Here is a 115,343-nt window from a genome sequence, read left to right as displayed (position 1 = left end):
GACGTTGGGCAGCACGCTGGCTGGAGCGACGACATCACTGCCCAGCGCATCGAAAGCGTTCTCGGCCCAGGTGGAACGTTGCTCGACGGCGGCTTTCCAGCCATCGAGCATTTTTTCGATTTTCTGAATTTTCGCCGGGTCCAGGCGGTTTTTTATGTCTTCGGCTTCCTGAGCGCGAGCGCCCATATTGAGCGCGCCGGGAATGATCCCGATGACTGAGGCCACGACCCTGTTCATAAGAAAAACCGGATTGAGTACTGCGTTGAGCGCCGGGTGCATTACCTCGTCCTTGAAGTCTCGCCAGGAGGTGATTTCCTTGACGGGGTCTTCGACTCCCAGACTTTTATCAATCGCGCTGACAGACATCTGTGAGGTTTGTGGAATTAATGGGCCGAAACGCGGGCCAACGCTCTTCACCACCGGATCCGCCATTGCACCGGCAAGGTCACCACCAATGTTGCCCCCGATCAATCCTCCCGGGCTCACAAAAGCCTGCACGTCTGCCAGCGAGGGAACCATGGCATTGAATTGATTGGTTCCCTGCCCCCCGCCTTCGTAGGCGGCTATACCGCTTAAAGTTTCCCCCAACAGATTCAGCGCCAGATTGGCCGCGATGTTTTTCTGATGGATGATGTCGTGCAGTTGCCCCAGGAGCAGTTCGGAGTTGTCGTGAACGGCTGAAGCGAACTGCGAATACAGCATGATCACGAACTCGGCCCGCGAATTGCCATCGGGGTCGGTAAAGCGCATGGGATTGTTGCCCACAAACCCATACAGATTCAGCCCGTCCACGTCCCCCGCCGAATCTGGACTGATCCAGCGCTGCAACCAAGGCGCGTAATAGCGTGCGCCGTAGTGAATCAGCCCGCTGACGTCTGTCTCCTTGCCCGAATAACGGACGAACCTGTAACTGACTTCAATGGCCGACTCGGCCGTCAGCCACGCGGTAGCGCCGAACGGGTAGTAGCCTTCGTGGCTGATGATCCGGGCGTTCTGATCCAGCTCCATCGCACAGGAACCCAGATGATCCTCAAGGCTGAAGCGCAGCTGGTCGTTGGCGATTTCCCTTGGCAGATTCTTAGCCCAATGCAGGCAGCGCGCATTGCCCACGCTGATGACGTGCAGTTCTTCGCCGTTGTCCTTGCTGCGAATTTCCAGGCCCGGCAGGTAGCGCACCTGATGGACATGTTCAGCGCTGGCGGTGAAGGTTTCGTGGCGTTTGAACACCCGCACGCCCTGGCTGTATTCATAGCGCTCGGCGTCGTCGCGACCGCCGCGGTCGACCAGCGTGATGACTTGTACTTCGTCGCGGACGTTCCAGGTCAGCGGTTGACCGGCCTGTACGTTCTGCTGGTTGCCATGGCGGTCGAACAGTTTGACGAAGTCCGGCGGCGGATCGTCGGGTTTGCAGCGCACGGCGCGGTTGCTGGTGGGGTCAATGCACATCTGCACGGTGTGACTGGCGCCGTCCCGTACGTGCACCAGTTTTTCCAGGTTGCCGCCCGCGTCGTAGGCGTAGGTCTGGGTGTAATTGAGGCGGTTGTTGGGGTCAGTCGGTTGTGGCAGGCCGGGGATGTCCGAGAGCGGGCCATCGTCGTAACCGCTGGCATGGATCAGGCGGTACAGCGAGTCATAGACAAAGTTGCGATGGCCATCGACCCGCTGGTTGGCAAACCAGCTCGGCTGGAAAGCGTGGTCTTCGATGCGGGTGATGTTGCCGACGCGGTCGTAGAAATACTCAAGGTTTTGCAGCACCGTCCCGGCGTCTTTACGGCTGGACTGGGTGTGCAGACGCCCATCGGCCGGATCGTAAGACCATAGGCTGCGCACACCGTTGCCGGCCTGTTGCTCGATGATCTGGTCGGCGGCGTTGTAGTGGGCATCGAGCAGCACGGATTGCCAGTCTGACTCTCCGTTGATCAGCAGATGCACTTGCTTGAGCTGCCCGGCCAGCCCGTAGCGCGATTGCTGGCGGTGTTGGCCGGCATCGGTCTGTTCCAGCACGGCGCCCAGCGGGCTTAACACCCAATGGCTGGTGAACGCCTCGCCATCGCCAAAGGTGCGGGTTTCGCGCAGTGGCTGACCGGTCAGGGCGAAGCTGTCGGTGCGCAGGGTACCGGAGCGGTCTTGCTGCTCCAGCAACTGGCCGCGCAGGTTGTGCCCGGCGTCGGCCTGGGCATCGGCGTAGGCAAACACCTCGACGTCGGCTTCACCGTTCTCCTCGACCGCCACCACACGCAACTGCTCGTCGAAGGTCGTGCGCCACTGATTGCCACGCGCGTCCCAGCGCCGCAGCGGCTCGCCCGCCAGCCCCGGCAGATTCAGACGCCATCCGGCGTCGACGCTGGTGGATTTGAGTACGGCGCCATCCAGGCCATAAATCGTAGTCAGGCAGGGCTCGGGCAGGCGCGGATCCCACTGCGATACGAGTCGTCCAGCCAGATCGTGTTGCTGACGGTTGACCCGTGATTCGATCTCGCTGGCCGTGCGCAGATAGCCAATCTGGCGCACGGGCAGGCCACGGCCGTCGCTCACCGAAAGTGTTGGCGTGTGCCAATGCTCGCGGGTGTTCATGATGCTTGCGCCTTCGCTCTATCAGGTGGCGAGGCGGTGTCGTTAAAGTCGAGGTGGGTCTTGTACCAGGGATGGTGGTGATCGAGGGCATAGTCGCCCTTGGCGTTGATCACTTTGATCAGCCGGCCCAGGGCGTCATAGAACAGCTGATCGAAATAACCGAGTTCACGCATGGAATGGTCATTGATGTAACCATGCGCATTGGCATGAAATGCGCGGTACTGACGAATCGGCAAAGCCTTGTTGTTGTATTCAACCCATGCGCTGATGCGCCAGCGCGGATCGGCATACACCTCGACATACTTGCCATCCTCAATGACCAGCGAACCCTCCACCACCTTGTACGCCATGCCCGGATCGACCCGTTGCTGGGTCTGCAGCGCCCGGCCAAAGCCATCCACGCACGCCTTGATGATCTGGAACTGTGCGGGCGTCTCGTCGTAGTAATCGCGGTCGGCACTGAGCACCACGCTATGCACGGGCTCGCGATGAGCCGCTTCGATTGCCGCCAGTAATTGTTGTTCAGCCGGCGCCAGGGTGGCGCGCCGTGTAAGCCGCTGGCGGGCACTGGCGCGAATATGTCCGCTGGGCAGCAGATAGCCGTCAACGGCCCATTGGGCGAGCGTATCGGCAGGGGCGGCAATCTGTCCCATCCAGCTGAACAAATCGCGGCGCAGGGCGCTCGCGGCGTATTGCACGGCCGCTACCGGATCGGCAATGGCCGGGTCGGGTCGGTGATCTTGCGGGGGAACATATTCATCCAGCGGCTTGAATCCAGCGGCGATGGTGTTTTCAGTGCCATGAAAACTGGTCGCCAGAGGCTGCCCGGAAGGCGCGTAAAGGGCTTCTTCGATATTGTCGTTGGGGTCAGTGATGCGCGACGGTTGCAGGGCGTGGTAGTCATAGGCGATGTGTGTCGTGCAGCCATCGGGCAACTCGACACGGACGATTGCCAGCCCGTGGGCGTCGTATGTGGCGCAGGTGAAACCGTGGCTGAGGGTTTCGCGGTAGCGCAGGACCTTGTAAAAGCCGTCGAGGCCAGCGTATTCGGCGAAGCCGAAATGCGCCGAATACAGCGCTGGATCGGCACCGGGTGGGGCGGTGGGTTCAAACAGAAACGCCATCGGCGTATAGCCGATTTTGATCAATTCGGTATGGATGTTGAACGGCTCCGGCAGGTCGCCGTACGCCGCCAGCGCGACGTTGTCCAGTTGCGCCAGTTCCAGCCGTCCGCGCAGGGCTTCGAACTCGGCAACGCCATCGTCCAATGGTGTGCCGTCCTTTTTTACATAGCGCTGCACGGACTGAGTCGTCAGAACGCGCTCGGTACGCCAGTGCGGCGAATCCTGATGAAGCTTCAACTGCTCATACGACACCTGCCCGGCACTGAGACCGATCGGCAGTGTTCCCTTGGGCAAGACCAGGGCGTTACCGCGTTGCAGGTAAGGTAAGCCCAGCCGCCACTGCTGCGGATCGATCAGGTCAATAAATTGGGCAAGCATTTCGCTCAGATAAAACGATTGCTGCGCCGGGTCATGAGCGTCGCGCCACCATTGCTGTTCGTCTGGATCGGTAAATGGCGGCGGGCGGTCCTTCGTCAGGCGCCGGGCATAGCTCACGGTCAGGGCGTGGATCAGCGAGCCGAACGCGTTCCAGCGCATGTTGGTCTCGTGACGGCACAGTGGGTCGTCGATCACCCGGTCGTACTGATAGTTGATGCTTTCCACCAACAACGGCAGCAACACCGCGGCAGCATACTGGCCCTGTGGCCGGACCTCGCGTACCAGATAGCGCCGCTCTTCAACGCTAAAAAGAGTGGCGACTCCCGGCTCGGCCACGTCGTTGTCGGCATAGGTTTCGATGCGAGTGACCGAACCGACCAGCGCCCGCGCAATCTGGTATTGCGTATCGCCGTCGTGCGGGGGGAGAGGGTCATCGAAATCGTTTTCGTGCGGCGGCGTAAGGCTGAACAGCGTAGGGCCCAACGCAATGGCGTCCTTGTCGTCATTGAAGTAGTCGTCACGGGGGCGATCCATCGCTTGGCCGGTATGAAACCAGGTACACACCCGCGCCGGCTGGCTGAAGCCGATATCGTCGTCGCCCGTGGCGCTTTCGCTGTCGACTTGCTGTAACTGGCCGAAGCCGCGGAACTCACGTTCCCGACTGTCGTAAACGCCTTCACGCCAGGTAAACAACTGCGTCAGGCAGTTACCGGTGATTTCATCCAGTTGTTGCTGTTTTTTGACCAAGGCCACCGGGAACGGCAGGTATGAGGCCGGTGCGCGTCCGAGCTTGAGCAGGTCGTATTTTTCATCGAGCCACTCCTGCGCCGAACTGCGATAGACCACGCTGGCACTGCATCCCATGTTGTTATTGCTGGCGGTCAGCAGATACGGCTTGGCCGCGACGAAATCGTAGCGCCAGTGCTGCGGATGAACATGCGTCACCGTCAGAATCAGGCTGGCGCAGCCCAACCCCTGAAGGTCGGCGAAGCTCACCTGGCACAGTGAGTCATAGCGCACGCCTTCGGGCCAGGGCACGCTGACCGGAATCTGCTCCAGTCCATTGCCACCGCGGTTCAGGTAGATCTCGAAAACATCGGATTTGAGATAAATCAGCGCCGGTGCCCCGGAACCATCGAGGTCGGCCAGACGCACCCGCGAGGAATCGAACTGTTCATAGGCGAAGGGCAGTGCGCTGATTGTTTGGCCTTCGCCGAACCTGCCGTGGCCGAGGTTGGGCCAGCAGCGAATTTCATCGTGGCGAATGCGGCACAGTTCAGGCATGTCGCTGCCGAGCAGGTTGCCGAGTACCACCAGTTCTGTGCGCGAGTTGCTGAGCAATGGCAGGCGGTCGTGCTGATGGAACACCTCTTGCGCTGCCGCGAAGCCTTGTTCGCGCTCGTTGCGATAAAGGCGCACAGCGTGCGTGCCAATCAGTGCCAGTGAAATCAAGCCATCGCCGCCAAAGTCACCCTGGGTCAACAACGCGTGTGAATACTCCAGCGGGAATTTATTGAACAAGACAAACCGCTCGAACTCGCGCTCTGGCGTCAGGGCATGGAAGCCGCTCGATCCGGGCTGCGAAATGAGCAGATCGAGACGACCGCTGCCGGTCATGTCGATCAGTTGCGCACTGGCCCGGCCACGATCCGCGACGGGAATCTTGTCCAGCAGGGCCCAGGGTCCGTAGCTGATCTGGTCGGTGTCAGGCTCTGAGCGCATCGGTTCGCGGTAATACCAGGCCTGATCGTAGCGGCAGAGAAATCCCGGTATACCCTCCCCGTAAAGATCGACACACTGGTAAAACCCGCCGTCTTCCACGCCCGGCTGATGGTCGGCGTCCAGCAGGCGCTGTGGGGTTTTGTTGATCTCGAATGTTGAATAATCGAACTCCACCGGCGGCGTATGTTCGACTTTGCCATTGGCATCAAAGGCCTGGTAATGCGCGGCGCCGATCTGGCTATAAGCCCACTGAGTGACATTTTGCGGGGTGTGATATTCCAGCAGCAGGCGTCGGGCCAGTAGCGGTTTTGCCCCTAGGTTGGCCGGGTTTTGATGAAACATCAGCACTTGTCGGCAAAGCCGCCGCGTGCCGATTTCAAAGCCTTGACCGTAAGTCGAAAAAGGATCCGGACGAAGCGACCACGACCCTGATATGTCTGCATCAAACGGCGGGGTTTCGGTGAGCGAGGTCGTACGCTCGCCGTAGTCGAAGACCAATTGAAACTGCCAGGCCAGATCGCCAGGGGTGGCCACGGTCCATGCAAACAGCTGCGCGCTGGCTGTGAAGTTGCCATAACACACTCGCTCCAGATAACGCTGGGCGCGGTAGTCATGGATCGGATCGGGCTCCTCCTCATCGGCCTTGTAAAGGAAACAGATGTGTTGGCCATGAGCGTTCATGCTCTCGCACAGCAGCCAACTGGCAATGCGTTGCGGATCATCCGGATCCTCGCGCCGGGACGCTGCGGTTTTGCCGTAGACGTGCAGCGAGCCATCCGCGCCATGGATCAGCCAGAACGTCGGTGGAGCGGCCTCGCGGCTTTGCCGTTGCCAGAACTCGCGCAAGGCAAAGTCACTCTCGACGCGCGGCCAGTAACGCACCACGCGGTGCAGGCCGATGTATTCACCGTTATAGGTCGATTCAACACGCCACTTCAGCGAGCCATCGGCTTCCAGTTCGGGCATCCACACTTCGCCGTCGTGACCGATGATTTCATCGTGTTCGGTATAGCGCGGCACGCCCTTATTGGTACGTCGGCTGATCTGACTGAGCCCCAAGCCCCAACCGACACCGAACGGCCCGTTTCCGGTCTGGCTGCTGTAAGACAGGGACAACGTCGGCGCCAGGCCCCAGCCGCTGGTCAAGGGGATTGGCAGCTCAAACGCCGCCGCCCCCGTCGGCCCCACGGCGCCCCAGCTTCTGCCGACGGTGGTAATCGATGAGCTCTTGGCGATGGACGGGGTGACGATGCTCAGCTCGGGTTCGGCCATGATTGCGTCCGTTGCAGGTTCGGTGGGCGTAGGTGAGTTGACGCTAACAAAAAAAAGGTGGGACGTGACCTGTCAGATCTGACAGGTGCGCAAGATCGATTTGTGTGCTTGCCGGGATTTGTTATCGCGAAACCCACCGTTTGGGAGCGGGCAAGCTCCCACAATTGGATTTGCGTGTTTGCGCGATTTGAGTGCGCCGCCAAAAACTGTGGAAGTGGGCTTGCTCACGAAGAGGGCGTGTCAGGCAACGAATCTGCTGGCTGACACCGCGCATTCGCGAGCAAGCCCGCTCCCACAATTGGATTTGCAGGTTGGCGCTATTCTGAGTGCGTCGCTAAAAACTGTGGGAGTGAGCTTGCTCACGAAGAGGGCGTGTCAGGCAACGAATTCGTTTAATGACACCCTGCATTCGCGAGCAAGCCCGCTCCCACAATGGGATTTTCGAGTTGGCGCGATTCTGAGTACACAAGCTAAAAACTGTGGGAGTGGGCTTGCTCACGAAGAGGGCGTGTCAGGCAACGAATTCGTTTAATGACACCCTGCGTTCGCGAGCAAGCTCGCTCCCACAATGGGATTTGCGTGCTGGCGCGATTCTGAGTGCGCCGCTAAAAACTGTGGGAGTGAGCTTGCTCACGAAGAGGGCGTGTCAGGCAACGAATTCGTTTAATGACACCCTGCATTCGCGAGCAAAGCCCGCTCCCACAATTGGATTTGCAGGTTGGCGCTATTCTGAGTGCGTCGCTAAAAACTGTGGGAGTGAGCTTGCTCACGAAGAGGGCGTGTCAGGCAACGAATTCGTTTAATGACACCCTGCATTCGCGAGCAAAGCCCGCTCCCACAATTGGATTCGCAGGTTGGCGCTATTCTGAGTGCGTCGCTAAAAACTGTGGGAGTGGGCTTGCTCACGAAGAGGGCGTGTCAGGCAACGAATTCGTTTAATGACACCCTGCATTCGCGAGCAAGCTCGCTCCCACAATGGGTTTTGCGTGCTGGCGCGATTCTGAGTGCGCCGCTAAAACTGTGGGAGTGAGCTTGCTCACGAAGAGGGGGCGTCAGGCAACGAATCTGCTGCTGACACCGCGCATTCGCGAGCAAGCCCGCTCCCACAATGGGTTTTGTGGGCTGTCGCGAATCTGGATACCACCCGCCCACAGGTTTTGGGCAGGGTGATCCGGGCACAAAAAGGCCGCCCCGGCGTTTGCCGGGGCGGCCTTTTCATTTCGGTGTCAGTGCTTACTGCACTTCTACCGCCAGGCTTTCGCTGATCTTCTGTTGCCAGATCGCGGGACCGGTGATGTGTACCGACTCACCTTTGCTGTCCACCGCCACGGTGACCGGCATGTCCTTGACCTCGAACTCGTAGATCGCTTCCATGCCCAGCTCGGCAAACGCCAGTACCTTGGACTTCTTGATCGCTTGCGCAACCAGGTAGGCGGCGCCGCCCACGGCCATCAGGTACACGGCTTTGTTGTCCTTGATCGCTTCGATTGCGGTCGGACCGCGCTCGGACTTGCCGATCATACCCAGCAGGCCGGTCTGCTCGAGAATCTGCCGGGTGAACTTGTCCATCCGCGTCGCGGTGGTCGGGCCAGCCGGGCCAACCACTTCGTCTCCGACCGGATCAACCGGGCCGACGTAGTAGATGAAGCGGCCCTTGAGGTCCACCGGCAGGGTTTCGCCCTTGTTGAGCATCTCGACCATGCGCTTGTGCGCGGCGTCGCGACCGGTGAGCATTTTGCCGTTGAGCAGCACGGTTTCGCCCGGCTTCCAGCTCTGCACGTCTTCCGGGGTCAGGGTGTCGAGGTTGACGCGACGGGCCGACGGGCCGGCTTCCCAGACGATTTCCGGGTAGGCGTCCAGCGGTGGCGCTTCCAGCGAGGCCGGGCCGGAACCGTCGAGCACGAAGTGTGCGTGACGGGTGGCGGCGCAGTTGGGGATCATGCACACCGGCAAGGATGCGGCGTGGGTCGGGTAATCCATGATCTTCACGTCGAGCACGGTGGTAAGGCCACCGAGGCCCTGGGCGCCGATGCCCAGCTGGTTGACCTTTTCGAACAGTTCCAGACGCATTTCTTCGATGCGGTTCTGCGGACCACGGGCCTTGAGTTCGTGAATGTCGATGGACTCCATCAACACTTCCTTGGCCATCACCGCGGCTTTCTCGGCGGTGCCGCCGATGCCGATGCCGAGCATGCCCGGCGGGCACCAGCCGGCGCCCATGGTCGGCACGGTTTTCAACACCCAGTCAACGATCGAGTCGGAGGGGTTGAGCATGGCCATTTTCGACTTGTTCTCGGAACCACCGCCCTTGGCCGCCACGTCCACTTCCACGGTGTTGCCCGGGACGATGGAGTAGTGAATCACCGCCGGGGTGTTGTCCTTGGTGTTTTTACGCGCACCGGCCGGGTCGGCCAGAATGGATGCACGCAGGACGTTTTCCGGCAGGTTGTAGGCGCGACGCACGCCTTCGTTGATCATGTCGTCCAGGCCCATGGTGGCACCATCCCAACGCACGTCCATGCCGACACGGACGAACACGGTGACGATACCGGTGTCCTGGCAGATCGGGCGGTGGCCGGTGGCGCACATGCGCGAGTTGATCAGGATCTGCGCCATCGAATCACGGGCCGCTGGCGATTCTTCGCGCAGGTAGGCTTCGTGCATCGCCTGGATGAAATCCACGGGGTGGTAATAGGAAATGAACTGCAGGGCGTCGGCAACGCTCTGAATCAGGTCATCTTGCTTGATCACGGTCATGAGTCGCGCTCCTCTGGAAGACGGGAACATTCTATGGGGCAGCTTGAGGCTTGCGGCTCACAGCTGATCCTCTGGCACGCCGGGGCTGCTGGCGCGACGCTAAAAAGGCGCGGCAGTATACCGCGGCTCGGTGGCAGGCACACATTGGCTTTTGGTCGGATGACGGCCGTGGCGAGGGGATTTATCCCCGCTCGGCTGCGCAGCAGTCGTAAAACCTGTGAGCCCCGTGTGATCGACAGGTTGCAAGGGGCCGCTGCGCAGCCCATCGGGGATAAATCCCCTCACCACAGGGACCTTGCGCGGGCACCGATACAGCTCGATCAGGTCATGCATTTGACGTCAATTTTCGAGCCTGAAAATCGGTGGTCATTTAGCGACCGGGCCTCTAAAGTGGCATCCGGTCTGTAGAGTAGGACACTCGGTCAGCCTCTTATCGCACGGTGAGTCAACGATTGACCCATAACGCCATTCAACGCCTTTTGCTCAAACGCTTTGCCCTCGCTGCGGCCACCTACGGATTGGCTTTGCTGCTGCTGTGGCTGGCGTTTTTCACCGGGCATTACCAGCAATCCCTGAGCGGAGTGGCCATCGGCAGTGCCCTGGTGGTCATCAGCCAGGCGACTCTGTTCGGACTGTTCTGGAGCGGTCGCAACCAGCGCTTTGCCGACCCCAGCCTGACCGAAGCGCAAGTGCTGATGGGGCTGGGTTGGCAAACGTGGCTGATCGCCCATGTCGACGAGGCGCGCGGCGCGTTCCTGGTGTTTTATGTGCTGATCCTGCTGTTCGGCCTGTTCCATCTCACGCGACAGGTGTTCATCCGCTGCGCGCTGCTGGTGTTCTTCAGTTTTTCCGCGATTACCCTGTGGGACGCTTACCATTTCCGCCTGGCCGAGCCTGCGCTCGCCGCGCTGCAAGTGTGCATTCTGGCGATGGTGCTGGCATGGCTAGTGCTCTATGCGCGCTTCGTCCAGGTTTCCCGGCAACGTCAGCGCCAGCGCCGGTTTGCCTTGCAGGCACATCAGGATACCTTGCGCGGGATGATGCGCCAGCTCGAAGACCTGGTCGCCACCGACGAACTGACCGGCCTGTTCAATCGCCGGCACTTTCTGCGCATCGCCTCACGCGAGCTGAATGCGCTGGACAGTGATGTGATGCACGGTCTGGCCTTGATCGATCTGGACCACTTCAAACGCATCAACGATCTGCACGGCCACGCCGCCGGCGATCAGGTGTTGCAGGCGTTTGCCGGCGTGGCGCAAGCGTGCCTGCGCGACGGCGACGTCCTAGCGCGCTATGGTGGCGAAGAATTCGTCGTGCTGGTGCCCGACTGCGATGCCGAGCGGCTGACCGCCTGCTGCGAGCGTTTGCGCATCGCCTTCACCGAGGTTGAATTGATGGGCCTGCAAGTGCGCAACCTGAGCCTGTCGGCCGGCATGACGCTGTTGGCCGTCGGCGATGATCTGGACGAGGCCCTGCAGCGTGCCGATCAGGCGCTTTACCGGGCCAAGCGCGACGGACGCAATCGCTGTGCAGCCGCGTGGGAGAACGTCGATGCCTGAACTTCGTGTCGGTGAACGGCTATGGTCGGTGGCGGCGGGCAGCAACCTGCTCGATGCCCTCAACCAGAACGGCGCGACCGTGCCTTACAGCTGCCGCGCCGGCAATTGCCATGCGTGCCTGGTGCAATGCGTGCGGGGCTTGCCCGCCGACAATCGTCCGGACGCCTTGAGTGCCGTGCAGCGTCAGGATGGCTGGCGTCTGGCGTGTCAGTGCCAGGTGATTGAAGATCTGCAAGTACACACTTTTGACCCGCTGACTGACGGGCGCCCGGCGCAGGTCGAGGCGCTGGACTGGCTCAGCGACAACCTTCTGCGCCTGCGCCTGATCCCGCAGCGACCACTGCGCTACAGCGCCGGGCAACATCTGGTGCTGTGGATCGGTCACATCGCCCGGCCATATTCGCTGGCGAGCCTGCCGGAAGAAGACCGCTTTCTGGAGTTTCATCTCGATTGCCGCCAGCCCGGCGAATTCGTTGATGCCGTGCAAAAGTTGCAGATCGGCGACTCGATCCGGCTCGGCGAACTGCGTGGCGGTGCGTTGCATTACGACCCGGACTGGCATGACCGGCCGCTGTGGCTGCTCGCTGCCGGCAGCGGTTTGGGGCCATTGTTCGGGGTACTTCGCGAAGCCTTGCGCCAGAATCACCAAGGCGCCATTCGCGTTATTCACCTGGCCCATGATGCGCGCGAGCACTATCTGGCCAAACCCCTGGCGGCATTGGCCGCCCAGCGAGAAAACCTCAGTGTCGAGCTGTGGACGGCGGCCGACTCAGCCGCTGCTTTGGCGCAACTGCGCCTTGTTTCCCGGCAAACCCTGGCCTTAGTCTGCGGCTCGACCGCCAGTGTCGACGCCTTCGCCAAGCGTCTGTACCTGGCCGGACTGCCGCGCAATCAACTGCTGGCCGACGTATTCCTGTCCCGCAGTTAAGCGCTTGACTTTTTAGGGGCGAAGTTTGCTTGTGGCGAGGGAGCTTGCTCCCGCTTGAGTGCGCAGCGCTCATGGATTTTTTGCGACCGCTGCGCAGCCCAGCGGGAGCAAGCTCCCTCGCCACAATTGATCATTGTTAATCCGACTACCGTTGAGAGACGCCATGACCGAAGCCATTGTGCTGGAGCGCGAACGCGGTTTACTGACCCTGCGCCTCAATCGCCCGGACAAGAAAAACGCCCTGACCCGTGCGATGTACAGCCGCCTCGCCGAAGCGCTGAAACAGGCTGACAGCGACCCGCACATCAGCGCCGTGCTGATCACCGGCGGCGCCGAGTGTTTCACCGCCGGTAACGACATCGCCGACTTCATCCAGCAACCGCCGAGCGACCTCGACAGTCCGGTGTTCCACTTCATGCTAAATCTGCTCGAATGCCGCAAACCGGTGATTGCCGCTGTGGCCGGTGCAGCGGTGGGCATCGGCACGACGCTGTTGCTGCATTGCGATCTGGTCTACGTCGCGGGCGATGCGCGCCTGCGCATGCCGTTCGTCAACCTTGGTTTATGCCCGGAGTTCGGCTCCAGCCTGATTTTGCCGCGCTTGCTCGGTCAGGCCCGAGCGGCGCAGTTGCTGTTGCTTGGCGAGGGCTTCAGCGGTGAGCAGGCCGCACAGTGGGGCCTGGCCACCGAAGCGTTGGCCAATGGCGAGGCAGCGTTGCGCAAGGCGCGGGAAGTGGCGCTGCGTTTTGATGAGCTACCGGCTGAAGCCGTGCGCATCAGCAAGCAATTGATGCGCGCGCCGGATCGCGAATTGATCCGCAGGGTGATCGAGGAGGAGGGCGCGTTGTTCACCCAGCGGTTGCGTACGCCCGAGGCGTTGGCGGCGTTGAGCGGGTTCATCAAACGGCATTGAGAACTTGGTCGGTCGGGCCGGCCCTTTCGCGAGCAAGCCCGCTCCCACAGGGTGGAATGCATTCCAGATGTGGAAGCGGGCTTGCTCGCGAAAGGGGACGATCGGTCAATACCTCTGCTGAATCAGACAACAAAAAGCCCCGCCATTCGCATGGCGGGGCTTTCGCGTTTCAGTAAACGTTCACTCAGACCTGCGGATCACCGACATGCAGAATCTTCATGCCGTTGGTGCCACCGGTGGTGTGGTAGCTGTCGCCCTTGGTCAGGATGACCCAGTCGCCTTTCTCGACCACGCCGCGCTTGACCAACTCGTCGATGGCTTTCTGGCTGACTTCGTGCGGTTCCAGCGAAGCCGGATCGAACGGGATGGTGTACACGCCACGGAACATCGCGGCGCGCGCCTGGGTCTCGCGGTGTGGCGAGTAGGCGTAGATCGGTACCGAGGAACGGATGCGCGACATGATCAGCGGCGTGTAGCCACTTTCAGTCAGGGCGATGATCGCTTTCACGCCCGGGAAGTGGTTGGCCGTGTACATGGTCGCCAGTGCGATGCTTTCGTCGCAGCGGGTGAATTCCTTGCCGATGCGGTGGCTGGAGGTCTTGCCGGTCGGGTGCTTTTCCGCGCCGACGCAGATGCGCGCCATCGCTTGCACAGCTTCCAGCGGGTACAGGCCCGCAGCGGATTCGGCCGAGAGCATCACGGCGTCGGTGTAGTCGAGCACGGCGTTGGCCACGTCGGACACTTCGGCGCGGGTCGGCATCGGGTTCTGGATCATCGACTCCATCATCTGGGTCGCGACGATCACCGCTTTGTTGTGACGGCGTGCGTGCAGAATGATTTTCTTCTGGATGCCCACCAGTTCGGCGTCGCCGATTTCCACGCCGAGGTCACCACGGGCAACCATCACCGCGTCAGAAGCCTTGATCAGACCGTCGAGGGTTTCGTCGTCGGCCACGGCTTCGGCGCGCTCGATCTTCGCCACTAGCCAAGCGGTACCGCCTGCCTCGTCGCGCAGTTGACGGGCGTATTCCATGTCGGCGGCGTCACGCGGGAAGGACACCGCGAGGTAGTCGACTTCCATCTCGGCGGCGAGCTTGATGTCGGCCTTGTCTTTTTCAGTCAGGGCCGGTGCGGTCAGGCCGCCACCGCGACGGTTGATGCCTTTATGGTCGGACAGCGGACCGCCGATGGTCACGATGCAATGCAGTTCAGTGGCGGTGGCGGTTTCGACGCGCATCACCACGCGACCGTCATCGAGCAGCAACTCGTCACCGACGCCGCAGTCCTTGACCAGATCCGGGTAGTCGATGCCGACCACTTGCTGGTTGCCTTCGGTCAACGGATGGCTGGTGGAGAAGGTGAACTTGTCACCGATCTTCAGCTCGATCTTCTTGTTGGCGAATTTGGCGATACGGATTTTCGGGCCTTGCAGGTCACCGAGCAGGGCGACGAAGCGGCCGTGCTTGGCCGCCAGGTCACGCACCAGCTTCGCGCGAGCCTTGTGCTCGTCGGGGGTGCCGTGGGAGAAGTTCAGACGGGCGACGTCCAGGCCAGCCAGAATCAGCTGTTCGAGAACTTCCGGCGAGTTACTGGCCGGGCCAAGGGTAGCGACGATTTTGGTACGACGGACGGACATGCAAAGACTCCTGAGTTCAAGCGCAGGCAGAGGCTACTATGCTCGAAGGGTGTAGTCATTGTTCGTTTGCACTACTTATTCGTTTTTATTTCTTATCGAACATGGTGAAGTTCTTTGGCGCTAGAAACAGACCGTTGGTCGGTACTGTCATTTATGTCAGGTAGGCAGATGTCAGCAGAATGGTTGTAATGCTCCGGCACTCGTCAATGACTGGCGAGGATATGGAGATGAAGAAAATGACTGCGGAAAAAAACGATCTTCCCGTTCCGGTAATCATTGAACCAGCGGAGGGGGCAACAGTGGGGCGACGACCACTGATTTCAGGGACGGCAGAGCCAGCGGGCGATATCGTAGAGGTTTTCAAGGTCGCAGGAACTCAACTGCTTCGGGCAACGGTCGCCGCCGATGGTCTGTGGTCAGGAGCGTTGGAGAATCTGGCAACAGGACAGCATACGATCACGGCTAAACTCGTTAGAGGTAATCAAAGCTCAGCATGGTCACCCCAACGTAGTTTTACGGTTGAATAGACTCAAAGTGTTCGACTTATTGGCCCTTGTGTCCTCATGGATCAGGGGCCTTGTTGACGCAGAATGTTCAGCGCTGATGCTCCCGGCACGGTCGCACTCCCTTCTATACTTTTGCATCGTTCATCGCTGACTGAAGATTTCCGTGCAGGTGTCGATACAAAGCACAAGACAGGAGATCCCCCATGCGATTGTTGCCCATTGCCGCCCTTGCCCTTAGCGTTCTCGCCGTCACGGGCTGCACCCGTTGGTCGATGAACCATCATTTGAACAACGCCTACAGCGCCTATGATCGTGGCAATTGCGAGCAGGTCATGCTCGAACTGTCGAAAGTCGAGCGCGCCAGCCGTGCCCGGCCGTATGTGTGGCCGGAAGTGTCGATGATGCGCGGCCAGTGCCTGGAGCGGCAGAAGCTTTTTATCGACGCGGTGCAGACCTACCAGTTCATCATCGCCTCGTACCCCAACAGCGAATACGCCTACCGCGCCCGTGCGCGGCTGGAAACCCTGCAGAGCCTGGGCCATTACCCGACCCGCAGCGCGGCGGCCGTGGTGCGGCCAACCCGTTTCTGATCGGTTCGTCCTACAAAATCTGGCTGCTTGTACAAGCTGGGCTATAGTCCAATGAACCGGGTTTAGAGTTGAGTCTCTAACCGGGGCAACACCTGCAACTGGCAGTAGTAAGGTGACGGCGATGTCGCGACCGTCACACCGGAAGCGGGGAGAGCGTGCCTGCCACACCGGCGCGTTCCGAAGCAAAGGTGCGGCTCCGTGACGGGGCCTTGCATGGCGAACTGCGCATGTTTACCGACCGCCGGATCGAACGGCATCAACTGCCGTATTTCCTCAGAGTGTTCAACAGCGTTACCGACAAGCCCATCGGCTTTCTCGGTAACGTGTCCGAAGACGGATTGATGCTGATCAGTCCGCTGCCAATGTGGGTTGGCGTTGATTTCCGATTGCGCTTGAAGATCCCTTGCGGCGACGGTTGCCAACAAATCATCGACTTGACCGCCTGTTGCCTGTGGTGTCACGAAGACGTCACGCCACTGCATTACGACGCCGGTTTCAGCCTGCAACAACCGCCGGCAGAATACGCGCAACTGGTCGGGGCGCTGCGCCAGTATTTCAGCTTCCAGCCACTGCCGGCCTCGGCCTGATGCATAACCGTCAAAGCTTCGCGAGCAGGCGCGCTCCCACCTTCAATCGCATTTGCAACTGAAGGAACGCAAACAACTGTGGGAGCGAGCCTGCTCGCGAAAGCGCCAGTACCGGCAACGCCTTTCCTGGCCCAGGCCAGCGTAATCGCCCGCTCGTGATCCAGCGCCTTCTGCGCAAGCAGCAAACCCGTCTCGCTCAATTAATAGATCGCCATCGCCAGGTGCCGCGGTTTACCTCGTCGCGACCTGAACGAACGAATGGGGTGGCGGCTGTAGGCAGGTTAGTCGGCCGGGAGTGCACAAACCGGCGCGCCCAAGGGCGCCCTGCAAACAGCCACCATCGAGTGCGGGGATAGGGAGTACCCGACTGGATGACGCTTGTATGCAATGCACATGACCCGGGCGACTGAACCCGACCACTGATTGGCAGCGGCACGGATCACGTTACGGGGCATCAGCAAGGCGCACAAGCCGGCGGATTCTGAGTGATGTGTAGGCAAAGGCACAAGGCGCTGTGATTGTGTAGGACTGGCTGAAGGACGTTGCTGTATAGACACGTGGGAATACTTACTGCTGGTCGGGGCTTTAAACCGCAGTTCGTGCCGAACCAGAATAACCACGGCTTCGTCTTCCAGACGAACGGTATTTTGACCTGTCAGATCTGACAGTAGCAGCAGGATGGGTATGCGCCTATGTTGATTGCAGCGCCTCAGTCATACATACCCCGGATTTACCGAAATGAACGACAACATTGATGACAGTGATAAAAGTGAATCTTTGCCTGATAAAAAAAGTAACCCGCCAAAACGCGATGTGAGCGGCACTTCACAGGCAGATGCCTCGTTCGAGGAAATAAATGCAGAAGAGGCATTCTCAGAGGTCTCGTGGGACGATGCGGTGACAACGACTATTCACCAGACGCACCCCCGTGTTCCTCAATTGACCACTCAGCTGGAGTGCCAATACAAATTTGAGAACGCCCGGCTCTATGTAAAAACACTGCGTTACAAGATGACCACGCGTTATGGGAACTGGGACAGGGCCAACATAGATCTCTACCTTTATGCCCATGAAGCCGGGGAGATTAAATCCCCCGATTCACTGCTTCAGGACGCACAGTGGCATCCATACGAACATGTCATCAGTGTCCCCTATCGCTCCTCTGCAGCAGGAGGGCTGCGCAACAGAATGAATATCCGGGTCGATTATGACGGGACGAATAATGATGTCGAACCCCATGAGGGGTGGGGTCTTGAAGTTTATCCGGCGGCGACGCCGATCATTGGCAACGTGGAGGACGGCGACCAGGTTCCTGATACGTTCATTATCAGGGGTTACAACGGTTTGCGTGACGGCAGAATTGGAATCTATCTGTTCTACGGCTCTGAGTCTGAACTCGGGGTAGAGAATGTGTCCAGCGATGGGAGCTGGTTTTCAACTGTCCGGTTTCCCGCGTCTATGGAGCAAGGATATTTATCCGCTGAGCAACAAATCGGCAATGAAACCTCAACGCGGTCCAAGCGTATCAGAATCAAGCATTACATTGCTCCCAAGATTGGCTATCCGCCTCCGGGTTCGGTGTTTTTGGCAGGCTCCGCTCTTAAGGTCAAGGGAGTGGGGACACCGGGACGAGATATCGACGTCATGAAGCCAGGGGGAAGTATTCTTCACGCATCCGCCAAAGTAGAGGCTGATTTGACGTGGGAGGGGGACTTCAATTCAAAGAACTACCCCAATGGTGGTCAGGTTGACATGACCGCGGGTCACCGCGGTTTGCCTGACTGGACACTTGCGCAAACCTTCGTATTGCTGGGTGTGCCCATCATCGAAGCACCGGCGCCCTCGAGTGAGACTGATCGGCATGGTCCCATATCCGGTTTTGGAGTTTCGGGAGCCAATGTCGAAGTGTTCAAAGATTTGAACCATGCGATAAGAATCGGTCAGGCACAGGTCGGGAGTGACAGCATCTGGAAGATCGAGTCGTTCGAAAATGACATGACGCCTGGTCCGTTTTCGATTGTTGCACGTCAATCCTTGTCCACTATCACCACCGACGTCGGTGAGCCCAGAGGATTCAAGGTTCGTCCGCCGATGCTGGACGTACCTGATGTCACATTTTCCTCTGCCGGGACGGTAATATTCAACGGCACGGGTCATCACAGCCCCGACCGCGAAACCCAAGTGCAGTTCGCTGTAAAGAGCGGTTCGGGCACTGCACCACCCAACGCCGTTGTTAAAGCGATCGGCACGTGGGAAACGACAGCGACGGACTGGTCGTTTGGTTCCTACAAAGTAGAGGTGATACAGAAAATTGGCGACGGGGCCAACGGCTGGATCGAGTCGCTGCCCTTGACCCTCGACGTTGAAAAAGTCCTGCCCGATGTCAGCGACGTCGGCTACACCCAGGACTACCAGCCCACCTTCAGCGGCATAGGTTATAACGGCGCCACAGTGCAGCTGCGCAAACCCAATAGCGCCGATCTGGAAGCCCCCGCCGTGGTTGTCGCCAGCGGCCAATGGTCGAGCAAGGCGTTGGCAGTCTGGGGGCCTGTGTTCGAGCGTGAAGTTCACATCAAGCAGGTTCTCGACGGGCACGAGTCGCCCAACTGGGTCGTCCTCAAAGTCACCATTCCCCCTTTGGCTCCCGGCCTGGAACCGCCAGTCGAAGAGGGCCTTTCACCGTTTTTCAAAGGTACCTGCTGGCCGGGCGCGACGGTCAATATCACGTTCAGCGATGACCCCACCTCTTACGCGGCAACGGTTCAAGGTGAACTCTGGACCTTCAGGCGGCCCACAGATTTTGACCCGGGTGTGCACACTGTTTCTGTCACCCAGCGTTTCGCTGAGCAAAACTCGCTGGCGGCCGACGCAACCTTCACCGTCCAGATCCCCATGCTCAAACCGCTCATCACCGCACCCGCGCCGGATGACGAGGTGGGGAGCGAGGTGGAAATCTGCGGCAATAACGGCATGCAATTCGCCACGATGCAGTTGTACAACGCTCTGTTCGATCGGGCTGTGGGAAGTCCCCTCTACCTGGAAAACAGCGGTAAGTGGCGCATAACGCTGAGCGACCTGGCGTTTGGTCAGTTCACGGTTTATGCCGTACAGACGCTTGATTCACGCGATTCCGAGCGCAGCGAAAACCGTGCTTTGAAGGTGGTGCTGTTGCCGCCGCGGATCACCACGCCGGAGGCTGGCGGCAAGTTGGCTCGCGAGGCAGCGCTTGAAGGCACCGGCAGGGCGGGAGGATGGGTCGACGTCTGGCTCGATGGCGATGACGAACCGTGGCAGCGCAATATTACCGTCGGCGGGAATAGTCTCTGGCGGCGCGAGGTGGAGTTGCCGGTGGGTAGCCATATCCTCCGGGTGCGGCAATCGTTTAATGACAACGGCACGGTGCACGAGTCCGCTTGCACCGATTGGATGTCATTCAATGTCGTCCCGGCCGCGCCTTTTATCGAGACTCCGGTCGAGGGCGAACCGATTGGACCGCAAGCGGTGGTATCGGGTTTCGGGGTGCGTGGCGACTCCATCACGGTGACGCTGGTCGGGGGCGCGCACTCAGTGCTGGCAAGCACCATTGTGGGGGAGGATCGCACTTGGTCGGTGATGTGCGATTGCGCTGCAGTAACCGGAGGGCGGTACCAACTGCAAGCTGTCGCGTCTCTGGATACATTTGAATCGGTTGAAGCGCGCCGAAGGGTTGTGCTGGGTATTTTTCTGCCCATCCTCGACGAGCCGGCCCCGGGAAGCTGGGTGGTCCATCCGTTGCAGTTTGCCGGTCGCGGCCGTCAGGGCATCGGCACCCTCGTGAGCTGGTACAACCCCGAGGTGTTCTGGGCGCCGGCGTTGGCCATCGCAGGTGGGCAATGGCGCGGCGAGTCGATAAGGGCGCTCCCCGAGGGGGGTAACTGGTATCGGTTCAGGCAGACCATTACGGACGGCGCGGCTGGCGAGACGATTTCCGCTTGGGTCGACAGCGCACGCTTTGAAGTCGAACGCACGCGTGCGCCTGGAATATTTAATTCCGATGAACGGCCTTGAAACCTGTCAGAACTGACAGTAGACGCCGCGGTCGCCCGGGCGTTCAATCTTACTCATCGAACAGGCAGCCTGACGCGCACCGTCAAGCTGCCAGGGCCAGTTGCCGCCTCAAGGAATCTGATCATGGCTGATTCGCGTCGTCCCGGTCTTCGACTGTTTGCTGAATTGTTTGGTGACGAGCAACAAATACATGACACCGGCCTGGCGAAACTCAAGGCCTACCTGACAGACAATGGATCGATTTTTCCTTTGGTGGAAAAGGGCGTCCAAGGTCTGAGGAGCGATTATCAGCTCGACCTGGATGCCGCGCAGCGATTCGCGCGCGGGGCCAACAGTATGGCCACGTATCTGCGTCGACAATTCATCGAGCAGACACTGACTGGCAAGACCGCCGCATCACGCAATGGCAGCGGTTTGCTTTCAATGGTTGGCGGCCCCAATTATAAAGGCTTGATCGGCACCGATTTCGCGCTGCTGTGCCCCCCGGATGCACTGGAGTCGATCACGTCGCCGGTGGCCTATCTGATTGACCTGTTACGATGGATTCGCGACCGTATCGACAAGAAGAACCTGGAAGAGAAGTATCGGCTGCACAGTCGCCGCACCGATCTGTTGAAGCTGGATGTCGACTACAACGCGGTTTATCAGTCGGTTTCGTCGGTCGACATCATCGTTGCAGTAATGGAAGCGTTTATAGCCGAAAATACAGAGCCGGCGGCAGCCATGTCGATTGAAGATGCATTGATCAAGGCGCGCTATCCCAATGGTCTGCCGTACTACCAGCATTGGGTCACGATTGACAGCATTGCGCAGTCACATGGTTTGTCGGTCGGGGATTTCGAGCATCGGACTGACTTGGCTTTTCCCTATTTTCTTCAGCCCGGCGCCCACGGCCCCAACACCCGCGCCGGTTTCGCCCATGCGACGCGGTTGGGGCCCTATCAGCGGCAATTGCTGACGGAGGCCCGTGAGCCGTTTGAGGAACGGGAGGGTTTTTATAATCGACACTTCGGTACCGACAATATTGAAAAGTACGGAAATCTCAATCAAGTGGATTTTCTGGGCGAGCGCACCAAGCTTGACAGTTCGCAGATCGAAGCCTTGCTGTCTATTCGAGACTTTTCCCCGGTGCGCTCAGCCAATGTCACGTTTATGGACGATAAGCCTTCGGCTCCGGAAAGTGAGCGTTCAGGGTCGGTCTACATCAACAACGGCACGTCACCTGCAGTGCGGATTGACGACACGATGGTGTCGTTCCATCGATTGACTGCAAGTCCGGACAAGGAAATCGGCTTCAATCGCTATGACCGGATAAACCGAATGGTGCGACTGGCCAGTTGGACCGGACTACCATTCGACCAAGTGGATGCTGTATTGGTGGCAGCCATCAGGGCCGCAGCGCTTGGTAATTCACCGAAACTTGTTCCGTTCGATCTGGATATCTCGAGCGGCGTCGTGCAGGCACTGGGACTGTTTCAGACGTTGCGCGAGCGCTACGACTGCCCGGCCGCGGACTTCGCGGTGTTTATCGGTGAGTTGTCGGTTTACGGGCGGGGCGAAGCGCTCTGCTCGTTTGACCAAATCTTCAATAATCAAGCGGGTTATCGCGAGCCCTTGAAGCTCGACAACGGTACGTTTGCGGTGACGCCGACGCCGGGCGAGGTGGATTTGACGGTCAGCCAGCTGTGCAGCGGCCTGGCGATCGACCTGCAGACTTACTCCTTCCTCGCAGCCACCGTGGCCCGGGCTCACGGTCTGACCGATACACTGCCGCGCAGCCTGGCGATCATCTCAAGCTTGTACCGTCTGGTGAAACTGCCCCGGTTATTGAAGATCACACCGGTCGAAGGTGCGCTGATGCTGTCGCTACTGGGCGGGAATGCCTGGCTTGAGCGCTTCGCGGGCATTCCTGTCATTCACGATGAGCTGGCGGATTTGCCGGATGCGCTGGAACTGATCGAAGCCATGCAAAGTTTCGTGCAGTGGTGCGCGCAAGGCAACTTGACAGTGTTGTGGGTGCTGCAACACGCCGTTGCGGCGCAACCAGCGCTGGAACCCACCACACAGGACCTGCAGTTTTTCGAGCAGGTTCGCAATTTGTTGCCAACGACCCTGTTATCCAACAGCGTTTTTCTGATGGCTGGCGTGCCGCCGGCCGGGGCTGCCGACTGGCTCGATTTTCTGGCGACATTCGCTGATGGCCTGATCCCGATTGTCGACGCCAATGGCGTGGTATTGCACCTGGAGGGGACATCCGAGCAGTTCCTGTCCATCGTCCGCTTGAAAGTCACTTGGGCGGTCGACAATGCCTTGGGTCTCAGCGATACGATCCTGCGTCAGACCATCATCGACATCATGGTCAGCGTGGTGGTGCAGATGCGCGATGCTCAGACATCGCTGGTCAGAGAGACCCTGGCTGTGTATGCCGGAGTGGGAGCGGAGCAGGCCATACCGATTTTGTACTGGGCACAGGCTACTGTTCCTCAATTCCTTAGCCTTGTGCATGAACAGGTGGGGATGAGTTCCGTGGGCTCGGGCCGCAATTCTGGCCGCAATGCCAATAAGCTGCTCGACCTGTTGGCTGAAGTGCGCCGACGCAGCGAGGTGGTATTGACGCTTGAACTCAGTGCCGAGCTGTTGCAGGACTATCTGGATTACGGCTATCTCGCCTGGCTCGATCAGTCGGACAAGTATGCGTTGACGGTGCGCACACTCTATTACCTGACGACACTCAACCGTGCTTTCGCCCTGGGCGACCAGCCGGCGCAGAAACTGTTGGATTACCTGCGGCAGGTCAATGCGCTGCCGTATGTCACGGGTGACGCCGCATCGCTGGCGCGGCAGGCAGCAGCGATCAAATTGGCTGACTTTTTTGGCTGGAGCGTGCAGGAGGTGCGCGAGTGTGTCAGCCGCATCGACTCCACCGATCTCAAAGTATTGAAAAACCTCACTCAGCTCGATTTTCTGATACGTGTTCTAGAACTGTCCCGCGAAACCGGCATGGATGCACTGACGATTTTCCTGATCGGCAATTTGCCCGAGTCCATTGACAAACAAGCCTATGCCGATGCCGCCGAACTTGCTCTGCTGGGCGCGTCCGGTGCGCGAGCACCGTTGATGCCAGTGCCGGGTGATCTCAACGCGTTGGTCACGATCGTCTGCGAGGTGATGGGTGGCAGTATCGTCGTCGCCAACAAGCCAGGGGAAAAAGTCACCTATAAAGTGACCCTCAAAAACGCCGCAGGGACGGCGCTAAGCGGTGTCAACGTGTACTGGCGGGCGGCTCTGGGCACGATTGCAACCGGCCACACCGACCTGGACGGAGTACTGCTTGCCACGTTTACCCCCGGCAAGACCATGGGCATTGACACGCCACTGTTATGGCTGGACTTGTTCGAGCCGCAGTACGCGCCGCCTGTCGAGATCACCAGCGATTTTTCTTCGCTCTATTTTCCGCTTGCCGAACTGTCACCGACTCCCTTGACGGACGTGCCTGCCGGGCAGGAAGTCGAACTCTACGCGGTGCTGGAAGACGACTATGGGAACCGCGGGCAAAACTCGCTGGCGGAATGGTTTTGGCAAAGCACTCCGCCTTCAAAAATCAATGGCGCAACGATTCGGCCATCGCAGGGGTTCACCGATCACCAGGGACTCACGCGGGTTTTTGTGTCCAGCGCGTTGGGCGGCACGTTCACTTTTAAAGTCCGCACTCAGGCGGGTGACGCCGAAAGAGATTTCGACCCCATCAAATTCGACGCTCCGTCGAACCCCGAGTAAGCGCGATCGCCTGACAAATATTTGTTTCCGGGTATCACCCCAGGAGCTGGATCATGACAGTGAGTAACCTTAGCGAGCTGCTGGGAAAACGTCGTTTGGCGCTGCTTGAGTATTGCATCGGCACAGCGGGCAAAGGGCAATATCCTTTCCTGGGAACGCCGGCAGATCTGTTCGAATTGCTGCGCATGGATCCGCTGGATACTTACCAGGTGCAGAGTTCGTGGGTGGCCGAAGCAACGAGTTGTACTCAGCAGTACATCCATGCGGTCTATCGCAAGCTGGAACCCGGATTTGAGGAGCAGGAGTTCGACAAGCGTCACTTGCTCCAATGGGAACTCTATAACAACTACCCCGACTGGGCAGCAGTGCAGTTGATTGCGTGCTACCCGGAAAACTTCATCAATCCGTTTGTGCGTCTGCGCAAGACCAGCCTGTTCAGGAATCTGGAAAACAACCTCAACCAGGCGCGCTTGAGCGACGATTCCGTGCAGGCGGCATTGCAGGAATATCTGCAGGAATTCGAGCAAACCTGCGACCTGGACGTGATCAGTTGCTACATGGACGGGACGACGCCTGCCAGAGCCGATTATTACTTTGTCGGGCGCCAGCGAGTGCAGCCGTTCCAGTATTTCTGGCGCAAGGCCGAGATTGAACTGGGTACCACCAGCACGGTGGTCAGTCCGGCGGCCTGGAGTGAATGGCAAGCGGTGGATATCCCGACTGCCGACCAAGTGCTGGATGTCCGCCCGGTGTTCTGGAATGGCCGCCTGTGCCTGGTCTGGGCGCAGTGGCGCGACAAAATCATCGCTCAGGCAGCAACTGATTCTGTCCCGTACAAACTGGATATCAACCTGGCGTTCAAGGCGCAGAATGGCCAATGGTCGCCGCCGCTGAATGTTCACAGCTCGGAGCACGATCATGCACTTGCGCCGGGCGCACGCTTGATTGCGAGCGTGCGCGTCGATTACCTGAATCCCAAGGGCAAGCTGGGTATTTTGATGACGGGCAGGTTTACTCCGGTAAAGCTTGCAGACTTCAGGGCGCATGCGGTTTACGACGTGCTGATGCGCACCGTTGCCCACGACGCCGGCGACTGGCTGGAACAGGCGCTCAATGATCGGTTTACCAGTAACGAAACCGTGCAACATCCGCTGAACAGTCAAGTGCCTGTGATCACCCGTACAAACCCTGCGGGTAACCTGACGCCATATCTGGATCTGCAAGTGACGGCTCTGCGGGTATTTGACGAGGTTGACAAGGCTGAAAAAGATGTACTGACCGTGCGTGGTTTTTGCTGGCCTACGGGGCTTCCCTCCGGGCAGCAAGAGCTGACACTCGAGCTGCTGCTGCCAGCGGGTGGAGACCCGGCACCGATAAAGATAAATTTCGATCAGGCGGGCGGCTGGGTCACCGAGCCGCTGACCTTCAAGCGGGACAAAGGCACATGGCCGAATCCGAGCACTTTTTCATTTGGATCCTCCACTGCCGCGCTGGGAGTAAAGCTGTTTGATCTGACGGTCATCGATCTGCTGGACTTCGTCCCAGTGACGCTGCACAAAAACAGCGTCGATGCTGCACAGTTTCTATCCTTCAATCAGGCTGAGCTGAAGCTGAAGTTTGTCCGGCTCAATTCATTGTTTGGGCCGGAGTTGGTGCACAGTTCGAATATTTCCGTCGATGCTGTACTGGACTGGCACGTCCAGTTCATTCAGGAGCCTGCGCCGGTCGGACATAGTGTCGATGAGCCCGATGGTGCGTTCAACGGCGCCAATGGCTTGTGCTTCTATGAGCTGTTTTTTCACTTGCCGCATTTGATGGCGACGCGCTTGCGCGATGAGGATCGCTTCCGGGAGGCGCAACACTGGCTGCACTACGTGTTCGATCCCCAGGCGCCTGCCGACCCGCTCGACGATCCAGCCTTTCCCAATCCGAAACCGGCGTACTGGCGTTGCCGGCCTCTGGATGTCAAAAAGGCTTCCGGGGATCCTGGGTGTGAGAGCCAGAACCCCACGGATCCGGATGCTATTGGCTATGCGGCGCCGGCGCATTTCCAGATCCTGATGTTCACCGAATACGTGAAAAACCTGATGGCCTGGGGCGATTGGTATTACCGGCAACTGACCCGTGACAGTCTGGTGGCGGCCAAGTTGTGCTACGTCCAGGCCGGCTTTCTGATGGGCAAGGCGCCTACCGCCAACACGGCCACCCGCTGGAAAACCGACACGGTTGCAAACCTTCTGGCCCAAAGCGCCTCGCGGCCCGGACTCGAAGCCTTGGAACAGGAGCTGGACTTCGGTCTGGCGGATTATCCCCCCGCCTCCGACACACCGCCGATGCTCGGGTTGCTGGCGTGCGAACCCTTTAAAATTCCCATCAATCAAATGCTCCTTGACCTGTTTTCCGCGCCTGAACTTCGGCTGAATAACCTGCGTAACAATCTCACACTCGACGGCAGGCCCCTGGACATCCGGCTGTTCAGTCCGCCCACGGACCCAAATCAGTTGCTGCGCGATCTGGCGGCCGGTGGTGCGGCCGGGCCGAGACCGATGGGCGGGCGACTGGTGGTCAATGCTTTCCGTTGGCGCGTGACATTCGAAGTCGCATTGCGAGCGGTGCAGGCATTACAGGAGTACGGCAATCAGGTACTCAGTCTGCTGGAGCGCCGTGATCGCGCCGAACAGGAAGAGCTACAGCAAAGTCATCTGGTCGAACTGGGTCACTATGCCCAGGCGGTGCAGGAACAATCCATCGCCCAGTTGGAGGCCTCTGTGGCGGCGCTGGAGCAGAGCCGGGCACTGGCGCAAGAGCGGGCCGACGAATACAAAGCGCGTTACGACAAAAACGTGTCAGACATCGAGTATCAGGTCATGAAGAGCCTGAGCCAGTCGAAATCCCTGGCGTTGCAATCCAGGATCCTGAAAACCGCAGGAGGCGTCGTCGCGGCGTTGCCAAAAATCTTTGGCATGTCCAATGGCGGCTTCAAACCCGAGCATGCGCTGGATGCCGCTGCTTTTGCCTTGGAGGTCAATTCGTCATTGCTGCAAATCGACGCCGACCGGCAGGCCACCACTGAAGGTTACCGTCGGCGCCGCGGTGACTGGGCACTGCAACGCAATCAGGCGTTGGCGGAAGTGCGTGCCATCAATGCGCAGATTGTCGCGCAGGGCCACGCGGTCAGCGCGGCACGAACCAGTCTGGAACAGGCCGTGAGGGCCAATAGTCAGACATTGACGGTGTTCAACTACCTGAAAAAACGCGCGGCCAACGCCGAGTTATTTGACTGGATGCTTGGTCAGCTCAAGGCGCTGCATTATCAGGCCTACGATGCGGTCATCAGTCTGTGCCTCAGCTCTCTGGCCTCGCTGGCTGCCGAAACCGGAGACTACGATGCACAAGCACCCTTGCCTCAGGTCTGGCTCGATCACCGCTATGGTCTGACCGCAGGTGATCAACTGCGCAACTTCATGATGGGGCTCGAGCAGAAATACGTGCAAAGCCGGGAGCGGCGCCTGGAATTGGTAAAAACCATCTCCTTGCGGCAGTTGTTCGAGGATTCGGTCGATCCTCAAGCCGGCATTTCCGACTGGGCGCAAGCGTTGCAGCAACTGCGCGAAACAGGCGTGCTCGAATTCAAACTGACCCAGCTGCTGTTTGATCGTGATTACCCGGGCCATTTCTGCCGGCAGATCAGTGCGGTAGAGATCGATCTGCCCGTGCTGACAGGACCGTTCGAAGATGTGCGGGCGACCTTGCTCCAGATCAGCAGCATGACGGCTACCCGGCCAACCACGCAGTCTGTGCAGTATTTGCATGACCCTTCAGGGGTAGCGCCTCTGGATGTGCTGATCAACCTGCGCAGCGCCCAGCAGATCGCGTTGTCGAAGGGGATTGCCGACGACGGCATGACCCACATCAAGCCTGATGAAGGGTTGCTCAATCCGTTTGAAAACACTGGCGTGATCTCTCGTTGGAGACTGACTTTCCCTTGGCCGAAGAAACAACCGCAAGCCGGCATGCTTCAGTCGTTGCCCGACATCATTATGCGTATTCGCTATACCGCCAGGGCGGGTGAACTGACCTTCGAGCAAAAAGTCACGGACCTGGTCAACCAGGCTGAAACCCCTGGCCTGAACAGGCCGGGCAAAGGAGTGAGCAGTCATGACTGAACCCGTCATTCAGGCGAATGAAAGTCTGGTACGCAATGGGCGTTTCACCGAGGCGCTCAGTGAATGGAGGCGTAAAGGAATCGTCGGCCGGGGCAGTGAAATGTATGAAGGGTGGTTAACCGCATTTATGGAGCTTAATGCCGGGGGCTCGGCCACTCAGGTCATTACGCTCCCTAAAACATCCGCTGCCAACGCGAGTTACCGGCTTTCGTTTCTGTGCGAGCTGCGCAAAGGGGCGCAATGGTCGGGGCAACCAGGCTGTCTGCGCATCCTCAAAGGTGATGACGAGTTGCTGAGACTGGAACTTGTCGAGGGGCTCGATCGCGACCCCGAGCAAGATCAGGCACGCTTGGCGGAGGGGCAGCCGCTGGTTTTCGAGCCACTTTACTATGAGGCCTTACTGGATCCTTTTGAGTTAGTCAGCGATGACGAGATAACCGTGGAGGTCAACGGTGTTCCGGCCAATCCTTCAGATAATCGCTCGTCGGTCTGCATTACTCACATTGACCTTCAATTGAAGCTGGGGGCATTGGAACTTGAAGAAATACATCTGGATGAACAGACCCTTGCGCCGGGTTCAACCGTGTATCTGTGCCTGGGGGCCTCGCTCGGTAGCGGCCAGGGCAACCCACTTTACATGCCGCACAATCTGTCCGTTAAACCTGTGCCAGGCAACGCCTGGCTGGATACCAAAACTGCCCTGATCCAATACGGTAATCCGATGGAAGCAGTCAAGGCCACCCCTGATTGGGGCGTCGAACATGAGCTGACGTCGCGTTGGGTACTCGACTGCCCGGTAATCGGTGAAGAAAAAAGTCACGACTTCTGGATCAGCCTGGTTAATCAGTACAACGCTGCACCTTATGTGATCGATGTGTCGTTGGGACATCACCGTCTGGCTATCCGCAACGTGCAGGAAGCGGCTTATTACCCCGTTTTGGAATTGAAACAAAGTGTCCAGTTGGGCGTGCAAGTCATCTCGTTCTACACCAGCCAGGCGCTTGATGGCCGGGAGGTCAGGTGGACAAATACCGAACAGGGATTGCTGGCCACCGGTACTACCAATGAACAGGGTTGGGTGTACTTTGATTTTGTCCCCGAGCAAGCGGGTGAATTCGTCATCACGGCGTCAGTCGACAGCCCTTATTACGCCAGTGGCGAGGCGATTCATGAATTTCCGGTGACAGTGCTGCAAACCGATCCCTGGGACGAATTGCGTTGCGTTGTCGAGGAGCAAGTTACCCTCTGGAATGTGACCGGCTATCCCAATCGTGGCACCGATTATCCTTTCATTGTGCGTTGGCCGGTCGGCAGCGCTCTGCAGGGGACAGACCTGTCGCTGCACTGGAGCGGCGTCGGACATGAAGAGCTGAAGGTCACGATCGCCCCGCCCCTCAAGCAACCGGTCGCCTTCGATGGGGACGATAGTGTCTGGACGCTAGCCTGCGAGGACTGGCTCGACGGCCGCTTTGAACTGTCACTGGTCTGCTCGAAGCTGTTGTTGCCATCGCCGCGTAAACCTATGTCGCTGGCGCGCAACAAGGTCAGGATCGTTGACACACGCGGACCGAACCTTTCGCCGGTAGTCGAGGGTTATGGAAAGACATTGATGCGGGTGCAGGTGGTGCATGTCACCGACAAGGGGGCCGGGGAGCCAGTGATTGATGCGCTGGTCGACTGGCAGACCCCCGAGGGTATTGTCACGTCTCGTACCGGCAGTGGGGGCTGGGCCAGCCTGTACTACCGGCCGTTGACGGCTTTGAACAACGAGCCAGTCAGCGCAAGGGTCAGTGCCTACCAAGGCGGACCGGTAAATGAGCGCGTGTTTTTTGTTACGGCGTTTGAACGCGACGAGTGGAAAGACAAGATCAGCATCACCTTTGATGGCGGGCGACTTAGCCAGGCAGGAATCGTTTTCAAGCGGGGCCAGACGCATATCCTGGCGGTCCGCGCGCTTGCTGACAGCCCGCTGATTGGCCAGGCAATCACGCTTGAATGGCGGGATGAAAAACCGGAGATCGGTCTGGAGGTGGGCGACCTGGGCGTACCCAAAATATTGCGCGAAGGGCAAGAACTGGAATGGACGTTCAGTTCTGATCGCCTCGACAGTATCAGCAGTATTTTCGAGGTGAAGTTGGTGACCGACACGCTCGTTGATCGAGAGTTGTTCTGCCGATTGTTATCAACTGACATTCATGACGAAATGACGGTGGTCCTGGATCAACTGACCGACCTGAGGGGGCAGCCGCTCTTTCCGTGCTTAGGCGCTGTACATCACTATATCTTCCGTACAAATGCGCTCAGCCCTTTAGTGGGTATCGACATGGATCTGGTCTGGAGTGGAAGCTCGGCAGAAGCGCTTGGAATCGAATTGAGCCCACCACCGAAAAGCCGGAATACTGTGGATGACAGCGGGTTTACGTGGACGCTCGACTGTTCAAAAAGTACGAACCCCGGGACTTTCAGTCTCCAGTTCGTTATTCACTACTCTGGCTCGAGCGACGTTAACAATATGTCCCTTGCCCACAATAAAATCACGATTGAGGACGCACGTGGAACCGGGGTGGATCCGGTCATTGGACAAGAGTCAGCATGGATGTGGCTGAAGGTAAGCTCTCCGTTTAATCCCGAATTGGCTTTGGAGGGAATACCTGTCCAATGGACAGTCAACGGCACCACCGAAGAGCACGCGACGGGCGCCGACGGCTGGAGTGGTTTTCCCTTTGAGTCAGCCATCCCAGATGAGCATGTGGTGACAGCGTCGATTCGCAGCCCTTATGACGGTTTCGAAGAAAGTCGCTCGATGAAAGTCGTATCGCTGGCGGAGGATCCGTGGGCCGGGTTTGAATACAGTTTCGACTCCAGGCCATTCAAGCCGTTGGGGCAAAGCACTGAGTTCCCGCGGCGCAATGGTCAGCACAACCTGCGCGTGAGAGTCGCGGATGGCAACGCCTTGCTTGATCAATACCTGACATTGGGAATGACGGGCACCGGGCCGAAGGCGCTGGGCATACGTTTTAAGGAGCCACAGCTGGGTGAGCCCCGGTTGTTTTCAGACGCCGGAATGACCTATCAGTTTGAGGCACGCGACGTCAGGGATGGGAGTTTTGGCTTGCTCTTTTCCTCTGCTCGGTTGGCCCGTTTGTCTCCTGTTATTGCAATGTCACTGGGGCAGGGCGAACAAACGGTTAAAATTGCGGAGCGTTCGCGAAGCAGTCAGACGCTGTTGTGGGGCGAGGCTGTGTCGGAGCAGATCACGCTTGTTTCCGCTATCAGTGGCAGGCCCATGGCAGGGATGAAGGTCCTCTGGCACAGTCCGGACCTTGGCGAGGTGACCACCACGACCAATTTCCATGGCGAGGCGCGGATTCGGTTTGTGCCCACAACACCGGGAGCGGCGCAACTGACCGCCACGGTGGGTGGTAAGCAGTATTCGGAGTCGATTTCGTTGCCGTTTTTTCTGCACGAGCCTCGCGAAATTGTCGAGTTGTTCGAGCCGGATGATTCCGAGGATTACGCCCTTGCCAAGGTAGTTTCCGCGCTTACTGGCGCGCCGCTGGCAGATATCGAGGTGGAGTGGGAATTTCAGAATTACCCACTGGGCTCTTCCCTGACAGGAGCGGATGGCATTGCTCGTTTAACCTCGATACCGTCTGGCCATGGCCTTCTGTATGCCGCCGTAAAAGGGGGCCAGGCAGGTTGGGACATGCAGTCATTAATGTATGAAGGTCAATTGCCCATTATCGAATCACTCACGTGCGACAGGACAACGGTCTATCGCGCAGATGAAGTAAACGCTTGGGCAGTCGTGAAAAACCGACCGCAAGGTATGCCTGTAGGTAACGTGCCAGTCAATTGGCAATTCGGCGGTAAATCACTGCCTGCGTCGATTTCCGATCAGCAGGGAGTCGCTTTGACAAAATTCCTGGCTACTGAAGTCGGGGAGTTTGAACTGGTGGCTTCGCTGAATCCGGGCACGGGTTCGCTAGTACAGAAGATCAACGTGGTTGCTCGGCCCAGTGTTATCTTGCGTTCCATTTATGCGTCGCCGCTCATTGGCCAAGTGGGCAAGCCCGTGACAATTGCGGTTCAGGTCGTAAAAAATTTGACCGAGCCAGTCGTTGGCATGAACGTGGGCTGGACCGTTGAAGGCGTTTCGTTGGAAGGGACCCATAGCGATGAGAAGGGATGGTCGAAAGTGGTATATGAACCTGTTGAAACTGGCTCGGTTGTAGTCAGGGCAAGCGTGAAAAACCCTTCGGGAACAGCCGAAAGCTCATTGACTCTGGTCGTACTCTGAACGTGCCGTCGTGCTAGAGCGTGGCGGACTTTTTCCAGTCAAGATAGCGGGTCACCAACGCGGCCCCGAACTCTGCGGGCCGAACATCCATCACGGTAACTCCATGAGCATTCAACTGCTCATGGAGTTCTGTCCGCTCATTCAGGTAAGTCACCGTGCCGCAGTAGGCCAATGCTTCGGGCAGTGTTTGCACTGGCGTCTGGCGTAACGTATCCAGCGCTTCTTCACGCAGACTCGCCACCAGTACCCGATGTTGCGCACTCAGGCGTTTGACCGCGCCTGGCAGTTGATCATCGTCATCGCGCAAATTGGTCACCAGCACTACCAGCGCCCGGCGCTGTTGGCGTGCCAGTAACTGGTTGGCGGCGGCGTGATAATCGGCGGGACGCTGCGTGCTCTCAAGGTCATAAACCGCGTTAAGCAGGACGTTCAGTTGGCCGCTGCCTTTGACTGGCACTACATGGCGTGGCTTATCATCGGCAAACGTACTCAGGCCCACCGCATCGCCCTGGCGCAGCGCCACATAACCGAGCAACAGACAAGCATTGAGCGCGTGATCGAAGTGCGACAGCTCATCGTCCTGGCTGCGCATGCGGCGGCCGCAGTCGAGCATGAAGATAATCTGTTGGTCGCGCTCGTCCTCGTACTCACGGGCGATCGGCGTGCGCTGGCGGGCGGTGGCTTTCCAGTCGATCTGGCGCAGGCTGTCGCCTTCGCGAAATTCGCGCAACTGATGGAATTCCACACCCAGTCCACGGCGTTGCCGCTGGCGTACGCCCAGTTGGCTCAGCCAGTTGTCAACGGCCAGCAGCTCACCGCCGTAAAGTCGGGCGAAGTCGGGGTAGACGCGAGTCTGGTCGATTACGCTGAGCAGACGCTTGCCCGACCACAAACCCAACGGGCTTGGCAGGTTCACTTCACAGCGCTCGAAGCAGAAATGGCCGCGCTTGAGCGGGCGCACGCGGTAGCTGATCCGGCTGGATTGCCCGACCTGCAATTCGACGTTCAACGGCAGGTTTTCGAAACTCAGGCCGTCCGGGACATGGTCGAAAAGCTGCAGGTGCATTGACGCGGCGAAGTCGTGTTCAACCTGCAGTTGCACCTCGCCCCAGCGGCCCAGCGCGAGGCTGCCGGGCAGCTGCCGTTTGACGCGGGGCGAGGGCCGCCGTTTGAGCCGCAGCGCGTCGAGCAGCGCCAATGCCAGCAGGGCCAGCAGCAAGCCCCAATTGATCGAGATCAGGCTGGGCGGGATCTCGGCACCCAGGGCCTGCAACGTGCCGAGCACGAGACTGATGAGCAGCAGCAAGGCGAGCCAGATCAGCAGCAGGCGCGAGGGTTTCACAGGCGCGGCGCCGGCACTTGGTCGAGCAATTGCGCGAGCACCTGATCGACCTGCAAACCTTCGATGTCGAGTTCCGGCGCGAGGCGCACGCGATGGCGCAGTACCGCCAATGCACAGCCCTTGACGTCATCCGGAATCACGAATTCGCCACCGCGCAGCAACGCCCGGGCGCGGGCACACCGCACCAGCGCAATCGAGGCCCGTGGTCCGGCGCCGAGCGTCAGTCCCGGCCAGGTGCGCGTGCAGCGTGCCAGTCGTACGGCGTAGTCGAGCACCTGATCATCCAGCGGCAAGTCACTGGCGATGCGCTGCAAGGCTTGCACGTCCTTGGCCTGCAACACCGTGCGCAGGGGTTGCACATCGAGCATGTCGGCGCGGGTCGAACGACAGACCTGGCGCACCATGTTCAACTCCTGATCCGCGTCGGGGTAGTCCATGCGCACCTTGAGCATGAAACGGTCAAGCTCGGCTTCCGGCAGGGGATAGGTGCCTTCCTGTTCGATCGGGTTTTGCGTGGCGAGCACCATGAACGGCTGCGCGATCGGCAAGGCCCGGCCTTCGAGGGTGACCTGACGCTCTTGCATCGCTTCGAGCAAGGCCGCCTGGGTTTTCGCCGGGGCGCGGTTGATCTCGTCGGCCAGCAACAGGTGGGTGAACACCGGGCCCTTGCGCAGCTTGAACTGCTCGGTCTGCAGGTCGTACACGGCGTGACCGGTGACGTCGCTGGGCATCAGATCCGGAGTGAATTGAATCCGCGCGAACTCGCCGCCGAAGCAGCGCGCCAAGGCCCGCACCAGCAGGGTCTTGCCCAGTCCCGGCACACCTTCGAGCAGCACATGGCCGCCAGCGATCAGCGCCGTCAACACGTCGTCGATCACGGCGCTCTGGCCGATCAGCGCTTTGTGCAACTCGCTGCGCACTGCCTGCGCCAGTTGACTGGCGCGCTGACGTTGCTGGGCCGCATGACTGGCGCTGCCGGGCTCGATGTGTTCATTCATGGGGGCCGACGCCTTGCTAACGGTTACATGTGTTTTATTTTCCATAATCAGCCGCTTACCTGTTTTGGCTTTTTTCACAGCAGCCATTGTTAATGACTCCAACTGAACAGTTTTCGCCTTTCACTCTGCTCGTTGAAACCGAATGCTATGGGACACGCTGCGTTTTTACGTCTCAAGACCATTGGCTATATCACATTTGGTAGAGCTGTGAACTCAGCCCAGTGCTCGGTTTCATGAGCAAGTTCGCCAGGCAAGTCGGGCTGCTACCGTTCTGTCCATAGAGCGTCGGCGATATCCGCTCACCTGAAGAGATGGAAGACTGGCGCATCGGTGCGCAGGTTTTGTATCACAGACTCCTTGTATATACTGGCGGAAAAGGCAATTTGCGCCTACAGTCACATTGTATGTATGGCTTCACGTTGGAGGTAAGGCATGAAACTTGAAGATCGCATGAGCCGCTCGATCAAGCAGCGCGCAAGCTTGGTCGTCTTGCGCTCGGATTTTGCCAAAATGGGGAGTGACTCTCAGGTCGGCCGAGTGCTTGCTCGCTTTGTTGCGGAGGGAAAGCTTGTTCGCGTGAGCAAGGGCGCCTTCGCTAAAACCCGAATCAACAAGTTCACCGGCAAGCCAACTCCAGCGGGAACGTTGGAAATGATCGCTGCGGAGCTTTTCCGCAAGCTCAACATCTCTGTGGAACCAAGCTCGCTCGTTTCGGAATACAACAGCGGCAGATCAACCCAGATTCCTATGGGGGCGACTGTCAGCACTGGACGTCGACGCATTTCGCGGAAAGTGACGGTAGGGAATACCACTTTAACTTATGAAAAAACTTCCAGACGAGCTTAGGTCTGATATCGAAGATGCCGCTGCCGCAGGGATGCTGGGAAATTTGCCCGCTGCCGTCGCCGAAAAAGATCAGCACATCACTGACGCATTATGCGTCTTGGCCCAAATCCAGATAGTACACACTGCGCACAAAACGGATCGTCGAAAAGGCGACCCCGCGCCGGCATCGATCGACCTGAGCACACGCTTGGTTTTTGCTGGCGGCACTTGCCTTTCGAAAGCTCACGGGCTGATCGAACGGATGTCCGAAGACATCGACATCAAGGTCATATTGGAGGAAGTGCCGGACGGCTACACGCTGAAACAAGGCGTTCGCGGGCGCTTAAGAGATTTGCAGCAAGAGGTTGAGCGGCGCTTGACCGAGATGGGCTTTGAATACGTGGTGCATGACAACGGAGAAAATCCGCTCATGCGCGACAGCCGGCGCTACTACTGCCTGTTGGTTTCGTATGGAGCGCACTTTCAGGATGTGTCTGGCGTGCTTCGTCCGCACCTCAAGCTTGAGCTGATTCACCGCCCACCGATGCTGGCTGCCGAGCCTCGCGAAATGGGCTATATGCTGGACCAGTTTATCGAACGCGAAACCCCCCACCGTTTTTCCATGATGTGTATCACGGTGGCAGAGACGTTGGCTGAAAAGGTGCTGTCGATGCTACGTCGTTGTGCCTGGAACTGGGATGGACACCAGCGCGGCGAATTTGATACTGCCCTGGTTCGCCACATCTATGATGTCTGGCGTATCGCCAGTAGCCAGCCTGAAGCCATAGAGCCCGCTTGCCAGATTTTTGCAGCTCTGGTCAAAAAGGACGTGGAGGAATTCAACGGGCAGCACCCGGAATTTGACCAGGACCCCTATCTGGTGCTTCGGCGAAGCTTGGCCTGCGCTGCTGCCCACGGAGGGCTGGAAGCGAACTTCGAGCAGCGCTTGAAGCCGCTGCTCTATACAGCGAACAAGCCGGATTTCCAAAGCTGCTATAGCACTTTCGCTGTCGTCGCAGAGCGACTGCTGAACCATACCGCCTGACGTTCGATTTTCCCGCTGATGGTTTAAGCACCGCGGGCGATTCTATTCCGGCTGCTCGATGCGCTCAAGCAGGAGGACCGTCTCTAAACATAACGATGTCTAACCCCTGTCCGGCGCCCGATTTACAAGGTGTTCCTCAAGGTTTGCAGGTGGGCCACCTGGCGGCAGAACTCGGCGCTGGACAAACGCAGGTTCCGGACCGGGCTCAGGGCCTGACTGATAGCGCGGGTGGGCTGGCGCGTGAGGCGCGACAGCGCCAGCCATTGTTCGGCAACGTTCAACTGATCGAAACCCGGGTGGCGGCGTCGGGCGCGACGCAGCACGTCCTGTTGCAAGGCCTGCAACAGCGCGCGCTGGCCATTGTGGCGCAGCAGGAAGTCGGCGCTGGCGCGCAGGTGTTCCTGCAACTGCCGTCGGCCCGCTGGCGCAGGCATTTGCACGGGGCCGTGACGCACGCTGACCTGCCACAACCACAGGCCGAGCAAGGCGAGCAGCGCAACCATCGCCTGTGCAAAATAGCGCCAGAGCAACGTCCACAAGCCATCGTGCGTCGTACTGAAAATTAGCGTGACGTCGGTGTCGGCGCTCAGATACCACAGTAGCCAGGCGTTGTCGTATTTGCCGATGTGCGGGTTTTTCCACAGCTCGGCATCGGTGACTACGGTGATGGTGCCGAGGCCGTAAGCCAGTTGCATCATGTGCGTGGCCTTGGCGCTGTTGGCCCACGCCTGAGCAAGATTGTGCGGATCGTCGAGATGAAAATCCGTGTCGAACCCGGCGTAGGCTGGCGCGTCTTCGTCTTCCAGATACAGCTTGGTCAGCGCCGGGTAGCGATCTTTTTGCAGATCCTCTGCTGGGGCCTTGAGGTCCTTGCTCAGTGACTGCTGCAGTTGCACCCGATCGAGCAACAGGTCGTGGCTTTGTTGGCTGCGCGCATCCCACAGTGACTCGGCAACAAACACCAGACGCCCGCCGGCACGGGTCCAGTTAAGTACCTGATCGACCTCACGCGGCGTCATCCGCGCACGCTCGCCAAATAACAGCAAGGTGTGGCCGTGGGGATCGGTCTGCGGCAAGACCGCCAGCGTTTCGGCGTGGCTGACCGCGAGGCCGCGTCCGCGCAAGAACAGTTCGGCCGCCAGATACGGGTTGGCTTGCGCGGCGGGCGAGGGGCCGTGATCGATGACTTGCTGATACGGCCGGGCCTTGAGGTACAGCAGCAGGCTCAGGCCGCCTAGCAGCAAAACGGCCAGCGCGCCCAGCCACCACCCGGTGCGCCGGTTCAATGCGCACGACCTTTGGCGAACAATGCACGCCAGCCGTTGCACAACTCCGCTTGCAGGTGCGCAGGCGGAATCCGGTGCCCGTAGGCCATGTTCTGCCAGTGGCCGGTCAGGCTTTTGCTGTAGGCGAGCAGGTCCGGTCGCTGCAAGTGTTCGATGCGCTCCAGTATCTGCTGCTCGGTGTCGGCGGGTTTGAGCGTCAGATCGAAGTCATGCAGCAAATGGCTCAGCAGCCCGCGGTAGAGCAGACCCAGCGCGGCGCGCGGCTCGCTCAGCCACAATTGCTCGGCGCTGGCGGCGATGTCGGCGGGCAGGGTTTCGCGGCCCAGATCCAGGCCGAACACCTGTGGCGGCGCTGGTCGTTGGCTGCGCTTCGGCAGGTTCGGGCGGCGGCTGACGAAGGCCTGGAGAAAGTCGCGATAGCGCCACACCAGCCAGCCCAGCCCGGCAAGCAGCGTGGCCCACAGCAGTACTTCGATGACCTTGGTGAAAGCGTTGAGGTGTTGGCCGTCGAGCCAGTCCAGCAGGGTCTTGAGCCAATGCGGTGCGTCTCCCGCTTGGGCGTCCCTGGCCGGGCTCGCCGGGTCGTCGCCAAAGCGGTAGCGGGTGACGGTTTCCTGGTTCCTGAACGGCGGTTGTTGCAGCAACGACTCGATGCTGTCACGCGAGGCCTGACTGCTCAGCGGCTGATTCAACAGGCGCGGCGCGTCCGGCGCGTCAGCGGCGTTGTCCGGCTCGGCGGCCCATGCCGGCTGCACGTTTGGCAGCAGCAGACAGGCCGCCAGCAACAAACCGAGTACGCTGTTGTTCAGACGCTGGCGCAAACGCCGGAAGACCAGTTCGATGTCCCAGGCTTCCAGTTGCGTGCGACGGTTCAGGTAGAGGCTGAACCCACAGGCGACATAGATCGGCCCCCACAGCACCAGGATCAGTGCATAAAAAGCATTGGTCAGGTGTTCCAGCCAGTGCCAGTCCTGATCGACCGCGAACAGCAGCGACTGCCAGTCCCAGTCGGTTTCGATCTGCTGGGGCAACAGCATGTAGAACAGCAGCATCAGGCCGATCCACAGTGCGGTTTCCAGGTGCATGCCGATGACCGTCAGCCATTGCGCCGCGCCGCCGTTGCGTTGCAGCAGCACCTGCACCCGTTGCTGTCTGGCTTCGCCGTCAAGGCCTTCGAGTTGCAGCACCGGCAGTACAAAGCTTCGACTCAGACTCAGGCGCCGCCATGTCAGGCTGGCCAGCAGTTGCGGCCGGAGCAAGCGTGGCCACTCGCGCAAGGCTTGTTTGAGTGTCGGCGTTTCGCCAAACAGCGCTTTGGAGAGGATGTACAGCGGCAGGCGCTCATAGGCCGGCTTCAGCCACCAGAAAATAAACACCGCCAGCGACGGCGAATCCCACAGCAACAGACTGAGCAGGGCAAACAGCGGCAGGGTGAGGATCGCCCAACTGGTCATCAGCAGACGGCGATGCTGCTGGCTCATCAGCACACCCAGGTCCATGGCTTCCCAGGTCGTGCGCGGGCGGATCACTACGCTGGCGTCACTCAGGCGCATGGCGGGTCCTTCCGGCGAACGACAAGTAAACCGCCACGGCCAGCCAGAGCGCGCCACCGACCGAATATTTGGTCAGCGGTGTGACACTGGTTTTCGACGACCAATAGGCCTCGACAAACGCGGCGATCAACAGAAACAGCATGGCCCCGCACACCAGCCCGACGCTGGCACGCGCGGCCAGCCGCAGTGCCTCACCGCGCGGCAGGCGTCCCGGGGCAATCAGCGCCCAGCCCAGCTTCAGACCGGCCGCCCCCGCCAGCGCAATGGCCGGCAATTCAAACGCTCCGTGACCGATCACGAACGACCAGAAGGTCTGGCCGAAACCGATCTCGCTGAGGTGCCCGGCCACGGCGCCGATGATCATGCCGTTGTAGAGCAGATAAAAGCCACTGCCCACGCCCATCAACAAACCGCTGGCGAAGGTCTGGAAGGCAATGCCGATGTTGTGCATCACGTAGTAGCCGAACATCACCCAATTCTCACTCGCGGCGCGCTCGGCCGAGCGTCCGAGGTGACCGGCGACGGGATCGTACATGCCTTGCATTTCGCGCACCTGCTCGGCCGGGATCAGGTTGTAGATCAGTTCGGGAAACAGATAAACCAGCACAGCGAAACCGCCCAGGCTGCCAAAGAACAGCAGGCTCGCGACCAGTATCAAGCGCCACTCCTGACGCACGCGTCGCGGGAAGTCGGCGAGGATGAACCCCAGCAGATTAGCGCCCAGATGGCTGCGATGGCGGTAAAGCTGTTGGTGGCCGCGCAGTACTTGTTGTTGCAGCGAGTCGATCAGAAAACTGCTGTAGCCGCGCTCCTGAGCCAGGGCCAGGTGCTGGCACACGTGCCGATAAGCTTTGGGGAAACCGCTCACCTGTGCGGTGTCCTTGCCGTGTTCAAGGCGTTCGAGCGCCAGAGCAAAGCGTTCCCATTCAGCCTTGTGGCGAGTCTCGAACAGGCTTTGCTTCATGTCGGCCCCAACAAACCGCGAGCGATGCCGTTGAGTTCGGCCACGGCTTTGGGCGCGGAAATATGCAGGGGCTGGGCCAGTAAGGCCGCCAGTTCGCTGACTCGCGCCGGTGACAGTTCGGTCTGACGTTCGGCGAAACCGAGCAGGGCGCGTTGTTCGGCGAGCGTGAGGGACACCGGAGAGCGTCGCGGTTCGGCGTCAGGCAATGGCGGGCGGGCCAGCGGGCGTTCGCTGTAGACCACCAGGGTGCCGGCGGCCAGGTCGCCCAGGCGTTTGAAGGTCGGGTGTTGCAGGCAACTGATCGCGCCGAGGAAATAGCCGAACGGCAGCAGGTCGACGAAGCGCAGCAGGTTACGCAACAACGAGGCCGACCAGCCGACCGGCGTGCCGTCATCGTGCACCACCCGCAGGCCCATCCATTGTTTGCCCGGCGAGCGGCCCTGACGCAGCACTTCGAACAGCACCATGTACCACCAACTGATGGCGAACAGCAGCAGCGAACCGAGGCCCATGCCGAGCTTGCCGAGAAACGCCAGGACGATAAACAACACCCCGGCGATCACTCCGCGGATACCCAGATCGATCGCAAAGGCAATGCTGCGCACCATCAGCCCGGCCGGCCGCAACGGCAGATCGATACCCTCCGGCGTTTCGACCTGATGGCGCGTATCCAGCGGTGCTGTCCTTGGCGGTGCTGTGGGTTCGAGCATGAGCTTCCTGATGTTCGCCTGTTCGGGATGCAAGTGAGCTCGATGCTAGCAGCCTCTCGGGGGGAAACGACATAACTATGTTGTGGGAGCGAGCCTGCTCGCGAATGCGGTCGAACAGTTGGTGTAAATGTAACTGACAGAAAGCTTCGCGAGCAGGCTCGCTCCCACAAGGGAAATGCATTTACCTGTAGGAATCTGGAGAAATTGCTGTTCGAGGGCTGCAAGACTGGCCCTTGCATCCCTGTAAAGCCTAGACTTCGCCGATCTTCAGTTCAGGACCCGCCCGTGACTTCCATCTTCTGGTACGACTACGAAACCACTGGCATCAATCCTCGCAGTGATCGTCCATTGCAAGTGGCTGGCATTCGCACCGACCACGCCCTTAACGAAATCGACGAGCCGGTCAACCTCTACTGCCAGCCCAGTGAAGACATCCTGCCGCACCCGGCCGCGTGCGCGATTACCGGCATCACCCCGCGCCAGCTCGCCGAGCACGGTTTGAGCGAAGCCGATTTCATGACTCGCGTGCACACTCAACTCGCCGCACCGGGCACCTGCGGCGCGGGTTACAACACCTTGCGTTTCGACGACGAGATGACCCGCTACAGCCTCTATCGAAATTTCTTCGACCCCTACGCCCGCGAGTGGCAGGGCGGCAACAGTCGCTGGGACCTGATCGATGTCGTGCGCGCGGCCTATGCGTTGCGCCCCGATGGGCTGGTCTGGCCAACAGATGACGAAGGCCGCGTGACGCTCAAACTCGAACGTCTGACCGCCGCCAATCATATCGATCACGGGCATGCCCACGAAGCGTTGTCGGACGTGCGCGCAACGATCGCGCTGGCACGGCTGATCCGCGAGAAACAACCGCGACTGTATGACTGGCTGTTCCAGTTGCGCAGCAAACAAAAGGTCATGGACCAGATTCGCCTGTTGCAACCGATGGTGCATATTTCCGGGCGCTTCTCGGCCGCACGCAGTTACGTCGGCGTGGTGCTGCCGCTCGCCTGGCACCCGAAGAACCGCAATGCGCTGATCGTCTGCGACCTGCACCTGGACCCGCAGGGTCTGCTGGACGAAGATGCGCAAACCTTACGTCAACGCTTGTATACCCGCCGCGAGGCATTGGCCGAAGGCGAATTGCCGGTGCCGCTCAAGCTGATTCACATCAACCGCTGTCCGGTCGTCGCTCCGTTGTCGGTATTGCGCGCGCAAGACCAGCAACGCCTGGGGCTGGACATGGCGCTTTATCAGGAACGGGCGGTGCGGCTAACTGACGCACAACAAGTCTGGAAGGATAAAGTTGCAGCCATTTATGCCAGTGAAGATTTCATCCCGAGCGAAGACCCTGAGCAACAGTTGTACGACGGATTTATCGGTGATCGCGACCGGCGTCTATGTGAGCAAGTGCGAATGGTGGATCCGGCGCAATTAGCGCAAGAGCAGTGGCCTTTCGATGATGAACGTTTGCCCGAATTACTCTTTCGATATCGAGCGCGTAACTTTGCGCAGACATTGAGTTCGGCAGAGCAAGAACGTTGGGAAATATTCTGTCGGCAACGTTTGTCGGACCCGCAAGCGGGCGCGCCAAATACCTTGAAAGCATTTATCGAGGCCGCCGAGCAATGGGCGCTTAGTGCGACACCGATGCAGAGAGAGGTGCTCAATGAATGGCAGAATTATGTCCAGGCATTACGCAAACGTTTGAATCTTTGAAATCGAACAGAGGTCCGGGCGATCGCCAGGCATAAAAAACGCCAGCGAATGCTGGCGTTCCTTTTAGCGCAGACGGGGCTGCGCAGGCGTTGCGGCTTAGCCCAGCAGGGTAGCCCAGCCTTCAACCACATCACCGCCCCACTTGGCTTTCCACTCTTTCAGAGTCTTGTGGTTGCCACCTTTGGTTTCGATGACTTCGCCGTTGTGCGGGTTTTTGTATTGTTTAACTTTGCGCGCGCGCTTGGTGCCGGTAGTTTTTACTGCGCCGCCACGAACGTTTTTGGTTTTTGCTTCCGGGTCCAGCAGCGCGATGATGTCACGCAGAGACTTGGAGTATTCGCCCATCAGGGTGCGCAGTTTGCCTTCGAATTCCAGCTCGGCTTGGAGTTTGTCGTCTTGCGACAGGTTCTTCAAACGGGCTTGCAGCTCTTTGATGGCTTCTTCGGTGGCACGGTATTCGTTGATCAAGGACATGATTACTACCTTTGTAGAATGCTGAACGGCAGGGATACAGTGCCGCAATAATAGTCAGGCTGTTTCATCAAGTAAACATTTGTCCGAAGGTTTTATTTAATTTAGTTACGAGAATTAGCGCTGAATTGATTATTCAGTTAAATAATGTGATCCAGTCATCAGCCTATTCACAGTTATGCGATCAGTCGCTGCCTCATGCGCCATTGGCTTGACGATGAAGGGCGTCAAAAAGTCGCTTAGCCCCAGCGCTGCTCATCCCGCGGTCATCGATACTGCAGTTTTCCTGCGCAGTCGCTAGAATGGCGGCCTTTGCGAAGTTCTGGAGTTCCCCCTCATGCGCACTTTTCGGCTGGTGATATCTTGCCCGGACCGCGTTGGCATCGTTGCCAAAGTCAGTAATTTTCTGGCAGCCCACAATGGCTGGATCACCGAAGCGAGCCACCACTCGGATAATCAGGTCGGCTGGTTTTTCATGCGTCACGAAATTCGTGCCGATTCGTTGCCGTTCGGTATCGAAGTCTTGCGCGAGAAGTTCGCGCCGATCGCAGAAGAGTTCTCGATGGACTGGCGCATCACCGACACCGAGCAGAAAAAGCGTGTGGTGTTGATGGCCAGCCGCGAATCCCACTGCCTGGCCGACCTGTTGCACCGCTGGCACAGCGATGAACTGGATTGCGAGATCTCCTGCGTGATTTCCAACCATGACGACCTGCGCAGCATGGTCGAATGGCATGGCATTCCTTATTACCACGTGCCGGTCAATCCGCAGGACAAGCAGCCGGCCTTTGCCGAGGTGTCGCGTCTGGTCAAACAGCACGACGCTGAAGTGGTGGTACTGGCGCGCTACATGCAGATCCTGCCGCCGGAACTGTGCCGCGAGTACGCGCACAAGGTTATCAACATCCACCACAGCTTCCTGCCTTCGTTCGTCGGCGCCAAGCCTTATCACCAGGCGTCCCTGCGCGGCGTGAAACTGATTGGCGCGACCTGCCATTACGTCACCGAAGAGCTGGACGCCGGCCCGATCATCGAGCAGGACGTGGTCCGGGTCAGCCACAGCGACAGCATTGAAGACATGGTGCGTTTCGGCCGTGACGTCGAGAAGATGGTGCTGGCCCGCGGCCTGCGTTATCACCTTGAAGACCGCGTGCTGGTACACGGCAACAAGACCGTGGTGTTCTGATCGGACACGATGTGCTTGAAATAAGAAGGGCCTGGGCGTTGAATCGCTCAGGCCTTTTGTTATTTCTGCGCGAGAAAAACCCATGAGCGATCCACGCGACAAAGCCACGTCGAAAGCACCCGCTACCCTCGGTGAAGGTTGCCTCAGTCGCTACGATCCGGACGACATGAGCCCTGAGGACGGCACCGAGTTTCCCGGCGCCGCCGAGTTGTGGGAGCAGCTTCAGCAAGAGCCGGACGAACCTAAGAAGCCTGCCTGACTTTCAGCAACTTCTTCAGCAGCGGCTTGCCCAGCATCAACACGAACACAGGCCCACCGACCAGCAGATAGAAGTAATAGGTCACCACCCGCCAGATCAGGATGGCCGCCGCTGCGGTGGATTTACCCACCATCGGCGCGAGCAGCGCAGCCGATGTCAATTCCGCCGCGCCCGCGCCGCCCGGTAACAGGCTGAACTGGCCCGCGCCCAGCGAAAGCATCTGCACCAGAAAGCTCCAGGCCCATTGCAACTCCGCGCCCAGCCCGCGCAAGGCCAGGTACAGCACGCTGTAACGCAGCAGCCAGTGCACACAGGTCAGGGCGAAGACCTTGACCAGTGTCTGCCAGGGCAACTTCAACGTATCGGTGAACGCTGCGAGAAAGTGCAGCAGCTTGCGTGCCCAGCGGCGTCGGGTGCGGGCCGCAACATTCATTTGCGCCAATGCGCGTCCGCTCAGGCGAATCAATGCGCGGTGGTAGCGTGCAATCAATACGCAACTGAACAATCCGCCGAACAGCGAAACGGCGCTGACCATCAGCAGCCACTCCAGGCGATCGCTCAAGTGCTGGAACAACGCATAAATCAAAATCCCGCTGAGGGCGCAAAGGAAGAACAGCAAGTCGCTGAGCTGATCCATCGCAAACACCGCGCTGCCCCGTGCCGGACGTACGCCGCAACGGGCCAGCAGGGCCATGATCGTCAACGGCCCGCCGCTGCCGCCGGGTGTGGCGCAGTAGGCAAACTCGGCGGCCATGACCACGCCGAGACTTTTGAGCGGCGGTACTCGCTCACGCTGATCGCCGAGCAACAGGCGCAAGCGCAAGGTGTTGATCCCCCAGCACAGCAGGATCATGCCAAACATGATCAACAGCCAGCTCAGCGGAAACCGTTGCAGGCGCGCCCAGGTTTCGCCGCCGCCGAGCACCACCGGAATCAGCACCGCCGCCAGCAGGCCGAGCAGCAACAACAGGCTGCGCTTCATGCGGCACGTTCCGATCGATTGCGCTGTTGTTGCGCGAGCCAGTCGATCTTGGTCATCGGCACGCGTCCCTCCGCCAGCAGGCGTTGCAGCGTGCGTAGCCAGTAGTCGCGGGAAAAACGGTGACGCATATCGACCGGATGCAGGCCCAGGCGAATCACCGGTGCCTGACGCCAGCGCTGTTCACGCTGGTCGCTGACGATTTTCGACACGCCGCGCCGCCAGGCACTGCGCGCGCTCCAGACCAGGCCCGGCGCGGTGATTGCGCTGAAATCCGGCAAACGGTAGAGGTGGCGGGGATCGCTGGTATAGCGCAGCGGCGTTTCGCGCAGGGCCCGGCGGGTGCCGTCGCTCATCAGCCAGGCCGGGGCGACGAAACCGTGCAGCGGCCAATCGTAGCGCTGGAATAGCTCAATGCCGGCTTGCAGGCGGGCGCGGGCGGCCTCTTGTGATAAACGGTAAAACTCGCCTTCGTGGGTATAGACCCGGCGCATGAACCAGTCGCGCGGAGTGGTCGGCGCGGGCTCGCCGTCGTCATGGTAATAGCCGTGCAAGGCCAGTTCGTCACCACGGGCGACGCGCTCGTCGAGCAATCGCCGAAACTGCGGGTGTCCGGCGAGGGCATCGCGGCGATGGAAGTCCGGCACCACCAGCCAGGTCATCGGCACGTTACCCAAGGCGTCGACGGCCTCGACGAAAGGCCGGTAATCGGCCCATGTCGAGGGGGCGACATCGTGCAAAACCAGTAGCACCGCAGGGCGGGTCGTCGATTCAAGCATTGGCCACCCGCGGCAATGTATGGCCGAGCACGGCGTGATAATGGCTGAGCAGGCTGTCGACCACGGTATCCCAGGCGTAATGCCGTTCGACATGCCGGCGCGCTTGTTTGCCGAGTGTTGCACTGCCGCGACTGAACAGCTCGCGCACGGCATTGGCCATCGATTGCGGGTTGTTCGGCGCACACAGCAGGCCGCAGGCATCGTTGACGATCTCTTCGAACGCCCCGGCCGCCACTGCCACCACGGGAATCCCGCAGGCCATGGCTTCGAGGATGACCAGTCCGAAGGTTTCCTGATCGCCGGCATGCAGCAATGCGTCGGCACTGGCAATCAGTCGCGCGACCTGGGGCGCCGGGCGGAACTCATCGATCACGCTGACGTTGTCCGGCACCACGGCCGGCATCGATGAGCCGACCAGCAGCAAGTGATAACGCGGACCGAGGCGTTGCATGCACTTGAGCAACACCGGGAGGTTTTTCTCCTTGGAACCGCGCCCGGCAAAAATCAGCAGACGGGTGTCTTCGGCAATGCCCAGTTCGGCGCGCAGGCCCGGGTCGCGGGCATCCGGGTTAAAGGTCTGCAGATCGACACCCAGTGGCTGTACATAGACATTGCGCACCCCGAGCCCGGTGAGCTTGTCGGCCATGACCTGGCTGGGCGCGAGGACCCGGTCGAAGTTGCCGTAGAGCCGGGTCACGTAGGCCTCGACATTCGGCGTAACCCAATGCCCCATGCGGTTGCCGACCAGTAACGGCAGGTCGGAGTGGTAAAAACCGATTACCGGCACGTCCAGCTGACGCCGGGCGTCCAGTGCCGCCCAGGCCGTCAGGTAGGGATCGCCGACTTCGATCAGGTCCGGCTGCAAATCCTGCAGCACGTTGCGCCACGGCGCCAGGCGCAGGGGAAAGCGATAGCCTTTGCCGAAAGGCAGCGCGGGGGCGGGAACCGTGTAGATGCCGTCGTGTTCACCCAGGCGCGCGCCGGGGATCAGCAAGCTGTGGCGAATTCCGTTTCGGTCGCCGAGGCGACGGTGTTTGGCGTCCAGATAAGTGCGTACGCCGCCGCTGGCCGGGGCGTAGAACATGGTGATGTCGGCGATATGCACGGTGAGCAACCCTCCGCTGTGTTGTTCTCCCTTGGTTGACCGTTATCCAGAATAGATGTTCGGTCGGGATTGCGCGGCGGGGTGTCAGGTCGGTTTTGTGCTGTTTGAGTGGGCGCCTTCGCGAGCAAGCCCGCTCCCACACTTGAAATGCATTCCAATGTGGGAGCGGGCTTGCTCGCGAAGGCGGCGGTGGCCGCGCCTCAGATTTTGAAGCTGCCTACCAACTGCTTCAATCGCGAAGCCTGCTGCTCCAGATCCGAACACGCGCGCAACGTCGCCTGCAGGTTCTCCACGCCTTCCTGGTTCAGGGTGTTGATCTCGGTGATATCCACATTGATCGACTCGACCACCGCCGTCTGCTCCTCGGTCGCGGTCGCCACCGACTGGTTCATCCCGTCAATTTCACCGATGCGCAAGGTCACGCTGTTCAGGCGCTCCCCGGCGAGGTTGGCGATCTCGACGCTGTCCTGGCTGTGACGCTGACTGTCGCTCATGGTGCTGACCGATTCACGGGCGCCGACCTGCAACTCCTCGATCATCGTCTGCACCTGCTGCGCCGACTCTTGGGTGCGATGCGCCAGGTTGCGCACTTCATCGGCCACCACGGCAAAACCGCGACCGGCCTCCCCGGCGCGCGCCGCTTCAATCGCCGCGTTGAGGGCGAGCAGGTTGGTCTGCTGGGAAATGCTGGTGATCACTTCAAGGATCTGGCCGATGTTCACGGTTTTGCTGTTCAGCGATTCGATGTTGCTGCTCGACGCGCTGAGCATGCTCGACAGTTGATTCATCGCCTTGATGCTGCGCTCGACGACTTGCTGGCCGTCTTCAGCCAGACCGCGGGCATCGCTGGCCTGATTCGACGCTTGCGCGGCGTTGCGGGCGATTTCCTGGGCGGCGGCGCCGAGCTGATTGATCGCGGCGGCGACGCTGCTGGTGCGCGAGGCTTGCTGATCGGAGTTGTACATCGACGAGTTCGACGCCGCGACCACGCGCAGGGCGACTTCGTTGACCTGCCCGGTGGCCGACGATACTTCACGGATCGATCCGTGAATGCGCTCGACAAAGCGGTTGAACGCGGTGCCGAGGATGCCGAATTCGTCCTGATTCTGGATGGTCAGGCGCTTGGTCAGGTCGCCTTCGCCGTCGGCGATGTCTTCCATGGCGCGGGTCATCACGTGCAGCGGCTGGATCAGCAGGCGGATCAGCATGCCGAGCAAGGCAATGATGATCGCCACGGCAATAAGGGTCGCGATCACCGCCGAGGTGCGGAACTCGCTGAGCATCGAGAAGGCCTGGTCTTTATCGATCGACAGGCCGATGTACCAATTCACGGACGGCAGGCCTTTGATTGGCGCGAAGGTGACGATGCGGGTCTTGCCATCGACGCTGACTTCACTGAAGTCGCTGCTGATGCGTGGAGTGTCCTGTGGATAAGCCTCTTTGAGCGACTTCATGACCAGCGCTTTGTCCGGGTGCACGAGGATCTTGCCGTCTGCACTGACCAGAAACACATAACCCATGCCATCGAAATCCCGCGCGGCCAGGGTGTCGACCAGCGATTGCAGGCTCAGGTCGCCACCCACCACGCCGACGCTCTGGCCGGCTTTTTTCGAGGCAGTGGCAATCGAGATGATCAACTGGCCGGTGGCGGCGTCAATGTAGGGTTCGGTCAGGGTCGAGGTGCTGCTGCTCTCGGCCCCTTTATACCAGGGGCGCACGCGTGGATCGAAACCGTCCGGCATCTTCACGTCCGGGCGGATGGTGAAGTGCCCGGTGGCGTCGCCCAGGTAAGTGGCCATGAACGTCGAGGTCAGGCTTTTTTGCTCCAACAAGCTGGCGACGGTGGCGGGTTCGGGATTGATGGCGATGTTTTGGGCGGCGTTCTCGATCAGCAGAATGCGCCCGCTGAGCCAGGTCTGGATATTGCCGGCAGTGACCTCGCCCATTTCGTTGAGGTAGTTATTGAGGTCATCGCGGATCGCGTTGCGCTGCAACCAGTCGTTGTACAGCGTGAACGATGCGAAAGCGGCGATGACGATGAGAGCGGCGGCAAGCAAAATCTTATGGCTGAAGCGCAGGTTTTTGTTCATGGCTTGGGGTTCCGCTAAGGTCTTAATGTCCTGGGCGTGCTTTTATAAAGGCGCGCAATATGGGCAAAGTTGAAAAACTGATATTTCCGGCTCTCCTTAGGGAAATGTCCGACCCGAATTTCAGACGGGTCTGTCCATTTTATTTATCGGCCATGTGTCATCAAAGATTAACCATTGGGTGAGAAAATGCCTGACTCCTCGCAACTCGTTATCGGCGCTGATCCGGCCGCGCAACCGATCGCTCAGGCCATGCGCCTGGCGAATCGCCACGGACTGGTCGCCGGCGCGACCGGCACCGGTAAAACCGTCACGCTGCAGCGTCTGGCCGAAGCGTTCAGCGACGCCGGTGTCGCGGTGTTCGCCGCTGACATCAAGGGTGATCTGTGCGGCCTCGGTGCCGCTGGCAACCCGCAAGGCAAGGTCGCCGAGCGCATTGCCGGCATGCCATGGCTCAATCACACGCCTCAGGCTTATCCCGTCACGCTGTGGGACATCCACGGTGAGTCCGGTCATCCGTTGCGTACCACGCTGAGCGAAATGGGACCGTTGCTGATCGGCAGCCTGCTGGAGCTGACCGACAGCCAGCAGTCGGCGCTGTATGCGGCGTTCAAAGTCGCCGATCGCGAAGGGTTGTTGCTGCTCGATCTGAAAGACCTGAAAGCGCTGCTCAATCACCTCAAGGACAACCCGCAATTACTGGGCGAAGACGCGGCGCTGATGACCACCGGCTCCAGTCAGGCGCTGTTGCGTCGTCTGGCGACCCTGGAGCAGCAAGGGGCTGAAGCCCTGTTCGGCGAACCGGCGCTGCAACTTGAAGACATTCTGCAACCGACGGCGGATGGTCGTGGGCGCATCCACCTGCTCGATGCGCGGCGTCTGGTGCACGAGGCGCCGAAGGTCTACGCGACTTTTCTGCTGTGGCTGCTGGCCGAGCTGTTCGAACAATTGCCGGAGCGCGGCGATGCTGACAAACCGCTGCTGGCGTTGTTTTTCGATGAGGCGCATTTGCTGTTTGGTGACACGCCCAAGGCCTTGCAGGAACGCCTCGAGCAAGTGGTGCGATTGATCCGCTCCAAAGGCGTGGGTGTGTATTTCGTCACCCAGTCTCCGGCGGACTTGCCGGATGATGTGCTCGCGCAACTCGGTTTGCGCGTCCAGCATGGCCTGCGCGCTTTTACGGCCAAGGAGCAGAAATCCCTGCGCGCGGTAGCGGAGGGCTTCCGGCCCAATCCGGCCTTTGACAGCCTGTCGGTATTGACCGAACTGGGCATCGGCGAGGCGCTGGTCGGTACGCTGACCGAGAAGGGCACGCCGGAAATCGTCCAGCGCGTACTGGTCGCGCCGCCGCAATCGCGCATCGGCCCGCTGACCGAAACCGAGCGCACGGTGCTGATCGCCGGGTCGCCGTTCAAGGGGCGGTATGACAAGCCGATCGATCGCGAGTCCGCTTACGAAATTCTGATGGGCCGCAAAGGGCTGGCACCGGAGGCCGAAGCACCTGCCGCTGAGCAAGAGCCGAGTCTGGCCGACAGGGCTGGAGAGTTCCTCGGCACAGCGGCGGGACAGGCGCTGAAATCGGCGATGCGCCAGGCGGCGAATAACCTGGGCAAGCAACTGGTGCGCGGCTTGATGGGCTCCTTGCTCGGGGGCAGCAAACGCCGCTAAAACCCGATGTGTCGCACATCAAAATGTGGGAGCGAGCTTGCTCGCGAAGGGGGCGTGTCAGATAACCCATTCGTTGAATGACACAGCGCATTCGCGAGCAAGCTCGCTCCCACAGGGGATGGGGGATGTTTGGCTAGATGTCAGGTCTTGGCCTTGGCATGCGCCGCCAGGCGCTCCAGCGCCGCACGCAATCCCGGATCGCTGATTCCGTCAGCCGTCGCCTGAATGGTCGCCGCCGCATCCGTCGACAGGTCCATCGTATGCCCGGCGGCACCGTGCTGGACAGTCGGCGGCTGCACCTTGAACAGAATTCGCGTCAGGCTGGCGAACTCGTCGAACATCTGCAGTTGCCGTTGCAGCCGTTTTTGCTGATAGCGCAGGCGAGTGGCCCAATGACCATCGGTGACAATCAGCAGCAGACTGCCTTCGCGCCACGAAGCTACGTGGCAATGTTCGCGCGCGGCCGGTTGCAGCTGGCTTTCGAGCAGGCGCTGCAAATGCCCCAAACGTTGGGCATGGCCGAGGATGGCTTTGAGCGGCTTGGCTTCGCGTAGCAGAACGGCGGGTGCTCTGGCCGTGAGAGGGCGGAATGCCATGATCGAACACCTGAAGTAACAGAGGCGCCATGGTAGCAGAAAGCAGCGGAACCACTCGCCCATTGCTTTTGTCCCTGCTTTGCTCATTAAATCAATGACTAACTTCTTGCCCGAACGGCTTGAAGTTGAGCAAAACGCCCCTATTTTATGTGAGCCCCGTCAAAGCGCAGTGCCAGCATCGTGGAATATCGCCACTTTCCTCACCACCGTTTCCGGGTAGAATGCTCGTTCGCATGCGGCCATGAGGGCTGCACGGGCGACTCACGGGGCCGCCCTCCATCCCTTTAGTGTGGAAGATCCTGCCGATATGTTTGCGCCTTTGTTAAAGAAACTTTTTGGAAGCAAGAACGAGCGTGAAGTCAAACGCATGCTCAAGACGGTGCAGCTCGTCAATGCCTTCGAAGAGCAAATGGTGGCCCTTTCGGACGATCAATTGCGCGCCAAGACCGCAGAGTTCAAGGCCCGTATCGCCAAAGGGGAAACCCTCGACAAGCTCTTGCCGGAAGCCTTCGCCGTCGCCCGCGAGGCCGGCAAGCGCGTCATGGGCATGCGCCACTTCGACGTGCAACTCGTCGGCGGCATGACCCTGCACGAAGGCAAGATTGCCGAAATGCGCACCGGTGAGGGCAAGACCCTCGTGGCTACCCTGGCTGTTTACCTCAATGCACTGTCCGGCAAGGGCGTGCACGTTGTGACCGTGAACGACTACCTGGCCCGCCGTGACGCCAACTGGATGCGCCCGCTGTATGAGTTCCTCGGCCTGACCGTCGGCGTCGTGACGCCGTTCCAGCCGCCGGAAGAGAAACGCGCCGCCTACGCCGCCGACATCACCTACGGCACCAACAACGAATTCGGTTTCGACTACCTGCGCGACAACATGGCGTTCAGCATGGATGAAAAATTCCAGCGTGAACTCAATTTTGCCGTGATCGACGAAGTCGACTCCATCCTCATCGACGAAGCGCGTACCCCGCTGATCATCTCCGGTCAGGCCGAGGACAGTTCCAAGCTGTACATGGAGATCAACAAACTGATCCCGCAGCTGGAACTGCACGTCGAAGAAGTCGAAGGCGAAGTCACCAAGGCCGGTCATTACACCGTTGATGAAAAGACCCGTCAGGTCGAACTCAACGAAGCCGGTCACCAGTTCATCGAAGACATGCTCACCCGCGTCGGCCTGCTGGCCGAAGGCGAGAGCCTGTACTCGGCACACAACCTGGGCCTGTTGACCCACGTCTATGCCGGTCTGCGTGCGCACAAACTGTTCAACCGCAACATCGAATACATCGTGCAGGACGGTCAGGTCGTACTGGTCGACGAACACACCGGTCGTACCATGCCGGGCCGTCGTCTCTCCGAAGGCCTTCATCAGGCCATCGAAGCCAAGGAAGGCCTGAACATCCAGGCCGAGAGCCAGACCCTGGCCTCGACCACCTTCCAGAACTACTTCCGTCTGTACACCAAGCTGTCCGGCATGACCGGTACCGCCGACACCGAAGCGTTCGAATTCCACCAGATCTACGGTCTGGAAGTCATGGTCATCCCGCCGAACAAACCGTTGGCGCGCAAAGACTACAACGACCTGGTGTTCCTCACCGCCGAAGAGAAATACGCGGCGATCGTGGCCGACATCAAGGAAAGCATGGCGGCCGGGCGCCCGGTGCTGGTCGGTACAGCGACCATCGAGACGTCCGAGCACATGTCGGCACTGCTTGTGAAAGAAGGCATCGAACACAAGGTTCTGAACGCCAAGTTTCACGAAAAGGAAGCCGAGATCATCGCCCAGGCCGGTCGTCCGGGCGCGCTGACCATCGCCACCAACATGGCCGGTCGTGGTACCGACATCCTGTTGGGCGGCAACTGGGAAGTGGAAGTCGCTTCGCTGGAAAACCCGACGCCTGAGCAGATCGCCCAGATCAAGGCCGACTGGCAGAAGCGTCACCAGCAAGTGCTGGAAGCCGGTGGCTTGCAGGTGATCGCTTCCGAGCGTCACGAATCGCGCCGTATCGACAACCAGCTGCGTGGCCGTGCCGGCCGTCAGGGTGACGCCGGTTCGAGCCGCTTCTACCTGTCGCTGGAAGACAGCCTGATGCGCATCTTCGCCTCCGACCGGGTGAAGAACTTCATGAAAGCCCTGGGCATGCAGCCGGGCGAAGCGATCGAACACCGCATGGTGACCAACGCGATCGAGAAGGCGCAGCGCAAGGTGGAAGGCCGCAACTTCGACATTCGCAAGCAACTGCTCGAGTTCGACGACGTCAACAACGAACAGCGTAAAGTGATCTATCACATGCGTAACACGTTGCTGGCCGCCGACAACATCGGTGAAACCATCGCCGATTTCCGTCAGGACGTGCTCAACGCCACCGTCAGCGCGCACATTCCGCCGCAATCGCTGCCAGAGCAGTGGGACGTGGCCGGTCTGGAAGCGTCGATCGAAAGCGATTTCGGCGTGAAACTGCCGATCCAGCAATGGCTTGACGAAGACGATCACCTGTACGAAGAAACCCTGCGCGAGAAGCTCATGACCGAGCTGATGGCGGCGTACAACGAGAAAGAAGATCAGGCCGGTGCCGAGGCGCTGCGCTCGTTCGAGAAGCAGATCGTCCTGCGCGTGCTGGACGACCTGTGGAAAGACCACCTGTCGACCATGGACCACCTGCGTCACGGCATCCACCTGCGTGGCTACGCGCAGAAGAACCCGAAGCAGGAATACAAGCGCGAGTCGTTCACGCTGTTCTCCGAGCTGCTGGATTCGATCAAGCGCGACTCGATCCGTGTGCTGTCGCACGTTCAGGTGCGCCGTGAAGATCCGGAAGCCGAAGAGCAACGCCTGCGTCAGGAAGCCGAAGCACTGGCCGCGCGCATGCAGTTCGAACACGCCGAAGCGCCAGGGCTGGATCAGCCGGAAGCACTGGGTGAAGAGGTCGATGTGGCCCTCGCCGCCGCCGCTGCCCCGGTTCGCAACGAGCAGAAGCTGGGCCGCAACGAACTGTGCTTCTGCGGTTCGGGCAAGAAATACAAGCATTGCCACGGGCAGATTCAATAAACCCGTTTCAATCGCTGAACACCCCGCGCCGCGACCGGCTTCTGCCGTCGCGGCGTTTTGCCATTTACACCACCGTCCTTTCCCTGGCGGTGCTGACATCATTGAGTAAGGAGCGCATTCATGGCTGTTGGTCTTGGTCCTTTGCCAACGTTGCACCCGGTTGCCGGTTTTGAACTCGGTATCGCTTCGGCCGGCATCAAGCGCCCCGGGCGCAAAGATGTCGTCGTGATGCGTTGTGCCGAAGGCTCGACCGTGGCGGGCGTGTTCACGTTGAACGCCTTTTGTGCCGCACCGGTGATCTTGGCGAAAAAACGCGTGCAGAACGCCGTGCGCTACCTGCTGACCAACACCGGCAACGCCAACGCCGGCACCGGCGAGCCGGGCCTGGCCGCGGCCGAGCGCACTTGCGCGAAACTGGCCGAACTGACCGGCGTCGACGCCAGCCAGATCCTGCCGTACTCCACCGGTGTCATCGGCGAGCCGCTGCCGGTCGAGAAGATCGAAGGCGCGCTGCAAGCGGCGCTGGACGATCTGTCGGAAAACAACTGGGAAGCTGCCGCCACCGGCATCATGACCACCGACACACTGCCCAAGGGTGCCAGTCGCCAGTTCCAGCATGATGGCGTGACCCTCACCGTCACCGGCATCAGCAAAGGCGCGGGCATGATCCGCCCGAACATGGCGACCATGCTCGGCTACATCGCCACTGACGCCAAAGTCTCGCGCGATGTGCTGCACAACCTGATGCTCGACGGCGCGAACAAGTCGTTCAACCGCATCACCATTGACGGCGATACCTCGACCAACGATTGCTGCATGTTGATCGCCACCGGCAAAGCCGCGCTGCCGGAAATCACCCGCGCTGAAGGCGAGCTGTTCGGCAAGCTGAAACAAGCGGTGTTCGAAGTGTGCATGGACGTGGCCCAGGCCATCGTGCGTGACGGCGAAGGCGCGACCAAGTTCGTCACCGTGCAAGTGAACGGCGGCGGCAATCACCAGGAATGCCTGGACGTCGGTTACACCGTGGCCCACTCGCCGCTGATCAAGACGGCGCTGTTCGCCTCCGACCCGAACTGGGGCCGTATTCTCGCCGCTGTCGGCCGTGCCGGTGTACCGGATCTGGACGTGAGCAAGATCGACGTGTTCCTCGGCGAGGTGTGCATCGCCAGCCGTGGCGCACGCGCCGCGACCTACACTGAAGCCCAGGGCTCGGCGGTGATGCAGCAGGAAGAAATCACCATCCGCATCGAACTGGGGCGCGGCGATTGCAGCGAAACCATCTGGACCACCGACCTGTCGCATGAATACGTGAAGATCAACGCTGAATACCGCACTTGATCTGATCCGGGACCGAGTCGCCGCCATCGCGAGCAGGCTCGCTCCCACAGGGTATTCTCGTCGCAGCTCGCTCCATTGTGGGAGCGAGCCTGCTCGCGAAAGCGGCGATCCGGACACAACACATTCAGAAGCATTCCTCTGACGAAAAGGCGCCACACCATGTCCCTGCACCTGATCATCGGCGACAAACTCCTTTCCTCCTGGTCCCTGCGCGCGGCTCTGGCGCTGGAACTGACCGGCGCACCGTACACAGAAGAAGTGATCAAGCTCGGCAAGCCCGACACCCGCGAGCGCCTGCTCGAGCATTCGCCGACCGGCAAGGTGCCGCTGCTGAAAACCACTCGCGGCGTCATTGCCGACTCGCTGGCCATTGCTGAATACCTGGCCGAGCAGTTTCCGTCCGAGTCGCTCTGGCCGAGCGACATCTTCTCGCGCGCGCAAGCACGCTCGGCCTGCGCACAGATGCACAGCGGCTTCTTCGCCCTGCGCAACCATATGCCGTTCCATCTTGGCCATGACGCTGCGCTGAGCCCGATGCCGCCGGAGGTGAAGGTCGACATCGAGCGCATGCTCGTGCTGTGGGCCGAATGCCGTGCGGCGGCGACAGAGGAGGGGCCGTACCTGTTCGGCCGCTTGAGTCTGGCCGATGCCTTCTTCGCGCCGATCGCCGTACGCCTGCGCACCTATCAGGTGAAGCTGCCGGCCATCGACGAAGCTTATGTCGAAACCCTTTACCAGTGGCCCGCGTTCAAGGCGTGGCAAAAGGCAGGACTGGAGGAATTGAACCGGTGAAACGTGTCCACGTCGCCGCTGCCGTCATTCGTGACGACAGTGGCAAAATCCTCATTGCCCGCCGTGCCGACACCCAGCACCAGGGTGGTCTGTGGGAGTTCCCCGGTGGCAAGGTCGAGGCCGATGAATCGGTTGAATCGGCACTGGCTCGCGAGCTGCACGAAGAGTTGGGGATCGTCGTCGGCGCAGCCCGCCCGCTGATCAAGGTTCGTCACGATTACCCGGACAAACAGGTCTTGCTGGATGTCTGGGAAGTCTCGTCGTTCAGCGGCGAACCCCACGGCGCGGAAGGCCAGCCACTCGCGTGGGTCACCGCGCGCGAGCTGGTCAACTATGAGTTTCCGGCGGCCAACCAGCCGATCGTTGCGGCAGCGCGTCTGCCTGCCGACTACCTGATTACTCCCGACGATCTCGAAACGCCGGCCCTGCTGCGCGGCATCCAGAAGGCGATTGCCGGCGGAATCAAACTGATCCAGCTCCGCGCGCCAAACGGCTACGATCCGAAATACCGCGATCTGGCGGTCGATGCGGTGGGTCTGTGTGCCGGCAAGGCGCAGTTGATGATCAAAGGGCCGTTCGAGTGGCTCGGCGATTTCCCCTCGGCCGGCTGGCACATCACCGCTGCACAACTGCGTAAATACGCGGCGGCGGGGCGTCCATTGCCGGCCGAGCGCTGGCTGGCGGCGTCCTGCCATAACGCTGAAGAGCTGGCGCTGGCCGAGCAAATGGGGGTGGACTTCGTCACCCTGTCGCCGGTGCAGCCGACGCTGACGCACCCGGACGCGCAGCCATTGGGTTGGGAGCAGGCCGCGGTGTTGATCGACGGTTTCAGCAAACCGGTGTTTCTGCTCGGTGGAGTAGGGCCGGCGGAGCGGGAACAGGCCTGGAGCGTTGGGGCTCAGGGTGTGGCGGGGATTCGGGCGTTCTGGCCTGATCCTGTAAAAAGCTGATGGCCCCATCGCGAGCAGGCTCACTCCTACAGTGATCGTGTTCCTTCACTTGGAATACGGTCGAATGTAGGAGTGAGCCTGCTCGCGATAGCCTATCTCCAAACGCTACGAATTTTGAGGCTTGGCCGCGGGCTGCCACAGAATCTCCGCCACACCCTGCCGCCGCGCAATCACCCGCGCCGCGACAAACAGCAAATCCGACAGCCGATTGATATACGCCAGGCCAACCCCGGCCAGCGGTTCCATCGCATTCAAGTGCTGACAGCGTCGCTCGGCGCTCCTTGCCAGGCTGCGACACACATGCGCCTGGGCAATCAGCGTTGAACCGCCCGGCAAAATGAAATTCTCCAGCGGCCCCAGTTCTTCATTCCACCCATCGATCGCTGCTTCCAGCCGTTCGATTTCGGCCTGGTTGAGTGCCTGATATTCAGGCATCGCCAATTCGCCCCCGAAGTCGAACAGGCGATGCTGACACGGCGCCAACACTTCGATCACTTCATTGAGCCCGGGATACGCCGCACGTTCGCCGAGCAACCCGGCCAACAGTACGCCGACCTGACTGTTCAGCGTATCGACCTCGCCAATCGCCTCGATACGCGGGTGATCCTTGGGCACGCGGCGGCCATCGCCCAGGCCGGTTTCGCCTTTGTCGCCGGTGCGGGTGTAAATCTTCGACAAGCGAAAGCCCATGGGTTACCTCGGTAGTTGATTGGTTTCGGCGGTGACGGGCGTTGGCTGCGTCAGCGGCAGGCGCAGGGTGAAGCAGGTGCCCTGGCCGGGCGCTGACTGCACTTCCATCTGCCCTTTGTGGTTGTTGGTAATGATGAAGTACGACACCGACAAACCCAGCCCGGTGCCCTGGCCGATTTCCTTGGTGGTGAAGAACGGTTCGAAGGTGCGCTTGCGCACGTTTTCGCTCATGCCGATGCCGTTGTCTTCCACCTGAATCTCGGCCCACGGCGGATTCAGTCGGGTGCGCAGAATGATGCGCCCCGGCTCGCTGTCGTCTTCGCGTTGGTGAATGGCCTGCGCAGCGTTTTTCAGCAGGTTGAGCAACACTTGCTCCAGTTCGTTGGCGGTGCCGGGCACCGGGCCGAGGGCCGGGTCGAACTGGCGAATGATTGCCTGACCCTTGAAATCGAAACCGATCGCCAGGTCGAAGTCATTGCCGGCGATCTCCACGGCTTGATCGATCAGCGCTGGCAGATCGCACGGGGCCATTTGCCGGGTGCTGCGGCGGCTGAAGCTGAGCATATGCGTAACGATTTTTGCCGCCCGCGCCCCGGCCTGCTGAATGCCATCGAGCAGTTGCGGCACTTCGCGGCCTTGCAGGTAACGGTTGACGGCATCCAGTTCGATGCCCAGTTGCTCGGCGGTTTCGAGGTTCTTCGGCAGCTCCGCCGACAGTCGTCGGCGAATGTTCTGCACGTTGTGCAGAATCGCGCCCAGCGGGTTGTTGATTTCGTGGGCCATGCCGGCGGCAAGACCACCGACCGAGAGCATTTTTTCCGACTGCACCATCATTTCTTCCAGCGACAAGCGCTGGGTGATGTCATCGATACGGATGACCACCCCACGCCCGGCACCGCCCATCAACGGATAAAACGTCAGCGCGTAATGCCGCGGTTCGTCACCCTTGAGCCAGGTGACCCGCTCTACTTTCGCCACGGTGTGCTGCTCGACCGTTTCCTTGAGCTGCGGCAGAAACGGTTTCAGCGGTTCGAAGGCGAGGAAGATCGGCTGGTTCAGCGCTTCGTCCAGGCGCGTGCCGGAAAGCGCGCTGGCCTCCTGGTTCCATTGGGTGACATAGAGCTGCTCGTCGAGGGCGATCAGCGCCGAAGGCATCGAATCAATGATGCTGTTGAGGTAGTTCTGGAAACCGGTGAGTTTTTTCTCGATCTTGCTGCGCACCTGGACTTCCAGTTCCAGCTTGCGGTTGGTGTGCCGGGTTTCCTCGGCCAGGCCCTGAGCCTGATCGTAGGCGGCTTGCGAGTCGTCGCGGGCGCGCTTGAGCTGCTGCTCGCGGGCCTCGATGCGCGACAGCATGGTATTGAAGGCCTCGGCGAGGCTGCCGATTTCGTCGTGGTTGCCACGGGCGGCGCGCAGGGCGTAGTTCTCTTCGCGGGTGACCTGGCGTGACAGTTCTTCGAGCTGATGAATCGGCCGGGTGATCAGGCGTTTGATCTGCCGGGCAATCACCAGCCACAGCAACACACTGAAAATCAGAATGCCGAGGCTGGCCGTCAGGGTGCCGGTGTAGAACGCCATCGGCAACTCGCTGCTCGCCACCAGCAGCAGGTGCCCAGGCTCGGTGCCGGGGCGGGGCAGGGTGATCAGCTGATTGCTGCGAAACTCGGTCAGTTGCCAGGCTTCGACATGCCGGTAGTGCGCTGGCAGGCTGAGTTTTTCGCCATGCTGCACCTGAGCGAGGCGTTCGCCCTTGCCGTCATACAACGCGGCAGCGCGCAGGGGCGAATAGCTGTCGAGTTCCTTGAGCAGTCGCTCGGCGTTGCGCGGCGATTGCAGGGCGTCGCTGACCAGGCTTGGATTGGCGATCAGCCGGCCGATGGTCTGCAAGGCCTGAGGCGCCATGCTTTCCTGGGAAATGTAATAGGCGGCGCTGATGAAAGTCAGGTTGGCGACCAGCAGAACGGTGGTCAACAGCACCAGCAGGGCAGCCAGCAATTTCTGGCCGACCGGCAGGTTTTCAAGGCGCTGGCGCAATGGCATCGGGTTTATCGCAACAAAGGAACAAGTCGCCAGCGTAGCCGCTGCTCAGTCGCTGGGCAATCCACGGCTGCGCAGATGGCTGATCAGGCGCTGCTGCAATTGGCTGAGGTGCGGCAGGTTCATCTGATGACGCGCGGCGACTGTGCAGGCGTGCCCCAACAGATAGCTGATTTCGGTGCGACGGCGGTTGGCAACGTCCTGGTACATCGAGGAGTAATTGGCCGCCGTGGCATGGATCACCCGTTCAACTTCCTGTTGCAGATTGTCGGCTGCCGCCGGCTGGCCGCAGCGCTCGAGCAACTCGGCAAGCTCACCGCACAGCGTGGCGACTTCGCACTGGTGCTGTTGCAGCCCGCCGTTGCGGCAGTCGTGCAGGACGGTCAGTGGATTGATTGCACAATTGAGCGCCAGTTTGCGCCACAACCGCGTGAGAATATCGGTGCTCCATTCGTGGGGGATCTTCGCCGCGTCGAGGTCGTCCAGCCAGGCCGGCGCGACGGGATGCCCGGCATCGCCCAGCCAGGTGAAGCCATGTCCGGCGAATACCACACGCCAGGCGCCATCGCGAAACGCGCCTTCGGTACTCGAGGCGCTGATGCAGCGCGCCAGGGGCACTCGTGCAGCCACGGCGTCCTGACTGCCGAGGCCATTCTGCAACAGGATCAGTTCGGCATCGGGTGCCAGGCGCGGCGCGAGCCGGGCAACGGCCTCTTCAGCGTCGTAGGCCTTGCATGCGACCAGCAGGCGGCGAATCGGTGCGGGGTTGTCCACGGTTTCGCCGGGAACTGCATAGGTGCTGGCTTGTCCGTTTTCTACCAGGGTCAGTCCGCCTGCGGCTTCATAGCTGCGCAGGCGCATCGGGTCACGCAGGATCAGCCTTACCGGCAATCCCGCACGGGCCAGTCGTGTCGCCCAAAGTGTGCCGAGGCTGCCGGCGCCGAGAACATGCCAGGGGGTCGACATCAGTTTTTTGCTCGATTGCGTACAGGCATGTGCGGCTCGCCGTATGGGTAGGAAAAGTCCCGTTATAATGAGCCCGATTTTAACCGCAAGCCAAGCGCGCTCCGCCCCATCGAGCGCGCCTTTTTATTGGAGAGATTACATGCCGTCGTTCGACGTGGTATCCGAACTGGACAAACACGAACTCACCAACGCGGTCGAGAACGCCGTGAAGGAACTCGATCGTCGTTATGACCTGAAAGGCAAAGGCAGCTTCGAGTTCAAGGAAAAGGACCTGACCGTCAGCCTGACCGCCGAAGCCGGCTTCCAGCTCGAAGCGATGATCGAAATCCTCAAGCTGGCGCTGGTCAAGCGCAAGATCGACGTGCAGTGCCTTGAGGTCAAAGAGGCTTACGCATCGGGCAAGCTGATGAAGCAGGACGCCGTGCTCAAGGAAGGCATCGACAAGGAGCTGGCGAAGAAGATTGTCGGCCACATCAAAGATGCCAAGCTCAAGGTCCAGGCCGCCATTCAGGGCGAGCAGGTCCGGGTGACCGGCAAGAAGCGTGACGACCTGCAGGAAGCCATCGCGGCCCTGCGTGCCAAGGAATTCGGCATGCCGCTGCAGTTCAACAATTTCCGCGACTAAGCTTGGTTTGTGACTGTGTGGGAGCGACGGTCCGACGCCTCGGCTTGCTCGCGAATGCAATGTGTCAGTCAATTCTTGTTGAATGACACAGCGTTTTCGCGAGCAGGCTTGCTCCCATATTATTTTGTGTATCCCCCGGGAAGGGGAAAATCAGGAGATGGAACATGGACTTGAATGCTGAAGTGGACAACCTGGTCAAGGCATCCCAGGCGTGGATCCCGATGATCATGGAATACGGCAGCCGCGTGCTGCTGGCGGTGATTACCCTGGCCATCGGCTGGTGGCTGATCAACAAGGTCACGCAAAAACTCGGCGGCCTGCTGGCCCTGCGCAATGCCGACCTGGCGCTGCAAGGCTTTATCAGCAGCCTGGCGAACATCATTCTCAAGGTGCTGCTGATTGTCAGCGTCGCCTCGATGATCGGCGTGGAAACCACCTCGTTCGTTGCCGCCATCGGTGCTGCCGGTCTCGCCATTGGCCTGGCGCTGCAAGGTAGCCTGGCGAATTTCGCCGGCGGCGTGCTGATTCTGTTGTTCCGTCCGTTCCGTATCGGCGACTGGATTGAAGCACAGGGCGTGGCGGGCACCGTCGACAGCATTCAGATCTTCCACACGGTGCTGCGTACCGGCGACAACAAGACCATCATCCTGCCCAACGGCAATCTGTCGAACGGCATCATCACCAACACCAACCGTCAGCCGACCCGCAAGGTTGTGTTCGATGTCGGTGTCGATTACGAGGCGGATCTGCAGAAGGCCCGGCAGGTGCTGCTGGACCTGGCCAAAGACGAGCGCGTGCTGCAGGACCCTGAGCCACAAGCGGTGATTTCGACACTGGGCGACAGTTCGATCACGGTTTCCCTGCGTGTGTGGGTTAAAACTGCCGATTACTGGGATGTGATGTTCATGTTCAATGAACTATCGCGCGATCGTTTGAAGGCTGCAGGAATTGATATTCCTTTTCCGCAGCGCGTTATTCGTGTAATGCAGGAACCGGCAACTAAATGATAGGTTGCTAATTAACTGCCTGACCTGGCAGTCAATGCGGGTGAACGCAGCAACAATAAAAAAGGCCCATCCTGAGATGGGCCTTTTTATTTGTTATCGCAAACTAACTGGATGCGATTACAACAGCGACAGCGGGTAGTCGACGATCAGACGGAACTCTTTGATGTCGCCTTCGCCCTGGTCAGCGTTAGCCTGGTGCCATGCTTGACGAATGCGGAAGGAGAGGTCTTTTGCTGGGCCAGACTGAACAACGTACTTGGCTTCCAGGTTGGTTTCGTTGTGCTTGCCATCTTCGCCATACAGGCCAGCGTAGGCGCTGCCCGAAGGGGTGTGGGTGCCGTCGATGTCCCAACCTTTCACGTAACGGGTCATGAAGCTCAGACCTGGAACGCCGTACTCGGCCATCTTGATGTCGTAACGGATCTGAGCGGATTTCTCGTTCGGACCGTTGAAGTCAGAGTACTGGATCGAGTTGGCGAGGAAAATCGAGTCGCCACCACGGTTGTTCTTGCCGACGCCGATGTAGTCGAACGGGGTGTCACCGTTGACCTTCTGGAAGCCCAGGGTAATGGTGTGCGCTTTCAGGAACGAAAGAGCGGTCGCCAGGGAGAACGTGGTGTTGCTGATATCGCCGGCTTTCGCATCACCGGTGTCAGTGGTGCGGTAGATGTTGAAGTCGGTGTTCAACGAAGTGTCACCACTGAAAGGCGTGGTGAGGTTGACGTTGGCGTAGTACTGGTTCCAGATGTCTTCGAGCTTGGCACCGTAGAGCGAGGCGCTCAGGTTTTCGGTGATGCCGTATTTGCCGCCGAAGTAGTCGATGGTGTTGGCTTCAACGCCAGCGTAGTTGGCGTACAGGCCACCTTCGCGGGAGTTACGGTCCTGGCTGGTACCGGAGTAGAAGTGACCGGCTTCCAGATCAAGATCCTTGATCTCGCTGCTCTGCAGCTGGAAGCCGCTGGCAGTTTGCGGAAGGATGCGGGAGCCACCGACAGCGAACACAGGAGAGGTGCTCGGCTGCATGTCACCGACTTTCAGCTCGGTTTTCGATACGCGGAACTTGACGGCAGCGCCGGCTTTGCCCTGGCTGTCGTTAACTTCGCCATCGGCGTCGCGGCTCATGTTGCCGGTGCCGCCGGTGCCATCGCCACCGTCGAGTTTGATTGCCAGGTAGCCGAAGGCGTCAATGCCCACGCCTACGGTGCCTTGGGTGTAACCAGAGCTGAAGTTACCCCAGATACCCTGGGTCCAGTCTTTCTGGTCGTTGCCGCCATTCTTGTTATCACGGTTGAAGTAATAGTTGCGGATCAACAGATCGGCTTTGGCGTCTTCAACGAAGCCTTTGGCTTCAGACTGATCACTTACAAACGGGGCGGCCGTAGCCAACTGAGAACTGGCGGCTGCTGCAACTGCCAGTGCGATCATGCTCCACTTCATCACGCGCATCGTGATTTGCTCCTTTGGTTTTTAGAAGAGTACTGCCGTCCCACCTGTTTTATTATCTGGGCGGCTCTTTCTTTTTGTGTCGGCGCAAACTTATATCACGCCGACAATGTTGGCGATACTTGCGAAACCAACCTTTCAGCTTCTTTACGCGGTTGTCGCAAAGGAAGCGGTGGATGTCGCAAATTCACAGTACCGATGCAGCCGGACTGACAACTTTATCGCTGTTTCTGGGCCTTTTTGCATCGGTAAAAAAGAGTCCCTGGCAAAACACTTGAATCTCCATCGGGCAACCCTGCCACTGTTCTTATGGGACTTGGGCGACCGCTTCCAGCAGTGCGCTTATAGTCCATACGGTTATGAATGCAACAAGCGTGCACAAACCGCAAAACCGCTGCGGTTATTTTTCTGCGCTGCGCCCGCATATGTGAAAACCTTGTGAAAACGGGGCCTCTGGCCTGTTTTTGTCGTGGGCTTGACGGCGTTCCCACAATGGTGTTGCAGCGCACCAAAGGCGCGCATGACAACCCAAAACGTTACCGGTTCACCCCGCAGTGAGTATTTGGCGGATGCCCGACCCAGTGAGCGTAGACGTGATGTGCGGTTTTGGTGCAAAAAAATCACAGCTGACTCTGAGTTAATCTGGCGGAGAGGGATCCAAGGTGGCGCGCCTCAAGGATTTCCGTCCTGTTTCTCAAGTCGAAACTTAAGGTAAGGCTCGTGTTGGTGCGCTGCTGAGATAAATGTTTCATGTCGGGGCATCGGCGATTTGAGGGTGCGGTTGAGGTGAAGGTCGCTGCGTTCGCAGGTATGCTGCCGTTCAGTCGCTTGGTGCGCCGCTTCTTGGGAGCGACCGCTAAGCTGAGTTAAAGGATCAGCCGGGAGTACACACTGTGTTTGCTTTAGATTCACGACTTCAACAGGACACGCTGGTCATCGGCGACTTCCCGCTCTGCCGGCTGTTGTTGTCCAACGACTCGAACTACCCGTGGTTTATCCTGGTGCCTCGTCGCGACGATATCAGTGAGTTGTTTCAATTGGATGTCGCTGACCAGCAGCAGCTTTGGCAGGAGACCACCGCGCTGGCCGAACTGCTGAAGGATTCGTTCGACGCCGACAAACTGAACGTCGCGACGTTGGGCAACGTTGTCAGTCAGTTACATATGCATGTCATCGTGCGCAAGCGGGACGATGCCGCTTGGCCGGCGCCGGTCTGGGGCAGGCATGCGGCCAAACCGTACAGCGCAGAACAGGTAGCGGCCATTCGCGAACGCCTGCGTCTGGTGCTGACCGAAGAATTCACTTTTGTGGAGGGCTGAGTCATGAGCCTGGAACAACGCGTTACCGATCTGGAAAGCCGCATGGCCTTTCAGGACGACACCATTCAGGCATTGAACGATGTGCTGGTGGCCCAGCAGCGAGTGGTTGAGCGTCTGCAGTTGCAGATGCAAGCGCTGCTCAAGCGTCAGGAGGAAATGGTCGGGCAGTTCGGTGCTTTTGAAGAAGACGCGCCGCCGCCGCATTATTGATCCATTCGACAGGCATAAAAAAACCGCGAACAGCCAGGCTGCTCGCGGTTTTTTTTGCCTTGGATCAGCGGCGCGGCAAGGCGGCGATGACGTCCTCGGCTTGCAGGCCTTTGTCGCGGTTCATCACCGAGAACTCGACGCGCTGGCCTTCAACCAGAACGCGGTGGCCTTCGCCACGGATGGCGCGAAAGTGCACGAAAATATCATCACCGGAATCCCGGGAGATAAACCCGAAACCCTTCGAGGTGTTGAACCACTTCACGGTGCCGGTATCGCGGTTGCTCATGTCGTAATGGGTCGGCGCGGCCGCCGGCGACGACTTGTAGAAGCTGACGGCCAGGTGCAGCACCACGGCAACCACGGCGATCAACAGACTGAACAACACCGCAGGCTGGCCGGCGATGACGGGCATCGGCGCGATCAGGGTCAGGGTTTGCAGGACGACGGTCAGTACCAGCAGCGCGCTGACCAGGTTTTGCAGATGCTGGCGCGGGCCTTTATTCCAGTAAGGAATCACCGGAGCAATGACCAGGTTCAGCAGGCCGAAAAAGGCCAGGTAAAGTGCATCGGGTTGTTGCAGGTAAGGAACGGCTTCGGATTTCAGGCTGGGTATGAACGACAGCAGCAAGGCTGCTGCGCCCATTAGCAGGTGGACGATTTTCAACATTTTGATTGGCTCACGTTATGACGGCTCACAAGGAAGAGCTGAAGGCGCACGGTTCGCTTCGGAACAAAATAAGAGGCGGTGGACACGTTCACGGCATCAGCCTATGCGCAACACCCCGGAAAATGGGGCATGGCGACACACTGCCTATTTAACAGCAAAGCCTGCGGCTACTCAAATCAGCCCGGCCAATGGCACGCTGTCGGTCGATTTGTCGCAGCCTGTTTGCCGTTTGGGGTCGGCAGGCTGCCGGCAGTCTTGCTAGAGTGGGTCTGCACCTGTTGGATGAATTCAATCGCCTTTAGGGGGTAAACATGGCAATCGATATCGGTATCAGTGAAGAAGACCGCAAGTCCATCGTCGAAGGGCTGTCACGCCTGCTGTCGGACACTTACGTGCTGTACCTGAAAACCCATAACTTCCACTGGAACGTCACCGGTCCGATGTTCCGCACCCTGCACCTGATGTTCGAGGAGCAATACAACGAACTGGCGCTGGCGGTGGACTCGATCGCCGAGCGTATCCGCGCGCTGGGCTTCCCGGCACCGGGCGCCTATGCCACCTACGCCCGTCTTTCTTCCATCAAGGAAGAGGAGGGCGTACCGAGCGCCGAGGACATGATCAAGCAATTGGTTGAAGGTCAGGAAGCGGTGACTCGCACCGCGCGGGGCATCTTCCCGCTGCTCGACAAGGTCAGTGACGAGCCGACCGCTGACCTGCTGACCCAGCGCATGCAGGTGCACGAGAAGACCGCGTGGATGCTGCGCGCACTGCTGGAAGCGTAAGCCGGGCGCGCGGGCCATCAGGTTCATGGCTCGCGCGCTGTCCGCAATCTTACCTGTGTCGTCGGCTTATCCTACGGTGACGGTCAATTAGTCGTCTGGATATAACTTTGTGTCTGCGCTTTTATGAAAGCCACAGGATGTGACTTTTCAAACAAGCAGAGATGGCAAAGGAGTGTCAGCGATATGGTAGAAGGAGACAGGCGAGGCGACAGGGTTGTCGGCTTGCCACATGAATTGAAAGTCGATCCGTTCATCCACGAATTCGACATGGCATTGATTCAGCCATTGTCCCGATCCGTGCGGCTGAACGGTTATGCGACCTGCCTGCGGCTGGAGCAGGTTTACTGGAACATCCTCGGTAACATGGCCGCAGACAATTGCTGTTCGATCAGCTCGCTGCTGTCCCACGTCGACCGTGAAGTGCATCTTCGCCATGGCGGGGTGAAGAATTTCAGCGCGCTGGTGCGGGTGGTGTGTGTCATGAATGGCGTCCGGCAAGCGACGCCGACCGATTCGCCCTGAGCGACGGTTGCAAACGAGGCCGCCGCCTGTGCAGTCTTACGGCTGCACAGGCGGCATTTAATCGATATAATCCCGCCCTTTCGCCGCAAAGCCCCGCGCGCGGCGGCAACCTGATCGCCGAGACACCTCCATGCCGATGTACGATTACCAATGTGCTTCCTGTGGTCATCAGTTGGAAGCCATCCAAAAGATCAGTGACGCACCGCTGGTCGACTGCCCGGCCTGCCAGGCGCCCGAACTGAAGAAGCAGCTGTCCATGCCGGGTTTTCGCCTCAGCGGCAACGGTTGGTACGAGACCGATTTCAAGACCGGAGCCAAGAAGAACCTGGCCGGTGGCGACAAAGCTGACTAGGGTTCAATCCCTGGACGAACGACACGCGTGAGTTTCCGCACCGCCTCAGTGCGCCGGAATCTCCACCGAATATCGAATGACGAGAAGCGAACCATTATCATGATGCGCAGCCACTATTGCGGCCAACTGAACGAAAGCCTGGATGGCCAGGAAATTACCCTTTGCGGATGGGTTCACCGTCGCCGCGACCACGGCGGGGTGATTTTCCTCGATATCCGTGATCGTGATGGTCTGGCCCAGGTGGTATTCGATCCGGATCGCGCCGAGAGCTTCGCCGCTGCCGATCGCGTGCGCAGTGAGTACGTCGTGAAAATCACCGGCAAGGTGCGCCTGCGTCCGGCCGGCGCCACCAACGCCAACATGGCCTCGGGCATGATCGAAGTGCTGGGTTATGAACTGGAAGTGTTGAACGAGTCGGAAACCCCGCCGTTCCCGCTCAACGAATACTCCGACGTCGGCGAAGAAACCCGTCTGCGCTATCGCTTCCTCGACCTGCGTCGTCCGGAAATGGCCGAGAAGCTGCGCCTGCGTTCGCGCATGACCACCAGCATTCGTCGCTTCCTCGACGAGAACGGCTTCCTCGACGTCGAAACGCCGATCCTGACCCGTGCCACTCCTGAAGGTGCGCGTGACTATCTGGTGCCGAGCCGCACCCACGCCGGTTCGTTCTTCGCCCTGCCGCAATCGCCGCAACTGTTCAAGCAACTGCTGATGGTGGCCGGTTTCGACCGTTACTACCAGATCGCCAAGTGCTTCCGCGACGAAGACCTGCGTGCCGACCGTCAGCCGGAATTCACCCAGATCGACATCGAGACCAGCTTCCTCGATGAAAAAGAGATCATGGGCCTGACCGAACAAATGATCCGCAACCTGTTCAAGGAGGTGCTGGGTCTGGAGTTCGGTGAATTCCCGCACATGACCTTTGAAGAAGCCATGCGCCGCTACGGTTCGGACAAGCCGGACCTGCGTATCCCGCTGGAACTGGTTGACGTTGCCGACCAGTTGAAAGAAGTCGACTTCAAAGTGTTCAGCGGTCCGGCCAACGACCCGAAATGCCGTATCGCCGCACTGCGCGTTCCTGGCGGGGCGAGCATGCCGCGCAAGCAGATCGACGATTACACCAAGTTCGTCGGCATCTACGGTGCCAAGGGCCTGGCGTACATCAAGGTCAACGAGCGTGCGGCCGGTGTTGAGGGTCTGCAATCGCCGATCGTGAAAAACATCCCTGAAGACAAGCTCAACGTGATCCTCGATCGTGTTGGCGCAGTCGATGGCGACATCGTGTTCTTCGGTGCCGACAAGGCCAAGATCGTCAGCGAAGCCCTGGGCGCGCTGCGCATCAAGCTCGGTCACGACCTCAAGCTGCTGACCTGCGAGTGGGCGCCGATGTGGGTCGTCGACTTCCCGATGTTCGAAGAGAACGACGACGGCAGCTTCTCCGCACTGCACCACCCGTTCACCGCGCCGAAGTGCTCGCCGCAAGAACTCGAAGCCAACCCGGCCGGCGCGCTGTCCCGCGCGTACGACATGGTGTTGAACGGTACTGAGCTGGGCGGCGGTTCGATCCGTATCCACCGCAAGGAAATGCAGCAAGCGGTATTCCGTCTGCTGGGCATCAATGAAGCGGAACAGGAAGAGAAATTCGGCTTCCTGCTCGACGCGCTGAAATACGGTGCACCGCCGCACGGTGGTCTGGCCTTCGGTCTGGACCGTCTGGTAATGCTGATGACCGGCGCCCAGTCGATCCGCGAAGTGATCGCCTTCCCGAAAACCCAGAGTGCTGCCGACGTGATGACGCAAGCACCGGGCGTGGTGGACGCCAAGGCATTGCGCGAGCTGCACATTCGTTTGCGCGAAACGCCAAAGGCTGAGTAAGACGGGCCTGAAGGCGCATCTTCGGATGCGCCTTTTTTCTTTCTCAGGTCGAGATTTTTTAATTGCTGGCCCTTCACAAGCTGGGCGGGCAAGGTTTCAAAGAGAATTCGGAGCGAGTTATGGCAGGTCATTCCAAGTGGGCAAACATCAAGCACCGCAAAGAACGTCAGGATGCCAAGAGGGGCAAGATCTTCACCAAGTGGATCCGTGAACTGACCGTTGCGGCCCGGCAGGGCGGCGGCGATCCGGGTTCCAACCCGCGTTTGCGTCTGGCCCTGGACAAGGCGCTGAGCGCCAACATGAGCCGTGACATCATCGACCGCGCCGTGGCGCGCGGTGCCGGTGCCACCGAGGCCGACAACGTCGAAGAGCTGACCTACGAAGGTTACGGCCCGGGCGGCGTGGCGGTGATGGTCGAGTGCATGACCGACAACCGCAACCGTACCGCCGCCGCGGTGCGCCACGCTTTCAGCAAGTGTGGCGGAAACCTGGGCACTGACGGTTCGGTGGCGTATCTGTTCGAGCGCAAGGGTCAGATCAGCTTTGCGCCAGGCGTCGATGAAGACGCACTGACCGAAGCGGCGCTGGAAGCCGATGCCGATGACGTGGTTACGCACGAAGACGGTTCGATCGACGTGTTCACCTCCTTCACCAGCTTCTATGCGGTGCGTAATGCACTGGAAGCCGCTGGATTCAAAGGTGATGACGCGGAAATCGTCATGCAGCCGACCACCAGCGCCGAACTGGATCTGGAAGGTGCGGAGAAAGTGCTCAAGCTGATCGACATGCTTGAAGACCTGGATGACGTGCAGAACGTCTATTCCAACGCGGATATCCCCGAAGACGTGGCCGCCCAGCTCGGCTGATTAGCGACTAGTCTTCCTGTGGGAGCGAGCCTGCTCGCGAAAGCGGTGTGTCATTCAGCACCTGTATCTGCTGACATATCGCCTTCGCGAGCAGGCTCGCTCCCACATTTGTAATGGGTGTCAGGTAAATCGTTTTTATGAATCTGCAGGCGTTATGACTCTAATTCTTGGTATCGACCCCGGTTCGCGCATCACCGGTTACGGGATCGTTCGCGATACCGGGCGGGGCGGCTGCATCTATGTGGCCTCGGGCTGTATTCGCACCGGGTCCGGCGAGCTGCATGAGCGTCTGCAAATCGTCTATCGCGGCGTGCGCGAGATCATCAAGACCTATGGCCCGGTGACCATGGGCATCGAGAAGGTCTTCATGGCGAAGAACGCCGACTCGGCGCTTAAGCTGGGTCAGGCGCGCGGCGCAGCGATTGTTGCCGGCGCAGAAGAATGCCTGGAAATCGCCGAATACACCGCCACGCAGGTCAAGCAGGCCGTGGTCGGCACCGGTGCTGCCAATAAAGAGCAGGTGCAAATGATGGTCATGCACATGCTCAAGCTGACCAGCAAACCGCAAATCGATGCCTCGGATGCCCTCGCTATTGCCATTTGTCACGCACACACCCGTTCCAGCCTGTTACCGCACGGCTTGGGAACCGCACGCAGTCGTGGCGGGCGCCTGCGTCTCTGATAGCATCAGCATCAATTTTCCTGAAAGTGGCTTTTCGATGCCTGTGTTGTCGGCGCGCAAGCCCTATTCAATCGTCGCCAGCCCACGGCTGGCCAGCGCTCAAGGATTCAAAACGTGATTGGACGCTTGCGCGGCACCCTGGCTGAGAAACAGCCGCCGCACCTGATTCTGGATGTAAACGGCCTTGGCTATGAGCTGGAAGTGCCCATGACCACCCTTTATCGTCTGCCGTCGGTCGGTGAACCGCTGACCCTGCATACCCACTTGGTCGTACGCGAAGACGCGCAGTTGCTCTATGGCTTTGCCGGCAAGCGTGAGCGAGACTTTTTCCGTGAGTTGATCCGTCTCAATGGGGTCGGGCCGAAACTGGCGCTGGCGCTGATGTCGAGCCTGGAAGTCGATGAGCTGATTCGTTGCGTGCAGTCCCAGGACACGTCGGCGCTGACCAAGGTGCCGGGCGTCGGCAAGAAGACCGCCGAGCGTCTGTTGGTCGAGCTCAAGGATCGCTTCAAGGCTTGGGAAACCTCGCCGGCGATGTTTGCGCTGGTGCCGAATCAGCCGGACGGCCCGGCGCCGGTCAATACCGCCGAGAACGATGCGGTCAGCGCACTGATTTCCCTGGGCTATAAGCCGCAGGAAGCGAGCAAGGCGATTTCCGCGATCAAAGAGAAAAACCTGAGCAGTGAAGACATGATCCGCCGCGCCCTGAAGGGAATGATTTAAGTGATTGAAGCTGATCGTCTGATTGCCGCCGCGCACAGCCCGCGCGAACGCGAAGAAGTCCAGGACCGGGCGATTCGTCCGGTCAGCCTGGCCGATTACATTGGCCAGCCGACCGTGCGCGAGCAGATGGAGCTGTTCATCCAGGCCGCTCGCGGCCGTAGCGAATCGTTGGATCACACGCTGATCTTTGGTCCGCCGGGGCTGGGCAAAACGACCCTGGCCAATATCATCGCGCAGGAAATGGGCGTGTCGATCAAGAGCACCTCGGGGCCGGTGCTTGAGCGTCCGGGTGATCTGGCGGCATTGCTGACCAACCTTGAGCCGCACGACGTGTTGTTCATCGACGAAATCCATCGTCTGTCGCCGATCGTGGAAGAAGTGCTGTACCCGGCGATGGAAGACTTTCAGCTCGACATCATGATCGGCGAAGGGCCGGCAGCACGCTCGATCAAACTGGATCTGCCACCGTTCACCCTGGTCGGCGCGACCACCCGCGCCGGCATGCTGACCAACCCGCTGCGTGACCGTTTCGGTATCGTCCAGCGCCTTGAGTTCTACAGCACGGCGGATCTGGCGACGATTGTCAGTCGTTCGGCGGCCATTCTTGGTTTGCCGCTCGATCCGGAGGGGGCGTTCGAGATCGCTCGTCGCGCCCGGGGTACGCCACGGATCGCCAACCGCCTGCTGCGTCGAGTGCGCGACTTCGCTGAAGTCCGCGCCAAGGGCCACATCACCAAAGCGGTGGCGGACCTGGCGTTGAACCTGCTGGATGTCGATGAACACGGTTTCGATCATCAGGACCGGCGTCTGCTGCTGACCATGATCGAGAAGTTCGATGGCGGGCCGGTCGGGATCGACAGTCTCGCCGCCGCAATCAGCGAAGAGCGCCATACCATCGAAGACGTGCTGGAACCGTATCTGATTCAACAGGGCTACATCATGCGCACGCCGCGGGGCAGGGTGGTGACGCGGCATGCCTATCTGCATTTCGGTTTAAACATTCCGTCACGAATGGGCGAAATGCCCGTGGCAGACGAGTTTCTCGATGCTGCGGACGACTGATACACATTTGCTGTCGATTTATTCAGGGTTTGTACTGTCAGACGACGGTACTTTTACGGTAAAGCCTCGAATCAATGAAAAACAGTTGCCTGGCCGGATTGGCAACCTGAGGAGTAAGCACTAGAGTATGCGCGCGCAAAACGGGCTTGGGCCGTTCGCACATCGTTGTCGCGTTTATTACGAAGACACCGATGCGGGCGGCATCGTGTATTACGTTAATTACCTCAAGTTTATGGAACGGGCTCGAACCGAGCGGCTTCGCGAACTGGGCTTTGCCCAATCGCAGCTTGCCGGAGAGGACCTGTTGTTCGTCGTGCACTCCAGCGAAGCGCGCTACCACGCGCCGGCGCGACTGGACGACGAACTGCTGGTAAGCGCTGATGTAACCGAATTGAACCGTGCCAGCCTGCGCTTCAAACAGCAGGTCAGGCGGGCCACGGATAATGTGCTGCTCTGTGAAGGGCAGTTTTTGGTGGCCTGCGTGCGCACCGACAGTTTGAAACCCCGGGCCCTTCCCGAAGACCTGCGTGCGGCCTTCGCCGACGCGGTCGGCCCGGGTACACACTCAAAGCAGGAGATAAAGCGTGGAAGCTAACGTCGTCGACCATTCCTCCATGTGGAGCCTGGTCAGCAATGCCAGCATCGTGGTGCAGTTGGTAATGTTGACTCTGGTGGCCGCATCGGTGACCTCATGGATCATGATCTTTCAGCGCAGCAACTTGCTGCGTGCCGGTCGACGCGCCCTGGAGAGCTTCGAGGAGCGCTTCTGGTCGGGTATCGACCTGTCCAAGCTGTACCGTCAGGCGGGCAGCAACCCGGATCCGGATTCGGGCGTCGAGCAGATTTTTCGTGCCGGTTTCAAGGAATTCTCCCGCCTGCGTCAGCAGCCAGGGGTCGATCCTGAAGCGGTGATGGAAGGTGTGGCCCGTGCCATGCGCGTGGCTATCTCCCGGGAAGAAGAGAAGCTCGAGCAGAGCCTGCCGTTCCTCGCCACTGTCGGTTCGGTCAGCCCGTACATCGGCCTGTTCGGTACCGTGTGGGGCATCATGAACTCCTTCCGCGGCCTGGCCAGTGCCCAGCAAGCGACCCTGGCCACCGTGGCCCCGGGTATCGCCGAAGCCCTGATCGCCACCGCGATCGGCCTGTTCGCCGCGATCCCGGCGGTCATCGCTTACAACCGTTTTGCTGCTCGCAGCGAAACCTTGCTGGGCCGTTACTACACCTTCGCCGATGAATTCCAGGCGATCCTGCACCGCAAAGTGCACACCAGCGAAGAATAAGCAGGTATTTCCCGATGGCTTTAATCGCTCGAGCTCGCAAAAAGCGCAAGCCGGTCGCCGAGATGAACGTGGTGCCTTACATCGACGTGATGTTGGTGCTGCTGGTCATCTTCATGGTGACTGCGCCGATGCTCAATCAGGGCGTGAAAGTTGATCTGCCCAAGGTTTCCAGCGAAGCCTTGCCGCAGGACAACAACACTCAGGTCCTGACCATTTCGATCAAGGCTGACAAGACCTATTACTGGAACCTTGGCAGCGAAGTCGACACCGAGAAGCAACAGGACAGGGCCATGACCCTGCCGCAAATGACGGACGCGGTGACCAAGATCATTCGCGCCGGCACCGAGGGCGGCAAACGTACCCAGGTGTTCATTCGTGGCGACAAGACTGTCGACTACGGCGCCGTCATGGGTGCCATGGGCGGGTTGCAGAAAGCCGGGGTCGGTAACGTTGGTCTGATTACCGAGGCCCCCTGATGCAGCAACAGCGAGAGCCGTCCGCCTCGGAAAGCTACTTCTGGCCTAGTGTTCTGGCAATTGTCCTGCACGTGCTGGTGTTCGGCATGCTGTTCGTCAGCTTTGCCTTCACGCCGGAACTGCCGCCGGCCAAGCCGATCGTCCAGGCGACTCTGTACCAGCTGAAATCAAAAAGTCAGGCGACCACCCAGACCAATCAGAAGATTGCGGGTGAGGCGAAGAAATCCGCCGCGCGCCAGACTGAAGTCGAACAGATGGAACAGAAAAAGATCGAGCAGGAAGCGGTGAAGGCGGCGGAACAAAAGAAAGAGGAATCGGCTCAAAAGGCCGAGGAAGCCAAGAAGGCCGACGAGGCGAAAAAAGCGGACGAAGCGAAAAAGGCGGATGAAGCCAAGAAAGCCGACGACGCGAAGAAAGCCGAGGCCAAAAAGGCTGAAGAGAAACAATTGGCTGATATAGCCAAGAAGAAAGCCGAAGACGAAGCGAAGAAGGCTGCCGAGGAAGAGGCCAAGAAAGCCGCTGCCGAAGAAGCCAAGAAGAAGATCGTCGAAGACGCGAAGAAGAAAGCCGCCGAAGACGCCAAGAAGAAAGCTGAAGCTGACGAGGCGAAGAAGAAAGTCGCCGAGGACGCGAAGAAGAAAGCCGCTGCCGATGCTGCGAAGAAGAAAGCGCAGGAAGCAGCACGTAAATCCGCCGAAGACAAAAAGGCTCAGGCCCTGGCAGATTTGCTTTCCGATACGCCGCAGCGCCAGCAGGCCCTGGCCGATGAGCAGGGCGACGAAGTCGCGGGCAGTTTCGATGACCTGATTCGGGCACGAGCGGCAGAAGGGTGGGCGCGTCCTCCTTCGGCACGCAAAGGCATGACGGTCGTGCTGCAAATCGGCATGTTGCCGGACGGCACGGTGACCTCGGTCAGCGTGGCCAAATCCAGTGGCGACGGTCCGTTCGATGCTTCGGCAGTGGCGGCGGTCAAGAATATTGGACGTTTGACAGAAATGCAGGGAATGAAGCCGAGCGATTTCGCTCCGTATCGTTCGTTCAAGATGACATTCACACCTGAGGATTTAGCCTTGTGAGAAACCTTCTTCGAGGAATGCTGATCGTGATCTGCTGCATGGCAGGGATCGCGATGGCGGATGAAAAGAACATTCTGGTCACCAGCGGCAGCGATCGGGCCACCCCGATCGCCGTTGTACCGTTCGGCTTCCAGGGCGGTGCCGTCCTGCCGGACGACATGGCTGAAATCATTGGCAATGACCTGCGCAACTCGGGCTACTACTCGCCGATTCCAAAGCAGAACATGATCAGCCAGCCAAGCCAGCCGAGCGAAATCATCTTCCGTGACTGGAAGGCTGTCGGTGCGCAATACATGATGGTCGGCAGCATTGTTCCAGCGGGCGGTCGCCTGCAGGTGCAGTGGGCACTGTTCAACGTTGCTACCGAACAGAAAGTGGCCGATGGCAGCGTTTCCGGTACCACCGAACAGCTGCGCGACATGGCGCACTACATCTCCGACCAGTCGTTTGAAAAGCTCACCGGTATCAAAGGCGCGTTTTCGACCCGTCTGCTGTACGTGACGGCCGAGCGGTTCTCCGAGAAGAACACCCGCTATACCCTGCAGCGTTCGGACTATGACGGTGCACGCGCCGTAACTCTGCTGCAATCGCGCGAGCCGATCCTGTCGCCGCGTTTCGCACCGGATGGCAAGCGTATCGCCTACGTGTCGTTCGAGCAGAAGCGCCCACGTATCTTCATGCAGAACATTGATACCGGTCGCCGTGAGCAGATCACCAACTTCGAAGGCCTGAACGGTGCGCCAGCCTGGTCGCCGGACGGCAATCGCCTGGCGTTCGTGCTGTCCAAGGACGGTAACCCGGACATCTACGTGATGAACCTCGGTTCGCGTCAGATCACCCGCGTCACCGCAGGCCCTGGCATCAACACCGAACCGTACTGGGGCAAGGATGGCTCGACCATCTATTTCACCTCCGACCGTGGCGGCAAACCACAGATCTACAAAACCAGCGCCAGTGGCGGTGGTGCCGAGCGTGTGACGTTCGTAGGCAACTACAACGCCAACCCTAAACTCTCGGCCGATGAAAAGACTTTGGTGATGATCCACCGTCAGGATGGCTTCACCAATTTCAAGGTGGCAGCTCAGGATCTGCAGCGAGGCAGTGTAAAGATCCTCACTGATAGCACTCTGGACGAGTCACCTACTGTTGCGCCCAACGGCACCATGGTAATCTACGCCACCCGCCAGCAGGGCCGGGGAGTCTTGATGCTCGTGTCCATTAATGGACGCGTGAGGCTCCCGCTTCCTACCGCTCAAGGCGAAGTCAGAGAACCGTCCTGGTCCCCTTACCTGAACTGACGCGGCGCTACACGTTTTACTTAACACACTGGGGTTCATTAGGAGTTTCACGATGGAAATGCTGAAGTTTGGTAAATTTGCTGCGCTGGCTCTGGCCATGGCTGTAGCTGTAGGTTGCTCGTCCAAAGGCGGCGACAACGCCGGTGAAGGCGCTGTTGATCCAAACGCTGGTTACGGCGCAAACACTGGTGCCGTTGACGGTTCCCTGAGCGAAGAAGCTGCTCTGCGCGCAATCACCACCTTCTACTTCGAATACGACAGCTCGGACCTGAAGCCAGAAGCCATGCGCGCTCTGGACGTTCACGCCAAAGACCTGAAAGCAAACGGCGCTCGCGTTGTTCTGGAAGGCAACACCGACGAACGTGGTACTCGTGAGTACAACATGGCACTGGGCGAGCGTCGTGCGAAAGCCGTTCAGCGCTACCTGGTACTGCAAGGCGTTTCCCCAGCTCAGCTGGAACTGGTTTCCTACGGCGAAGAGCGTCCAGTTGCTACCGGCAACGACGAGCAGTCCTGGGCCCAGAACCGTCGCGTCGAACTGCGTAAGTAATTCGATATGCGAACGTGCCGTCGTGCTGTAACTGTTCTGGCTCTCAGCCTCGCGCCGCTTGCGGCGTGGGCTGCGGTTCCTGTGGTCGATGACAACTCCGGTTATAACAATAGCGGGAGCAGTTATCCGCCTGCGGGTTACGGTACGAACGGCGCCTATGCCGGGGGAGCGGCTTCGGCCCCTGCCTCGGCACAAGGCATGCTGTTCAACCAATTGCAACAGATGCAGGATCAGATCTCGCGCCAGCAAGGCGTGATCGAAGAACTGCAGAATCAGGTTGCGCGCATGAAGCAGGAATCCCTGGAGCGATACCAGGATCTTGATCGGCGCATAGGATCCGGCGTTGCACCAGCCGCGACTCCAGAGAATTCTTCTACCGGTGGCGATGCAAGTGCTGCTGCCGGTGCTGCTGCAGGAGCGGGGGCGGCTGCCCAGGCGCCGGCAGCGAGTAGCGAACCGGCTGATCCGGCCAAGGAAAAGCTGTATTACGATGCCGCTTTCGACCTGATCAAGGCCAAGGATTTCGACAAGGCCAGCCAGGCTTTCGCCGCTTTCCTGCGCAAGTACCCAAACAGCCAGTACGCGGGCAACGCCCAGTACTGGTTGGGCGAAGTGAACCTGGCCAAGGGCGATTTGCAAGGCGCCGGTCAGGCTTTTGCCAAGGTTTCGCAGCTCTATCCCAAGCACAACAAAGTGCCGGACTCGCTGTACAAGCTGGCTGATGTCGAGCGCCGCCTCGGTCATACCGACAAGGTCAAAGGCATTTTGCAGCAGGTGGTCGCCCAGTATCCGGGGACTTCCGCCGCGCAGTTGGCTCAACGCGATCTGCAGCGCATGTAAGGCTGTTTGACCCTTCACGAAGAAACCCGCGCTTGTCGCGGGTTTTTTCGTTAGAATTCACGCCCTTTTTCTGAAACACGCTTCTGGCGGTCTACGCGTTGGCGGGATTGCCTGAAGTGCCTGACGGAGGCGGACAGCCTGTTTAGCTGTTACGCCCGTGGCGACTATGCAAGACACATTGAGAATCACCGAAGTTTTCTACTCGTTGCAGGGGGAAACGCGGACTGCCGGGCTGCCCACGGTTTTCGTGCGCCTGACCGGTTGCCCTTTGCGTTGCCAATACTGCGACAGCGCCTATGCGTTCAGCGGCGGCACCGTTCGCAGCCTCGACGACATCCTGGAACAAGTGGCCGGGTTTCGTTCGCGCTACGTTTGCGTCACCGGCGGTGAGCCGTTGGCGCAGCCGAACGCCATTCCATTGCTCAAGCAGTTGTGTGATGCGGGTTACGAGGTCTCGCTGGAAACCAGTGGCGCCCTCGACGTTTCGGCGGTCGATCCGCGCGTCAGTCGTGTGGTCGATCTGAAGACGCCGGGCTCCAAAGAAGCCCATCGCAACCGTTACGAAAATATCGAACTGCTGACCCGCAACGATCAGGTGAAGTTTGTCATTTGCTCGCGGGAAGACTATGACTGGGCCGTCTCCAAGCTGATTCAGTACGGTCTCGACCAACGTGCCGGCGAAGTCCTGTTCTCGCCAAGTCACCATGATCTCAACGCACGGGATCTGGCGGACTGGGTAGTGGCAGACAACCTGCCAGTACGCCTGCAATTGCAATTGCACAAATATCTTTGGAATGACGAGCCGGGGCGCTGACATGACTGAACAACTGAACACCATCGAAAAACGTGCGGTGATCCTGCTGTCCGGTGGTCTTGACTCGGCCACCGTGGTAGCGATGGCCCGCGCTGAAGGCTACGCCTGCTACACCATGAGCTTCGATTACGGCCAGCGTTCCCACGCCGAACTGCACGCTGCCGCTCGGGTGGCGCGCGATCTGGGTGTGGTCGAGCACAAGGTGATCGGCCTCAATCTCAACGGCATGGGTGGCTCAGCCCTGACCGACACCAGTATCGACATTCCCGAAGAGCTGGGCGAGGGCATCCCGGTGACCTACGTGCCGGCGCGCAACACGGTGTTCCTGTCTCTGGCGCTGGGCTGGGCAGAAGTCCTCGGCGCTCGCGACATCTTCATTGGCGTGAACGCGGTCGATTATTCCGGCTACCCGGATTGCCGCCCCGAGTTCATCGAGTCGTTCGAGCGCATGGCCAATCTGGCGACCAAGGCTGGTGTGGAAGGCAATGGCTTCCGCATTCAGGCGCCTTTGCAGAACCTGAGCAAGGCGCAAATTGTCCAGGCCGGCGTGAAGTTGGGCGTCGACTACGGTCTGACCGTTTCCTGCTATCAGGCCGACAATGACGGCCGCGCGTGCGGCAAATGCGACAGCTGCCGCTTGCGCGCAGAAGGCTTTGCAGCGGCGGGTGTGAGCGATCCAACCCCTTATTTTTGATTTTTTTCAAAAAGGTGTTGAATAGTCCTTAAAAATCAGTATTATACGCGCCACCACACAGCGGGTCGTTAGCTCAGTTGGTAGAGCAGTTGGCTTTTAACCAATTGGTCGTAGGTTCGAATCCCACACGACCCACCATATTTGGCGGTTTAGAAAATCCGGAAGGCCCACGAAAGTGAGGATTTCCGGGTTTTTTTTTGCCTGCATTTCAGACACCCTTCGTTTCAGCGCCACCCGGCCTGACACAGATCAGAATCATCTTTTGTATCAACGGGATATTCTGTAGCCTTGCGCAGCTTCAACGCTGTCCGTGCCTGATGACACTCACTCTCCCGGCGGTACCCTCAAGCGGTCCGGAGCCGGGTGTATACTCGACTTTCGCGCGAAAGCGCCTGCAGGTCTTGCGAACATGACGCAGATTTCCGAACGCCTTCTGGTTCAAGCCCACCTCGATGCCAAGCAGCCCAAACCGCTGACGGCCGAAGAAGAGGCTTATTACCGTTCTGCCATTGCCGCCGAGCTCAAGGCTCAGGACGCGGTGCTGGTGGCTCACTTTTATTGCGATCCGGTGATTCAGGCCCTGGCCGAAGAGACCGGCGGCTGTGTCTCCGACTCCCTCGAAATGGCCCGCTTCGGCAATGCCCACCCGGCCAAGACCGTTGTGGTTGCCGGCGTCAAATTCATGGGCGAGACGGCAAAGATCCTCAACCCGGAAAAACGCGTGCTGATGCCGACGCTGGAGGCAACCTGCTCGCTGGACCTGGGTTGCCCGGTCGACGAGTTTTCGGCGTTCTGCGATCAGCACCCGGAACGCACGGTGGTGGTTTACGCCAACACTTCCGCCGCGGTAAAGGCTCGGGCTGACTGGGTGGTAACTTCAAGCTGCGCGCTGGAAATCGTCGAGAGCCTGATGGATAACGGCGAGACGATCATCTGGGGGCCTGACAAACATCTGGGCACCTACATTCAGCGCAAGACCGGCGCCGACATGCTGCTGTGGGACGGTGCCTGCATCGTTCACGAAGAGTTCAAGTCCAAGCAATTGGAGGACATGAAGGCGCTGTATCCGGACGCTGCGATCCTGGTACACCCGGAGTCGCCGACTTCGGTGATCGAACTGGCGGACGCCGTCGGGTCCACCAGCCAACTGATCGCTGCTGCGCAAACCCTGCCGAACAAGACCTTCATCGTGGCGACCGACCGTGGCATTTTCTACAAGATGCAGCAGCTGTGCCCGGACAAGGTCTTCATCGAGGCACCTACTGCCGGTAACGGCGCGGCGTGCCGCAGTTGTGCGCATTGCCCGTGGATGGCCATGAACACCCTTGAGCGCACGCTCAAGTGCTTGCAGGAAGGCAGCAACGAGATCTTTGTCGATCCGGCGCTGATTCCCCAGGCGATCCGGCCGTTGAAGCGCATGCTCGACTTCACCCAGGCGGCGCGGATGAAATTGGCTGGTAACGCGTGAGCAAAACCTTTGCAGGAGTGAGCCCTGTGGCGAGGGGATTTATCCCCGTTCGGCTGCGCAGCGGTCGTAAAGCAGCGCACGCGGTGTGTCTGATACACCGCGGTGGTTGATTTTGGGGCGGCTTCGCCACCCAACGGGGATAAATCCCCTCGCCACAGGGGGGACTCTTGGGTATGGAAATTATTTGCTCTTTTTCGGGATTCGCACCAAGCGTGTATCCGAATAGATGTCATGCCACGTGCGCTTCTGCTTGTCATACAGCGACCAGAAGAATCCCAGCCCAACGCACAGCCATGACGCGATCGAGACCATAAACCGCAGCAGCGCCTGCCACAGGCTGATCGCCGTGCCGTCAGCGTTCTGCACTCGAATGCCCCAGACCTGCATGCCCAGCGTCTGCCCGCCATGTGTCCAGAACTTGGCAAAGAAGCCGAACAACACCAACAGCAGCACCGTCGAATATAGCGGATCACCATCAAGCTGCCCGGCATCGGTCATCGCCCGCAGGCGTTCTTCGCCGATGATCGCGGCCTGGATCAGCTTGTAAACGAATCCGGTGACGATCAGCAGGGCGGTGCAAAGCAGGAAGTCATAAAACACCGCTGCCAGTCGACGGCCAAGGCCAACGGCGGGAAAGTCGCCCTGTGGAGTGAGCTGGTTTTTCGACATGGCAGCCTCTGGACGCAAAATGAAGCGCCATTTTACGGATTCGCGCGCACAAAAAAGCCCCTGATATCAATATCAGGGGCTTTTTCGTTACTGAGATCAGGCTTCTGCTTGTACTTCGTCAGCCTGCATGCCTTTCTGGCCTTGCACAGCGACGAAAGTCACCTTCTGGCCTTCTTTCAGGCTTTTGAAGCCGTTGCCCTGAATGGCGCGGAAATGCACGAACAGATCCGGACCGCTTTCAGGCGTGATAAAACCAAAACCTTTCTCGTCGTTAAACCACTTGACGGTACCGCTCTGACGTTGGGACATTTCTTATTTCCTTTGACGCAAAAATTGATGACAGCCTCTTTCTCATGAAAGAGTACTGGAGCTGGTTGCAAGGAGTAAGAAGGCGTCGAGCGGGATGTAGCTAACTTGTAGGCTACTGCCCAGGTCACGATTCAAAGCTGACCCATGCAAACACAGTGGATAAACTCTACGCCAACTTCGGGAGAAAAAACAACCCCCTGTGAGGGGCCCGGTTTTATTGCGCTTGGCGGGAATTAGTCAGTCCACTAGTGTGGCCTTAGACGATTGTTCGGTTCTATTTTTTTCAAACGTTATAAGCCACGTTCATATTCGTTTCGATTGTTAAAAAACGCACTGTTTTATGGCGATTGCGTTACACATTAGTGCATGCATAACGCAATCGCGTTACTTATAGAAACAGTCAATCAGCCACGATAGTAGCGTTGCGGAACAAATGGCATTTTGCTTACAAGCATTTGCACCTTTTTCCCACGGACGATGGCCCAAACGGGTGTGTCGAGAGCAACGTAGGCGCTGTCGAGGTAACCCATCGCCAAAGGGCTGCCCAAGGTCGGACCGAAACCGCCGCTGCACACGCTGCCGATGGTTTCGCCGGCCTCGTTGACGATCTCTGCGCCTTCACGCACCGGCGTACGTTCTTGCGGCAGCAGGCCGACGCGTTTGCGCGCGACGCCGTTCTGTTGCTGGGCAAAGATTTGCTCTGCGCCCGGGAAACCGCCGGCCCGCGGGCCGTCGGCGCGGCGTGCCTTGGAGATTGCCCACAGCAGGCTGGCTTCGATCGGCGTGGTGTCGGTGTTCATGTCGTGGCCGTACAGGCACAGGCCGGCTTCCAGACGCAGTGAATCGCGCGCGCCGAGGCCGATGGCCTGGACTTCGGGTTCGGCGAGCAGCGCGCGGGCGAGTTTTTCCGCCTCGGCGGCCGGCACCGAGATTTCAAAACCGTCTTCACCGGTGTAGCCCGAACGGCTGACAAAGCACTCCACGCCCAGCAACGACACACGGTTGAACTGCATGAATGTCATTTTCGCCACGTCGGGTGCCAGGCGGGCGAGGACGGTAACCGCCGCCGGACCCTGCAGAGCGAGCAAGGCGCGCTCTTCGAACAGCGCCTTAATGGTGCACTGAGCGCCAATGTGTTGTTGCAGATGCGCCAGGTCCTGGTCCTTGCACGCGGCGTTGACTACCAGAAACAACTCGTCGTTACCGAGGTTGGCGACCATCAGGTCGTCGAGGATGCCGCCGGTTTCGTTGGTGAACATCGCGTAACGCTGCATGCCCACCGGCAGATCGATGATGTCCACCGGGACCAGGGTTTCCAGGGCTTTGGCGGCGTTGGCACCGGTCAGGCGGATCTGCCCCATGTGCGAGACGTCAAACAGCCCGGCCTGTTCGCGGGTGTGCTGGTGTTCTTTCATCACCCCGAGCGGGTATTGCACGGGCATGTCATAGCCAGCGAACGGCACCATGCGCGCGCCCAGTTCGAGGTGCAGGGCATGGAGCGGGGTTTTCGACAGTGATTCGGTAGACATCTTCAACTCCTGAAAAATGTGCAGCCGCCGATGCGCGAGCATCAGCATTCGATAATGTTGACCGCCAGACCGCCGCGGGCGGTTTCCTTGTATTTGCTTTTCATGTCGGCGCCGGTCTGGCGCATGGTGCGGATGACCTTGTCGAGGGAGACGAAGTGCTGGCCGTCGCCGCGCATGGCCATGCGCACCGCGTTGATTGCTTTCACCGAGCCCATCGCATTGCGCTCGATGCACGGCACCTGCACCAAGCCGCCAATCGGGTCGCAGGTCAGGCCGAGGTTGTGTTCCATGCCGATTTCCGCGGCGTTCTCGACCTGCTGCACAGTGCCGCCGAGCACTTCGCACAAGGCGCCGGCCGCCATTGAACAGGCCACGCCGACCTCGCCCTGGCAACCGACTTCGGCACCGGAGATCGAGGCGTTTTCCTTGTAGAGAATGCCGATGGCGGCGGCGGTCAGCAAAAAGCGCACGACGCCGTCGTCATTCGCGCCGGGGATAAACCGCATGTAGTAATGCAGCACCGCTGGAATGATCCCGGCCGCACCGTTGGTTGGCGCCGTAACCACGCGCCCGCCGTTGGCGTTTTCTTCGTTGACGGCGAGTGCGTAAAGATTGACCCAATCGAGCACCGACAGCGGATCGCGCAAGGCCGATTCCGGGTTCTTGCACAATTGCCGATGCAACGCCGCCGCGCGGCGTTTGACCTTCAAGCCGCCGGGCAGAATGCCTTCGTTACGGCAGCCGGCGGCGACGCAATCCTGCATCACCTGCCAGATTTTCAGCAGACCGGCGCGGGTTTCCGCTTCCGGACGCCAGGCACTTTCGTTGGTCAGCATCACCTGACTGATCGACAGACCGTAAGTGCTGCAATGGCCGAGCAAGTCCTTGGCGCTTTTGAACGGGAAGGTCAGCGGCGTGGCGTCTTCGACGATGCGGTCGGCACCGGCGGCGTCTTCGTCGACGACAAAACCACCGCCAACCGAGTAGTACTCGCGGCTGCGGATTTGAATGCCCGCCGCATCGAAGGCGCGAAAGATCATGCCGTTGGGGTGGTAGGCCAATGGTTTGCGAATCATCGCCAGCTGTTCTTTCTCATTGAACGCAATGCTGTGTTCGCCGAGCAGATTCAACCGACCGTTACCGCGTATTTCCTGCAGCCGCGCGGCGACGGTTTCGGTGTCGACCGTGTCCGGGTGCTCGCCTTCAAGACCGAGCAACACGGCTTTGTCGCTGCCGTGCCCCTTGCCTGTGGCGCCGAGTGAGCCGTACAGCTCGACCCGCACGCTGGCGGTGGTGGTCAGCAGGGTTTCCCGGCGCAAACCCTCGACGAAACGCGCAGCCGCGCGCATCGGGCCGACGGTGTGGGAACTGGAGGGACCGATGCCAATCTTGAACAGGTCGAACACGCTTAACGACATGAGTGGTTCTCCGGTTTCTTGTTATGGGAATTGGCAGGTTTGTGCGGTTGACCACATTCCCCTGTAGGAGTGAGCCTGCTCGCGATAGCGATCTGTCAGTCGACATCATTGGTGAATGTCAGTGCGCTATCGCGAGCAGGCTCACTCCTACAGGGGCTCTGCGGTGTGTGCGGGATCAGCGATAACTGATCCCGCATCCGTTTAAGCGTAGCTTTCGATCGATGGGCAGGCGCACACCAGGTTGCGGTCGCCGAACACGTTGTCGACGCGACCGACCGGCGGCCAGTATTTGCCTTCGATCAACGAGGCCACCGGGTACACGGCTTGCTCGCGGCTGTACGGGTGAGTCCACTCGCCAACCAGCTCTGCTGCGGTGTGCGGGGCGTTCTTCAGTGGGTTATCGTTTTTGTCCAGCGTGCCGTTTTCCACTGCGCGGATTTCTTCGCGGATGCGGATCATGGCGTCGCAGAAGCGGTCCAGTTCTTCTTTGGATTCGCTTTCGGTCGGCTCGATCATCAACGTGCCGGCCACCGGGAACGACATGGTCGGGGCGTGGAAGCCGAAGTCGATCAGGCGCTTGGCGACGTCATCGACGCTGATACCGCTGCTGTCTTTCAACGGACGCAGATCGAGAATGCACTCGTGCGCCACCAGACCATTGCTGCCCGAGTAGAGCACCGGGTAATGTTCTTCGAGGCGACGGGCGATGTAGTTGGCGTTGAGGATCGCCAGTTGCGAAGCGCGCTTGAGACCGGCGCCGCCCATCATGCGGATGTACATCCAGGTGATCGGCAGAATGCTCGCGCTGCCGAACGGCGCCGCGCAGACTGCGCCTTCCTTGCGCTCCATCTGGCCATGGCCGGGCAGGAACGGGGTCAGGTGCGACTTGACGCCAATCGGGCCGACGCCCGGGCCGCCACCGCCGTGCGGAATGCAGAAGGTCTTGTGCAGGTTCAGGTGCGATACGTCGCCGCCGAATTTGCCCGGTGCGCAGAGGCCGACCATCGCGTTCATGTTGGCGCCGTCGATGTACACCTGGCCGCCGTTGTCGTGAATGATCGCGCAGATTTCGCGGATGCCTTCTTCGAACACGCCGTGGGTCGACGGGTAGGTGATCATCAGCGCGGCGAGGTGTTCGCGGTGCTCGATGGCTTTGGCACGCAGGTCTTCGATGTCGACGTTGCCGCGCGCATCGCACGCGGTAACGACCACGCGCATGCCGGCCATTTGTGCCGTGGCCGGGTTGGTACCGTGGGCGGACGACGGAATCAGGCAGATGTCACGGCGCTCGTCGCCACGGCTCTGGTGATAAGCACGGATCGCCAGCAGGCCAGCGTATTCACCTTGCGAACCGGCGTTCGGTTGCAGCGAGATCGAGTCGTAACCGGTGGCGGCGCAGAGCATCGCTTCCAGTTCATCGGTCAGTTGCTGATAGCCGGCGCTTTGTGCGGCCGGAGCGAACGGGTGCAGGGCACCGAATTCGGCCCAGGTCACCGGGATCATTTCGCTGGCGGCGTTGAGCTTCATGGTGCACGAGCCCAGCGGGATCATGGTGCGGTCCAGCGCCAGGTCCTTGTCCGCCAGCTTGCGCAGGTAGCGCATCAACTCGGTTTCCGAGTGATAGCGGTTGAACACCGGGTGACTGAGGATCGGCGACTGGCGTACCAGCGAGGCCGGGATGGTGCTTTCTACCATGGCTGCGAGGGCGGCGAAATCCGGCAGGGTCTTGCCGTCGGCGAACAGGCTCCACAGGGCTTCGATGTCAGCCTGAGTGGTGGTTTCGTCGACCGACAGGCCCAGCCGCTCAGCGTCAATCACGCGCAGGTTGATCTGTGCGCCATGGGCCTTGTTGTGCAGTGCAGCAGTGTGTGCGCCGGTGGCCACGGTCAGCGTGTCGAAGAAGTTGGCTTGTTCGACTTTGGCGCCCAGCGCGGTCAGGCCCTTGGCCAGGATCGCGGTCAGGTGATGCACGCGGTTGGCGATCTGCGTCAGGCCTTTCGGGCCGTGGTAGACGGCGTACATGCTGGCGATGTTGGCCAGCAGCACCTGCGCGGTGCAGATGTTCGACGTGGCCTTCTCGCGGCGGATGTGTTGCTCGCGGGTCTGCATCGCCAGACGCAGCGCCGGCTTGCCGAAACGGTCGACCGAGACACCGACCAGACGGCCCGGCATGTCGCGCTTGAACGCATCTTTAGTCGAAAAGTAAGCCGCGTGCGGACCACCGAAGCCCAGCGGCACGCCAAAGCGCTGCGCCGAACCGATGGCCACGTCAGCGCCGAACTCGCCCGGTGCGGTGAGCAGGGTCAGGGCCAGCAGGTCAGCGGCCACGGCCACCAGAGCATTGGCGGCGTGGAAGCGTTCGGTCAGTTCGCGGTAATCAAACAGGTCGCCGTTGCTCGCCGGGTATTGCAGCAGCGCGCCAAAGAACGGCGTGACGTCAGTCAGTTCGCGCTCATCGCCCACGACCACGTCAATGCCCAGCGGCTCGGCACGGGTGCGCAGCACGTCGAGGGTTTGCGGGTGGCTGTGGATCGAGGCGAAGAACTGGTGGCTGCCCTTGTTCTTGCTCAGGCGTTTGCAGAAGGTCATGGCCTCGGCAGCGGCGGTGGCTTCGTCGAGCAAGGATGCGTTGGCGATCGGCAGGCCGGTGAGGTCGCTGATCAGGGTCTGGAAATTCAACAGCGCTTCGAGACGGCCCTGGGAAATTTCTGGCTGGTAAGGCGTGTACGCGGTGTACCAGGCCGGGTTTTCCAGCAGGTTGCGCAGGATCGGCGATGGCGTGTGGCAGTTGTAGTAGCCCTGGCCGATGTAGGTTTTGAACAGCTGGTTTTTGCCGGCGATGGCTTTGATCATCGCCAGGGCGTCGGCCTCGCTGAGGCCGTCGTCCATGCCGAGGACGCTGGTGCCCTTGATGCTTTCCGGGATGACATTGGCGCTCAGTGCTTCGAGCGAGTCGAAGCCGAGGCTGTTGAGCATGGCTTGCTCGTCACCGGCGCGCGGGCCGATGTGGCGGGCAATGAATTCGTTGGCGGTGCCGAGGTTGACTTGGGTCATGGCGTTTACTCCTCAGGCTTCGGCTTGGGCTTTGATCAGACGGTCATACGCGTCCTGATCGAGCAGTTTAGCGACTGCCGAAGCGTCGCTTGGCTGGAAGCGGAAGAACCAGCCTTCGCCCAGCGGATCTTCGTTGACCAGTTCCGGGGCGTCTTGCAGCGCCGGATTGACTTCCCGCACGTCACCGTCGAGGGGCATGTATACGCCGCTCGCGGCTTTGACAGATTCCACGGTGGCGGCTTCGGCGCCTTTTTCGTAGGGCTGCAATTCAGGCAGTTGCACGAATACCACGTCGCCCAGGGCGTTCTGCGCAAACGCGGTAATGCCGACAGTAACGCTGCCGTCGGCTTCGGTGCGCAGCCATTCGTGATCTTCAGTAAAACGCAACTCGCTCATGGAAACTCCTCAGGGGCCAGACTCGTCTGGTGGACGCGGTGGAAAGCGTGGGCGCAAAGGCCCTTATTTATGAGGATTGATTAGCAAGAACGCGGCCAAGGTTAATTTTTCTTTTTTAATCAATGAGTTAGCGACTCTGCTGAGCTTCGACAGATTGAGCAGTGTAGTGAAATCGCTACAGCTCGGTGCGACGAAAAAAGCTGAACGGGATCAACGCCTTGCACGGCGGTGATCAGAGGAGGGTGTAGCGATATCGTTCCGCTGTAGCGCTTTCAGTACAGATGGAGGTCGTTTTCAAGATCGCCACGGTCCCCTGTAGGAGTGAGCCTGCTCGCGATAGCGATTTCAAATTCACCACTGTGGGCGATGTGACCGCTATCGCGAGCAGGCTCACTCCTACAGTGGGGCGGTGGTGTGATCAGGGTTTGTTGGGAATGCCGTATTTGCGCAGGCGATGGGCGATGGCGGTATGCGAGGTTTGCAGACGGCTCGCCAACTGGCGGGTCGAGGGATAGCTGACGTAGAGCTTTTCCAGCAGCTCTCTTTCGAACGATTCGACGGCTTGTTCGAGGCTGTCGACATCGCTGTCGGTCTGGCGTGCGACGGAGGTGCCGGCGATGTCGAGGTCGCCGATATCCACCAGGCTGCTTTCGCAAATCGCCGCCGCACGGAAGATCACGTTCTGCAATTGCCGCACGTTGCCCGGCCAGCGATTGCCGAGCAGCGCCGGATAAGTGCCCGGGGCCAGACGACAGACCGGGCGCTGAATTTGCGCGCAGGCCTGCTGCATGAAGTAGCGCGCCAGCAACAGAATGTCCTGGCCGCGTTCGCGCAGCGGCGGGACTTCGACATTGAGCACGTTGAGGCGGTAGAACAGGTCTTCGCGGAACAAGCCTTCGCTGACCATTTTTTCCAGGTCGCGGTGGGTCGCGCTGAGGATGCGCACATTGACCTTCACCTCGCGATCACCCCCCACGCGGCGGAAGCTGCCGTCGTTCAAGAAGCGCAGCAGTTTGGCCTGCAAGTACGGCGACATCTCGCCGATCTCATCGAGAAACACCGTGCCCTGGTTGGCCAGTTCCATCAGACCTGGCTTGCCGCCGCGCGCCGCGCCGGTGAAAGCGCCGGGGGCGTAGCCGAACAGTTCGCTCTCGGCCAGATTCTCTGGCAGCGCCGCGCAGTTGAGGGCGAGAAATGGCGCACTGTGGCGGGCGCTGATCGCGTGGCAGGCGCGGGCAACCAACTCCTTGCCGGTGCCGGTTTCGCCCTGAATCAACAACGGCGCATCGAGGGCCGCGACCCGTTGAGCGCGGGCCTTGAGGGTGCGGATGGCCGGGGATTCGCCAAGCAGCGCGTCGAAGCCTTCGGCATGGTCGTGGTGCAGCGCCGAGAGTTGTTCGCCGATGCGGTTTGGTTGATACAGGGTCAGCAGGGCGCCGGCGTCAGTTATCGGCGTGGCGTCGAGCAACAGGGTCTGGCCGTTGACGGTGATCTCGCGCAGCGGCAGGCGGAAGCCGTTTTCGAGCAGGGTGTCGAGCAGGCCGGGATCGTTGAACAGCGCCGAGACGCTTTCTCCGGCGGGTTCGCGGCCGTATAACGCAATCAACGCCGGGTTGGCCAGCAGCACTTTGCCGGCGCTGTCGAGGGCCAGCACCGGGTCGGTCATCGCCGCGAGCAAGGCGTCGAGTTGCAAGTGCCGACGCTGGCCGGGAAGGATATCGACCACGGTCACCGCTTCAACGCCGAGTACCCGAAACAGCGCATCCTTGAGTTCTTCGAGCACTTGCGGGCTCAGGGTCGGCGCGTCGATGTAGACGTTCGGCGGGATCATCTCCACCGCATCCAGATTGAGATTGCGTCCACCGAGAATAGCCAGGACTTCCTGGGTGATGCCGACGCGGTCGATGAAGCTGACGTGGATACGCATGGGGCGGTTCAGTGTTCTGCAGTGCGGAGGGAGGCAAGTATGCCTTGGGGCGGGCTAATGGTGAAATATGTGTCCCCGCTGATCGTTCCCACGCTCTGCGTGGGAATGCCGCCACGGACGCTCCGCGTCTGCTGTGACGCGGAGCGTCACGGGATGCATTCCCACGCAGAGCGTGGGAACGATCATTGTGGTGGATTCGTGGTTATTCGAAATGCTCAAGATTGACCGGATCCCCGGATTGCATGTTCAACTTTTCACGAATGTCTTCAAACATCAGATCGTAGTGCTTGTGCACCGAGCCGATCTGGCTGTGGGCCTTCGGAATCCCGTATTTCTCGGCAATCCTCGTCACGTCGCGGGCGAAGTTGTAGGCCTCTTCCTTGGGCAGGAAAAACGTCTCCTTCATGTCCTTGCCCTGCATGCTGCCGTGCAGGGTGAACTGAATCCCTTTGCCTTTCTGCGGATCGGTGAACACTTCATAGTCCAGGTGCACGTTGTAATTGACGTCATCGTCCGTCAACGCGTGCCGCTCGATGTGCAAATGACCAGGTTCAAATTGGGCCATTGAGGTACTCCTTTCAAGGCATGTGAGAGAGGCAGGCCTTCAGCCTGCCCCGGTCATTATTGTTATCGGTAGCTGATACCCGGTTTCGCCGTGCTGACCCGCGTACCGGCGGTGCCCTGCACGATGGCTTCGATATCGGCCAGCGAACCGATCACCGCGACCTTGCCAGTATGGCGGGCGAATTCGCAGGCTGCCTGCACCTTCGGTCCCATGGACCCGGCGGCGAAGCCGAGACGTTCGAGTTCGTCCGGGTGGGCTTCGGCGATGGCTTTTTGGGTTGGCTTGCCGTAGTCGATGAACGCGGCGTTGACGTCGGTAGCGATCACCAGCAAGTCGGCTTCCAGTTGCTCGGCGAGCAGCGAGGAGCACAGGTCCTTGTCGATCACCGCTTCGATGCCTTTGAGGTTGCGGTTCTCGTCATACATCGTCGGGATACCGCCGCCACCGGCGCAGATAACGATGCTGCCTTTGTCCAGCAGCCACTTGATCGGGCGGATTTCAAAGATGCGTTTTGGCCGTGGGCTGGCGACTACACGGCGAAACTTGTCGCCGTCCGGGGCAATCGCCCAGCCTTTCTCTGCCGCAAGTTTTTCCGCTTCGGCCTTGTCGTAGACCGGGCCGATCGGTTTGGTCGGGTTCTTGAAGGCCGGGTCGTTGGCATCGACTTCGACCTGGGTGAGCAAAGTGGCGAATGGCACTTCGAAGTCGAGCAGGTTGCCCAGTTCCTGTTCGATGATGTAGCCGATCATGCCTTCGGTTTCGGCGCCGAGCACGTCCAGCGGGTAAGGGCTGACGGAGGTATAAGCCGCCGCTTGCAGCGACAGCAGGCCGACTTGCGGGCCATTGCCGTGGGCGATGACCAGTTGGTTGCCGGGGTGGATCTTGGCGATTTGCTCGGTGGCGATGCGGATGTTGGCGCGCTGGTTGTCAGCGGTCATCGGCTCACCACGGCGGAGCAGGGCGTTACCGCCCAGGGCTACGACGATACGCATGGTGCATGTCCTTTTCGTATTGATCGTTCCCACGCTCTGCGTGGGAATGCCGCCACGGACGCTCCGCGTCCGCTGTGACGCAGAGCGTCACGGGATGCATTCCCACGCGGGAGCGTGGGAACGATCATCTTCAACCAGTTAGAGATCAGCCAGGGTCGAGACCAGAATCGCCTTGATCGTGTGCATGCGGTTTTCCGCTTGCTCGAAGGCGATGCAGGCCGGCGACTCGAATACGTCGTCGGTCACTTCGATGCCGTTTTTCAGGTGCGGGTACTGTTCGGCGATCTGTTTGCCGACTTTGGTATCGCTGTTGTGAAACGCCGGCAGGCAGTGCATGAACTTGGTGCGCGGGTTGCCGGTGGCTTTCATCAGCTCGGCGTTGACCTGATATGGCAGCAGTTGCTGGATGCGCTCGGCCCAGGCTTCAACCGGCTCGCCCATCGATACCCAGACGTCGGTGTGAATGAAATCGACGCCCTTGACCGCCGCTTTCGGGTCTTCGGTCAAGGTGATGCGCGCGCCGCTTTCTTCAGCGTACTGGTGGCAACGCGCAACCAGATCGTCCAGCGGCCACAGCGCTTTCGGCGCGCAGATGCGCACGTCCATGCCCAGCTTGGCGCCGATCAGCAGCAGCGAGTTGCCCATGTTGTTGCGCGCATCGCCGAGGTAGGCGTAGCTGATCTCATGGATCGGCTTGTCGGCGTGTTCACGCATGGTCAGCACGTCGGCGATCATTTGCGTCGGATGATATTCATCGGTCAGGCCGTTGAACACCGGCACCCCGGCGAACTTGGCCAGCTCTTCGACGATTTCCTGTTTGAAGCCTCGGTACTCGATGGCGTCGTACATGCGACCGAGCACGCGAGCGGTGTCCTTCATGCTTTCCTTGTGGCCGATCTGCGAGGAATTCGGGTCGATGTAGGTAACGTTGGCGCCTTGATCGTAGGCCGCCACTTCGAATGCACAACGGGTGCGGGTCGAGGTTTTTTCGAAGATCAGGGCGATGTTGTTGCCCTTCAGATGTTGTTGCTCGGTGCCGGTGTATTTCGCGCGTTTCAGATCGCGGGACAGGTCGAGCAGGTAACGCAGCTCACGTGGGGTGTGGTGTTCCAGGCTCAGCAGGTTACGGTTGTGAATGTTAAAAGCCATGATGGATCTCCTTCGGTGTCGGTTATCCCCCCGGCGGCACTGGGTAAGTGCCGGCCAGGGCTCAGAGGTTAGTAATCAATCGGGTCGCGGATGATCGGGCAGGTCATGCAGTGGCCGCCGCCACGGCCGCGCCCGAGTTCGCCGGCGCTGATGGTGATGACTTCCACGCCGGCCTTGCGCAGCAGCGTGTTGGTGTAAGTGTTGCGGTCGTAGCCGATGACCACGCCCGGCTCCACGGCCACCACGTTGTTGCCGTCGTCCCATTGCTCGCGTTCGGCGGCGAAGCTGTTGCCGCCGGTCTCGACCACGCGCAGCTTGGGCAGGTTGAGCGCCGCGGCAACGGTGTCGAGGAAGCTGCCTTCTTCACGGCGGATGTCGATGCCGCCCTGTTTGCTTTCGTCAGGGCGCAGGGTGAAGGCGACGATCTGGTTGACCACTTCCGGGAAAATCGTCACCAGATCGCGGTCGCAGAAACTGAACACGGTGTCCAGGTGCATCGCCGCGCGGGATTTCGGCAGGCCGGCGACGATGACTTTTTCCACGGCCTTGTTTTTGAACAGGTTCAGCGCCAATTGGCCGATGGCCTGACGCGACGAACGTTCGCCCATGCCGATCAACACCACGCCGTTGCCGATCGGCATGACGTCGCCGCCTTCGAGGGTCGAGCTGCCGTGATCCTTGTCCGGATCGCCGTACCAGATTTCGAAATCGGCGTTGGTGAATTGCGGATGGAATTTGTAGATCGCGGTGGTCAGCAAGGTCTCCTGACGACGCGCCGGCCAGTACATTGGATTCAGCGTCACGCCACCGTAGATCCAGCAGGTGGTGTCGCGGGTGAACTGGGTGTTGGGCAGCGGCGGCAATATGAAGCTGGAGTGGCCGAGGAAGTCGCGGAACATCTGGATGGTCTTGCCACCGAAGCTGTCCGGCAGATCGTCGGCGGAAACCCCACCAATCAGGAATTCGGCGATGTGCCGTGGCTCCAGGCTTTGCAGCCAGGATTTCACTTCATTGATCAGGCCCAGGCCCACCGAGTCGGCGGTGACCTTGCGCTCAAGGATCCAGTCCAGTGCTTCGGGGATGGCGACAATGTCGGTCAGCAGGTTGTGCATTTCCAGCACGTCGATGCCGCGCTCGCGCATTTTGGTGACGAAGTCGAAGTGGTCGCGCTTGGCCTGCGCCACCCACAGCACGTCGTCGAACAGCAGCTCATCGCAGTTGTTCGGGGTCAGCCGCTGATGGGCCAGACCTGGGGAGCAAACCATGACTTTACGCAGTTTCCCGGCTTCGGAGTGGACGCCGTACTTCACTTTTTCCGTGGTCATTTCTGTGTTCCTCCAGATGACAAATCAATCAGGGGTTACAGCGTCAGGAAGCCATCGTAGAGACCGTAGGCCGCCACCACGGCGCCTATGACCACTGCGGCGAAAATCAGCTTCTCGACGTTGGTGAATATCGGTTGCTTGAGTTCCAGCTTGGCCTTGGCGAACAGGATCGCGCCGGGCGCATAGAGCAGGGCCGACAGCAGCAGGTACTTGACCCCGCCGGCGTACAACAACCACACCGCATAGATCAGGGCGATACCGCCGATGATCAGATCCTTGCGCCGTTCGGCGGCGAAACCTGCGTAGCTCTCACCCCGTACCGCGAGCAGCAGGGCATACGCCGCCGACCACAGGTAAGGCACCAGAATCATCGAGGTGGCGAGGTAGATCAGCGACAGGTAAGTGCTGGCCGAGAACAGCGTGATGATGAGGAAAATCTGCACCATCGCGTTGGTCAGCCACAGGGCGTTGACCGGCACGTGGTTGGCGTTTTCCTTGCGCAGAAACTCCGGCATGGTGTGGTCCTTGGCAGCGGCGAACATGATCTCCGCACACAGCAGCACCCACGACAGCAGCGCCCCCAGCAAGGATATGATCAGACCGACGCTGATCAGCACCGCGCCCCAGTGACCGACCACGTGTTCAAGCACCGCGGCCATCGACGGGTTCTGCAGTTTCGCCAGTTCCGGTTGGGTCATGATGCCCAGCGACAGCACGTTGACCAGCACCAGAAACAGCAGCACGGTGATGAAGCCGATCACGGTGGCCTTGCCGACGTCCGAGCGTTTTTCGGCGCGGGCCGAGAAAATGCTCGCGCCCTCGATACCGATGAACACCCACACGGTGACCAGCATCATGTTGCGTACCTGATTCATCACGCTGCCCAGATCGGGGTTTTTAACGCCCCAGATGTCGGCGGTGAAGATGTCCAGTTTGAACGCGAAGACGGCGATCAACACGAACAGCAGCAGCGGCACGACCTTGGCGACGGTGGTCACCAGGTTGATGAACGCCGCTTCCTTGATCCCGCGCAGCACCAGAAAGTGCACGCCCCACAGCAGCACCGACGCGCCGATCACCGCCGCCGGCGTGTTGCCTTCACCAAATATCGGGAAGAAATAGCCGAGGGTGCTGAACAGCAAAACGAAGTAGCCAACGTTGCCCAGCCAGGCGCTGATCCAGTAACCCCAGGCGGACGAGAAGCCCATGTAGTCGCCGAAACCGGCCTTGGCATAGGCGTAGACACCGCCGTCCAGGTCAGGCTTGCGATTGGCGAGGGTCTGAAAGACAAAAGCGAGGGTGAGCATGCCGACAGCGGTGATGGCCCAGCCGATCAGCACGGCACCGACGTCGGCGCTGGCGGCCATGTTTTGTGGCAACGAAAATATCCCGCCGCCGATCATTGAACCGACTACCAGTGCGACTAGTGCACCGAGTCTTAGTTTTCCGGGCGCTTCAGACATTTGCATAACTCCATTGCAGGAAAGGAGAGCTCACAGCCTAGTACTGTTGTCTGTTCGAATAGCTGACATGGATCAGTGCATGGTCACATTCCATTGTTAATGAATGACTTATGAACCCGTTGCAGGCATAAGACGGTCGTCTGGAAGGCCCGTGCCAGAGGCGTTCCGCTTACGTAATCGGGAATGGCTGTTAATGCTTTCGAACTATGACGCTAGTTGCTTTTCAGCGTTTGGCAAATGTCCGTCATCTGTTTTCAGTACAGAATTGATTAATCAGGATCAGCGCACAAAACTGACTGGATGTGCTACGCGTTATCGTCATCCGCTATATATAAGCGCGCGAAAAAGGGCATTACCTGATAAACGTCATCTACGCTCAGGGTTTTAGTCCGTCGTTGTTACAAATAAACATCAGCGGTTCTTTCGAGGAGATTTGCATGTCGCAACCGACGCAGAAGCTGCGCCTTGGCGCGTTGATCGCTCTGGTGGTGGGGTCGATGATTGGCGGAGGTATTTTCTCGCTGCCGCAGAACATGGCGGCGCGCGCTGATGCCGGGGCGATCCTGATCGGTTGGGGCATCACCGCGATCGGCATGCTGACCCTGGCATTCGTCTTCCAGACCCTGGCCAATCGCAAACCGGAACTCGACTCAGGCGTCTATGCCTACGCCAAGGCCGGGTTCGGCGACTACATGGGTTTCTCCTCCGCCTGGGGTTACTGGATCAGCGCCTGGCTGGGCAACGTCGGCTATTTCGTCTTGCTGTTCAGCACCCTCGGCTATTTTTTTCCAGTGTTCGGCCAGGGCAACACGCCGATTGCCATTGGCTGCGCCTCGGTGCTGCTGTGGGCGGTGCATTTTCTGGTGATGCGCGGGATCAAGGAGGCGGCGCTGATCAATCAGCTGACCACCGTCGCCAAAGTTGTGCCGTTGATCATGTTCATTGTCATTGCCGCGGTGGCGTTCAAGGCTGACATTTTTACTCGCGACATCTGGGGCACCAGTAACCCGCAGTTCGGCGGGGTGATGGACCAGGTGCGCAACATGATGCTGGTCACTGTGTTCGTGTTCATCGGCATCGAGGGCGCCAGCGTGTATTCGGCGCGAGCGGAGAAACGCAGCGATGTCGGCCGCGCCACGGTGATTGGCTTTATCGGGGTGCTGGCGCTGCTGGTGCTGGTCAATGTGCTGTCGCTGGGGATCATGAGTCAGCCGGAACTGGCCAATCTGCAGAACCCGTCGCTGGCGGCGGTGCTTGAGCACATTGTCGGGCCGTGGGGCGCGTTGCTGATCAGCGTGGGGCTGGCGATTTCGCTGCTCGGTGCGTTGTTGTCGTGGGCCTTGCTGTGTGCGGAAATTCTCTTCGCCACGGCCAAGGACAAGACCATGCCGGCGTTCCTGAAGAAGGAAAACAACAACCACGTGCCGGTCAACGCGTTGTGGCTGACCAACGCGATGATTCAGATTTTCCTGTTGATCACGCTGTTCTCGGCGGGCACCTACACCAGCCTGATTTACCTGGCCTCGTCGATGATTCTGGTGCCCTACCTGTGGTCGGCGGCGTACGCGGTGCTGTTGAGCGGACGCGGCGAAACCTACGAGCACGCCTCGGCCGAACGTACCAAGGATCTGCTGATTGGCGGCATCGCGCTGGTTTACGCGGTGTGGCTGTTGTACGCCGGTGGGGTGAAATACTTGCTGCTGTCGGCGTTGCTGTACGCGCCGGGGGTGATTCTGTTTGCCAAGGCCAAGCATGAACAGGGGCAACCGGTTTTTACCACGGTGGAGAAGGGGATTTTTGCTTGCGTGGTGATCGGGGCGGGGCTGGCGGCTTATGGGTTGTATAGCGGGGTGTTGAGTTTGTAGGCGGGTTTGCTTTGGCAGGTCCGGCCTCTTCGCGAGCAGGCTCACTCCTACATTTGGAGCGCGTACCCCTGTAGGAGTGAGCCTGCTCGCGATAGCGATTTCAAATTCACCACTGTGGGCGATGTGACCCCAGTTCAGCGGCCGGCAAATCCCATCGCAACACCGTCCCGCTGATCTGCACCGGCATGCGCAACCTCCGCGCCGGGCCCCACGCGGTGTGCTCGATCAGCGAATCCTGATCCTGCGCCTCTTCGCCACGCAACGGTTCAGGCGTCCCCGGCCCATGCTCGATCAACAACTTCGCCGTGCGCGCCAACGACAACCGCGCCGACCCCCCGCGACCGTTTGCAAAGCGCTCCGTCAGCAACTTGAGTGCACTTGCCGCCATCAGATACCCGGTCGCGTGGTCCAGCGCCTGCACCGGCAACGGTGTTGGCTTATCGCTATGCTTCCAATGCTGGCCGGCCTCGGCGATGCCGCTGCTCATCTGTACCAGACTGTCGAAGCCCCGGCGGTTCTGCCACGGGCCGTTCCAGCCGTAGGCGTTGAGGCAGACATCGATCAGACCCGGTGCCAGTTGCTGGCGGCGCTCAACACCAAAACCGAGATGTTCCAGAGCATCGGCGCGGTAGCCATGCAGCAAAATATCGGCGTCTTTCAATAAACCTTCGAACACGGCTCGATCCGCAGGTACTTGCAGATCCAGCCGCGCACAGCGTTTGCCGACGGTCATTTCCGGGACGACGCCGGGCTCGTTCCAGCTCGGCGGATCGATGCGCAGCACGTCGGCGCCCAGCCCTGCAAGAAAGCGGCTGGCGGTGGGCCCAGCGAGTACGCGGGTCAGGTCCAGCACCTTGATCCCGGCCAGAGGTCGTTCGATCGAACCGCGCCACGCGGCGCGCGTCTCGTTCGGCTGCTCGATGAAGTGCACCAGCGGTTCGGCATTCACCGCCAGCCCCTGCGGATGTTGCTGCCACTGCGCCCAGCTGCGCATTTCGGCGGCGCAGCCCTTGGCCTCGACCACCGCTTGCTCCAGATCCTTGCTCGCCCATTGCGCCACTTTCGTCGCCATTGCCGCACGGTCGGCACAGGCACCGAGCACGCGTTCAGCGGCGGCGCGATGATGTGGCGCGTTGGTGTGCAGGCGGATCCAGCCGTCGCGGGTGGCGTAGTCGCCGGCGATGGCGTCCCACAGCGGCGGCACTTGCCAGCCGATCGGGCGAAGCGAGGTGGAGAACCAGAACGAGGCCAGCCGCCGGTCGACTTCCACGCTCGGCAAGTGGCCGACCTGCTGATGAAGCAGTTCGCTGACGGCTTGCCCGGCAGCGGCAATACTCGCGCAAGCCAGTTCGGTGACGGCGAGGGCCGAGGGCAGGGCGCCGTGACCGTTGAAAGGAATTGGCGTGCGCGACAAGCCGAGTGCGGCTTGAATGGACGTGAGCAGATCAGACATCGAAGGCCCTCCGGAGCGAGAGGGCGATGATAGTGCAAAAAAAACCGGTCTGGATGAAATTGGATCGTTCCCACGCTCCGCGTGGGAATGCCGCCCGGGACGCTCTGCGTCCCAATCGAAAGCTGGAACGCGGAGCGTCCCTTGATGCATTCCCACGCGGAGCGTGGGAACGATCGGTAGGTGGGGTAGCGACTAGACGCGGAACTGATCCATCAGTTTCATCTGCTGGCTCGCCAGGCTGTTGAGCTGGCTGCTGATCGCCGCCGATTCGGTGGCCTGCCCGGTCAGGGTTTCGGTGACGGTACGAATCGCCGAGACGTTGCGATTGACCTCTTCAGCCACTGCGCTTTGCTGTTCAGCCGCGCTGGCAATTTGCAGGTTCATGTCGCTGATCACCGTTACCGCATCGCTGATCTTGCCCAGCGCATCGACGGCGTGGCGGATCTGTCCGGCGTTGTTGTGCGCCTGGGTCTGACTCGAATGCATGGTCGCGACCACGCCACGGGTGCCGGTCTGGATGCGTTCGATCACCAGACGAATCTCCTCTACCGAATCCTGCGTGCGCTTGGCCAGATTACGCACTTCGTCCGCCACCACCGCAAACCCTCGGCCGCTCTCACCGGCACGGGCGGCTTCGATGGCGGCGTTGAGGGCGAGCAGGTTGGTTTGCTCGGCGATGCTGCGGATCACTTCCAGCACCGAGCCGATCTGCTCGCTGTTGACCGCCAGCGCTTCGACTTCAGTCACCGCTTTGCTGACTTCGTCGGCCAGTTGATTGATGTCGCGGGTACTGCGCTCGATGATCGCCATACCGTCCTTGGCCGATTGATCGGCGCCTTTCGCCGCATTGGCGGCGTTCGAGGCGCTGTTGGCGACATCGTGAGCAGTGGCGCTCATTTCGTTGGATGCGGTGGCGACCTGGTCAATTTCGCGGAACTGCACCTGCATGCCTTCGCTGGTCTGCCGGGCGATTTCCGAGGACTGGTCAGCAGTGCCGCGCGCTTCGGTGATGCTCTGCTTGATCTGGGCGATGGTCGGTTGCAGTTTGTCGAGGAAGCGGTTGAACCAGTTCACCAGTTCGCCCAGTTCGTCTTTCTTGCTGTAGTTCAGGCGCTGGGTCAGGTCGCCTTCGCCGCTGGCGATGTTTTTCAGCATGTCGGCGACGCTGTTGATCGGGCGGGTAACGCCGGAGGCGGTGAGCCAGATCAGCAACAAACCGACTACACCGGCGGCGACGGCCACCAGCAGGGCGGTGATCACGCCGGTTTCTTGCGCGTCGTCGAGCACCGCTTGCAGCTTGACCGAGTCGGCCAGCAGCACGTGCTTTGGCAAGTCGATGACCACGCCCCAGGCGCGCGAGTTGCCGATCGGATCGACCGGGTAAACGGCGCGAATCAACTCGCCCTGTTCAAGGATTTTCGCGGTGCCGCTGCCGACCAGTTGCAAGACATCCTGGCCATCGGCACCGAGGGTGTCGCTGATTTTTTTGCCGACCCGGCTGGCGTCAGCGCTGTCGGCAGCAAGCACGCCACTGCCGGAAACGATCAACATATGCCCGGCGTTGTTGAACAGGCTGCGTTGCGAATCGACAGCGGCGGCTTGCAGGGCGTCGAGGGCGATGTCGACACCGACCACGCCGATGGCTTTGCCGTCGACCAGCAGCGGTACGGAAATGGTCGTCATGAGCATTTCCTTGCCACCGACGGTGTCGGCATACGGGTCGAGCAGGCAGGTGCGCTTGTTGTCGCGAGGGCAGGTGTACCAACTGTTGTAGGGCGTACCGCTGACGCTGAGGGTGGTCTTGGTCAGGTCATCTTCGACCATGATCGTGTTCAGCGAGGCGCCGCCGGCACGGCTCCAGTACGAGGCGAAACGCCCGGCTTCGTTGGACTGACGCGCGGCATCGTTGGCGAACTCGCTGTCCTTGCCGTCGAGGCCGTTGGGTTCGAAGGCCAGCCAGATGCCGAGCACCTTGTCGTTGCGCTCGAAGGTGGTTTTCAGGCTCTGGTTCAACTCTTCACGCACGGCGCCAGCATCCAGTGAACGCTTGGCCGCCATCGTCCGAAGATCTTTGATCTGGTCGGCGAGGGCAGTGACCACCAGCAGGCTTTCGCCGAAGGTCTTCTGCACCCGCACCGCTTGCTCGGCGGCCTTGGCTTGCAGCAGGTTCTGTACGCTGGCGGTGAGCATCTTGCTGCTCGAGGTGCTGACCACCGCGTCGTTCTGGTTGGTCTGATAAATGTTCATGCCGACAATCAGCGCCACCACACCGAGCAGGCACAGGCCGGAGAGCAGGACAATTTTCAGGCGAATGGAAAGGGCGTCGAACATGGGCGATCTCGCGAATGGAATAAACAGGTGGCCTGGGCCAGGAGCCCGGTTTGCCAAATCCATTCAGCGCCATTCAATGCTCATCGGCGTCGAGCGAGACGGCATGAGGCGCTTGCCGACGGACGGTCGCCGCTAAACGTTTGCGCAGGGGAAAGTGCTGAAAACGATTAAAAATTCAGGGAGATTTCGCTCGGCCGCTGAGGGCTTTTTTGTGGCGAGGGAGCTTGCTCCCGCTCGACTGCGCAGCCGTCGCAAAACCTGCAATCCAGGTTTGTCAGGCAAAATGCCGGGGAGTGCTTCGCCCTCCAGCGGGAGCAAGCTACCTCGCCACAGGGAATTGGCTGAACTAGTGAGGGATGCATTCCGGGCGTGACCAGATCCACAGGTTGCCCAGGCTCATCCCGGCAATTGCCAGGTAAATCGGCCAACCGTGATCGAGCATCACCAGCATCAGCGTCGCGCACAGCAGCATGCTCGCGGTGGCGCTGATCTTGGCGTTGCGCGCGATGATTCTGCCGTTGCGCCAGTTACTGAGGATCGGTCCGAACAGGCGATGGTTCTCCAGCCAGGCACTCAGGCGCGGCGAACTGCGGGTCGCCGCCCACGCAGCGAGGAGGATGAACTCGGTGGTCGGCAGGCCGGGCACGACAATCGCGATCAGGCCGATGCCAAGGCTGACATAGGCGAGCAGACCGAACAGCAGACGGGCGAGTTTTGAGGTGGCGGGTGCGGGCATGGCTCAGCGGTGGCTTCTGAAGCGGAACGGAGATCTTACAGACTTACGCGATCCCCCTGTAGGAGTGAGCCTGCTCGCGATAGCGGTGTATCAGTCGACATCGATGTTGAATGAAAAGACGCTATCGCGAGCAGGCTCACTCCTACAGAGAAAAACTGCGGTGTGTCAGGCAGGTTCGGCTTCGGTTGCGTATGCCTGTTCCAGCAGCACGGTGAAGCGGTTGAACGCCTCCAGCGCACCTTGCTCCACTTCGGCTTCCTCCTCAGCCGTGAATGGCAAGGCGTCGAGGGTGCGTACAAAACTTTTCCAGCCCTCGGCACGCCCACCTTGCGGTTCAGCCAAATGACGGGCACCGAAGGTTTCGCTCAGCTCCAGCGCCACCGCGCGTTTGATCAGGAACGCTGCGCCGAGCTTCGAACCTTCGGACACAAAGAGCCAGCCCAGCGCCCGTGCCTTGCTCGGGTTTTTCACCGCGCCGGCTACAGACGCCGGAACTTCGGTGTCGAGGTCGGCAAGGTCGGCCCTGGCCGCTTCGGCGCGGCAGCGGGCCGGCAGGTCCGCGATAATCGCGGTCAGTTCGGCGTCGTTGTACAGCTCGACCAGTTCCGACTGGAACAGGTATTGCGCGACGACGAAACGGGCGAAGCTGGCGCGGGTTTCGAATGGCGCGTGGGCCTTGACCAACGCATCGAGTTTGCTGTGCGGCTCATGGGTGATCTGGTTCAGGCGTTGCGAACGCAGGGCTTTTTCCGAGGCAGTCATGGGGGGTGTCCTTGATAGATGAGGCGCTTGATAACAAGACGTACGGGCAGGCGCCGGAGCGTAAAAAAACCTCACTGCGCAATAACTGAACACGCGCAGTGAGGCCGGCCGGATCAGATGTCCCAGATCAGGTTGATCGCGAAGTTGCGTCCCGGCTGAGTCAGGCGATCAAGGTTGGCCGGTTGCGTTACCGAGGCTTCGCCAACGCTGTCGTAGCCGCGCACGTCATCCCACAGCCAGTATTTCTTGTCGGTCAGGTTGTAAATCCCGCCACTGACGGTGACGTCATCGCTGACTTTGTAATACCCGGCCAGATCGAGAATGCCGAAGCCCGGCGTCTTGAACTGGCTGCTGACACCGTCCGGCGACTTGAAATTGCTGTCGTCGACGCGGTCCTTTTTCTTCACCACGGTCCAGCTCAGCAGGCCGCCATAGGTGTCCTGGTCGTAACCGAGGCCGAAGACGCCGGTGAGTGGATTGACGCTGTTGATCGGCTCGCCGTTGTCGTTGTTACGACCGTAGGCGTAGGCGATCGAGCCTTGGGTGTAGAGGCCCTGCGGCGCGCCGAACGCATCCAGATTCAAGCGGCCTTTGACTTCCGCACCCTTGATGGTGGCGCGTTTGATGTTGTTGCTCTGGAAGGTCAACTGATCGTCGCCGGGCTTGACCGCATCTTCGTTAATGAAGTCGCGGTATTTGTTATAGAACACCGCGACGTCGAACGAGCCTTGCTCGAAGTTGCCGCGCAGACCGGTTTCGAAGCCTTTGCTTTTCTCCGGCTCAAGGTCGGAATTAGGCGCGACGGTGTAGCCGGTGGTGGTGTTCTCGAAACGGCCATACAACGCCTTTGCGGTCGGTGTGCGGAAGCCTTCGGCGTACTGGCCGTACCAGGTGTAGTTTTCCGTCAGCGCGTAGGTCAGGCCGAACTTCGGCGACACCTTGTGCCAGGTCTTGTTCTTGTCGCTGACCGTACCTTTGCCGTCGGCATTTACGGTGTTGAGGAATTCCTCGGTGATGTGCGGCTTGAGCTGGGTGTAGTCGTAGCGCAGGCCCGGCACGAAGGTCCAGTTGTTCCAGCTGATCTGGTCCTGGGCGAACAGGCTGTAGGTGTTGATGGTCGGATCGGGGAAGTCGCTGGCTTTCTTCAGTACATCAGCTGTGCTGGTCGCGCCAATCGCCGTGCAGCCACGGCCGACGGCCAGGCACTTGCCATCGCCACTGCGCGAACCGGTGACTTTCTGTTGCTTGATTGTGGTGCCATAGGTCAGCACATGGTCGGTGTCACCGATGGCGAAAGCCTTGTCCAGTTGCGCGTCGAACACCCACTGCTTCTCCTCGTAAAGCGTATCGCGGGTACGCAGCACTTTACGGGTCATCGGGTAGTAATACTCTTCAGTACTCTGGTCGGTCTTGGCGATCTGGTGATTGAGGCTCCACTTGACGTTGTCGACCAGCAGGCTGTCGAGGGCAAAGCGGTGCTCGATGCCGAAACGCTCGCGGGTAATGGTGTCGTTGCCGGTGCGCCACTGGTACATGCCGCCGGGCAGCAGGCTGGTCGGGATCGTCGGGGCGCCGTTGACGTACGGGCCGCCATAAGCGCTTTTCTGGTCAGTGTCGCGGTCATCCTTGTACTTTTCGTAGGTCAGGCCCAGGCGCGAATCGTCGTTGTAGTTCCAGCCGAGCTTGGCCAGCACGTTGGTCGCACGCACGTCCTCCGGGTTGGCGGCGGTGCGCGCAAGCCCCGTACCGTTGTGGTTGCCGTAGGATTCGGTTTCATGGCCGTCGCGCTGGCTGTAGTGCAACAGCGCATCGAACTGTTCGGCACGTCCGGCGACGGTGGCAGACTTCAACCAGCTGTCGTCGGCAGAGCTGTAACCGCTTTTCAAACGGGCGCCGACGTCTTTGCCGGGCTTGATGATGTCGTCTGCATCGAGGGTGTAATAACTGACGGCGCCACCGATGGCGTTACTGCCGTACAGCACCGACGCCGGGCCACGGAGGATCTCTACGCGCTTGACGATTTCCGGGTCGACGTAGTTGCGCTGGCTCTTGGCGTACGGGCCGTTGAAGAAACCGTTGGGGATTTCCACGCCGTCGACCTGCGTCAGAATGCGGTCGCCGTCGATGCCGCGGATGTTGTAGCCGCTGATGCCGCCACGCTGACCGGCGCCACCGACGGAGACACCTGGCTCGTAGCGCACCAGATCCTTGATGGTGTTGACGTTGTTGCGGTCCAGCTCGTCGCGAGTGTGCACGCTGACAGTGGACGGCACGCTGCTGACCGACTGTTGCTGACGGGTGGCGCTGATGGTCACCTGATCCAGATTCAGCGTGCCGCTGGCGTTGCGCTTTTCCAGCACGACGTTGTTGTTGCTGATTTTGCGGAAGCTCAGGTTGGTCCCCACCAACAGCCGTTCCAGGGCTTTTTCCGGCGGCAGCGAACCGCGCACGCCCGGCGACGACACACCCTGGCCCAGTTCCGCCGGCAAGCCGACCTGCCAGCCGGTCACGGCGGTGAAGGCATTGAGCGCCGAGACCAGCGGTTGCTGGCCGATGGCGAACGAGTAATCCGCCATGTTGCGCGACGCCGGTTCAGTGGCAGCCAGCAGCGGTGCGCTGCCGGCCATCAGCATGGCCGCGGTCAATAGTGACAGTACGCGGGAAGGGGAAGCAGTCTGGCGGGTAAGGCGAGAGGACATCGATAGCGCTCCGTGTCGCACGAATCTTTATAGGTGCTGATCGCATGGTGATGCGAATCAATTGCATTGGCTATAACGAGACGTACTACCGGTGGCTATCGAGTAAAAATAATTCTCATTTAGTTCAAGATCACCAACGCGGGAAATTCCTGTAAGCGCGCCGAGGTGATGTGAGCAAGGGAGCGGACCACGTCGAGCGGCTGATCGAGGCGGTAATTGCCAGTGACGGCAACGTCGGCCAGTTGCTCGTTGTTGTTGATGATCCAGCCCGGGTAGTAGCGGCGCAGTTCGGCCAGCACCTGATTCAGCGGGCAGTTTTCAAACACCAGTCGGCCTTGTACCCAGGCCAGGTCCGTGTTGGCATCGAGCCTGGCCGGCCGGTCGAAACCGTTGGGGCCGATGCGGATACTTTCCCCAGCGCTCAGGCGCACGCGGGCGTCGTTGTGCGTGGCGCGCAGATCGACGTCGCCACGCTGCACATTGACCTGCGCCACGCCGTCGAGATAACGAACGGCAAATGCGGTGTCATGCACGCTGGCCTGGACCGGGCCGGCATCGATTTCCAGCGGTTGGCTGCGCCCGCTGGCGATCTCGAAAAACGCCTCGCCCTGAAACAGCCGGGCCACGCGTTGCTGATCGTTGATGGTGCTGGAGAACGCCGAGTTGGTGTTGAGCAGGACCTTCGAGCCATCTTCGAGTTGCAGGCGCTGGCGCTCGCCAACCACGGTCAGGTGATCGGCTTGCAGGCGCAGCGGCAGGTTGCTGAAACTGAACAGACCGAGCACCAGCACCGCCGCGGTGGCCAAGGGTTTCCAGTGCGCGCGCAAGCGTTTGAAGGCCGTGACCCGGGAAGGTTTCGCCGCGAGGGCCTGGGCACACAATACGACCTGCGGACCGTCCCAGATTGCCTGAGCCCTGGCAAACGCCTCTGCATTCAACGGATCGGCCGCCAGCCAGGCATGAAATTGCCGGGTCTGCTCCTCGTCCGGGCTACCAAGCACGATGAGCCAGTCCAGCGCCTGGTCCATTGCGTTTGCAGCGTCCTGCACCGAATCCGGTGAAGGCGAGCGGTGGGTATCCGTCACGGTGGTTCCTCGGCAGTGTCTGTGCACGGCTGTTTTTTTAGTGAAGCGTAAAAGTCGGGCAAGGGTAGCAAAGCCCGATGATCACTGCAGTCGATCCTGTCACTTACAGAAACGCCCTACAGCCTCAGTCGCCATTCAAGCGCTCGGCGACGCCGATGCAGATCGACATGATCAGTTTCAATTCTTTCTGCACGGTACTCAGCGACACGTTCAGTTGTTCAGCGATCTCCTGATAGCTGTGCCCGTGCAGGCGGCTGAGGATGAATATTTGTTGCTGACGCGCGCTGAGTTGGCTGAGGCTCACGTTCAAACGCTCCAGCAGTTGTTCGGCGTGGGCGGCGTCTTCAGCGCTGCTGGCGGGGGCGGCGATGCTGTGCACGACGTCCTGCGGAACATCGTCGACCATGGTTCGAGAATGAATCTTGCGCGCACGCAAATGGTCCAGCGCCAGATTGCGCGCGGTCTGGAAGACAAAGGGTTCAAGGTGATCGATGGCCCGCTCGCTCAGCGCCCGCGTCACGCGCAGGTAGGTCTCCTGCAACAGGTCTTCAGCGGTGCTGTGATTGTTGACCATCCGTTCCAGCGTGCGCAGCAGCGAAGTGCGCTGGGCGAGGAAGACGTGGTTGAAGCGCGATTGACTCACGGGAGGACCTGATCCATTTTGAGCGAATGATAATGCTTATCATCCAGCCAAATGGTCAAGCGCTGATTTCGAATACAACACAAATCCATTGTAGGAGTGAGCCTGCTCGCGATAGCGGTATCACATTCACCATTTTCATTGGCTGATAGACAGCTATCGCGAGCAGGCTCACTCCTACAGAAGAGCCACCCGTTTATTCGGCGTTACACAACGCCAGGCAGTTATCCAGCATGCGGTTGGAGAAGCCCCATTCGTTGTCGTACCAGGCCAGCACTTTCAGCAATTTGCCGCTGGACTTGGTGTGGTTGGCGTCAAAAATCGACGACAGCGGGTTGTGGTTGAAGTCGCTGGAAACCAGCGGCAACGTGTTGTAACCCAAAATCTTCGAATGCTGGCTCGCCGCTTTCAGCAGTGCGTTGACTTCGTCCGCCGAGGCTTCACGCTTGAGCTGTACCGTCAAATCCACCAGCGACACGTTGATCACCGGCACGCGCACGGCCATGCCGGTCAATTTGCCGGCCAGTTCCGGCAGCACCAGGCCGACCGCTTCGGCAGCGCCGGTCTTGCTCGGGATCATGTTCTGGGTGGCCGAACGCGCGCGGTACGGGTCGGTGTGATAAACGTCGGTGAGGTTCTGGTCGTTGGTGTAGGCATGAATAGTGGTCATCAGACCGCTTTCGATGCCCAGTTCGCGGTGCAGCACTTGCGCCACGGGCGCGAGGCAGTTGGTGGTGCACGAGGCGTTGGAAATAATCTGGTGCGACTGGCGCAGAATGTCGTGGTTGACGCCGTAGACGACAGTGGCGTCGGCGCCTTTGGCCGGGGCCGAGATGATCACCTTGCGGGCGCCGGCGCCAATATGCGCGGCGGCTTTGGCGCGGTCGGTAAAGAGACCGGTGCATTCGAACACCACATCAATCTTTTCCGCGGCCCATGGCAGTTCGGCCGGGTTGCGAATGGCGCTGACTGCAATGCGGTCGCCGTTGACCGTCAGGCTTTCGTTGTCATGAGCCACTTCGGCATCGAAGGTGCCATGAACGGTGTCGTATTTGAGCAGATGGGCATTGATCGAACTGTCACCCAGATCGTTGATGGCGACGATCTGCAGGTCTTGACGATAGCCTTGGGTATACAGTGCGCGCAGGACATTACGGCCGATGCGGCCAAAACCATTGATTGCGATTCGTAGAGTCATGGAACAGCGCCGCCGTCGTTTTGTTGTTGGAATTACAAGATTATTCGCATAAAAATAGAAAACAAGCCTTTTTAGTGGCAATATTTTGTTTTATCTACAACGAGTGACCTGAATCAACTGGTCCGAATGGTCAAAAAAACCGTCCGTCATTCCAACGACAACGGTGTTTGACCAGCATAGACAATCAGGTCGCCACATCCGTTAGCCTGGAGTTCTACACATGCATCCCCGCGTTCTTGAGGTCACCGAACGGCTTATCGCCCGCAGCCGCGCCACGCGTCAGGCTTACCTTGCATTGATTCGCGGCGCCGCCACTGACGGGCCGATGCGCGGCAAGCTGCAATGCGCCAACTTCGCCCACGGCGTGGCCGGGTGCGGCAGCGAAGACAAGCACAGCCTGCGGATGATGAACTCGGCGAACATCGCCATTGTGTCTTCGTATAACGACATGCTTTCTGCGCACCAGCCGTACGAAGTGTTCCCGCAGCAAATCAAGAACGCCCTGCGCGAAATCGGCTCGGTCGGCCAGTTTGCCGGCGGCACGCCTGCAATGTGCGACGGCGTAACCCAGGGCGAACCGGGCATGGAACTGAGCCTGCCGAGCCGCGAAGTCATCGCCATGTCGACCGCCGTGGCGCTGTCGCACAACATGTTCGACGGCGCGCTGATGCTCGGCATCTGCGACAAGATCGTCCCGGGCCTGATGATGGGCTCGCTGCGTTTCGGTCACTTGCCTACCATCTTTGTGCCGGGCGGGCCGATGGTCTCGGGTATTTCCAACAAGGAAAAAGCCGACGTCCGTCAGAAGTACGCCGAAGGCAAGGCCACTCGCGAAGAGCTGCTGGAATCGGAGATGAAGTCCTACCACAGCCCGGGCACTTGCACGTTCTACGGCACCGCCAACACCAACCAGTTGCTGATGGAAGTCATGGGCTTGCACTTGCCGGGCGCGTCTTTCGTCAACCCGAACACGCCGCTGCGTGATGCCCTGACTCGCGAAGCCGCGCATCAGGTCACGCGCCTGACGAAGCAGAACGGCAACTTCATGCCGATCGGCGAAATTGTCGACGAGAAGGCGCTGGTCAATTCAATCGTCGCGCTGCACGCCACTGGCGGCTCGACCAACCACACCCTGCACATGCCGGCCATCGCCATGGCGGCGGGCATTCAACTGACCTGGCAGGACATGGCCGACCTCTCCGAAGTCGTGCCGACCCTCAGCCACGTCTATCCGAACGGCAAAGCTGACATCAACCATTTCCAGGCCGCCGGCGGCATGTCGTTCCTGATCCGGGAGCTGCTCGGCGCCGGTCTGTTGCACGAAGACGTCAACACCGTGCTCGGCCATGGCCTGAGCCGGTACACCAAAGAGCCGTTCCTCGATAACGGCGAGTTGGTCTGGCGCGAAGGCCCGACCGACAGCCTCGACGAAAACATCTTGCGTCCGGTGTCCCGTGCGTTCTCGCAAGAGGGCGGATTGCGCGTGATGGAAGGCAACCTCGGTCGCGGTGTGATGAAAGTGTCTGCCGTGGCCCTGGAAAACCAGATTGTCGAAGCGCCGGCGATGGTGTTTGAGGATCAGCAGGACCTGGCCGATGCGTTCAAGGCCGGTCTGCTCGAAAAAGATTTCGTTGCGGTGATGCGCTTCCAGGGCCCGCGTTCGAACGGTATGCCGGAGCTGCACAAGATGACGCCGTTCCTCGGCGTGCTGCAGGATCGCGGCTTCAAAGTGGCGCTGGTGACGGACGGGCGCATGTCCGGCGCCTCGGGGAAAATCCCGGCGGCAATTCACGTCAGCCCCGAAGCTTATGTCGGCGGCGCTTTGGCGCGCGTGCAAGAGGGCGATATCATCCGCGTCGATGGCGTCAAAGGCACCTTGGAACTCAAGGTCGACGCCGCCGAATTCGCAGCGCGCGAACCCGCCAAAGGCCTGTTGGGCAACAACATCGGCAGCGGGCGTGAACTGTTCGGCTTCATGCGCATGGCCTTCAGCTCGGCGGAGCAGGGCGCCAGCGCCTTTACTTCTGCCCTGGAGACGCTTAATTGAAACTGGCTTTGGTCGGTGACATCGGAGGCACCAACGCGCGGTTCGCGTTGTGGCAAAACCAGCAATTGCAATCGGTCCAGGTGCTGGCCACGGCCGACTTTGCCACCCCGGAGGAGGCGATCGGCCTGTACCTGAGCGGGCTCGGTCTGGCGCCGGGTTCGATCGGTTCGGTGTGTCTGTCGGTGGCCGGTCCGGTCAGCGGCGATGAATTCAAATTCACCAACAATCATTGGCGACTCAGTCGCAGCGCGTTCTGCAAGACATTGCAGGTCGAGCAGTTGTTGCTGACCAACGACTTCTCGGCGATGGCGCTGGGCATGACGCGCTTGCAGCCGGGCGAATTCCGCGTCGTTTGTGAGGGCACGCCGGAGCCGTTGCGTCCGGCCGTGGTCATCGGCCCGGGCACTGGCCTGGGTGTCGGCACCTTGCTCGATCTGGGCGAAGGTCGCTTTGCCGCGTTGCCGGGCGAGGGCGGTCATGTCGATCTGCCGCTGAGCAGCCCGCGGGAAACGCAACTGTGGCAGCACATCTACAGCGAGATCGGCCATGTCAGCGCGGAAACCGCGTTGAGCGGCAGCGGCTTGCCTCGGCTGTACCGGGCAATCTGCGCGGTGGATGGGCATGAGCCGATCCTCGATACACCAGAAGCGATTACAGCGGCCGGTCTGGCCGGTGATCCGATTGCTCTGGAAGTGCTCGAGCAGTTCTGCTGCTGGCTCGGTCGAGTGGCCGGCAACAACGTGTTGACCACCGGCGCACGCGGCGGGGTGTTTATCGTCGGTGGGGTCATTCCACGGTTCGCCGATTTCTTCCTCCAAAGCGGTTTCGCCCGCTGCTTCGCCGACAAGGGCTGCATGAGCGATTACTTCAAAGGCATCCCGGTGTGGCTGGTCACGGCACCGTATTCCGGGCTGGTCGGCGCGGGCGTGGCCCTGGATCAAGCAATCCGGACCTGAAACACGGTCAACTATAGGCGTGAGCCTATGTGGCGAGGGGATTTATCTGTGGCGAGGGGATTTATCCCCGCTGGGCAGCGAAGCGGCCCCAAAAAGCTAAGGCCTGCTGCGCAGGCCATCGGGGATAAATCCCCTCACCACAGATAAATCCCCTCGCCACAGGTTTGTTTTCCACAGTGGTTTTGTGGTGTTTGTAAAATCAGTCCTTAAGGCATAATCCGCCCCAACTCCAACAACAAGGATGCCTTCGAAGTGAGCTCAGTCAACAAGTCGATATTGTTGGTCGATGACGACCAGGAAATACGCGAGTTGCTGGAAACCTACCTGACCCGCGCCGGGTTTCAGGTGCGGGCCACCGCCGATGGCGCCGGTTTTCGCCAGGCACTCAACGAAGCGCCGAGCGATCTGGTGATCCTCGATGTCATGTTGCCCGACGAAGACGGTTTCAGCCTGTGCCGTTGGGTGCGCCAGCATCCGCGTCAGGCGCAGGTGCCGATCATCATGCTCACCGCCAGTTCCGACGAAGCCGACCGGGTGATCGGTCTGGAACTCGGCGCTGACGATTACCTTGGCAAACCGTTCAGCCCGCGCGAACTGCAAGCGCGGATCAAGGCCCTGCTGCGCCGCGCGCAATTCGCTCACGAACGCAGCGGCAGTGAAGTGCTGGCCTTCGATGACTGGCGCCTGGACATGGTCAGTCACCGGCTGTTTCACGCTGACGGCGAGGAAGTGATTCTCTCCGGCGCCGATTTCGCCTTGCTCAAACTGTTCCTTGATCACCCGCAGCAAATCCTCGACCGTGACACCATCGGCAACGCCACCCGTGGCCGCGATCTGATGCCGCTCGACCGCATCGTCGACATGGCCGTCAGCCGTTTGCGCCAGCGCCTGCGCGACACCGAAAAACCGCCGCGGCTGATCCGCACCGTGCGTGGCAGCGGTTATCAGCTGGCAGCCAATGTGGTTGCCGGCAATGGTCACTGAGTCGCTGCGCAAACTCGCTGCCAGGGTCCCGGTGCCGCGCTCGCTGCTCGGTCGCATGCTGCTGTTGACGCTGCTCGCGGTGCTGTTCGCGCAGACGTTATCCAGCGTGATCTGGGTCTCGCAACTGCGCGCCACTCAGCTTGAGGGGCTGGTCACCAGTGCCCGTAGCCTCGCTCATTCGATGACCGCCAGCGTCAGCTATTTCCGCTCTCTGCCGGTGGCCTATCGGCCGCTGGTACTCGACCAGTTGCGCAGCATGGGCGGCACGCGATTCGTGGTGACGCTCAATGACCGACCGCTGGGCATGGAAGTGCTGCCGGTCACGCCGCGCAAGGCGGCGGTGATGAAAGCGGTGGATGAAGTGCTGCGGCAGACCCTGGGGCATGACACCGATATTTCGGTGACGTTTGTCAGTCCCGAGGACCTGCGGATTTTCAACGCCGGGCTGAAACTCGACGAGTTGCCGCGTTCCTGGGCGCACTACGCGCTGACCCTCGAACCGGTCAATCCGCCAGTGCTGGTCACGCAAATTCAAATGGCCCCGGGCGAATGGCTGTACATCGCCTCGCTGTTGCCCGAGCCGTACACCAGTCTCGAAGAGCAAGGCCTGCCGGCGCAGCAGGTCTGGTTCATCGTGCTCACCAGTGGTTTTCTTTTGCTGTTCATCGGTCTGCTGGTGCATTGGCAGAGCCGGCCACTCAAGCGTCTGGCGCGGGCGGCGCGCGACCTGTCGCTGGGTGCCGACGTCGAGCCGGTCGCCGAGGGCGGCGGCAGCGAAGTGGTTGAAGTGGGTCGCGCGTTCAACACCATGCGCGAGCGCATCAGCCGCTATCTGACCGAACGCAGCCAGTTATTCAGTGCGATTTCCCATGACCTGCGCACGCCGATCACGCGATTGCGCCTGCGCGTCGAATTGCTGGAAGACGAAAAACT

At 60.0% G+C, this 115,343-nt stretch carries 87 protein-coding genes, 1 tRNA gene and 3 pseudogenes (2 of these 91 only partly in view); 48 read left to right on the top strand and 43 right to left on the bottom strand.

Annotated features, from left to right (window positions below; genetic code table 11):
• The 3 genes from HU739_RS22970 to HU739_RS22960 form a co-directional block, all read right to left on the bottom strand.
• A protein-coding gene (locus tag HU739_RS22970; RefSeq protein WP_186550131.1) for an RHS repeat domain-containing protein crosses the window boundary here: on the bottom strand, positions 1-2,574 show its 5' portion. 189 nt of this gene lie to the left of the window's left edge; the window shows 2,574 of its 2,763 coding nt (coding positions 1-2,574); the start codon lies at positions 2,572-2,574; the stop codon falls past the left edge of the window.
• On the bottom strand, positions 2,571-7,070 hold the full coding sequence (locus HU739_RS22965; RefSeq protein ID WP_186550133.1) for a SpvB/TcaC N-terminal domain-containing protein: 4,500 nt from the start codon (positions 7,068-7,070) through the stop codon (positions 2,571-2,573). The genes HU739_RS22970 and HU739_RS22965 overlap by 4 nt, the downstream gene beginning before the upstream one ends.
• 1,233 nt (positions 7,071-8,303) lie before the next feature.
• Entirely contained in the window at positions 8,304-9,827 is a 1,524-nt protein-coding gene (locus tag HU739_RS22960; RefSeq protein WP_007916251.1) for a fumarate hydratase, read from the bottom strand.
• 452 nt (positions 9,828-10,279) lie between these two features.
• Here HU739_RS22960 and HU739_RS22955 point away from each other — a divergent pair, with 452 nt between their 5' ends.
• From HU739_RS22955 to HU739_RS22945, 3 genes are all read left to right on the top strand, one after another.
• Positions 10,280-11,386, top strand: a complete 1,107-nt coding sequence (locus HU739_RS22955) for a GGDEF domain-containing protein (protein WP_186552216.1) — start codon at positions 10,280-10,282, stop codon at positions 11,384-11,386.
• Positions 11,379-12,314, top strand: a complete 936-nt coding sequence (locus tag HU739_RS22950; RefSeq protein ID WP_186552217.1) for an iron-sulfur-binding ferredoxin reductase — start codon at positions 11,379-11,381, stop codon at positions 12,312-12,314. The genes HU739_RS22955 and HU739_RS22950 overlap by 8 nt, the downstream gene beginning before the upstream one ends.
• Positions 12,315-12,477: 163 nt before the next feature.
• Positions 12,478-13,227 carry an enoyl-CoA hydratase-related protein gene (locus tag HU739_RS22945; protein ID WP_186552218.1) on the top strand — a complete coding sequence of 250 codons (750 nt, stop codon included), beginning with the start codon at positions 12,478-12,480 and terminating at the stop codon, positions 13,225-13,227.
• Positions 13,228-13,411: 184 nt separating this feature from the next.
• Here HU739_RS22945 and pyk read toward each other — a convergent pair whose 3' ends face one another.
• Positions 13,412-14,863: a pyruvate kinase gene (gene pyk, locus HU739_RS22940; protein ID WP_123530057.1), complete on the bottom strand. Its 1,452-nt coding sequence runs from the start codon at positions 14,861-14,863 to the stop codon at positions 13,412-13,414.
• A 227-nt stretch (positions 14,864-15,090) separates the two neighbouring features.
• Between pyk and HU739_RS22935 the strand changes: the two genes are divergently transcribed.
• From HU739_RS22935 to HU739_RS22905, 7 genes are all read left to right on the top strand, one after another.
• Positions 15,091-15,390, top strand: a complete 300-nt coding sequence (locus HU739_RS22935; protein ID WP_186552219.1) for an Ig-like domain-containing protein — start codon at positions 15,091-15,093, stop codon at positions 15,388-15,390.
• Between the two features lie 182 nt (positions 15,391-15,572).
• The gene (locus HU739_RS22930) at positions 15,573-15,959 is read left to right on the top strand and encodes a tetratricopeptide repeat protein (protein WP_186552220.1); all 387 of its coding nucleotides are present in this window, start codon (positions 15,573-15,575) and stop codon (positions 15,957-15,959) included.
• Between the two features lie 227 nt (positions 15,960-16,186).
• Complete coding sequence (locus tag HU739_RS22925; protein ID WP_186552233.1) at positions 16,187-16,546, top strand: PilZ domain-containing protein; 360 nt, start codon at positions 16,187-16,189, stop codon at positions 16,544-16,546.
• Between the two features lie 738 nt (positions 16,547-17,284).
• On the top strand, positions 17,285-20,593 hold the full coding sequence (locus HU739_RS22920) for a hypothetical protein (RefSeq protein WP_186552221.1): 3,309 nt from the start codon (positions 17,285-17,287) through the stop codon (positions 20,591-20,593).
• A gap of 123 nt (positions 20,594-20,716) precedes the next feature.
• Positions 20,717-24,370: a Tc toxin subunit A gene (locus HU739_RS22915; protein WP_186552222.1), complete on the top strand. Its 3,654-nt coding sequence runs from the start codon at positions 20,717-20,719 to the stop codon at positions 24,368-24,370.
• A 53-nt stretch (positions 24,371-24,423) separates the two neighbouring features.
• Positions 24,424-28,536, top strand: coding sequence for a Tc toxin subunit A-related protein (locus tag HU739_RS22910; protein ID WP_186552223.1), 4,113 nt, complete (start codon positions 24,424-24,426; stop codon positions 28,534-28,536).
• Complete coding sequence (locus HU739_RS22905) at positions 28,529-32,836, top strand: Ig-like domain-containing protein (protein WP_186552224.1); 4,308 nt, start codon at positions 28,529-28,531, stop codon at positions 32,834-32,836. The genes HU739_RS22910 and HU739_RS22905 overlap by 8 nt, the downstream gene beginning before the upstream one ends.
• A 13-nt stretch (positions 32,837-32,849) precedes the next feature.
• On the opposite strand, the gene HU739_RS22900 is transcribed toward HU739_RS22905, so the two are convergent.
• The gene (locus HU739_RS22900) at positions 32,850-34,178 is read right to left on the bottom strand and encodes a DUF58 domain-containing protein (protein ID WP_186552225.1); all 1,329 of its coding nucleotides are present in this window, start codon (positions 34,176-34,178) and stop codon (positions 32,850-32,852) included.
• Complete coding sequence (locus HU739_RS22895) at positions 34,175-35,176, bottom strand: AAA family ATPase (protein WP_186552226.1); 1,002 nt, start codon at positions 35,174-35,176, stop codon at positions 34,175-34,177. Before HU739_RS22895 ends, HU739_RS22900 begins: the two co-directional genes overlap by 4 nt.
• Before the next feature lie 432 nt (positions 35,177-35,608).
• On the opposite strand from HU739_RS22895, the gene HU739_RS22890 reads away from it, so the two are divergent.
• Positions 35,609-36,022, top strand: coding sequence for a DUF6088 family protein (locus HU739_RS22890; protein ID WP_186552227.1), 414 nt, complete (start codon positions 35,609-35,611; stop codon positions 36,020-36,022).
• Positions 35,997-37,046, top strand: coding sequence for a nucleotidyl transferase AbiEii/AbiGii toxin family protein (locus HU739_RS22885; RefSeq protein WP_186552228.1), 1,050 nt, complete (start codon positions 35,997-35,999; stop codon positions 37,044-37,046). Before HU739_RS22890 ends, HU739_RS22885 begins: the two co-directional genes overlap by 26 nt.
• 122 nt (positions 37,047-37,168) lie before the next feature.
• On the opposite strand, the gene HU739_RS22880 is transcribed toward HU739_RS22885, so the two are convergent.
• Genes HU739_RS22880 through HU739_RS22865 form a run of 4 tightly spaced genes read right to left on the bottom strand, consistent with a single transcriptional unit; the run spans position 37,169 to position 41,559 of the window.
• Positions 37,169-38,332, bottom strand: a complete 1,164-nt coding sequence (locus HU739_RS22880) for a DUF4350 domain-containing protein (RefSeq protein WP_186552229.1) — start codon at positions 38,330-38,332, stop codon at positions 37,169-37,171.
• Positions 38,329-39,885 carry a DUF4129 domain-containing protein gene (locus HU739_RS22875; protein ID WP_186552230.1) on the bottom strand — a complete coding sequence of 519 codons (1,557 nt, stop codon included), beginning with the start codon at positions 39,883-39,885 and terminating at the stop codon, positions 38,329-38,331. The genes HU739_RS22880 and HU739_RS22875 overlap by 4 nt, the downstream gene beginning before the upstream one ends.
• On the bottom strand, positions 39,872-40,849 hold the full coding sequence (locus tag HU739_RS22870; protein ID WP_186552231.1) for a stage II sporulation protein M: 978 nt from the start codon (positions 40,847-40,849) through the stop codon (positions 39,872-39,874). The genes HU739_RS22875 and HU739_RS22870 overlap by 14 nt, the downstream gene beginning before the upstream one ends.
• Positions 40,846-41,559: an RDD family protein gene (locus HU739_RS22865; RefSeq protein WP_186552232.1), complete on the bottom strand. Its 714-nt coding sequence runs from the start codon at positions 41,557-41,559 to the stop codon at positions 40,846-40,848. The genes HU739_RS22870 and HU739_RS22865 overlap by 4 nt, the downstream gene beginning before the upstream one ends.
• 285 nt (positions 41,560-41,844) lie before the next feature.
• On the opposite strand from HU739_RS22865, the gene sbcB reads away from it, so the two are divergent.
• Positions 41,845-43,275, top strand: coding sequence for an exodeoxyribonuclease I (sbcB, locus tag HU739_RS22860; RefSeq protein WP_186550508.1), 1,431 nt, complete (start codon positions 41,845-41,847; stop codon positions 43,273-43,275).
• A 96-nt stretch (positions 43,276-43,371) separates the two neighbouring features.
• On the opposite strand, the gene mvaT is transcribed toward sbcB, so the two are convergent.
• Positions 43,372-43,749: a histone-like nucleoid-structuring protein MvaT gene (gene mvaT, locus HU739_RS22855; protein ID WP_186550510.1), complete on the bottom strand. Its 378-nt coding sequence runs from the start codon at positions 43,747-43,749 to the stop codon at positions 43,372-43,374.
• A gap of 334 nt (positions 43,750-44,083) precedes the next feature.
• On the opposite strand from mvaT, the gene purU reads away from it, so the two are divergent.
• Entirely contained in the window at positions 44,084-44,932 is an 849-nt protein-coding gene (gene purU / locus HU739_RS22850; RefSeq protein WP_186550512.1) for a formyltetrahydrofolate deformylase, read from the top strand.
• Positions 44,933-45,014: 82 nt separating this feature from the next.
• Positions 45,015-45,191, top strand: a complete 177-nt coding sequence (locus tag HU739_RS22845; RefSeq protein WP_186550514.1) for a hypothetical protein — start codon at positions 45,015-45,017, stop codon at positions 45,189-45,191.
• Here the strand turns inward: HU739_RS22845 and HU739_RS22840 are convergent.
• The 5 genes and pseudogenes from HU739_RS22840 to HU739_RS27150 all read right to left on the bottom strand — a co-directional run.
• Positions 45,175-46,173 carry a lysylphosphatidylglycerol synthase transmembrane domain-containing protein gene (locus HU739_RS22840; RefSeq protein WP_186550516.1) on the bottom strand — a complete coding sequence of 333 codons (999 nt, stop codon included), beginning with the start codon at positions 46,171-46,173 and terminating at the stop codon, positions 45,175-45,177. The genes HU739_RS22845 and HU739_RS22840 overlap by 17 nt on opposite strands.
• Positions 46,170-46,949 (bottom strand): DUF2334 domain-containing protein, encoded by a 780-nt coding sequence (locus HU739_RS22835; RefSeq protein ID WP_186550518.1) that lies wholly within the window; start codon positions 46,947-46,949, stop codon positions 46,170-46,172. The genes HU739_RS22840 and HU739_RS22835 overlap by 4 nt, the downstream gene beginning before the upstream one ends.
• Positions 46,942-48,033, bottom strand: coding sequence for a glycosyltransferase family 4 protein (locus HU739_RS22830; protein ID WP_186550670.1), 1,092 nt, complete (start codon positions 48,031-48,033; stop codon positions 46,942-46,944). Before HU739_RS22830 ends, HU739_RS22835 begins: the two co-directional genes overlap by 8 nt.
• A gap of 221 nt (positions 48,034-48,254) precedes the next feature.
• Positions 48,255-49,019 (bottom strand): methyl-accepting chemotaxis protein, encoded by a 765-nt coding sequence (locus HU739_RS27155; RefSeq protein WP_456154058.1) that lies wholly within the window; start codon positions 49,017-49,019, stop codon positions 48,255-48,257.
• A gap of 93 nt (positions 49,020-49,112) precedes the next feature.
• Positions 49,113-50,144: pseudogene (locus HU739_RS27150) on the bottom strand (HAMP domain-containing protein); the annotation flags it as partial.
• 186 nt (positions 50,145-50,330) lie between these two features.
• On the opposite strand from HU739_RS27150, the gene HU739_RS22820 reads away from it, so the two are divergent.
• On the top strand, positions 50,331-51,809 hold the full coding sequence (locus HU739_RS22820; protein WP_186550522.1) for a helicase HerA-like domain-containing protein: 1,479 nt from the start codon (positions 50,331-50,333) through the stop codon (positions 51,807-51,809).
• A gap of 140 nt (positions 51,810-51,949) precedes the next feature.
• On the opposite strand, the gene HU739_RS22815 is transcribed toward HU739_RS22820, so the two are convergent.
• On the bottom strand, positions 51,950-52,405 hold the full coding sequence (locus HU739_RS22815) for a DUF721 domain-containing protein (protein WP_186550524.1): 456 nt from the start codon (positions 52,403-52,405) through the stop codon (positions 51,950-51,952).
• 307 nt (positions 52,406-52,712) lie between these two features.
• On the opposite strand from HU739_RS22815, the gene secA reads away from it, so the two are divergent.
• The 4 genes from secA (at position 52,713) to HU739_RS22795 (ending at position 58,534) form a co-directional block, all read left to right on the top strand.
• Positions 52,713-55,454, top strand: coding sequence for a preprotein translocase subunit SecA (gene secA, locus HU739_RS22810; RefSeq protein ID WP_186550526.1), 2,742 nt, complete (start codon positions 52,713-52,715; stop codon positions 55,452-55,454).
• A 120-nt stretch (positions 55,455-55,574) separates the two neighbouring features.
• Complete coding sequence (gene argJ, locus HU739_RS22805; protein WP_186550528.1) at positions 55,575-56,792, top strand: bifunctional glutamate N-acetyltransferase/amino-acid acetyltransferase ArgJ; 1,218 nt, start codon at positions 55,575-55,577, stop codon at positions 56,790-56,792.
• Positions 56,793-56,951: 159 nt separating this feature from the next.
• Positions 56,952-57,584: a glutathione S-transferase family protein gene (locus tag HU739_RS22800; protein ID WP_186550530.1), complete on the top strand. Its 633-nt coding sequence runs from the start codon at positions 56,952-56,954 to the stop codon at positions 57,582-57,584.
• Entirely contained in the window at positions 57,581-58,534 is a 954-nt protein-coding gene (locus tag HU739_RS22795) for a Nudix family hydrolase (protein WP_186550532.1), read from the top strand. Before HU739_RS22800 ends, HU739_RS22795 begins: the two co-directional genes overlap by 4 nt.
• 105 nt (positions 58,535-58,639) lie before the next feature.
• On the opposite strand, the gene HU739_RS22790 is transcribed toward HU739_RS22795, so the two are convergent.
• Genes HU739_RS22790 through HU739_RS22780 form a run of 3 tightly spaced genes read right to left on the bottom strand, consistent with a single transcriptional unit; the run spans position 58,640 to position 62,227 of the window.
• Positions 58,640-59,224, bottom strand: a complete 585-nt coding sequence (locus HU739_RS22790) for a cob(I)yrinic acid a,c-diamide adenosyltransferase (protein ID WP_186550534.1) — start codon at positions 59,222-59,224, stop codon at positions 58,640-58,642.
• 3 nt (positions 59,225-59,227) lie between these two features.
• Positions 59,228-61,264: a sensor histidine kinase gene (locus HU739_RS22785; protein WP_186550536.1), complete on the bottom strand. Its 2,037-nt coding sequence runs from the start codon at positions 61,262-61,264 to the stop codon at positions 59,228-59,230.
• A 45-nt stretch (positions 61,265-61,309) separates the two neighbouring features.
• Positions 61,310-62,227 (bottom strand): putative 2-dehydropantoate 2-reductase, encoded by a 918-nt coding sequence (locus tag HU739_RS22780; RefSeq protein WP_186550538.1) that lies wholly within the window; start codon positions 62,225-62,227, stop codon positions 61,310-61,312.
• A 139-nt stretch (positions 62,228-62,366) separates the two neighbouring features.
• On the opposite strand from HU739_RS22780, the gene HU739_RS22775 reads away from it, so the two are divergent.
• Both HU739_RS22775 and HU739_RS22770 read left to right on the top strand, forming a co-directional pair.
• Positions 62,367-62,852, top strand: coding sequence for a YajQ family cyclic di-GMP-binding protein (locus tag HU739_RS22775; RefSeq protein ID WP_186550540.1), 486 nt, complete (start codon positions 62,367-62,369; stop codon positions 62,850-62,852).
• A gap of 164 nt (positions 62,853-63,016) precedes the next feature.
• Positions 63,017-63,859 carry a mechanosensitive ion channel family protein gene (locus tag HU739_RS22770; protein ID WP_186550542.1) on the top strand — a complete coding sequence of 281 codons (843 nt, stop codon included), beginning with the start codon at positions 63,017-63,019 and terminating at the stop codon, positions 63,857-63,859.
• A gap of 117 nt (positions 63,860-63,976) precedes the next feature.
• Here the strand turns inward: HU739_RS22770 and HU739_RS22765 are convergent, their stop codons facing one another.
• Complete coding sequence (locus tag HU739_RS22765) at positions 63,977-65,305, bottom strand: OprD family porin (RefSeq protein ID WP_186550544.1); 1,329 nt, start codon at positions 65,303-65,305, stop codon at positions 63,977-63,979.
• An 890-nt stretch (positions 65,306-66,195) separates the two neighbouring features.
• On the opposite strand from HU739_RS22765, the gene HU739_RS22760 reads away from it, so the two are divergent.
• Together HU739_RS22760 and HU739_RS22755 are read left to right on the top strand one after the other, a co-directional pair.
• The gene (locus HU739_RS22760; RefSeq protein WP_186550546.1) at positions 66,196-66,621 is read left to right on the top strand and encodes an HIT family protein; all 426 of its coding nucleotides are present in this window, start codon (positions 66,196-66,198) and stop codon (positions 66,619-66,621) included.
• Between the two features lie 3 nt (positions 66,622-66,624).
• On the top strand, positions 66,625-66,831 hold the full coding sequence (locus tag HU739_RS22755; protein WP_186550548.1) for a SlyX family protein: 207 nt from the start codon (positions 66,625-66,627) through the stop codon (positions 66,829-66,831).
• Between the two features lie 64 nt (positions 66,832-66,895).
• Here HU739_RS22755 and HU739_RS26930 read toward each other — a convergent pair whose 3' ends face one another.
• Positions 66,896-67,498, bottom strand: coding sequence for a cold-shock protein (locus HU739_RS26930; RefSeq protein WP_186550550.1), 603 nt, complete (start codon positions 67,496-67,498; stop codon positions 66,896-66,898).
• Positions 67,499-67,809: 311 nt separating this feature from the next.
• Between HU739_RS26930 and HU739_RS22745 the strand changes: the two genes are divergently transcribed.
• The 19 genes from HU739_RS22745 (at position 67,810) to nadA (ending at position 82,858) form a co-directional block, all read left to right on the top strand.
• Positions 67,810-68,280, top strand: coding sequence for a Dps family protein (locus HU739_RS22745; protein ID WP_007951212.1), 471 nt, complete (start codon positions 67,810-67,812; stop codon positions 68,278-68,280).
• 183 nt (positions 68,281-68,463) lie between these two features.
• Entirely contained in the window at positions 68,464-68,802 is a 339-nt protein-coding gene (locus HU739_RS22740; RefSeq protein ID WP_186550552.1) for a ribbon-helix-helix domain-containing protein, read from the top strand.
• Positions 68,803-68,932: 130 nt separating this feature from the next.
• The gene (locus tag HU739_RS22735; protein ID WP_016773499.1) at positions 68,933-69,154 is read left to right on the top strand and encodes an FmdB family zinc ribbon protein; all 222 of its coding nucleotides are present in this window, start codon (positions 68,933-68,935) and stop codon (positions 69,152-69,154) included.
• A gap of 99 nt (positions 69,155-69,253) precedes the next feature.
• On the top strand, positions 69,254-71,029 hold the full coding sequence (gene aspS / locus HU739_RS22730; RefSeq protein ID WP_186550554.1) for an aspartate--tRNA ligase: 1,776 nt from the start codon (positions 69,254-69,256) through the stop codon (positions 71,027-71,029).
• 119 nt (positions 71,030-71,148) lie between these two features.
• A complete protein-coding gene (locus HU739_RS22725; RefSeq protein WP_034153419.1) occupies positions 71,149-71,895 on the top strand; it encodes a YebC/PmpR family DNA-binding transcriptional regulator in 747 nt (248 codons plus the stop codon).
• A gap of 154 nt (positions 71,896-72,049) precedes the next feature.
• Positions 72,050-72,577, top strand: a complete 528-nt coding sequence (gene ruvC, locus HU739_RS22720; protein ID WP_016773501.1) for a crossover junction endodeoxyribonuclease RuvC — start codon at positions 72,050-72,052, stop codon at positions 72,575-72,577.
• A 114-nt stretch (positions 72,578-72,691) separates the two neighbouring features.
• Positions 72,692-73,300, top strand: coding sequence for a Holliday junction branch migration protein RuvA (ruvA, locus tag HU739_RS22715; protein ID WP_186550556.1), 609 nt, complete (start codon positions 72,692-72,694; stop codon positions 73,298-73,300).
• Complete coding sequence (ruvB, locus tag HU739_RS22710; RefSeq protein WP_186550558.1) at positions 73,301-74,362, top strand: Holliday junction branch migration DNA helicase RuvB; 1,062 nt, start codon at positions 73,301-73,303, stop codon at positions 74,360-74,362. It abuts the gene before it with no gap.
• 127 nt (positions 74,363-74,489) lie between these two features.
• Positions 74,490-74,957, top strand: a complete 468-nt coding sequence (ybgC, locus tag HU739_RS22705) for a tol-pal system-associated acyl-CoA thioesterase (protein ID WP_186550560.1) — start codon at positions 74,490-74,492, stop codon at positions 74,955-74,957.
• On the top strand, positions 74,947-75,642 hold the full coding sequence (gene tolQ / locus HU739_RS22700) for a protein TolQ (RefSeq protein ID WP_008080223.1): 696 nt from the start codon (positions 74,947-74,949) through the stop codon (positions 75,640-75,642). Before ybgC ends, tolQ begins: the two co-directional genes overlap by 11 nt.
• Positions 75,643-75,665: 23 nt before the next feature.
• Entirely contained in the window at positions 75,666-76,118 is a 453-nt protein-coding gene (tolR, locus tag HU739_RS22695) for a protein TolR (RefSeq protein ID WP_160767866.1), read from the top strand.
• Entirely contained in the window at positions 76,118-77,194 is a 1,077-nt protein-coding gene (tolA, locus tag HU739_RS22690) for a cell envelope integrity protein TolA (protein ID WP_186550562.1), read from the top strand. The genes tolR and tolA overlap by 1 nt, the downstream gene beginning before the upstream one ends.
• Positions 77,195-77,211: 17 nt before the next feature.
• A complete protein-coding gene (gene tolB, locus HU739_RS22685) occupies positions 77,212-78,492 on the top strand; it encodes a Tol-Pal system beta propeller repeat protein TolB (protein WP_186550673.1) in 1,281 nt (426 codons plus the stop codon).
• Positions 78,493-78,544: 52 nt separating this feature from the next.
• Complete coding sequence (gene pal / locus HU739_RS22680; protein ID WP_003178634.1) at positions 78,545-79,042, top strand: peptidoglycan-associated lipoprotein Pal; 498 nt, start codon at positions 78,545-78,547, stop codon at positions 79,040-79,042.
• Positions 79,043-79,048: 6 nt separating this feature from the next.
• Positions 79,049-79,882: a tol-pal system protein YbgF gene (ybgF, locus tag HU739_RS22675; RefSeq protein ID WP_186550564.1), complete on the top strand. Its 834-nt coding sequence runs from the start codon at positions 79,049-79,051 to the stop codon at positions 79,880-79,882.
• 166 nt (positions 79,883-80,048) lie between these two features.
• A complete protein-coding gene (gene queE, locus HU739_RS22670; RefSeq protein WP_186550566.1) occupies positions 80,049-80,696 on the top strand; it encodes a 7-carboxy-7-deazaguanine synthase QueE in 648 nt (215 codons plus the stop codon).
• Position 80,697: 1 nt separating this feature from the next.
• On the top strand, positions 80,698-81,390 hold the full coding sequence (gene queC, locus HU739_RS22665; protein ID WP_186550568.1) for a 7-cyano-7-deazaguanine synthase QueC: 693 nt from the start codon (positions 80,698-80,700) through the stop codon (positions 81,388-81,390).
• A 62-nt stretch (positions 81,391-81,452) separates the two neighbouring features.
• Positions 81,453-81,528 (top strand) — tRNA-Lys (locus tag HU739_RS22660).
• 271 nt (positions 81,529-81,799) lie between these two features.
• On the top strand, positions 81,800-82,858 hold the full coding sequence (gene nadA, locus HU739_RS22655; RefSeq protein ID WP_186550570.1) for a quinolinate synthase NadA: 1,059 nt from the start codon (positions 81,800-81,802) through the stop codon (positions 82,856-82,858).
• 180 nt (positions 82,859-83,038) lie between these two features.
• On the opposite strand, the gene HU739_RS22650 is transcribed toward nadA, so the two are convergent.
• The 12 genes from HU739_RS22650 to arcD (HU739_RS22595) all read right to left on the bottom strand — a co-directional run bounded on the left by HU739_RS22650 (position 83,039) and on the right by arcD (HU739_RS22595) (position 97,654).
• Positions 83,039-83,527, bottom strand: coding sequence for an RDD family protein (locus HU739_RS22650; protein WP_186550572.1), 489 nt, complete (start codon positions 83,525-83,527; stop codon positions 83,039-83,041).
• 96 nt (positions 83,528-83,623) lie between these two features.
• The gene (locus tag HU739_RS22645; RefSeq protein WP_003175786.1) at positions 83,624-83,836 is read right to left on the bottom strand and encodes a cold-shock protein; all 213 of its coding nucleotides are present in this window, start codon (positions 83,834-83,836) and stop codon (positions 83,624-83,626) included.
• Positions 83,837-84,240: 404 nt separating this feature from the next.
• Complete coding sequence (gcvT, locus tag HU739_RS22640) at positions 84,241-85,365, bottom strand: glycine cleavage system aminomethyltransferase GcvT (RefSeq protein ID WP_186550574.1); 1,125 nt, start codon at positions 85,363-85,365, stop codon at positions 84,241-84,243.
• A 41-nt stretch (positions 85,366-85,406) separates the two neighbouring features.
• Positions 85,407-86,783, bottom strand: a complete 1,377-nt coding sequence (locus tag HU739_RS22635; RefSeq protein ID WP_186550576.1) for an L-serine ammonia-lyase — start codon at positions 86,781-86,783, stop codon at positions 85,407-85,409.
• 201 nt (positions 86,784-86,984) lie between these two features.
• Positions 86,985-89,837, bottom strand: a complete 2,853-nt coding sequence (gene gcvP / locus HU739_RS22630) for an aminomethyl-transferring glycine dehydrogenase (RefSeq protein ID WP_186550578.1) — start codon at positions 89,835-89,837, stop codon at positions 86,985-86,987.
• Between the two features lie 12 nt (positions 89,838-89,849).
• Entirely contained in the window at positions 89,850-90,233 is a 384-nt protein-coding gene (gcvH, locus tag HU739_RS22625) for a glycine cleavage system protein GcvH (RefSeq protein ID WP_186550580.1), read from the bottom strand.
• Between the two features lie 418 nt (positions 90,234-90,651).
• Positions 90,652-92,160, bottom strand: a complete 1,509-nt coding sequence (locus tag HU739_RS22620) for a sigma-54-dependent transcriptional regulator (protein ID WP_186547182.1) — start codon at positions 92,158-92,160, stop codon at positions 90,652-90,654.
• 202 nt (positions 92,161-92,362) lie between these two features.
• Positions 92,363-92,725 (bottom strand): DUF5064 family protein, encoded by a 363-nt coding sequence (locus tag HU739_RS22615; protein ID WP_186547183.1) that lies wholly within the window; start codon positions 92,723-92,725, stop codon positions 92,363-92,365.
• Positions 92,726-92,787: 62 nt separating this feature from the next.
• Complete coding sequence (arcC, locus tag HU739_RS22610) at positions 92,788-93,717, bottom strand: carbamate kinase (RefSeq protein WP_186547184.1); 930 nt, start codon at positions 93,715-93,717, stop codon at positions 92,788-92,790.
• A 138-nt stretch (positions 93,718-93,855) separates the two neighbouring features.
• On the bottom strand, positions 93,856-94,866 hold the full coding sequence (locus HU739_RS22605; protein ID WP_186547185.1) for an ornithine carbamoyltransferase: 1,011 nt from the start codon (positions 94,864-94,866) through the stop codon (positions 93,856-93,858).
• 68 nt (positions 94,867-94,934) lie between these two features.
• The gene (arcA, locus tag HU739_RS22600) at positions 94,935-96,191 is read right to left on the bottom strand and encodes an arginine deiminase (protein ID WP_186547186.1); all 1,257 of its coding nucleotides are present in this window, start codon (positions 96,189-96,191) and stop codon (positions 94,935-94,937) included.
• A 35-nt stretch (positions 96,192-96,226) separates the two neighbouring features.
• Positions 96,227-97,654, bottom strand: a complete 1,428-nt coding sequence (arcD, locus tag HU739_RS22595; protein ID WP_186547187.1) for an arginine-ornithine antiporter — start codon at positions 97,652-97,654, stop codon at positions 96,227-96,229.
• A 437-nt stretch (positions 97,655-98,091) separates the two neighbouring features.
• On the opposite strand from arcD (HU739_RS22595), the gene arcD (HU739_RS22590) reads away from it, so the two are divergent.
• The gene (arcD, locus tag HU739_RS22590; RefSeq protein ID WP_186547188.1) at positions 98,092-99,519 is read left to right on the top strand and encodes an arginine-ornithine antiporter; all 1,428 of its coding nucleotides are present in this window, start codon (positions 98,092-98,094) and stop codon (positions 99,517-99,519) included.
• Between the two features lie 106 nt (positions 99,520-99,625).
• Here arcD (HU739_RS22590) and HU739_RS22585 read toward each other — a convergent pair whose 3' ends face one another.
• The 9 genes and pseudogenes from HU739_RS22585 to gap all read right to left on the bottom strand — a co-directional run bounded on the left by HU739_RS22585 (position 99,626) and on the right by gap (position 110,423).
• A complete protein-coding gene (locus tag HU739_RS22585) occupies positions 99,626-100,972 on the bottom strand; it encodes a CoA transferase (RefSeq protein ID WP_186550582.1) in 1,347 nt (448 codons plus the stop codon).
• Positions 100,973-101,164: 192 nt separating this feature from the next.
• A pseudogene (locus HU739_RS27120) lies at positions 101,165-101,692 on the bottom strand (methyl-accepting chemotaxis protein); the annotation flags it as partial.
• A 330-nt stretch (positions 101,693-102,022) separates the two neighbouring features.
• A pseudogene (locus tag HU739_RS27115) lies at positions 102,023-103,030 on the bottom strand (PDC sensor domain-containing protein); the annotation flags it as partial.
• Positions 103,031-103,649: 619 nt separating this feature from the next.
• Positions 103,650-104,039, bottom strand: coding sequence for a YbaN family protein (locus HU739_RS22575; RefSeq protein ID WP_186550586.1), 390 nt, complete (start codon positions 104,037-104,039; stop codon positions 103,650-103,652).
• A gap of 165 nt (positions 104,040-104,204) precedes the next feature.
• The gene (locus HU739_RS22570) at positions 104,205-104,801 is read right to left on the bottom strand and encodes a biliverdin-producing heme oxygenase (protein ID WP_186550588.1); all 597 of its coding nucleotides are present in this window, start codon (positions 104,799-104,801) and stop codon (positions 104,205-104,207) included.
• A gap of 113 nt (positions 104,802-104,914) precedes the next feature.
• Positions 104,915-107,500 carry a TonB-dependent receptor gene (locus HU739_RS22565; protein WP_186550590.1) on the bottom strand — a complete coding sequence of 862 codons (2,586 nt, stop codon included), beginning with the start codon at positions 107,498-107,500 and terminating at the stop codon, positions 104,915-104,917.
• Positions 107,501-107,619: 119 nt separating this feature from the next.
• Positions 107,620-108,585 (bottom strand): FecR family protein, encoded by a 966-nt coding sequence (locus HU739_RS22560; protein WP_186550592.1) that lies wholly within the window; start codon positions 108,583-108,585, stop codon positions 107,620-107,622.
• A 124-nt stretch (positions 108,586-108,709) separates the two neighbouring features.
• A complete protein-coding gene (locus HU739_RS22555) occupies positions 108,710-109,228 on the bottom strand; it encodes an RNA polymerase sigma factor (RefSeq protein ID WP_186550594.1) in 519 nt (172 codons plus the stop codon).
• A 193-nt stretch (positions 109,229-109,421) separates the two neighbouring features.
• Complete coding sequence (gene gap, locus HU739_RS22550; RefSeq protein ID WP_186550596.1) at positions 109,422-110,423, bottom strand: type I glyceraldehyde-3-phosphate dehydrogenase; 1,002 nt, start codon at positions 110,421-110,423, stop codon at positions 109,422-109,424.
• A gap of 220 nt (positions 110,424-110,643) precedes the next feature.
• Between gap and edd the strand changes: the two genes are divergently transcribed.
• From edd to HU739_RS22530, 4 genes are all read left to right on the top strand, one after another.
• Positions 110,644-112,470 (top strand): phosphogluconate dehydratase, encoded by a 1,827-nt coding sequence (gene edd / locus HU739_RS22545; protein ID WP_186550598.1) that lies wholly within the window; start codon positions 110,644-110,646, stop codon positions 112,468-112,470.
• Positions 112,467-113,426, top strand: coding sequence for a glucokinase (locus tag HU739_RS22540; protein WP_186550600.1), 960 nt, complete (start codon positions 112,467-112,469; stop codon positions 113,424-113,426). Before edd ends, HU739_RS22540 begins: the two co-directional genes overlap by 4 nt.
• Before the next feature lie 252 nt (positions 113,427-113,678).
• Positions 113,679-114,410, top strand: coding sequence for a response regulator (locus HU739_RS22535; RefSeq protein ID WP_186550602.1), 732 nt, complete (start codon positions 113,679-113,681; stop codon positions 114,408-114,410).
• Positions 114,400-115,343 carry the 5' portion of an ATP-binding protein gene (locus HU739_RS22530; RefSeq protein ID WP_186550604.1) on the top strand. 526 nt of this gene lie beyond the right edge of the window, so the window shows 944 of its 1,470 coding nt (coding positions 1-944); it begins with the start codon at positions 114,400-114,402; its stop codon lies beyond the right edge, outside the window. Before HU739_RS22535 ends, HU739_RS22530 begins: the two co-directional genes overlap by 11 nt.

Origin of the sequence: Pseudomonas hamedanensis, from assembly GCF_014268595.2 — a bacterium.
Taxonomy (GTDB): domain Bacteria; phylum Pseudomonadota; class Gammaproteobacteria; order Pseudomonadales; family Pseudomonadaceae; genus Aquipseudomonas; species Aquipseudomonas hamedanensis.
Note: the sequence above shows the minus strand (reverse complement) of the source record. Positions and strands in the feature narration are given on the sequence as shown.

Bases quoted from the DNA above. Each gene is read 5' to 3' on its own strand.
- tolB (WP_186550673.1), top strand. From the start codon at position 77,212: ATGCTGATCGTGATCTGCTGCATGGCAGGGATCGCGATGGCGGATGAA.
- secA (WP_186550526.1), top strand. From the start codon at position 52,713: ATGTTTGCGCCTTTGTTAAAGAAACTTTTTGGAAGCAAGAACGAGCGT.
- ruvC (WP_016773501.1), top strand. From the start codon at position 72,050: ATGACTCTAATTCTTGGTATCGACCCCGGTTCGCGCATCACCGGTTAC.
- HU739_RS22885 (WP_186552228.1), top strand. From the start codon at position 35,997: ATGAAAAAACTTCCAGACGAGCTTAGGTCTGATATCGAAGATGCCGCT.
- HU739_RS22815 (WP_186550524.1), bottom strand. From the start codon at position 52,405: ATGGCATTCCGCCCTCTCACGGCCAGAGCACCCGCCGTTCTGCTACGC.
- HU739_RS22925 (WP_186552233.1), top strand. From the start codon at position 16,187: ATGTTTACCGACCGCCGGATCGAACGGCATCAACTGCCGTATTTCCTC.
- pyk (WP_123530057.1), bottom strand. From the start codon at position 14,863: ATGTCCGTCCGTCGTACCAAAATCGTCGCTACCCTTGGCCCGGCCAGT.
- mvaT (WP_186550510.1), bottom strand. From the start codon at position 43,749: ATGTCCTTGATCAACGAATACCGTGCCACCGAAGAAGCCATCAAAGAG.
- HU739_RS22615 (WP_186547183.1), bottom strand. From the start codon at position 92,725: ATGGCCCAATTTGAACCTGGTCATTTGCACATCGAGCGGCACGCGTTG.
- ybgC (WP_186550560.1), top strand. From the start codon at position 74,490: ATGCGCGCGCAAAACGGGCTTGGGCCGTTCGCACATCGTTGTCGCGTT.
- HU739_RS22765 (WP_186550544.1), bottom strand. From the start codon at position 65,305: ATGCGCGTGATGAAGTGGAGCATGATCGCACTGGCAGTTGCAGCAGCC.
- HU739_RS22775 (WP_186550540.1), top strand. From the start codon at position 62,367: ATGCCGTCGTTCGACGTGGTATCCGAACTGGACAAACACGAACTCACC.
- HU739_RS22645 (WP_003175786.1), bottom strand. From the start codon at position 83,836: ATGTCCCAACGTCAGAGCGGTACCGTCAAGTGGTTTAACGACGAGAAA.
- HU739_RS27155 (WP_456154058.1), bottom strand. From the start codon at position 49,019: ATGTACAACTCCGATCAGCAAGCCTCGCGCACCAGCAGCGTCGCCGCC.
- HU739_RS22965 (WP_186550133.1), bottom strand. From the start codon at position 7,070: ATGGCCGAACCCGAGCTGAGCATCGTCACCCCGTCCATCGCCAAGAGC.
- HU739_RS22755 (WP_186550548.1), top strand. From the start codon at position 66,625: ATGAGCCTGGAACAACGCGTTACCGATCTGGAAAGCCGCATGGCCTTT.
- ybgF (WP_186550564.1), top strand. From the start codon at position 79,049: ATGCGAACGTGCCGTCGTGCTGTAACTGTTCTGGCTCTCAGCCTCGCG.
- HU739_RS22835 (WP_186550518.1), bottom strand. From the start codon at position 46,949: ATGCTTGAATCGACGACCCGCCCTGCGGTGCTACTGGTTTTGCACGAT.
- HU739_RS22950 (WP_186552217.1), top strand. From the start codon at position 11,379: ATGCCTGAACTTCGTGTCGGTGAACGGCTATGGTCGGTGGCGGCGGGC.
- aspS (WP_186550554.1), top strand. From the start codon at position 69,254: ATGATGCGCAGCCACTATTGCGGCCAACTGAACGAAAGCCTGGATGGC.
- HU739_RS22935 (WP_186552219.1), top strand. From the start codon at position 15,091: ATGAAGAAAATGACTGCGGAAAAAAACGATCTTCCCGTTCCGGTAATC.
- HU739_RS22910 (WP_186552223.1), top strand. From the start codon at position 24,424: ATGACAGTGAGTAACCTTAGCGAGCTGCTGGGAAAACGTCGTTTGGCG.
- tolA (WP_186550562.1), top strand. From the start codon at position 76,118: ATGCAGCAACAGCGAGAGCCGTCCGCCTCGGAAAGCTACTTCTGGCCT.
- HU739_RS22920 (WP_186552221.1), top strand. From the start codon at position 17,285: ATGAACGACAACATTGATGACAGTGATAAAAGTGAATCTTTGCCTGAT.
- HU739_RS22890 (WP_186552227.1), top strand. From the start codon at position 35,609: ATGAAACTTGAAGATCGCATGAGCCGCTCGATCAAGCAGCGCGCAAGC.
- HU739_RS22915 (WP_186552222.1), top strand. From the start codon at position 20,717: ATGGCTGATTCGCGTCGTCCCGGTCTTCGACTGTTTGCTGAATTGTTT.
- gcvT (WP_186550574.1), bottom strand. From the start codon at position 85,365: ATGTCTACCGAATCACTGTCGAAAACCCCGCTCCATGCCCTGCACCTC.
- argJ (WP_186550528.1), top strand. From the start codon at position 55,575: ATGGCTGTTGGTCTTGGTCCTTTGCCAACGTTGCACCCGGTTGCCGGT.
- arcA (WP_186547186.1), bottom strand. From the start codon at position 96,191: ATGACCACGGAAAAAGTGAAGTACGGCGTCCACTCCGAAGCCGGGAAA.
- HU739_RS22780 (WP_186550538.1), bottom strand. From the start codon at position 62,227: ATGTCGACCCCCTGGCATGTTCTCGGCGCCGGCAGCCTCGGCACACTT.
- HU739_RS22565 (WP_186550590.1), bottom strand. From the start codon at position 107,500: ATGTCCTCTCGCCTTACCCGCCAGACTGCTTCCCCTTCCCGCGTACTG.
- queC (WP_186550568.1), top strand. From the start codon at position 80,698: ATGACTGAACAACTGAACACCATCGAAAAACGTGCGGTGATCCTGCTG.
- HU739_RS22745 (WP_007951212.1), top strand. From the start codon at position 67,810: ATGGCAATCGATATCGGTATCAGTGAAGAAGACCGCAAGTCCATCGTC.
- HU739_RS22800 (WP_186550530.1), top strand. From the start codon at position 56,952: ATGTCCCTGCACCTGATCATCGGCGACAAACTCCTTTCCTCCTGGTCC.
- HU739_RS22945 (WP_186552218.1), top strand. From the start codon at position 12,478: ATGACCGAAGCCATTGTGCTGGAGCGCGAACGCGGTTTACTGACCCTG.
- HU739_RS22905 (WP_186552224.1), top strand. From the start codon at position 28,529: ATGACTGAACCCGTCATTCAGGCGAATGAAAGTCTGGTACGCAATGGG.
- gcvH (WP_186550580.1), bottom strand. From the start codon at position 90,233: ATGAGCGAGTTGCGTTTTACTGAAGATCACGAATGGCTGCGCACCGAA.
- HU739_RS22845 (WP_186550514.1), top strand. From the start codon at position 45,015: ATGAGCGATCCACGCGACAAAGCCACGTCGAAAGCACCCGCTACCCTC.
- HU739_RS22650 (WP_186550572.1), bottom strand. From the start codon at position 83,527: ATGTCGAAAAACCAGCTCACTCCACAGGGCGACTTTCCCGCCGTTGGC.
- HU739_RS22605 (WP_186547185.1), bottom strand. From the start codon at position 94,866: ATGGCTTTTAACATTCACAACCGTAACCTGCTGAGCCTGGAACACCAC.
- HU739_RS26930 (WP_186550550.1), bottom strand. From the start codon at position 67,498: ATGTTGAAAATCGTCCACCTGCTAATGGGCGCAGCAGCCTTGCTGCTG.
- HU739_RS22635 (WP_186550576.1), bottom strand. From the start codon at position 86,783: ATGTCGTTAAGCGTGTTCGACCTGTTCAAGATTGGCATCGGTCCCTCC.
- HU739_RS22895 (WP_186552226.1), bottom strand. From the start codon at position 35,176: ATGAATGAACACATCGAGCCCGGCAGCGCCAGTCATGCGGCCCAGCAA.
- queE (WP_186550566.1), top strand. From the start codon at position 80,049: ATGCAAGACACATTGAGAATCACCGAAGTTTTCTACTCGTTGCAGGGG.
- HU739_RS22725 (WP_034153419.1), top strand. From the start codon at position 71,149: ATGGCAGGTCATTCCAAGTGGGCAAACATCAAGCACCGCAAAGAACGT.
- HU739_RS22820 (WP_186550522.1), top strand. From the start codon at position 50,331: ATGCCTGACTCCTCGCAACTCGTTATCGGCGCTGATCCGGCCGCGCAA.
- HU739_RS22960 (WP_007916251.1), bottom strand. From the start codon at position 9,827: ATGACCGTGATCAAGCAAGATGACCTGATTCAGAGCGTTGCCGACGCC.
- HU739_RS22770 (WP_186550542.1), top strand. From the start codon at position 63,017: ATGGACTTGAATGCTGAAGTGGACAACCTGGTCAAGGCATCCCAGGCG.
- HU739_RS22575 (WP_186550586.1), bottom strand. From the start codon at position 104,039: ATGCCCGCACCCGCCACCTCAAAACTCGCCCGTCTGCTGTTCGGTCTG.
- HU739_RS22865 (WP_186552232.1), bottom strand. From the start codon at position 41,559: ATGCTCGAACCCACAGCACCGCCAAGGACAGCACCGCTGGATACGCGC.
- HU739_RS22930 (WP_186552220.1), top strand. From the start codon at position 15,573: ATGCGATTGTTGCCCATTGCCGCCCTTGCCCTTAGCGTTCTCGCCGTC.
- HU739_RS22840 (WP_186550516.1), bottom strand. From the start codon at position 46,173: ATGAAGCGCAGCCTGTTGTTGCTGCTCGGCCTGCTGGCGGCGGTGCTG.
- gap (WP_186550596.1), bottom strand. From the start codon at position 110,423: ATGACTCTACGAATCGCAATCAATGGTTTTGGCCGCATCGGCCGTAAT.
- nadA (WP_186550570.1), top strand. From the start codon at position 81,800: ATGACGCAGATTTCCGAACGCCTTCTGGTTCAAGCCCACCTCGATGCC.
- HU739_RS22620 (WP_186547182.1), bottom strand. From the start codon at position 92,160: ATGCGTATCCACGTCAGCTTCATCGACCGCGTCGGCATCACCCAGGAA.
- arcD (WP_186547187.1), bottom strand. From the start codon at position 97,654: ATGTCTGAAGCGCCCGGAAAACTAAGACTCGGTGCACTAGTCGCACTG.
- gcvP (WP_186550578.1), bottom strand. From the start codon at position 89,837: ATGACCCAAGTCAACCTCGGCACCGCCAACGAATTCATTGCCCGCCAC.
- HU739_RS22875 (WP_186552230.1), bottom strand. From the start codon at position 39,885: ATGCGCCTGAGTGACGCCAGCGTAGTGATCCGCCCGCGCACGACCTGG.
- HU739_RS22790 (WP_186550534.1), bottom strand. From the start codon at position 59,224: ATGGGCTTTCGCTTGTCGAAGATTTACACCCGCACCGGCGACAAAGGC.
- purU (WP_186550512.1), top strand. From the start codon at position 44,084: ATGCGCACTTTTCGGCTGGTGATATCTTGCCCGGACCGCGTTGGCATC.
- HU739_RS22570 (WP_186550588.1), bottom strand. From the start codon at position 104,801: ATGACTGCCTCGGAAAAAGCCCTGCGTTCGCAACGCCTGAACCAGATC.
- pal (WP_003178634.1), top strand. From the start codon at position 78,545: ATGGAAATGCTGAAGTTTGGTAAATTTGCTGCGCTGGCTCTGGCCATG.
- HU739_RS22585 (WP_186550582.1), bottom strand. From the start codon at position 100,972: ATGTCTGATCTGCTCACGTCCATTCAAGCCGCACTCGGCTTGTCGCGC.
- HU739_RS22735 (WP_016773499.1), top strand. From the start codon at position 68,933: ATGCCGATGTACGATTACCAATGTGCTTCCTGTGGTCATCAGTTGGAA.
- arcC (WP_186547184.1), bottom strand. From the start codon at position 93,717: ATGCGTATCGTCGTAGCCCTGGGCGGTAACGCCCTGCTCCGCCGTGGT.
- HU739_RS22830 (WP_186550670.1), bottom strand. From the start codon at position 48,033: ATGTTCTACGCCCCGGCCAGCGGCGGCGTACGCACTTATCTGGACGCC.
- HU739_RS22740 (WP_186550552.1), top strand. From the start codon at position 68,464: ATGGTAGAAGGAGACAGGCGAGGCGACAGGGTTGTCGGCTTGCCACAT.
- HU739_RS22870 (WP_186552231.1), bottom strand. From the start codon at position 40,849: ATGAAGCAAAGCCTGTTCGAGACTCGCCACAAGGCTGAATGGGAACGC.
- HU739_RS22785 (WP_186550536.1), bottom strand. From the start codon at position 61,264: ATGCCATTGCGCCAGCGCCTTGAAAACCTGCCGGTCGGCCAGAAATTG.
- edd (WP_186550598.1), top strand. From the start codon at position 110,644: ATGCATCCCCGCGTTCTTGAGGTCACCGAACGGCTTATCGCCCGCAGC.
- arcD (WP_186547188.1), top strand. From the start codon at position 98,092: ATGTCGCAACCGACGCAGAAGCTGCGCCTTGGCGCGTTGATCGCTCTG.